The organism is Capnocytophaga sputigena (assembly GCF_900446695.1).
In the GTDB taxonomy this organism is placed as follows: domain Bacteria; phylum Bacteroidota; class Bacteroidia; order Flavobacteriales; family Flavobacteriaceae; genus Capnocytophaga; species Capnocytophaga sputigena.
The window spans coordinates 519,044-634,386 of record NZ_UAVP01000003.1 but is presented as its reverse complement, the minus strand read 5'-3'; the positions used below and the strand labels follow the sequence as shown (position 1 = coordinate 634,386).

The 115,343-nt window shown below is 39.8% G+C and carries 75 protein-coding genes, 2 tRNA genes and 1 pseudogene (1 of these 78 cut by a window edge); 33 read left to right on the top strand and 45 right to left on the bottom strand.

The window, feature by feature from the left end:
• The first annotated feature begins 13 nt into the window (after nucleotides 1-13).
• The 4 genes from DR017_RS02990 (at nucleotide 14) to DR017_RS02975 (ending at nucleotide 6,221) form a co-directional block, all read left to right on the top strand.
• Entirely contained in the window at nucleotides 14-1,504 is a 1,491-nt protein-coding gene (locus tag DR017_RS02990; protein ID WP_002680589.1) for a RagB/SusD family nutrient uptake outer membrane protein, read from the top strand.
• Nucleotides 1,505-1,529: 25 nt separating this feature from the next.
• Nucleotides 1,530-2,999: an endo-1,6-beta-glucanase gene (locus DR017_RS02985; RefSeq protein ID WP_040361536.1), complete on the top strand. Its 1,470-nt coding sequence runs from the start codon at nucleotides 1,530-1,532 to the stop codon at nucleotides 2,997-2,999.
• A 111-nt stretch (nucleotides 3,000-3,110) separates the two neighbouring features.
• Nucleotides 3,111-3,839 carry a GDSL-type esterase/lipase family protein gene (locus tag DR017_RS02980; RefSeq protein ID WP_002680602.1) on the top strand — a complete coding sequence of 243 codons (729 nt, stop codon included), beginning with the start codon at nucleotides 3,111-3,113 and terminating at the stop codon, nucleotides 3,837-3,839.
• A gap of 186 nt (nucleotides 3,840-4,025) precedes the next feature.
• On the top strand, nucleotides 4,026-6,221 hold the full coding sequence (locus DR017_RS02975; RefSeq protein ID WP_095909129.1) for a glycoside hydrolase family 3 C-terminal domain-containing protein: 2,196 nt from the start codon (nucleotides 4,026-4,028) through the stop codon (nucleotides 6,219-6,221).
• A 113-nt stretch (nucleotides 6,222-6,334) separates the two neighbouring features.
• Here DR017_RS02975 and rpoN read toward each other — a convergent pair whose 3' ends face one another.
• The 6 genes from rpoN to DR017_RS02945 all read right to left on the bottom strand — a co-directional run bounded on the left by rpoN (nucleotide 6,335) and on the right by DR017_RS02945 (nucleotide 13,000).
• Complete coding sequence (gene rpoN / locus DR017_RS02970) at nucleotides 6,335-7,801, bottom strand: RNA polymerase factor sigma-54 (protein WP_040361462.1); 1,467 nt, start codon at nucleotides 7,799-7,801, stop codon at nucleotides 6,335-6,337.
• 35 nt (nucleotides 7,802-7,836) lie between these two features.
• The gene (locus DR017_RS02965) at nucleotides 7,837-8,976 is read right to left on the bottom strand and encodes a glycosyltransferase family 4 protein (RefSeq protein WP_002680437.1); all 1,140 of its coding nucleotides are present in this window, start codon (nucleotides 8,974-8,976) and stop codon (nucleotides 7,837-7,839) included.
• A 77-nt stretch (nucleotides 8,977-9,053) separates the two neighbouring features.
• On the bottom strand, nucleotides 9,054-10,031 hold the full coding sequence (locus DR017_RS02960; protein ID WP_002680445.1) for a cation diffusion facilitator family transporter: 978 nt from the start codon (nucleotides 10,029-10,031) through the stop codon (nucleotides 9,054-9,056).
• 23 nt (nucleotides 10,032-10,054) lie between these two features.
• Entirely contained in the window at nucleotides 10,055-11,464 is a 1,410-nt protein-coding gene (locus tag DR017_RS02955) for an alkaline phosphatase (RefSeq protein ID WP_002680440.1), read from the bottom strand.
• Nucleotides 11,465-11,489: 25 nt separating this feature from the next.
• Nucleotides 11,490-12,539, bottom strand: coding sequence for a thiamine-phosphate kinase (gene thiL, locus DR017_RS02950; RefSeq protein ID WP_002680533.1), 1,050 nt, complete (start codon nucleotides 12,537-12,539; stop codon nucleotides 11,490-11,492).
• Complete coding sequence (locus DR017_RS02945; RefSeq protein ID WP_040361466.1) at nucleotides 12,536-13,000, bottom strand: DinB family protein; 465 nt, start codon at nucleotides 12,998-13,000, stop codon at nucleotides 12,536-12,538. Before DR017_RS02945 ends, thiL begins: the two co-directional genes overlap by 4 nt.
• A gap of 140 nt (nucleotides 13,001-13,140) precedes the next feature.
• Here DR017_RS02945 and DR017_RS02940 point away from each other — a divergent pair, with 140 nt between their 5' ends.
• From DR017_RS02940 to DR017_RS02925, 4 genes are all read left to right on the top strand, one after another.
• Complete coding sequence (locus DR017_RS02940) at nucleotides 13,141-13,587, top strand: hypothetical protein (protein WP_040361469.1); 447 nt, start codon at nucleotides 13,141-13,143, stop codon at nucleotides 13,585-13,587.
• A gap of 451 nt (nucleotides 13,588-14,038) precedes the next feature.
• A complete protein-coding gene (locus tag DR017_RS02935; RefSeq protein WP_002680519.1) occupies nucleotides 14,039-17,068 on the top strand; it encodes a SusC/RagA family TonB-linked outer membrane protein in 3,030 nt (1,009 codons plus the stop codon).
• 12 nt (nucleotides 17,069-17,080) lie between these two features.
• On the top strand, nucleotides 17,081-18,538 hold the full coding sequence (locus DR017_RS02930) for a RagB/SusD family nutrient uptake outer membrane protein (protein ID WP_002680421.1): 1,458 nt from the start codon (nucleotides 17,081-17,083) through the stop codon (nucleotides 18,536-18,538).
• Between the two features lie 112 nt (nucleotides 18,539-18,650).
• Nucleotides 18,651-19,391, top strand: a complete 741-nt coding sequence (locus tag DR017_RS02925; RefSeq protein ID WP_002680417.1) for a lysophospholipid acyltransferase family protein — start codon at nucleotides 18,651-18,653, stop codon at nucleotides 19,389-19,391.
• A gap of 4 nt (nucleotides 19,392-19,395) precedes the next feature.
• Here the strand turns inward: DR017_RS02925 and DR017_RS02920 are convergent, their stop codons facing one another.
• The 23 genes from DR017_RS02920 to DR017_RS02810 form a co-directional block, all read right to left on the bottom strand.
• Nucleotides 19,396-21,336 (bottom strand): TonB-dependent receptor plug domain-containing protein, encoded by a 1,941-nt coding sequence (locus tag DR017_RS02920; RefSeq protein WP_002680547.1) that lies wholly within the window; start codon nucleotides 21,334-21,336, stop codon nucleotides 19,396-19,398.
• 19 nt (nucleotides 21,337-21,355) lie between these two features.
• The gene (locus DR017_RS02915) at nucleotides 21,356-22,075 is read right to left on the bottom strand and encodes a hypothetical protein (RefSeq protein WP_002680433.1); all 720 of its coding nucleotides are present in this window, start codon (nucleotides 22,073-22,075) and stop codon (nucleotides 21,356-21,358) included.
• Nucleotides 22,076-22,087: 12 nt separating this feature from the next.
• Nucleotides 22,088-22,372 (bottom strand): winged helix-turn-helix domain-containing protein, encoded by a 285-nt coding sequence (locus DR017_RS02910; RefSeq protein WP_002680549.1) that lies wholly within the window; start codon nucleotides 22,370-22,372, stop codon nucleotides 22,088-22,090.
• On the bottom strand, nucleotides 22,365-22,958 hold the full coding sequence (locus DR017_RS02905) for a hypothetical protein (RefSeq protein WP_002680520.1): 594 nt from the start codon (nucleotides 22,956-22,958) through the stop codon (nucleotides 22,365-22,367). The genes DR017_RS02910 and DR017_RS02905 overlap by 8 nt, the downstream gene beginning before the upstream one ends.
• Before the next feature lie 120 nt (nucleotides 22,959-23,078).
• On the bottom strand, nucleotides 23,079-23,663 hold the full coding sequence (locus tag DR017_RS02900) for a riboflavin synthase (RefSeq protein WP_002680462.1): 585 nt from the start codon (nucleotides 23,661-23,663) through the stop codon (nucleotides 23,079-23,081).
• A gap of 133 nt (nucleotides 23,664-23,796) precedes the next feature.
• The gene (locus DR017_RS02895; RefSeq protein WP_002680531.1) at nucleotides 23,797-24,792 is read right to left on the bottom strand and encodes an NAD(P)H-dependent glycerol-3-phosphate dehydrogenase; all 996 of its coding nucleotides are present in this window, start codon (nucleotides 24,790-24,792) and stop codon (nucleotides 23,797-23,799) included.
• Between the two features lie 4 nt (nucleotides 24,793-24,796).
• Nucleotides 24,797-25,336, bottom strand: a complete 540-nt coding sequence (locus DR017_RS02890; RefSeq protein WP_002680534.1) for a DUF1599 domain-containing protein — start codon at nucleotides 25,334-25,336, stop codon at nucleotides 24,797-24,799.
• Between the two features lie 24 nt (nucleotides 25,337-25,360).
• Nucleotides 25,361-25,840, bottom strand: coding sequence for a hypothetical protein (locus DR017_RS02885; protein ID WP_002680522.1), 480 nt, complete (start codon nucleotides 25,838-25,840; stop codon nucleotides 25,361-25,363).
• A gap of 4 nt (nucleotides 25,841-25,844) precedes the next feature.
• Nucleotides 25,845-26,150, bottom strand: coding sequence for a type II toxin-antitoxin system RelE/ParE family toxin (locus tag DR017_RS02880; RefSeq protein ID WP_002680503.1), 306 nt, complete (start codon nucleotides 26,148-26,150; stop codon nucleotides 25,845-25,847).
• Nucleotides 26,135-26,359 (bottom strand): hypothetical protein, encoded by a 225-nt coding sequence (locus tag DR017_RS02875; protein ID WP_002680550.1) that lies wholly within the window; start codon nucleotides 26,357-26,359, stop codon nucleotides 26,135-26,137. Before DR017_RS02875 ends, DR017_RS02880 begins: the two co-directional genes overlap by 16 nt.
• A gap of 133 nt (nucleotides 26,360-26,492) precedes the next feature.
• Nucleotides 26,493-27,962, bottom strand: a complete 1,470-nt coding sequence (locus tag DR017_RS02870; protein WP_002680427.1) for a DUF4832 domain-containing protein — start codon at nucleotides 27,960-27,962, stop codon at nucleotides 26,493-26,495.
• Nucleotides 27,963-28,047: 85 nt separating this feature from the next.
• Nucleotides 28,048-29,631, bottom strand: a complete 1,584-nt coding sequence (locus DR017_RS02865) for a glycoside hydrolase family 31 protein (RefSeq protein WP_002680458.1) — start codon at nucleotides 29,629-29,631, stop codon at nucleotides 28,048-28,050.
• A gap of 40 nt (nucleotides 29,632-29,671) precedes the next feature.
• On the bottom strand, nucleotides 29,672-33,802 hold the full coding sequence (locus DR017_RS02860; protein ID WP_040361474.1) for a hybrid sensor histidine kinase/response regulator transcription factor: 4,131 nt from the start codon (nucleotides 33,800-33,802) through the stop codon (nucleotides 29,672-29,674).
• 104 nt (nucleotides 33,803-33,906) lie between these two features.
• Nucleotides 33,907-35,007 (bottom strand): DUF5017 domain-containing protein, encoded by a 1,101-nt coding sequence (locus DR017_RS02855; protein ID WP_002680456.1) that lies wholly within the window; start codon nucleotides 35,005-35,007, stop codon nucleotides 33,907-33,909.
• Nucleotide 35,008: 1 nt separating this feature from the next.
• The gene (locus DR017_RS02850; protein WP_002680492.1) at nucleotides 35,009-36,814 is read right to left on the bottom strand and encodes a RagB/SusD family nutrient uptake outer membrane protein; all 1,806 of its coding nucleotides are present in this window, start codon (nucleotides 36,812-36,814) and stop codon (nucleotides 35,009-35,011) included.
• Nucleotides 36,815-36,827: 13 nt separating this feature from the next.
• Nucleotides 36,828-39,893 (bottom strand): SusC/RagA family TonB-linked outer membrane protein, encoded by a 3,066-nt coding sequence (locus tag DR017_RS02845; RefSeq protein WP_002680426.1) that lies wholly within the window; start codon nucleotides 39,891-39,893, stop codon nucleotides 36,828-36,830.
• A 222-nt stretch (nucleotides 39,894-40,115) separates the two neighbouring features.
• The gene (trpA, locus tag DR017_RS02840; RefSeq protein WP_002680542.1) at nucleotides 40,116-40,880 is read right to left on the bottom strand and encodes a tryptophan synthase subunit alpha; all 765 of its coding nucleotides are present in this window, start codon (nucleotides 40,878-40,880) and stop codon (nucleotides 40,116-40,118) included.
• The gene (gene trpB / locus DR017_RS02835) at nucleotides 40,870-42,054 is read right to left on the bottom strand and encodes a tryptophan synthase subunit beta (RefSeq protein WP_002680432.1); all 1,185 of its coding nucleotides are present in this window, start codon (nucleotides 42,052-42,054) and stop codon (nucleotides 40,870-40,872) included. The genes trpA and trpB overlap by 11 nt, the downstream gene beginning before the upstream one ends.
• 12 nt (nucleotides 42,055-42,066) lie before the next feature.
• Nucleotides 42,067-42,678 carry a phosphoribosylanthranilate isomerase gene (locus tag DR017_RS02830; RefSeq protein WP_002680527.1) on the bottom strand — a complete coding sequence of 204 codons (612 nt, stop codon included), beginning with the start codon at nucleotides 42,676-42,678 and terminating at the stop codon, nucleotides 42,067-42,069.
• Nucleotides 42,675-43,076: a DUF4279 domain-containing protein gene (locus tag DR017_RS02825; protein WP_002680461.1), complete on the bottom strand. Its 402-nt coding sequence runs from the start codon at nucleotides 43,074-43,076 to the stop codon at nucleotides 42,675-42,677. Before DR017_RS02825 ends, DR017_RS02830 begins: the two co-directional genes overlap by 4 nt.
• A gap of 84 nt (nucleotides 43,077-43,160) precedes the next feature.
• Nucleotides 43,161-43,889, bottom strand: a complete 729-nt coding sequence (locus DR017_RS02820; RefSeq protein ID WP_002680431.1) for an indole-3-glycerol phosphate synthase TrpC — start codon at nucleotides 43,887-43,889, stop codon at nucleotides 43,161-43,163.
• A gap of 20 nt (nucleotides 43,890-43,909) precedes the next feature.
• Entirely contained in the window at nucleotides 43,910-45,538 is a 1,629-nt protein-coding gene (gene trpD, locus DR017_RS02815) for an anthranilate phosphoribosyltransferase (RefSeq protein WP_002680539.1), read from the bottom strand.
• 23 nt (nucleotides 45,539-45,561) lie between these two features.
• Entirely contained in the window at nucleotides 45,562-46,890 is a 1,329-nt protein-coding gene (locus tag DR017_RS02810) for an anthranilate synthase component I family protein (protein WP_002680444.1), read from the bottom strand.
• Nucleotides 46,891-47,114: 224 nt separating this feature from the next.
• Between DR017_RS02810 and DR017_RS02805 the strand changes: the two are divergent.
• The 12 genes and pseudogenes from DR017_RS02805 (at nucleotide 47,115) to DR017_RS02750 (ending at nucleotide 58,368) form a co-directional block, all read left to right on the top strand.
• Nucleotides 47,115-47,902, top strand: a pseudogene (locus tag DR017_RS02805) (tetratricopeptide repeat protein).
• Nucleotides 47,903-47,978: 76 nt separating this feature from the next.
• Nucleotides 47,979-48,464 (top strand): 6,7-dimethyl-8-ribityllumazine synthase, encoded by a 486-nt coding sequence (gene ribH, locus DR017_RS02800; RefSeq protein ID WP_002680495.1) that lies wholly within the window; start codon nucleotides 47,979-47,981, stop codon nucleotides 48,462-48,464.
• Between the two features lie 91 nt (nucleotides 48,465-48,555).
• Entirely contained in the window at nucleotides 48,556-49,215 is a 660-nt protein-coding gene (locus tag DR017_RS02795) for a DUF4294 domain-containing protein (protein WP_040361484.1), read from the top strand.
• Between the two features lie 31 nt (nucleotides 49,216-49,246).
• On the top strand, nucleotides 49,247-49,789 hold the full coding sequence (locus DR017_RS02790) for a hypothetical protein (RefSeq protein WP_002680424.1): 543 nt from the start codon (nucleotides 49,247-49,249) through the stop codon (nucleotides 49,787-49,789).
• 219 nt (nucleotides 49,790-50,008) lie between these two features.
• A complete protein-coding gene (locus tag DR017_RS02785; RefSeq protein ID WP_002680430.1) occupies nucleotides 50,009-51,313 on the top strand; it encodes a cation:proton antiporter in 1,305 nt (434 codons plus the stop codon).
• Between the two features lie 14 nt (nucleotides 51,314-51,327).
• Nucleotides 51,328-53,160 (top strand): GNAT family N-acyltransferase, encoded by a 1,833-nt coding sequence (locus DR017_RS02780; protein ID WP_002680438.1) that lies wholly within the window; start codon nucleotides 51,328-51,330, stop codon nucleotides 53,158-53,160.
• A gap of 318 nt (nucleotides 53,161-53,478) precedes the next feature.
• A complete protein-coding gene (locus DR017_RS02775) occupies nucleotides 53,479-54,216 on the top strand; it encodes a hypothetical protein (protein ID WP_002680460.1) in 738 nt (245 codons plus the stop codon).
• A 52-nt stretch (nucleotides 54,217-54,268) separates the two neighbouring features.
• Nucleotides 54,269-54,703, top strand: a complete 435-nt coding sequence (locus tag DR017_RS02770) for a DUF4268 domain-containing protein (RefSeq protein ID WP_002680525.1) — start codon at nucleotides 54,269-54,271, stop codon at nucleotides 54,701-54,703.
• A 10-nt stretch (nucleotides 54,704-54,713) separates the two neighbouring features.
• Nucleotides 54,714-55,265 (top strand): TlpA family protein disulfide reductase, encoded by a 552-nt coding sequence (locus DR017_RS02765; RefSeq protein ID WP_002680538.1) that lies wholly within the window; start codon nucleotides 54,714-54,716, stop codon nucleotides 55,263-55,265.
• Between the two features lie 131 nt (nucleotides 55,266-55,396).
• Nucleotides 55,397-56,866 carry a Fe-S cluster assembly protein SufB gene (gene sufB, locus DR017_RS02760; protein ID WP_002680546.1) on the top strand — a complete coding sequence of 490 codons (1,470 nt, stop codon included), beginning with the start codon at nucleotides 55,397-55,399 and terminating at the stop codon, nucleotides 56,864-56,866.
• Between the two features lie 50 nt (nucleotides 56,867-56,916).
• Nucleotides 56,917-57,561 (top strand): ribulose-phosphate 3-epimerase, encoded by a 645-nt coding sequence (gene rpe / locus DR017_RS02755; protein WP_002680515.1) that lies wholly within the window; start codon nucleotides 56,917-56,919, stop codon nucleotides 57,559-57,561.
• A 12-nt stretch (nucleotides 57,562-57,573) separates the two neighbouring features.
• A complete protein-coding gene (locus tag DR017_RS02750; protein ID WP_002680423.1) occupies nucleotides 57,574-58,368 on the top strand; it encodes a DUF2797 domain-containing protein in 795 nt (264 codons plus the stop codon).
• 30 nt (nucleotides 58,369-58,398) lie between these two features.
• Here DR017_RS02750 and yaaA read toward each other — a convergent pair whose 3' ends face one another.
• Nucleotides 58,399-59,157 (bottom strand): peroxide stress protein YaaA, encoded by a 759-nt coding sequence (gene yaaA / locus DR017_RS02745; RefSeq protein ID WP_002680548.1) that lies wholly within the window; start codon nucleotides 59,155-59,157, stop codon nucleotides 58,399-58,401.
• 457 nt (nucleotides 59,158-59,614) lie between these two features.
• On the opposite strand from yaaA, the gene DR017_RS02740 reads away from it, so the two are divergent.
• The 7 genes from DR017_RS02740 to DR017_RS02710 all read left to right on the top strand — a co-directional run bounded on the left by DR017_RS02740 (nucleotide 59,615) and on the right by DR017_RS02710 (nucleotide 77,520).
• A complete protein-coding gene (locus tag DR017_RS02740) occupies nucleotides 59,615-61,444 on the top strand; it encodes a glycoside hydrolase family 13 protein (RefSeq protein ID WP_002680459.1) in 1,830 nt (609 codons plus the stop codon).
• Nucleotides 61,445-61,531: 87 nt separating this feature from the next.
• Nucleotides 61,532-64,552 carry a T9SS type B sorting domain-containing protein gene (locus DR017_RS02735; RefSeq protein ID WP_002680457.1) on the top strand — a complete coding sequence of 1,007 codons (3,021 nt, stop codon included), beginning with the start codon at nucleotides 61,532-61,534 and terminating at the stop codon, nucleotides 64,550-64,552.
• Nucleotides 64,553-64,705: 153 nt separating this feature from the next.
• Complete coding sequence (locus DR017_RS02730) at nucleotides 64,706-67,219, top strand: M12 family metallo-peptidase (protein WP_002680491.1); 2,514 nt, start codon at nucleotides 64,706-64,708, stop codon at nucleotides 67,217-67,219.
• A gap of 133 nt (nucleotides 67,220-67,352) precedes the next feature.
• Complete coding sequence (locus DR017_RS02725; protein ID WP_002680528.1) at nucleotides 67,353-70,508, top strand: M12 family metallo-peptidase; 3,156 nt, start codon at nucleotides 67,353-67,355, stop codon at nucleotides 70,506-70,508.
• Between the two features lie 150 nt (nucleotides 70,509-70,658).
• Nucleotides 70,659-75,590 carry a T9SS type B sorting domain-containing protein gene (locus DR017_RS02720; RefSeq protein ID WP_002680536.1) on the top strand — a complete coding sequence of 1,644 codons (4,932 nt, stop codon included), beginning with the start codon at nucleotides 70,659-70,661 and terminating at the stop codon, nucleotides 75,588-75,590.
• A 129-nt stretch (nucleotides 75,591-75,719) separates the two neighbouring features.
• The gene (locus tag DR017_RS02715; protein WP_002680435.1) at nucleotides 75,720-76,637 is read left to right on the top strand and encodes a hypothetical protein; all 918 of its coding nucleotides are present in this window, start codon (nucleotides 75,720-75,722) and stop codon (nucleotides 76,635-76,637) included.
• Nucleotides 76,638-76,653: 16 nt separating this feature from the next.
• The gene (locus tag DR017_RS02710) at nucleotides 76,654-77,520 is read left to right on the top strand and encodes a bile acid:sodium symporter family protein (protein ID WP_002680419.1); all 867 of its coding nucleotides are present in this window, start codon (nucleotides 76,654-76,656) and stop codon (nucleotides 77,518-77,520) included.
• Nucleotides 77,521-77,592: 72 nt separating this feature from the next.
• On the opposite strand, the gene DR017_RS02705 is transcribed toward DR017_RS02710, so the two are convergent.
• The 3 genes from DR017_RS02705 to DR017_RS02695 all read right to left on the bottom strand — a co-directional run bounded on the left by DR017_RS02705 (nucleotide 77,593) and on the right by DR017_RS02695 (nucleotide 79,286).
• Nucleotides 77,593-78,513 (bottom strand): aspartate carbamoyltransferase catalytic subunit, encoded by a 921-nt coding sequence (locus DR017_RS02705; RefSeq protein ID WP_002680523.1) that lies wholly within the window; start codon nucleotides 78,511-78,513, stop codon nucleotides 77,593-77,595.
• A 49-nt stretch (nucleotides 78,514-78,562) separates the two neighbouring features.
• On the bottom strand, nucleotides 78,563-78,703 hold the full coding sequence (locus tag DR017_RS14080) for a hypothetical protein (RefSeq protein ID WP_157753330.1): 141 nt from the start codon (nucleotides 78,701-78,703) through the stop codon (nucleotides 78,563-78,565).
• A 103-nt stretch (nucleotides 78,704-78,806) separates the two neighbouring features.
• Nucleotides 78,807-79,286 (bottom strand): Dps family protein, encoded by a 480-nt coding sequence (locus DR017_RS02695; protein WP_002680493.1) that lies wholly within the window; start codon nucleotides 79,284-79,286, stop codon nucleotides 78,807-78,809.
• A gap of 319 nt (nucleotides 79,287-79,605) precedes the next feature.
• Here DR017_RS02695 and DR017_RS02690 point away from each other — a divergent pair, with 319 nt between their 5' ends.
• The 5 genes from DR017_RS02690 (at nucleotide 79,606) to DR017_RS02670 (ending at nucleotide 101,849) form a co-directional block, all read left to right on the top strand.
• Nucleotides 79,606-82,380, top strand: a complete 2,775-nt coding sequence (locus tag DR017_RS02690; protein WP_002680464.1) for a 2-oxoglutarate dehydrogenase E1 component — start codon at nucleotides 79,606-79,608, stop codon at nucleotides 82,378-82,380.
• 223 nt (nucleotides 82,381-82,603) lie between these two features.
• Nucleotides 82,604-83,119, top strand: coding sequence for a hypothetical protein (locus DR017_RS02685; protein ID WP_002680512.1), 516 nt, complete (start codon nucleotides 82,604-82,606; stop codon nucleotides 83,117-83,119).
• A gap of 65 nt (nucleotides 83,120-83,184) precedes the next feature.
• Complete coding sequence (locus tag DR017_RS02680; RefSeq protein ID WP_002680517.1) at nucleotides 83,185-84,141, top strand: DUF4299 family protein; 957 nt, start codon at nucleotides 83,185-83,187, stop codon at nucleotides 84,139-84,141.
• A 24-nt stretch (nucleotides 84,142-84,165) separates the two neighbouring features.
• Nucleotides 84,166-85,404 (top strand): 2-oxoglutarate dehydrogenase complex dihydrolipoyllysine-residue succinyltransferase, encoded by a 1,239-nt coding sequence (odhB, locus tag DR017_RS02675; protein ID WP_002680494.1) that lies wholly within the window; start codon nucleotides 84,166-84,168, stop codon nucleotides 85,402-85,404.
• Nucleotides 85,405-85,664: 260 nt separating this feature from the next.
• Nucleotides 85,665-101,849, top strand: coding sequence for a T9SS type B sorting domain-containing protein (locus DR017_RS02670; protein WP_111944738.1), 16,185 nt, complete (start codon nucleotides 85,665-85,667; stop codon nucleotides 101,847-101,849).
• A gap of 97 nt (nucleotides 101,850-101,946) precedes the next feature.
• Here the strand turns inward: DR017_RS02670 and DR017_RS02665 are convergent, their stop codons facing one another.
• The 12 genes from DR017_RS02665 to DR017_RS02610 all read right to left on the bottom strand — a co-directional run bounded on the left by DR017_RS02665 (nucleotide 101,947) and on the right by DR017_RS02610 (nucleotide 114,246).
• Complete coding sequence (locus DR017_RS02665; RefSeq protein ID WP_002682003.1) at nucleotides 101,947-103,068, bottom strand: hypothetical protein; 1,122 nt, start codon at nucleotides 103,066-103,068, stop codon at nucleotides 101,947-101,949.
• A gap of 86 nt (nucleotides 103,069-103,154) precedes the next feature.
• The gene (rpsT, locus tag DR017_RS02660) at nucleotides 103,155-103,412 is read right to left on the bottom strand and encodes a 30S ribosomal protein S20 (RefSeq protein ID WP_002682001.1); all 258 of its coding nucleotides are present in this window, start codon (nucleotides 103,410-103,412) and stop codon (nucleotides 103,155-103,157) included.
• Between the two features lie 62 nt (nucleotides 103,413-103,474).
• Nucleotides 103,475-103,546 (bottom strand) — tRNA-Glu (locus DR017_RS02655).
• Between the two features lie 44 nt (nucleotides 103,547-103,590).
• Nucleotides 103,591-103,662, bottom strand: a tRNA-Glu gene (locus DR017_RS02650).
• Between the two features lie 184 nt (nucleotides 103,663-103,846).
• On the bottom strand, nucleotides 103,847-104,857 hold the full coding sequence (locus DR017_RS02645; RefSeq protein ID WP_002681993.1) for an acyl-CoA reductase: 1,011 nt from the start codon (nucleotides 104,855-104,857) through the stop codon (nucleotides 103,847-103,849).
• A gap of 13 nt (nucleotides 104,858-104,870) precedes the next feature.
• The gene (locus tag DR017_RS02640; RefSeq protein ID WP_002682006.1) at nucleotides 104,871-107,387 is read right to left on the bottom strand and encodes a DUF5686 and carboxypeptidase-like regulatory domain-containing protein; all 2,517 of its coding nucleotides are present in this window, start codon (nucleotides 107,385-107,387) and stop codon (nucleotides 104,871-104,873) included.
• A gap of 47 nt (nucleotides 107,388-107,434) precedes the next feature.
• Nucleotides 107,435-108,994 (bottom strand): UDP-glucose--hexose-1-phosphate uridylyltransferase, encoded by a 1,560-nt coding sequence (locus DR017_RS02635; protein ID WP_002681999.1) that lies wholly within the window; start codon nucleotides 108,992-108,994, stop codon nucleotides 107,435-107,437.
• A 14-nt stretch (nucleotides 108,995-109,008) separates the two neighbouring features.
• Nucleotides 109,009-110,073: an aldose epimerase family protein gene (locus DR017_RS02630; protein ID WP_002682007.1), complete on the bottom strand. Its 1,065-nt coding sequence runs from the start codon at nucleotides 110,071-110,073 to the stop codon at nucleotides 109,009-109,011.
• Between the two features lie 12 nt (nucleotides 110,074-110,085).
• Nucleotides 110,086-111,243, bottom strand: coding sequence for a galactokinase (locus DR017_RS02625; protein WP_002681995.1), 1,158 nt, complete (start codon nucleotides 111,241-111,243; stop codon nucleotides 110,086-110,088).
• 119 nt (nucleotides 111,244-111,362) lie between these two features.
• Nucleotides 111,363-112,190, bottom strand: coding sequence for an alpha/beta fold hydrolase (locus tag DR017_RS02620; protein WP_002681997.1), 828 nt, complete (start codon nucleotides 112,188-112,190; stop codon nucleotides 111,363-111,365).
• Nucleotides 112,191-112,268: 78 nt separating this feature from the next.
• On the bottom strand, nucleotides 112,269-113,312 hold the full coding sequence (locus tag DR017_RS02615; RefSeq protein ID WP_002682005.1) for a phosphotransferase enzyme family protein: 1,044 nt from the start codon (nucleotides 113,310-113,312) through the stop codon (nucleotides 112,269-112,271).
• 70 nt (nucleotides 113,313-113,382) lie between these two features.
• A complete protein-coding gene (locus DR017_RS02610) occupies nucleotides 113,383-114,246 on the bottom strand; it encodes a nucleotidyltransferase family protein (RefSeq protein WP_002681994.1) in 864 nt (287 codons plus the stop codon).
• Between the two features lie 337 nt (nucleotides 114,247-114,583).
• Between DR017_RS02610 and DR017_RS02605 the strand changes: the two genes are divergently transcribed.
• Nucleotides 114,584-115,343, top strand: partial view of a T9SS type B sorting domain-containing protein gene (locus DR017_RS02605; RefSeq protein WP_095909133.1) — the 5' portion only. Its footprint extends 11,108 nt past the window's final position; only the first 760 of its 11,868 coding nucleotides appear in the window; the start codon lies at nucleotides 114,584-114,586; the stop codon falls past the right edge of the window.

Sequence of the window (115,343 nt, the reverse complement as noted above, 5' to 3'; positions counted from 1 at the left end):
AACCTATACAAAAATGAAAAAATATATATACCTTGCACTTTCGTTGGTAGCTCTAACGGCGTGCAGTTTAGATAAAGACCCTATCTCCGATTTCAACGAGAAGAATATGAACGGTAAAGGAGGGACTACCATTGAAACCAAAGCTCAGATGAAAGCTCGTTATGAGGCTATCTACACCTTTATACAAGGAAGTGCGCAAGAGTTTTGGACGCTCGACTTACTGATGAATACTGAAGTACGTGCCGATAATGCTTACGCAGGTGGAACCGATGCTCCTATTACTTCTATCGAACAAAATAGCCAAGACCCTTCTAACAAGAATATCACTCGCGACTGGCAAAAATACTTAGAAGGTATCAACTTAGCGAACGTAGTGATTGCCAATGTAGATAAAGTGCCCGATGCTTCTCTTAGTGATAGCGAACGCAAACAGTGGAAAGCTGAAGCTCGTATTTTCAAAGCGTGGTTGCTTTTTGATATGACGCGTCTTTGGGGAGAAGTGCCTATCCCTTCTGAGGATATCCCTACCATTACTTCCGATAATATCGGAGAGACTTATGCTAAACTTTTCCCTCCTCGTAGTTCAGTAGCCGAAGTATACAGCACTATCAAAGAAAACTTAGAAGCGGCTGTAAACGATGCACCTGCTGTAAATACTGCCAATAAGTTTATCTTTAGCAAGGCAGTAGCTAATGCTCTTTTAGCGCACGTATATGCCGAAAAACCTATACGCGACTACAACAAAACCATTCAGTATTGCGATGCGGTGATAGGAGCAGGCTTTTCATTAGTACCTAATTATGCCGACTTGTTTCAACTAAACGCAGCAGGCACTGATGTAAAATTGCGTAACTCTTCTGAGTCTATCTTCGAGATTACCTATTCTACTGGTGGACAAACTTGGTTGTCTATAATGTTTGGAAAAAACCACATCAACCCCAATAGTAAATACGATTGGCGCAAATGGTGTACTCCTGCACGCGACCTCACCGCTGCCTTTGATGCCGAAGGCGATACCGTGCGCCGTGACCAAGCTATTGTGTGGGGACAACCTTCTTGGAGCAATTACTATCCTTCAAATCATTACGCCTTTATGTACAAAATACGTTCAGGCGCCAATAGCATCATTAAATTGCGTTTAGCCGATATTCTCTTGCTCAAAGCCGAAGCCTATGCTGCTTTAGGTCAAACTGCTGAGGCAGCTGCCTTAGTAAACCAAGTGCGTGCAAGGGTAGGACTTGCAGCTATTTCCACTTCTCTTTCACAAGAACAAATGAAAGAAGCAGTACTTAAAGAACGCCGTTTAGAGTTGGCTTTCGAAGGTTTCCGTTGGTTCGACTTGGTGCGCAACGACAAAGCTGTCGAAACGATGAATACCCTCAATAGCAGAGATTCTGGTAGACTCAGACAAACCTACCCGCTCAATGACAATACAGTGTTATATCCTGTACCTCAAACCGAGATAGAAAAGAACTCTAAACTCACTCAAAACGCAGGATATTAAACCTATAACGAATGATAAATTTATAATGATACACAAATCATATTCATCTTTATTAATCCTTAGTTTGCTTTGGGCAGTAGTAGCTTGTACTGCCCACAAGCAAGCTCATAGTCCCACGGTAAAGGTGATTACCACTACGGGCGACCGCAGTAAAGAGTTTAAAACAGATACATTAGCACTGTTTTCAGCTGATAAAACAACGAATGCTAATATCACCCTAAAACCTACTGAAAAATTCCAAACGGTCTATGGATTTGGCTCTGCCATTACAGGATCTACCTGCTATAACTTAATGCAGATGTCCCCTGCCGATAGAAAAAACTTCCTTACCCAAACTTTCTCTGAAACTGAAGGCTTTGGGCAAAATTATGTGAGAGTCTCTATTGGCTGTTCCGACTTTTCCCTAAGTGAATACACGCTTTGCGATACCAAAGGAATTGATAACTTTGCCCTCACCCAAGAGGAAACAAAATACGTAATTCCTATACTTAAAGAGATTCTCGCTATTAACCCCAAAGTGCAGATTATTGGCTCTCCTTGGACACCTCCTCGCTGGATGAAGGTCAATAACCTCACCGATTTGCAACCTTACAACCATTGGACAAGCGGTCAGCTAAACCCTGCACTCTATCAAGATTATGCGTTGTACTTCGCCAAATGGTTGCAAGCGATGAAAGACAATGGATTGAACGTCAATGCTATCACTATACAGAACGAACCTCTCAATAGAGGAAACTCGGCTTCTATGTATATGGGATGGGACGAGCAACTTGCCTTTATCAAAAATGCCTTAGGAAAAACCCTGCGCGATAAAGGCTTTGCTGAGGTTAAAATCTACCTTTTCGACCATAACTACAACTATGATAATATGCCTTCGCAACAGCAGTACCCTCTGCATATCTATAAAGATACTGAAGCTTCTCAATACATTACAGGGGCTGCCTACCATAACTATGGTGGAAATCCCGATGAATTGAACAATATTCATAATCAATACCCTAATAAAGAACTCATCTTTACAGAAAGCTCCATAGGTACTTGGAACGATGGTCGCAACCTTCAACGCCGTCTAACTGAAGATATGCAAGAGCTCGGTATCAAAACCCTAAATAATCATTGCAAGGCGGTAATGGTCTGGAATTTAATGCTCGACGAGCACGGAGCGCCCAATCGTGAAGGCGGTTGCAAGACTTGTTTTGGTGCAGTTGATATCCAAACATCCGATTATAAGACGATGCAACGCAATTCACACTACTACGTCATAAGTCATCTTTCAGCAGTTATCAAGCAAGGCGCAACCCGCATAGGTGTTGAGAAAACCACTGATGACAATGTGCAATGTACCGCTTTCCAGAACCCCGACGGCTCTTTGGCTTGTGTACTACTGAATAAAAAGAAAGAAGCCACACACCTAACCCTAAGTACCGGCAAACAGTATTTCTCTTATGAAGTACCTGCCAATAGCGTGGTATCCTTTTTGATACCCAAAATATAAGTAGAAATTACAAACTTTCTCAAAGTCAAATCAAATAGAGTAGAATAGCTCCTCTTCTACGGATTGTCCCCCTTCGGGGGGACGGGGGCTTAAAAATAATAAATTACACAAATGAAAAGAATATTATTGTCACTATTGGCAATGGCTTCTATAGCATTCGCCAAAGCGCAAACCGCAACCCCTACTACCGTAATCAAAACGGTAATCCCCTTTGAACAAACCGATGAAACTCCTTGGATTACTCGCTATCAAGGCGATATCAACTACTACCAAAAGGAAAACAAACGCCTCAAAGACCTCTCCTGTGATGCGTTATTCCTCGGTAGTTCGTCTATCAACCTATGGGATACTATCTATGAAGATTTTGCACCGCTAAAACTCATCCGTCGTTCTTATGGAGGGGCAACCTTGCGCGATATGATTTATAACTATAACACCATCGCACAAGGATACAAACCTAAAAGCATCGTTCTTTATGTAGAAAACGACCTCGGAAGCCACAAAGAAGGCGTGAATGCCGTAAAGTGCTTCGACCTTTTCCGTATATTCATCGCTAAACTCAAAAAAGATTACCCAACAACTCCCTTGTTTGTAGTGTCGCTAAAACCCTCACAGCACAAAGCCGACCAGCTGAAAGACCAGCTATTGGTAAACGCTCTTTTAGAGGAAAATGCCACCGCACAAGGTTATACTTACATTGATATCACCAAAGTAATGTACGATGAAGCGGGCAACCTCCGCACCGATATCTTTAAAGAAGACAACCTCCATATGAATGCCGAAGGCTACAAACTATGGACAGCCATTATCAAACCCTATCTTACAGCAGTTAAGAAATAACAATTAACAATTGATAATTAATAATTAACAAGCGTCGCTACACTTTGCCAAAGCTCTGCCTGTGCGGCTCGCACCTTTGCCAAAGTCAAATTAACAAATCGACAAATCAATAAGTACCCTCGTCGCTTTTGCAGCTTGTCCCCTCCTTTCGGGAGGAGAACGGGGAGAGGATTAAACGAATACAATATGAAAAATATAAAAACTTTACTGCTTTGCTGTGCCGTAGGTACGCTTTCAGCCCAGCAAACGCCTGTTTATTTAGACGCTTCGCAACCCATTGAGAAGCGTATCGACGATGCCCTCTCGCGAATGACTTTAGAGGAAAAAGTAGCTATGTGCCACGCGCAGTCTAAGTTTAGTTCACCTGGTGTGCCCCGCTTGGGTATCCCCGAAAACTGGATGACCGATGGTCCTCACGGCATACGCCCCGAAGTACTTTGGGACGAATGGAATCAAGCGGGATGGACAAACGATAAATGTACCGCTTTTCCTGCCCTCACTTGCCTTGCTGCTACGTGGAATCCCGCTCTCAGCAAAGCCTACGGAAAGGCTATAGGCGAAGAAGCCCGCTATCGTAATAAAAACGTACTCTTAGGTCCTGGGGTGAACATCTATCGTACTCCTCTCAACGGTCGCAATTTCGAGTATATGGGCGAAGACCCTTATTTGGCATCCAAAATGGTCGTGCCTTATGTGCAAGGCGTGCAAGCCAATGGTGTGGCTGCTTGTGTGAAGCATTATGCGCTTAACAATCAAGAAATCAACCGCCATACCGTGAATGTAAAGGTAGACGACCGCGCTTTGTATGAGATTTACCTCCCTGCCTTCAAAGCTGCTGTGCAAGAGGGAAAAGCGTGGAGCATAATGGGGGCTTATAACAAATACAAAGACCAATGGGCTTGCCAAAACCAATACCTATTGCAAGACATCTTGCGCAAAGAATGGGGCTTTGACGGTGCCGTAGTATCCGATTGGGGTGGTGTGAACAACACCGATGGCGCTGCCCTCCACGGATTGGATATGGAATTTGGTACTTGGACTGACGGAATGACCGAAAACCGCTCAAATGCTTACGACCATTATTTCCTTGCCCAACCTTTTCTCGAAAAACTGAAATCAGGAGAAATAAAAGAAGAAGTTGTAAATGAAAAGGTACGCAATATCCTCCGACTTGTATTCCGCACCAATATGGCAGCCAATCGCCCCTTTGGGTCATTCGCCTCACCAGAACACTTTGCTGTAGCTCGCAAGATAGGACAAGAAGGTATCGTACTGCTCAAAAACGATAAAAATGTACTCCCTATTGATGTTAAAAAAGCGAAAACCATAGCCGTAATAGGCGAGAATGCTATCAAAATGATGACCGTAGGTGGAGGAAGTTCCTCACTCAAAGCCGTTCACGAGATACTCCCCTTAGACGGAATTAAAAACCGTGTGGGCAATACTGCCAAAGTGCTCTATGCTCGTGGCTATGCCAGCGACGATTACAAAGACCAAGACGGGCTTGCTGCCAACGACATCACTGATAAGCGTCCAGCTCAAGAACTCCTCGCCGAAGCTGTTAAAACTGCTAAACAAGCCGATGTAGTTATCTTTATAGGCGGACTCAACAAACACGACGGTCAGGATTGTGAGGGCAACGACCGCAAACAATACGGATTGCCTTACGGACAAGATGCTGTGATTGAAGCTTTGGCAAAAGCTAATAAAAACTTGGCTGTAGTACTCATTTCGGGGAATGCAATGGCAATGCCTTGGGTGAAGAGTGTGCCTGCCATTGTACAAGATTGGTATTTAGGCTCCGAAGCAGGTAACTCCCTCGCCGATGTACTCTTCGGTGATGTAAACCCCTCAGGGAAATTGCCTTTCACTTTCCCAGTGCGTTTGGAAGACAATGGGGCTGTAGCCTTAGGTGAATACCCAGGGGACAAAGACGTTACTTACAATGAAGGCATTTTAGTAGGCTACCGCTACGCCGATACAAAAGGCGTAAAACCACTATTCCCTTTCGGTCACGGACTTTCTTACACTACTTTCAAATATGGCAAACTCACTGCTGACAAGAAAACCACCAACGGCGATATCAGCTTCTCGGTAACAGTACAGAACACCGGCAAGCGCGATGGTGCTGAAGTAGTACAACTCTATTTGCACGACGAAGAAGCCTCAGTATTACGCCCGTACAAAGAGCTCAAAGGATTTGAGAAAGTATTCTTAAAGGCAGGAGAAACCAAAACTGTAACTTTCCACATCACCAAGCAAGACCTATCCTTCTTCAACCCTGAGCAACACGCTTGGGTAGCCGAAAAAGGTACCTTCAAAGCCTTAGTAGGCACCTCTTCAGGCGACATTAAAGGCACAGTAGATTTCACCTTAGAGTAGATTTTTTACTTTTCATATACCTAAAAAGCTCGAAGCCGTGAGGCTTCGAGCTTTTTTATATTTTTTTCTATACGAGTCGCACTGTCATTCGTCATTTGTCACTCGTCATTAGACTATAGTTCTTTTCTGAGGCGTGCTACAGGTATATCCATTTGTTCACGGTATTTGGCGATAGTGCGGCGTGCAATGGGGTAACCTTTCTCTTTGAGGAGCTGTGCCAATTCATCATCGGGGAGGGGTTTACTCTTGTCTTCCTTAGCGATGATATGTTGTAATATCTGCTTGATTTCACGAGTAGAAACATCTTCTCCTTGGTCGTTCTTCATAGATTCCGAAAAGAAATCTTTAATGAGCTTGGTACCGTAAGGGGTAGTTACGTATTTACTGCTTGCTACTCGCGATACAGTAGAAATATCCATACCTACCTTATCGGCGATATCTTTGAGAATAAGCGGTTTAATTTTCAGTTCATCACCTGTAAGGAAGTATTCGCGTTGGTGTTCCATAATAGCATCCATAGTGATGAGGAGCGTTTGTTGTCGCTGACGAATAGCGTCTATAAACCACTTAGCCGAATCCAACTTCTGTTTGATAAAGAATACTGCTTCTTTTTGTGAATTGCTCTTTTCCTTACTCTTCTTATAAGTATCAAGCATAGTGCTGTATTCCTTAGAAACGTGTAGTTCAGGAGCATTGCGTCCGTTGAGGGAGAGTTCCAACTCGTTATCTACCACTTTTACGGTAAAATCGGGGATGATTTGCTCTATATGTACATTATTGCCTACATAGGAACTTCCAGGTTTAGGATTCAGGCGTTCCACCTCTTGTACCGCTTCTTTTAGCTGTTCTTCAGTTACCAAAAAGCGCTGTTGCAGTTTGGTATAATGCTTTTTAGTGAATGCCTCAAAGGCTTCGGTAAGCATTTTAATTGCCAATTCTATAGCAGGAGTTTGTTTTTTGCGGCGCAGTTGTATGAGCAAGCACTCTTGCAGGTCGGCAGCGCCTACTCCTGCAGGGTCTAATTGAAAGATAATCTGTTGGCGTATTTGCTCTACGTGTTCCTCTTCAGTATAGATATTTTGGGTAAAAGCCAAGTCATCGGTAAGGTCTTGAATAGAGCGGCGTATATAGCCAGTATCGTCTATGCTACCCACGAGGAACTCAGCAATGAGGTAATCTTCATCCGAGAGGGTAAAGGTGTTTAATTGGTTGATAAGGGACTGGTGGAACGATACCTCCGCACTGAAAGGAATATCGCGATCCTCATCGTCGTCGCTGTAGTTATTAGCGTGCAAACGATAGTCGGGTATTTCGTCATCACTGAGGTATTCATCGATGTTGATATCGTCCATATCAATTACATCGTTGTCGTTATATTCATCGGAAGAGTTGTCGAACTCATCGTGAAACTCATCAAGGGCATCTTCTTCGCGCCCCGATTCTAAGGCGGGGTTTTCTTCCAACTCTTGTTTTACGCGCTGTTCAAAGGCAAGAGTGGGGAGTTGCACGAGTTTCATCAGCTGTATTTGCTGAGGTGAAAGTTTCTGTGAGAGTTTAAGTTGTAAATTCTGTTTGAGCATTTCTTATGAGATAGGGCGCAAAGGTACGAAAAAAATTATTTCTTTTTTATAATTTCATTCACAATATGTCTTATTTTTTGTTTCTTCTTACGGATGTGATAGCTTCTGTTTACATAAAAGAGAAGTCCTGCCAATCCTATAAAAATAACTCCTAAAACAATTCCTAAATAGATAGGAGAAAGAGAGGTGTTTAGTGATAAAATAGTAATAAATACACTTAGGTTGATAGCCGCTAATAGCAAACTCGCTTGTGAGTGCGACAATTTCATATAGTCTATCATCACGTGGTGGATATGGCTGCGGTCGGCTTTAAAAGGTTGTCCGTGGCGCAACAAGCGGGTAGTGAACACACGGGTAGTATCAAAAAATGGAATAAAGATGATAGAAAGCAATACCCATACCTTGTTAGAAGGGGTGATAACAGCGCTTTCTAACAGTTCTGTATTAAGTGAAAAGAATTTGATAGCCAATACAGCAATGAGGAAACCTACAATCATAGAGCCTGTATCGCCCATAAACACCCGCTTTTTAGCCGATAGATTATAGCGCAAAAAAGCCAATAGAAAACTGATACTCAACAGCGATAACAAGAAGTAGAAATACATTTCGGCATCGTAGAACACATAAGCGAAAGCCCCAAAAATTACAATGCCTACCATTGCTGCCGATCCGTTGATACCATCAATAAGGTTGTAAGAATTGACAATAGCCATTACTATGGCACAGCTGATAAGTATAGAAAACCAATAAGGAATATCGGTAATGCCTAAAAAATTATTAAAAGTGGTGATTTTAAGTCCTGAACCGAAGAAAAGAATAAGGGTAGCAATAATTTGACCAATGATTTTTGTACTGGGGTTTACACCCGTTAGGTCATCTTTTAAACCTACAAAAAACAATACCCCAACCCCTGATAGAATATTAATTCCCACATTATCATTATCAAACGGACGAAGTAAAAATAAGGTGAAAATCAAACTTACAAAAAAGGAAAGTCCTCCTAAAGTTGGAGTTTTTTCTTTGTGAGAACTGCGTTCATTAGGCTTGTCCATCAAGTTTTTTTGCTTCACGACATAAATGACACTTGGCAAAGAAAAATAAGCCACTCCTAATGAAAGGAAGCACACACAAAAAGCCGTAAACCATAGGTTTTCTGAAAAGAAAGTAACTATCATATCGTTTATTGTAAGCAGTATTTCACGGCAAAAGTATTAAATATATCACAAATAGCCAAAAATACTATGGTTATTTCTTATTTTTCATTAATTTTATGTTTCGCTATACCCGCTATGTTTTTCACATCCCATTGTATAGTTTGTACAAAAGGTTTTTCTCTAAAGGGACAGTCGATAGCGCATATTTCGCAAGAAAAAGGCTTGCAATAGTCTAAGTGAAAGTTGAATTCTATAGTTCTATTTACTTTTTTTACTAACAGATGAATCACATTTTCCATCTCTTGGTGGGCTTCTTTTAGCGAATAGTAGTAAGGCAGGGTGATATGGGCATCGATGTGTAAGTGTGCTCCAAACTGCTGAATGCGCATATTGTGAATATCTATCCACTCGGTTTTGCGGTTAGCTTGTAGTATATTTACAAGTTCCGTAAAGAGAGCTTCATCTTTCTCATCCATAATGCCACTTAGGGCTTTGCGTACAATCTGATACCCCGCAATGATGATGTATCCCCCAAATAATAAAGCTATCAAAGGATCAAGCCATAACCATCCTGTCAAATGTACCAACACCAAACTCACCACTACTCCAATTGTTGATATAGTATCCGATTGCAAGTGCTTCCCTGAACTTATCAATACCAATGAGTGTTCTCGTTTTCCTTTTCTATACGAAATATATCCCATTGTATAGTTCAAAATAGCTGTAGAGGTTACTATTGCAATACCCCAATCTAATTTGTTGAGTATAATCCCTGTAATTAGAGAGTGAACAGCTTCTACGATGATAAGTATCCCTGCCAAACCAATAAGTGCTCCCTCTATCCCTGAGGTAACAAACTCTACCTTTCCGTGTCCATAGGGGTGATCGGTATCCCGAGGTTTGTTGCAAAGATATAACGAATAAAGCCCCATAAAAGCAGCTATGATATTCACTATACTTTCCATCGCATCCGATAATACTGCATCCGAATGCGTCATCTGCCACGCTATTAGCTTTACTATAAAGAGTAATACCCCTACAAAAGCTATGATTTGCTGAAAACGAAAACTTTTCATGTTCTAATTCCTCTTACTAATTCCTAAACTCTAACTTCCGCTACATCTAACAAGAAATTGTGTATATCGGTATTGCGCATAAAAGGTTTTAGACGCTCGCTACCAGGTCCATACATTCCCAACTCAGTGTAATCGGATGAGTGATCCATACTTATCCAGCCTACTGAGGTATGCGCTTTTTGTATTTCGGCAAACAATCGGTAAGGGAGATGTTTGTAGTTGTACAAGCCGTCTTCTTTTCTTTCTGTTTTAGCGTAATAGCCTAAGAGTTCTTTAGCTTGTTCCTCGTTGATGTTCATTCCACCGCAGTATTGAGCTACGTGTTCACGCACTTTAGCTATAGAGTCATTAGGGTTGATTTGTTGCAATATCCAATCGTTAGAATGGGTGAAGTTTTGCAATCTGTCAAAATTGTCATTACACTCTTTGCCATAGATGAGCCCAGGGTTAGCATTACCGTGGTCGGAAGTAATGACTACAAGGGTATTGCCATCGGCTTTTGCAAAATCAAGTGCTACCCCCACAGCCTCGTCAAAAGCTACTTGGTCATATAGCAAAGCTCCTATATCGTTAGCGTGTGCAGCCCAGTCTACTTTACCCCCTTCTACTTGCATTACAAAGCCGTTAGGGTGACTTTTAAGTTGGTCGATAGCCTTAGCGGTCATCTCGGCAAGAGTAGGCGTTTTAGCTTGTTCTTCACTACTTTGCGCACGATCGATAGAGTAGGGGAGAGCCTCCTCAGCAAAAAGTCCATAGAGAGGTTTATTAGTAGGGGCTTTTTGCATTTCACTACGAGTGCGAGCTACTGTATAACCTTTCTTTTTGAGAACAGCAAAGAGGTCTTTTTTGTCCTTGCGATGCGCAGGGTCAAAATATTTACTACCGCCACCTAACATCACATCAAAACCTAATTCGGTGTAGTTAAGGGCAATCTCGTCCATTGCATTACGGCTTTTACTCCAAGTACAGAATCCAGCAGGAGTAGCGTGGTTTACCATTACAGTAGTAACGCAACCTACTTTCTTACCTGCTTTTTTGAACTTTTGCAAGATAGGCATATTTTCTTTGCCATCCGGACTGATATTAAGGCTACCGTTCTTTACACGTACGCCACCGCCCCAAGATGAACTTGCTGCCGATGAATCAGTTACTACCGAACTCGCCGATGCCATATCCATTACGGCGCGTTGAGCGAGGTTCTGTTCGTATAGTCCCATCCAGTTAGAAGGGCGACCGAATTTGCGTTTGAGGTAGAGATCAGCCATTACCAAAGTGCCGAAACTCATACCATCACTCACCATAAAGATGATGTTTTTAGTGCGTTTGTTTTTATGGGCTTCCCCAAGGGTTTGCGCTTGTAAATCAAAGGAAGGTAATACCAATCCTCCTAAGGCTGCTAAAGCCCCATTTTTAAAAAATGATCTTCTTTTCATATATTGTTAAATTATTAATTGTCAATTATTCATTGCTCAAAGCATTCCACCCTCTCGCTATGATTGGGATGAACTGTCCCGCACGAGTGATGAGGTTTACCCCCTCCTCTTTATCGGTAATGTAGCCTATTACACTAAAATTAGGGTTGCCTTTAATTTTGTCGTAATCGGCTTGGGCAATAGTAAAGAGCAATTCGTAGTCTTCACCGCCACTTAGGGCTATGGTAGTGCTATCCAAATTGAACTCCTCACAAGTACTAATCACTTGTGGGTCAAGAGGTATTTTGTCTTCATATAACCTACAACCTACTCCAGATTGCTTGCAAATATGCAATATTTCTGACGATAAGCCATCACTCACATCCATCATAGCCGTAGGTTTTACACCTAATTGTTTGAGCAAAGGCGGAATATCCTTACGAGCTTCAGGTTTGAGTTGGCGTTCTAAAATATAGGAATACATCTCTATATCGGGTTGAGAATTGGGGTTTACCTGAAAGACCACCTTTTCGCGCTCCAATATCTGTAAGCCCATATAAGCACCTCCTATATCACCTGTGAGTACTACAAGATCATTAGGTTGCGCCCCGTTGCGGTATACCAAGTCCTCTTCATTAGCTTCACCTATCGCCGTTACCGAGATGATAAGTCCGCGTGTAGAGGAGGTTGTGTCGCCCCCTACCAAGTCCACTTTGTAACGATCACACGCTAAGCGGATGCCCGCATAGAGTTCTTCTAAGGCTTCTACAGGGAAGCGATTAGATACCGCTATTGATACCGTTATTTGGGTAGCGGTAGCATTCATTGCATAAATATCGGATACATTCACCGATACCGCTTTGTACCCCAAGTGTTTTAGTGGTACATAGCTAAGGTCAAAATGTACGCCTTCAATGAGTAGGTCGGTAGAGACAACCGTTTTTTTATCTTTAAAATCCATTACCGCTGCATCATCGCCTACGCCTTTGAGAGTAGACGGATTGTGATTTTCAAACCCTTCTGTTAGGCGGTCGATGAGTCCAAACTCACCCAAATCGGCTAATGAGGTGCGGTGAGGTGTTTTATCTTCTATCATTTAGCAAAGTAGTTTAAAGCAATTACCACCCCAAGGTGCATACCCTCGTGAGTGTTGTTGAAATGTATGGCATCTTCAATGCAGGTGAGTGCGTAGCCATAGCTAGTAGTATAAGGGGTAAAGTTAGAGAATACCCCGCGCTCATAGTCGGCTTGTAGTTGTTTTTGAGTACTGATGAGCAGGCTACGCAATTCTTGAATTTCGTCAGCAGTAGGGATATGTCCATCAGGGTAAGTACCTTTTTTATAAGTTTCTATAAAATCATCTGAAACTACAGGTTTAACCCCTGATAGTTTGTAACATAGAATCTGTTGTGTAGCCACACAATGGGCGATATTCCACCAGATACTATTGTGAAATCCTGTGGGGATTTGCGCTAATTGTTCAGGAGTTACATTCTCCAAATAAGTTAAAAGATTGTTACGAGTTGCCACGTGTAGGGCAAAAACTTGGTCTGTCATTATAAGTGAAAAGTTAAGAGTGAAAAGTGAAAGGTTGCTAATCACTGTATTTCAACGCAAAAGTACAAAAAATAGACCAATAAACTACTATGTTTGAAAAAGATTTGTATTTTTGCGCCCTAATTTTAAAAGAATTCTTTATGTATCAACTAATTAAACAATTACACTCATTCACTGCTTATATAGTATTAGCTGTGCTTATTGCAGCGGTGGTTAATGCACTTATCGGTTATTTTAAACATAAAAAATACTTTGAGGTAAAAGACCTCCGTTTAAGTTTGTTTGCCTTAGTATTTTCACATATACAAATGCTGTTAGGTTTGTTAGTATATGTTACAACGCCTCGTTTGCAGATGTGGGGTGAAGGGGCTAAGGTAGTAATGAAAGACTCCTTATTGCGCCTTCTGTTGTTAGAACACCCTTTGATGAATATCATTGCCATTGTGCTCATCACTGTTGGTTGGGTAAAACTCAAAAAACAGACCGAAGCGCGCCAGATGTTTGGCAAAATAGCCTTGTTCTATGGTATAGCTTTAGTGCTATTACTTTCCAGAATTCCTTGGGGATTGTGGTTAGGTTTTTCGTAATAGATTTCGTTTTCTAACGAATTATTTTCAATAAAATATAAGTCTCTCGTTGTAAAATATCACTTACAACGAGAGATTTTGCATTTTATATAAATGTTAAACAATGTTAAAGTTTTAGAGGACGGCAGCGATTTTAGCTTGTTATAAAAAACATTTATAACAGTATATATATTATTTATATTATTGAAAATGAATGATTTAGATTATCTTTGTATAAATATAATGATATGGCAAATAATTAGCTAAAAAAATGAGATATTTTCAATAAAAAATCTATTTTGATGAGAATATTTCAATATTTTAGGTGAAATATTAGTTTAAATTGAAAATAAGTCAAAAAGTATCTTTTTTCTAAGATATTTTTATGTATGCAAAAAAAAATCTGTAAAAACTTGTTTTCGTGTAAAATTATTCTATAACTTTGCGGCGTTAAACTATAAAATTAATAGCGATGAAGAAAAAACTATTTTACGTGTTTTTATTCGTTCTTTTCTTTTCCGCAGTCGCTACTGCACAAGAAAGGACGATTACAGGAACGGTGCGTGATGCCAACGGATTAGAAATGTTGGGTGTAGCCGTAGTAGTAAAAGGAGAAAACCACGGTACACAAACTGACATGGAAGGTCGTTACAGTATCAAGGCGGCGCCAGGTAAGACCTTAGAGTTCTCATTTTTAGGAATGAAGACCCAAAGTCACAAAGTTGGTACTTCAGCTCGTATTGATGTAGTACTACAAGAAGAAGCTGTAGTAATCGATGAAGTGGTACTAACAGGGTATATGCAAACTAAAAAGGATGCTGTATCGGCTGGTGTTACTACTATTGGTTCTGAAAATTTAAGTAAGTTAAACCCATCTACCTCTGTAGATAATATGCTACAAGGTAAGGCTGTGGGGGTAGACGTTACAGCTTTGAATGGTAAACCAGGACAAACGGCTTCTATTAAAGTGCGTGGTTCTGTTTCTTTGAATGTTAAAGGAGGAGATAAATCTCAACCCTTATATATTATTGATGGTGTTTTCGTAAGTGAAGATCATCTTAATACCTTAAATCCTAATGATGTTGAAACGATGACAGTATTAAAAGATGCTGCCTCTACAGCTATCTATGGTTCTCGCGGTGCTAATGGGGTGGTAGTCATCACTACTAAACAAGGTAAGAAAGGGAATGTGAAATTTTCATATTCTGCTCGAGCAGGATTTGGTAATAAAATAGAAGATCCTTTTGAAATGATGAATGCTGAGGAAAAAATGGACTTTGAACAAACTGTATCACCAAGAGCTTATACAAGAACACCTGAAACAAGAGCTTTATTGAAAAGTTATGAACATAATTGGAAAGATGATATCTTAAAAACATCTCAAATTATTTCACATGTATTTTCAGCTTCTGGAGCTAATGAAAATACCTCATATTTTGTTTCAGGAGGATGGGATAAAAATACAGGTATCATAAGAAAATTAGAAGGTTTTAACCGATATACAGGTAGATTCAATTTCACATCTAAGATGACTGATAAGTTCAAGTTTGGATTGAACTCAAGTTTTGCTCAAACTCGTTCTGATGAACCTCGTGATAGAAACAATATACAGAATCCTTTTAGGGCAATATATTTATATAATCCTTATGAACCTGTTTATAAGAGAGATAATAATGGTAATTTTATACGTGATGATAATAATGAATTAGTTTATAATACTGGATCTCAAGGTTTCTCTATTTTAGAAGCTCTTGAAAATCAGCCAAGAACTGATAAGACTATTCAATTGTTAGCAAGTGTTTATGGTACTTATAATATTACACCTGAGCTTAGTTTTACAAGCCGTTACTCAGCTAATTATCGTCGTTTTAAACGTGAAAGTCTAAATAAACCAGGATCTATTTTAGATAATATAGTGGGTGACCCTAACGCACCAGGTTCTAAAACAGATAATGGTAGAGACTCTTATTCTTATACTTGGTTCAATCAGCTTAGTTATTTGAAATCTTTTGGTTTACACAACCTAAATACCACTGTGTTTACTGAGTACACTGATAATTTCTATCATTCATACTATCTTACATCTAAAGGATATATGTCTAAACATTTAACAACTCAAGATAACGGTTCTTTTCCTACCGATGCTGAAACAAAAAAAAGTGAAAGTGCTTTACTATCATTTGCTGCTGCAGCCGAGTATGATTATGATAATAGATATTTCCTATCAGCTTCTGTACGTCGTGATGGAGCCTCTCGTTTTGGTAAAGACAATCGTTTTGGTACTTTTTGGAGTGCAAGTGTAGGTTGGGATATAGCTAAAGAGAATTTTGTGAAAGACCTTGAATGGTTAAGCCGTATGAAACTAACTGCTTCTTATGGTACAACAGGTAACTGGAATATTCCTGACTATGCTGCGAAAGGTTATTATATATCTTCTTCTTATGGAGGACTACCTGCAGCTGTAGTTAAATCAAATATAGCAAATCCTAAACTTACTTGGGAAACTCAAAAATCATTCAATGCTGGAGTTGATTTAGGATTCTTTAAAAATCGTTTGTCTGTTTTGGGAAGCTACTTCACAAATAATAGAAAGGACTTCTTGTTTGAAGTACCTCTTTCTTGGGAAGGTGGTTCATACACTCAGTATACTAATACTGGTGAAATGAAAACCTCAGGTTTTGAAGTTTCATTGAATGCTGATATAATTAAAACAGAGAACTTTAAATGGAGTTTAGGAGGAAATATTACCTTTATGAACTACAAGATTGAAAGTTTAAATGGTAGAGATAAAATTACAACGGGATATTATACTATCTTAAAAGAAGGTGAAACTCCTTTCACTTTTTATATGCCTCGTTATGCAGGTGTGAATCCAAGTACTGGTATTCCTGAGTATTACTATGATGAAAAAGATGCTAATGGTAATGTTACAGAAGTTAAAAGAACCTCTGACTATAACAAAGCTGATTATGCAATCTTATCAGGGAAATCTCCCCTACCTAAACAATATGGAGGTTTCAATACTTCTATTTCGTATAAAGGTATTGATTTAACCGCTGATTTCTCATTTAAATTAGGAAATTACACTTATAATCGTGTTGCTTATGATTTGTTAAGTGATGGGGCTCAATTTAGAAACAACCAGCGTAAAGATGCCTTTGATTATTGGAAACAAGTAGGTGATACAAAACTTCCTCGTTTGAATGCAGCTTTCAATAAACAAACTGATCGCTTTTTACAAGATGCTTCTTATGTGAGATTTAGAACACTTACCTTAGGGTACACCTTACCTAAGAGCTTTGTAAACAATTTAGATGTACGCATTTTTGTACAAGGACAAAATCTATACACTTGGACTAAATTTGAAGGTGATCCAGAAGTTTCTATAGGTTCAGGAGAAAGTCAGTTAGGTTCTAATCAAGAGTTTGTTTCTGGAGAAATTTCTTTGTATTCTTATCCTACTCTGCGTTCTTTCAGCATAGGAGTGGATGTAACATTTTAAAAACACTAAACAATGAAAAATATACTTAAAAAAATAGGATTTTTAGCCTTAACCATTGCTATCGTCTCTTGTGATTTAGATAGAGAACCATACGATGGAATAGAAGATGAAAAACTCCTCTCTACAGTAGAAGGCTTTAACACAGCACTTAAAGGAGCGTATGGAGGGATGAGAAGCTATGGCTACTATAGTAGCGATGGAGGAATTTTTATGTGTCCTGATATTTTATCTGACAACCTAACTTACAATTTTCAAGGTAGGGGCTCTTTTCGTACCCTATTTGAGTTGAGATATAAAGCTGATGAACCTGGCTACCAAATTTATCGTCAAGCTTATAAAGTTATTAGTCGTGCAAATAATATCTTGGATAATATTAATAATCTTGGACAAAGTAATACCACAGCTAAAAACCAAATAAAAGGAGAGGCTTTAGCATTAAGAGCGATTGCTCATTTTGATATTGCTCGTGTGAATTGCAAAATTCCAACACAATCATCTGATGCCAAACAAAGTATGGGTATCTATTACGCTAAATCATTTTCTGCTGAAGGAAATCCTCGTCGTTATGGTACTACAGTAGATGGTGTATACCTAAATATTATCAAAGATTTGCAAGATGCTTTAACTCTTGTTGGTAATACAAAAACTGATGGGCATCTCAATAAAACAGCTATAAATGCTATTTTATCAAGGGTTTATCTTTATTATGGTGATTACCAAAAAGCAGTAGACTATGCTAATAATGCTATTGCTGATGGCTCTGTTAGAATTGCTAAACGTAATGAATTTGCAAGTGTTTGGACTGATGAGTTTAAAAGCAATGTGCTATTCCGTATCGTTTTTATAGATAAAGACAATATCCAAATTGGGAATGCTTATGGGCAGATGACAAATGGAGAAAATAGAGCAGAGTATGTTTGTTCTTATAGTTTCTATCGACTATTTAAAGATACTGATATAAGAAAATCTACTAGTATTTATACAGGTAATTACGGCGGAAAAGAATATCATAGTGTTTCTAAATATATGGGAAGAGCTACAGGTAATAGGAATGTAGTTGATGGTAAATATATTCGCTTAGAAGAAGTTTATCTGACAAGAGCAGAAGCCTATTATAAACTTGGTAATCAAACGCAAGCTCTTGCTGATTTGAATGCTATTAGAACAGAACGCTATGAAAATTACACACCTGGTACTGAAACTGGTGATGATTTATTCAATGCTATCATTTTGGAAAGACGATTAGAGTTAGCTTTTGAAGGTGATCGTTTCTTCACCCTAAAGCGCTTAGGATTACCTATTCAGAGAGATGATAAAGGAGAATATACTGACGGAGGAGGGACTCCTATCTCTACTGACTTTAGAACACTTCCTGTAGGTGATTATCGTTGGCAATTGCCTATTCCAAAAGATGCTTTTAGTGCAAATCCAAGTCTTACATCTCAAGACCAAAATCCTGGTTATTATTAACAATCATTTGATAAAAACTAAAAAAGGCTATCCAGAAACAAACGGATAGCCTTTTTTATAAATTGTTGTTTATAAATATTTGCGTTATCTTTGCCCTCTCAAGATAAGAAAAATGAAATTTTTGAAATACACTTTTTGGCTACTTTGGAAGTCTTGGTTTTATGTGCTTGTAGCCTCTATTATACTAATTTTTTTGCCCCTATTGCTCATTCTTACAGCTCATAAAAAGTGGTATCGCGCCTTGTACTGGGTGATGCGACACCTCTGGGCAACACCTATCCTCTATGCAATGGGCTTTTTCCCTAAAGTGAAACGCGAATATACAATACCTAATGATCATCATAGTTATATGTTGGTTGCCAATCATTACAGTATGATGGATATAATGCTAATGTTGTATTGCAGTAAAAACCCCTTTGTGTTTGTAGGAAAGAAAGAACTCTCTAAACTGCCTTTGTTTGGTTATTTCTACAAGCGTGTGGCAATAATGGTAGATAGAAAGAGTCCGCAGAGTAGGAGGGAGGTCTATACTCAAGCGATGGAACGTATAAAGGCAGGTTTAAGCATTTGTATTTTCCCTGAAGGGGGCGTACCCGATGATGAGAGTATTGTACTCGATAGTTTTAAGGATGGGGCTTTTCGCATTGCTATACAGTGCCAAATCCCCATAGTGCCAATGGTGTTCTACGATACTAAAAAGCGCTTTCCTTTCCGCTTTTTTGCGGGCAGTATAGGCACAATGCGAGTGGATGTACTACCGCCTATTTCTACCCAAGGCAAAACCCTTGACGATAAAGACGCTTTACGAGAGGAAGTGCGTGCGTTGTTATGGGAGAGACTTATAAGAGCATAATGAATTAGAAAAAACTAAAAGTAGTTCCTAAATACAGCATTCTGCCATTGTAGTATCGATAGGAAGGAGTGTATCTTTCATCGTATATTTCTTTGCTGATGTTTTTAGTATTCAAAATATTAGCCAAAGTGGTATATACTATAAAGTTTCCTTTTTTCAATGGGAATATTCTGTATATGTTTAGGTCTATTTTGCTGTAATAAGGTAATTGCATACTATTTTTATCTCCAAAAATAGGAAAACGGGCTCCATTTTGAATGTATGAACTAACAATAGGACTATATCTCTTTCCTTTCCTATAAGTAAACGCTATGTTACAAACAGTTTTAAGAGCTTTAAAACTGTATTGCAAATCAGTTTTTATTATAGGACTTATATCTTTTGTAGAGTTGTATTCAATATCCTTCATTTTTTCTTTATTGCTAAAAACAGCAACTGCAATTTTCCATTTAAATTGCTTAGCAATCAATATATCTGCTAATAGTTCAGTTCCTAAAATGCACTGTTTTATAGGAAAGTTCATAGTAGTACCTTCCCATTGATAAGAAGTATTAACATCAGCAGTTAGTCTGTTGTAATATACTGAAATACCGAAATTACCGTTTTTGAATTGCTGTTGAAAATCAAAAGTAGCTTGTTGAGATTGGTATAGAGGAAAACTAAAATAGGGATAAGTAGCTATACCGTAATTGCTGTAATTCCCTACAGAAAAGACAATAGATTGTTGATTATTAGTAGTGTATCTTAAGGATAACTGTTGGTTGAAAAACAAATCACTGTGCTGCAAAAACGCTTTAGATACTCTTCCTGAATAAGAGGCTGTAAATTTGTAATGAGGGCGGTATTTCAATACAAAATACCCCTGCAAACTATTGAGCTTGTTATTGGTATCAAACACTTCTTTAGGGGCTCTAACACTATACTGAAAAGGAAGGGTGTTGTAAGTTCCTTCAAAACTATATACTCTATAATCACAATCGGCACCTATCTGTACCCCCATTTTTCTTTGGTTGTGTACCCAACTTACCGATGCAAAAAAATCTCTTTTAAATGTGTGGTTTTTGATATTTCCAAAGGTAAAAAGTTCTTTGTTTATATCAGCCATTAGGTTGTATTGCCAATAGGTTTTAGGTGTTATAATATGTGTAAAATTCAAAATATTTAGGTTTCGATGTTCTTTACTGAAAGCCTCTCCTTTATAGGTAAGTAGTTGTTCTTCAAATGAAGTCCTATCAAAGTTGTTAAAACTATAGAAATTCATATAGATCTTTTCGTTAAAGAAAATGCGGGTATTAAGTCCTACATCTTGAGTGAAAAACTTTTTGATATATGGGAAAGTCTCACCGTTGATAACTTTAAAAATATCAGAAAAGGAGTGATTGGTAAATACTTGGAAGAAAGACGTTTTATTAGGTGCATATTTATCAGCGTAATAGCCTCCAACAGTAGATATCCCTATAGAAAAAGTAGCATTTCTCCCCTCTAATGATTCAACGGTGTGCGCTTCAATAAGTCCGCCAGATGAATGTCCTAAATACAAAGGAGGATTTCCCGAAAAAACGTTTAGAGATTTGACCGTTTGGGTGTTCAGAAGACTAAAAGTACTCAATCCAGCTATCGTATTGGTGCCTCTAAACGATTTGTAGATGGGTACATTATTAAAAAACAATACAGATTGATTGCTACCCGTTCCACGAATACTTATTTCGGCACTTTCTTCAGTCTCAGTAGATGAGGGCAAATTTGCTGCTGCTCTAAGTATATCGCCAAAAGTATTAGGATTATTGTATACATCCAAACGTTTTATTTCTTTGATAGAAAAATCTTTTAGAATAGGAGTTTTGCGATGTGTAAGCACAACTTCTTGTAAGTGGACTGTATCAAGTGTTTGTGCTTTGGTGTATAAAGGACTAAAAACGATTGATAAAAGGAGGAAATTTTTCATATTTTTTTAGGGAATAGGACTAATGTTTATTTTTCTGGAAGAACTCATTCTGAGGAAAAAGAGTAGCCCCTTTGTTAGCAGTTTCTTTAGCTTTTTCCTTTTCTCCTTTCTTCAGATAGAAACTCACTAATAGTTGATAGGTGTCTTCATAACCCCAACTCACGGGACTATCTTTAGATGTTTTACTGAATAGAGCGATAGCTTGCTGAAAATAACTTTCGGTTTTGCGTTGCCCACCATACATTTCAGGGGTGTGCATATCTTGTATACCCTTCACTAAAAAATACCGCGGATTAGCTTTGTCTAGCGATAGCGCTTCGTCTAAATCATCGCTAATTTTCATTGCTTTTTGGTACATATTGGCATTAGGAGCTACAAAATTTAAAGCATAACTTTCACAGAGAGCTAAAAGCACCCAGTCCTCAGCATCTTTATCGGTTTTCTTTTCCAATAACTGAACAGCTTTCTCTATATCGGCTTTGCCAAGTAGGCGAAGTACCTCATTCTTAACACTTCCATAAGTACCTAATAGAGATGATTTTCTATACAAAAGATAGGCTTTCCAATAATCAGAAAGTTGTTTTTCGTTCTTTTCGTAAAAGTCACGCAAAGGCTGCTCGCTCTTTTGTTGGTGAGCAGTAGCCAAAACGGAGGCAATTTGCGCATCCGTACTTTGTGCAGTAGCTATTCCGCTGAACAATAGCCAACACATTAAATACAAATTAAAATACTTCATCATATTCGTTATTTTTTAGAGTTTGAGATAACTTTTTAAAGCTTCTACATAGTTTTCAAAGGCAAGCAACCCTTTATGCGTAAGCTGAAGTTCGGTATTTGGATAATTGTCCTTAATGGATTTAGTTACAGTAACATATCCTGCCGCTTCTAACTTCTGTATTTGCACCGATATATTCCCCGATGTAGCTTTGGTAACCTCCTTGATGCGCACAAAATCGGCTTTTTCTTCCGATATTAACAAAGAGACTATTGCCAAGCGGAGTTGTGAGTGCAAAATAGGATCGAGTTCGCTAAACATTTTGTTGCTTTTTATAGTGAATATAGAGTTGAACACCAGGAATTAAAAACAGTAAACACGCTAATATCGATGAGAGTAAAGGTAGATACACACCATATTGACAATACAAAACGCTATAGATAATTACGATGGCAATGAGTGAAGTAGCGACCCAAAGGCGCATTTTCAAATGTAAGGCAACTGCCAAAGCTACAAAAGCAAAAGGAAAATAGATCGTTAGCAGGGCAATTTCATAATGATTCCACAAGCTAAAAGACATACAAAAACTGAGCAATGCTACTACTCCTGCCACACACCACGCCCAGTCGAGCCAATCGGCAGAAAGAAAAGCTTTGCTGTGTTGTCCTCTATTTCTCAAGAGGATTCCAAAGTTAATAACAAAGCCTAAAGGCATCAATACTGCCCATACCATTCCCGATTGTTTAGGGTAAAAATTGCTGATGAGCATTGTAAACTGCACTATTCCTGACAGTGCGATGAGTGCGCCCCAAAAGAGCAAGAAAAAGCCATTGGCTTCATACTTTTGTTTGCGTTGCTGGATAATCTCTTGAATGATTTTCAAGCTATCGGAAGGCTGTAATTCCATAACATTAAAAGGTTTTTACGTTTAAATATGCGGCAAAGGTAATTAAGTTTATTTTATAAACCAAATTTTTTACCTAAAAAAAAATTGCCAAAGTCTTTGAACTCTGGCAAAATCTATATTTCATCGTTGCATAAGTCGGGCGACATATTTACCAATTACATCAAATTCTAAATTTACAATGCTACCTATTTGTAAATGTTGTAGATTGGTATGTGCTAAAGTATAGGGGATTACCGCTACACTAAAACTATCACGAGTGGCATCGACTACAGTGAGGCTTACGCCATTCACAGTGATAGAGCCTTTTTCTATTACTACATTACCCGTAGAAGGGTCGTACTCAAAAGTAAAGCGGGTGCTACCGGCTTCCTCTTGAATGGCACTACAAGTACCCGTTTGGTCGGTATGACCTTGCACGATATGTCCGTCTAAGCGGGTGTTGAGGAGCATACCGCGCTCTAAATTTACTGCATCGCCTACTTGCAAACTACCTAAGTGGGTTTTGGCAAGGGTTTCGGCAATAGCGGTAACTCGGTATACATCGCCGTCGATAGCTACTACGGTGAGGCACACCCCATTGTGGGCAACACTTTGGTCTATTTTTAGTTCATTAGTAAACGAACTTTTCACGTATAAATGCAGATTCGCTTGTTCGCGTTCTATTCGTACGATTTTACCTATTTCTTCTATAATTCCTGTGAACATAATAATCCTCACCCCGTTCCCCTCTCCAAAAGAGAGGGGACAAATCCATAAAAAGGATTTAAGGGCATAAATAAAAGTTTAACAATGATTTTCTCACGTGAACTCCCCTCCTTTGGTGGGGTAGGGGAGGAAACTAATCCAATTCTCCTGTGAGTTCTGAGAACACTATACTCGCTCTTTTGCCTTCGTAGAGTACTTTGTAGACGGCATTGAGTATAGGGGTACGGCTTGGTTTTTCTTGATTTTTGTTGATGAGATAGGCGCTTTTGGTGGCGTAATAACCTTCGGCTACCATATTCATTTCAGCCATTGTACTCTTTACGGTATAGCCTTTGCCTATCATCGTGCCAAACATACGATTGCGACTGAAAAGCGAGTAGGCAGTTACGAGTAAATCACCGAGATAAGCGGAGTTGTTGATATTGCGTTTGATTTTGTAAATATGCTTGATATAGCGTCGCATCTCGCGAATGGCATTGCTCATCAGTACGCTTTGGAAGTTATCGCCATAGCCCAATCCGTGTGCGATACCGGCAGCAAGGGCATAGATATTTTTGAGCATAGCTGCGTATTCAATACCTACCACATCGTCGGATATTTTAGTCTTCACATAATGGCGTTTCATTGCTTCAGCCATAAAGCGTGCTTTTTCCTCGTCCAAACAAGCAATAGTGAGGTATGACAAACGTTCGAGGGCTACCTCTTCGGCGTGACAAGGACCTGCAATGATACCTATCTGAGCGTAAGGCACGTGATGTATTTTATTGAAATACTCACCTACGATGAGTCCGCTTTTAGGTTCGATACCTTTGATAGCAGAAAAAATATTTTTATTAGATAGTGGTTCGGAGAGTTTTTCTAATTCGTCACTTAAGAAAGCTGAAGGGATAGAGAAGACGATATAATCGCTAAAAGCTACCGCCTCGTTGATATCGTTAGTGAGGTGTAGCTTGTTGATGTTCAGGTGTACGTCGCTGAGGTAGTTAGGGTTGTGTTTGGTTGCTTTGATGTGCTCGATAGCTTGTTCATTGCGCATATACCAACATACTTGGTCGATATTGGCAGTAAGGATTTTGACGAGTGCTGTAGCCCAGCTTCCCCCGCCTATTACAGATATTTTGGTTTCCATTTGTTTAGGTGTTAGTTGTTAAATGGATGAGGGCGAATACAGCGTAATTTACTATATCTTGATAGTTAGCTGCAATACCTTCGCTTACGAGTGTTTTGCCTTGGTTATCTTCAATTTGTTTCACGCGTAAGAGTTTTTGGAGGATGATATCGGTGAGAGAACTCACGCGCATTTCACGCCATACTTCGCCATAATCGTGGTTTTTGGCTTCCATTAGGGTGCGAGCTTCTACTACTTTGGCATCGTAGAGGGCTGTAGCTTCCTCCAAACTGAGGTCGGGTTGAGAGGCGATGCCTTTATCTATTTGAATGAGCGCCATTAGAGCATAGTTGATAATGCCTATAAACTCGGTAGTTTCGTCTTCGTCTATTTTGTGTACAGCGTTTTCTTGTAGTCCGCGAATGCGTTGTGCTTTGATGAAAATCTGGTCGGTGAGAGAGGGGAGTCGCAATATACGCCACGCACTGCCATAGTCTTTCATTTTGTTAGTAAAGAGGCTACGGCATTGTTCAATTACTTTGTTATATTGTTCTATAGTATTCATTTTATTTAGGTAAGAGATAATGCTTTATTCTATAATTATATTGTATTTAGGGTCGATGTTAGTGCGAGAATCGAATACAAAGTCAAAATAAGCGGCATCGTCTTTTTTTCCTTTAATTTGTTGTTTTACACGTCCTACTTCAACACCTTGTTTGTTGAGGACTTTTACCATTACGCTTCCTTCAAAGTCTTTTTCGAAAATGAAGTAGAGAGAAAGTTTGTTGTCGTTGCCATTTTCATCACTAACGGTGTGATGACCTAATTTTAAACCGCGGTTGCTAAGAGATTCTGAAATTTTTAGCATAGAATTACCCGATTTATCAATACCTTCTCCTACGCCATCGCCGAAAGAACGCGCTGTACTTCCCATAATTTCACCTGCTTTAGTAGCAGTTGTATTAGCGATTTCTTCAGTAGTATTGGCAGCATCTTTAGCTGCATTAGAAAAGAAACTACAAGAACTAAAAGTTGTAGTTATAGCAAAAAGTGTGATTATTTTTTTCATTGATTTAGAATATTAGTTTTTCAGGATTATCTCTATTATCAAAAAAGAAAACAATTTCTATCCTATCAGGAAAAATTTCATAAAATAGAGAAAAGTTGTAGAGTATTATTACTCTTCTAATTTCTTTTTGAGATGTTTGATATACAACTGGGTTTGAGAAAGGGAATTGTATAATTCTCTTTTCAGCAGCTTCAACTTCTGTTATAATCTTTTGAGAGTAAGTAGAAGATTTATTGTGTTCAATCCAAAAATCTAATGTAGAAAGATACTCTAATTCTGCTTTAGGAGCCCATATTATTTGTTTGTGCATAACAATCTTGCTTTTTGATGAACTTCTGAGCTTGGGATTCCTTTTCCTTCACGCAATTCTTGCCAACCTTCCTCAATGCCTTGTATTACTTCTAAAGGTAAAGATTGTATTTCATTCTTCTGCACATCTAAACCTATGGCTTCTAACACACGTACTGCCATTTGGTATTGTTCAAATGTTATATCTTGATTGAATTGTATGTGCCTCATATTTCTTATTTTTGGGCAAAGGTATAAATAATTTGTCAATTAACCAATTTGGTGATTGGAAAATTAGTCGTCAAACAAACCGAACTAATCCGATTTGTTTGACGACTAATTATTAATTTCTAACTGCTAATTTCTAATTCCTAATCTTTATTGTGTGAATCTTGTTGTAGCCAGTTTGGGGTTCCCATACCTCTTTATTAGCTAAACGGATACTATACTCAGGGCGAGTGGATAGGCTCTTGTAGGGGTCGGGGAGGTTGAGATATACGTTGTATTCTCCTGCAGTAAGATTTTTAGGAAGGGTTATCTCTGCACCTACTTCGGTAGTGTTGCCTGCTGCCCAACGGCGAGGATCGGTATTTACTTTGAAAATATGTTTTTCGCCAGTTCCTTTTTTTGTGAGAATTATCTGTACATCACGCGGATTGAAAGGCGCTGCAAAACCTTCATTTTTAATCTTCAATTGCAGTTGTAATTTTCCTCCTACTTTGATATTATCATTGAATTTTCCCTCAGTAAGCACAAAGCGATAACCGAGACGTCTTTTGATATCGTCCATACATTTGTTTTTCCAAAGGTTTAGAATCCCTTCATAATAGTCTTGGTTGAGGTAGCTCCAGTGGTAGGTAGCCATATCTTTTAGGGCGTTACTACACTCGGCATAAGAAGAATAGCCTGATGCTGGACGGCAGGTTTCGCCCCCCATTACTACGTATTGAGTTTCATTGGCTACATAATTGCGATGCTCTTGTATGTGATGATAGGTGCCAGTATCGTCGTCATCGGCGAGGAAACAATCGTTGTGAAAACCTATGCGAGAAAGGTCACTACCAGTAAAAGCTGTTTGAGCCGTTAGAGCGTTGCCTACACCTATGTTTTGAGTGTAGAGTTTAGCTTTTGGGTAACGCACACTTACCATTCTATCCTTAGGCAAAATGCTCAGTTCTTTGGCTAATACCTTCTTGCGTGGTTCATACGCTTGGGTGTTATCGGCAGGTTTAAAGGTGTAGTGATTCGTGTAATACCATTCACCCCATACGCCTACAAATCCAGATTCCCACACAGCTATAATATCAGCATTTTCTTTAATGATAGGAGCTAATTGATTGAGATGCTTTTCTGTCCACCGCCAAGAAGCATCTCCTTTGCCTTTATTGTAGTCGTTCTCATCATACGAATAGGCAAAACGTAACACTACCTTACTACCTCCTTCACGAATGGCACGCATATTATTGCGGATGCGATTGAGATAACTTTCTGAAATAGGTTGCTCACGAAACTCATTCATATAATAGATGGTGAGTACAAGGCTAAGTCCCTCTTTTTCTCTTTTTTCTCTTACCCAATTGGCATTTAATTCCCAGCTATCACTTTTTTGATCTTGGTGTGTTAAAAAACCTCTTTCGGGGTTTAAGAATATTTCATTAGTAGGCTGGTAATTCACTATTTGAGTGAGTTGAGTATTAGGGGGTAAGGGTTGGGTAGTTTGCGATTGGGTGGTAGAAGTCTGTGTGCCTTCCCCACTGTTAGTGTTGTCTTCTTTGCTTTGGCAAGAGATAGACACTGCTAATAAAGCGCATAACGTTAAAAAACATTTTTTCATATTATTGAATTTTTAATAAGGTTTTCTTTTGTAAGGGCGTTTGCAAAACGCCCTTACATTGATTATCAGATTGCTATTATATTTATTACTTAATCTTTACAAAATAAGGCAATCGCTCTAAAGGTACTTTTAGGGTGTATTCTTTGTCTCCTTTGTATTTCTTGCCTTGTTCATCCTGCCAAGTGCCTTTGGGGAGTTTTACCGTGCGAACATCGCTTTCGGTCATTACGGGGGCTACTAAATACTTATCGCCCAGCATATATTGGTCTTTGCAATTAGCGAAACCCTGATGAGGAAAAGCGTACTCCATACTGCGCACAATAGGTTCTCCTGTTTGTGCCGATTTTTTAGCTTCGGCTATGATATAGTCGCCTAATTGTTCGTGCCATTTGGCATATTTGATACAGATAGCTAAATTTTCTTTCGAGAGAATGCGCCAAGGAGCTACTGAGAATTGCATCATAGGCATCATCGAATGTATTTGGCAAGAGCGCACGATGAGCTTCTGATTGAACTTAGTAGGGTCTACATTCAAGAAACTGCCGTATTCCCCTCCGCCTATCATATCGGGGCAGGCGAAAGCATAACCGTTGAGTCCTGCGGCTATCATATCGGGGACTAAACGGGCTACACCATCCCAAGAGTAACTCTTGTCACCCAAACGCTGTACCAAAGCCTGTCCGCCTAATTTCCAGCAAGCGCGGAACTCGTTGTAGGGGAATTCTAACCCTAATTTACCCCAGAGGTAAGACTGTTCAGTATCGTAAGATTTTTGGTCGAAAACCTCTACATTTTCTGCCAAATAACGCTCGGGGTCACCGGCATCAAACTTAAATCCATCGATGCCGTATTCTTTTTGTAGGTCTTTAAGCATATTCACAAAGTAGGCAAAGGCTTCGGGATTGCTAAGGTCGTAGCAAGCGCTGAGCCCATTCCACCAATCGAGGATAGCAGGGGTGTCAGCTCCTTTTTTCTTCACTAAATAGCCTTTGTCACGCAAAAAACGGTACTCTTGGCTATCGGGTGATACAAACGGACATACCCATACCATCACTTTGAAGCCCATTTGGTGGAGTTGGGTTATCATTTCTTTAGGTGTAGGAAACTTATCTGGACGAAATTGCCATACGCCATAGTCTTTTTGCCAGTTGTCATCAATCATTATTACTCCCGTTGGCATTCCGTTATCCAGAATAGCTTTGGCGTAGGCTAAAACGTCCTTTTCATTTTGATTGTAAATAAGTTCTATCCAAGTGTTGTATTGCGGTTTGGTAAAGAACACTTCGGGGGGGATTACCCCAGAAGGAGGAAAATATTGTTTACTCACTGCCTGATAGGCACTTTTGAGGGTAGTGCCAGCTGTGTGGCAACTCACTTCAGCTCGTGAAGGCGTGATGAGTATCTTTCCGTCTTTAAATTGGTAAGCAAAAGGAGCTTCCGAAGTGATGTAACGCCCTTGATTAGAGTACAGAAAGGGTACTGATTGGTTGTTAAAATTCTCGGTGCGCAAGTTGTAAATACGCTCTGATGGTTGGTAAGGCATTTCTTTGCCTACGCCCGTAAAGCCACCCCACCATTGTTCATTGGGTAGTAGGGTGATTTCAGTGGGCTGTTGTGCGCTCGCCCATAGCGAACTGCACAAAGTAATAAAAGCAAATATTCTTTTCATTAGTCGTTAGTTTTTAAGTGTTAGGTATCTATTTTACCTCTTATCTCTTACCTGAAATAAATTCTGAGGGTGATACCCCAAATTGTTCTTTAAAAGCTCTTGTGAAATACGACGGACTATCAATTCCTACTTCGTAACACACTTCACTGATGAGTTTATCGGTAGTTTTGAGCAGTTCGGCAGCTTTGTCTAAGCGTATTTTGCGAATGTAGTTTGCCAAGGTAAGCTCGGTGGCTTGTTTGGCAAAGCTGTACAACTTAGTGCGGTTCATACCGAGTTCCAAACAGAGGTTATCTACCGAGAAATGTGGGTTTTGCATATTGGTTACTACCAAGTGAGTGAGCTTGTCTAACTGTTCTTGTTGTTTTTTATCAATCACCTTCTGACGGATATTCTCAATAGGAGCGCGCTGTTTGCTCTTGTTGAGCAAGTTGCGCACATTGGTTTTGAGTAGTTTCACATCAAAAGGTTTCGTAAGGTAGGCATCAGCACCTAACTCAATTCCTTCTATTTGCGATTCTATTTGCGATTTTGCGGTGAGTAAAATCACAGGGATAAAACAAGTTTGTAGGTTCTTTTTCAGGATAGCACAAAGCTCAAATCCATCAATTTTAGGCATCATCACATCCGATATGACCAAATTAGGAAAATGCTGATTGCACTTTTCAATCGCTTGTTCGCCATCGGAGGCGAGAATGATGTTGTACTCTTTGATAAAGATGTTTTTGAGAATCATCAGTACCTCGTGATTGTCGTCTACTAAAAGCAAGGTAGGTTTATCTTCCTGAGGCAAATTTACAATTTCATCTTCTTCATCGTTTAGATGCTCATACTCAACGGCATAGTCCGATAAGTATTCTTTTAGCTGAAAAGCACTGTCCTGCAATTTCTGTTCGGGCAATAAGTAACTATCGTCCATAGGGAAAGTGATGATCACTTCGGTACCTACATTAAGCTTACTGCTAATGATAATCCCACCGCGATGCGCTTCAACTAATGATTTTACCAAAGAAAGTCCGATACCCGAACCTACTCTTTTTTGTCCCAACCCCTCTACACGGTGGAAGCGTTCAAAGATTTCGGGCAAAGCTTCTTTTTCAAGTCCTACCCCCTCGTCTTCTACTTTCACGATGAGTTGTTTGCCCGCTAAGGTGCGTGTAGTGTTCTCAAAAGTATTCTTGTAGAGCGGTGTAATTTCGTTTAAGTTCCCCACTGATACTGATAACCTTATAGTGCTTCCTGCATTGGAATACCTAATGGCATTGGAGAGAATATTAGAAAGTATCTTACTAAAATACTTCTCGTCTAACCACAACTTCACTTCTTGTTCAGGCAGTGTTAATTGCAGTGTTATCGCTACTTGGTTTGCCCACTCCTTAAACTCGTTGTAGATGGATTGTACATAGCTATTTACTGAAATGTAATTAGCCTTCAACTGAGGGGTGTATACATCCATACGGTGTATTTCAAGGAGTTCGTTCACCATATTGCTGAGTTTACCCGTATTGCGTTTAAGAGTATGTACATACTTATTGTTGGGCATTTCCTCTTCCATTTCGGTTACTGCGTGGCTCATAAGGGTAAGAGGAGTGCGGAACTCGTGAGATACATCCGTAAAGAACTGCATTTTCATTTGCATAAGTTCTTCTTTATGGCGTTCTTTTTCCTCTTGTACAGCTATGGTATGCTTCATTTGTGTCCATCGGATAAAGTAACGAAATCCTATAAATAACAAGGAAACTAAAATGATTGCATACAACAAATACGCCCACCACGTGAGCCAAAAAGGAGGTTTAGAAACTACAATAAGCTCGGTTTGCGCTCCGCTCCACTGTTGCCAATCGCCTACCTCCACTAATAGTTTATAGGTGCCATAAGGTAGTTTTTGATAGGTAGCGTGGGGTACTTCGGTATTCGCAGCGATATAGTGCCAATCGGTGTCGTAATCTTCGAGTTTATAACGATAGCGCAGGTGCTGAGGTGCTTTGTAGGAAAGGGTTGTGAAATAAACTGAAAAGTTGTTGTTAGGATAGCCTATAGTGAGAGTGTTAGTAAACTCTATAGCCGAATTAACAACCTTCCCATTATTCTCAAACCTACTAAAATGTGCTTTCAGTTTTGCCGATACAGGTATTTGCGCTTGTGGTTTGAAATAGTTAAAGCCGTGAGAGCCTCCAAAGTACAAATTCCCTTCAGCATCTTTGCAAGAGGAAGCTGTCCCGAAACTATGTCCTTGCAATCCATCACTATTGTTGAAAGCTGCAAAACGCTTTAGCTTTGTATCAAAGAAACTCAAATAGAAACCTCCACACCACACATTGCCAAAAGCATCTACCTCCACACTTTCGATATCATTAGAGGTAGCCCCTTCATCTATGCCGTAATGTTCGGCAGTATAGGAGGGAGTTCCGTTGGCGTTATCGGTGAAGATAACCTTGTTGAGCCCGCTGCCCATAGTGCCTATCCAATAAGTATCTTTGTCTTTATCAATTGCCCAAAGATAATTGCTACTGAGGCTTTGAGAGGTTTGAGTATCGGCAGCGTATTTGAGCACACGCACTACTTCACCTTTAGCATTAAGTTGCAATCGGTTTAAGCCCATTACCGAGGTTATCACCAATTCATTTTTGGCTTTATCCACATATATTTTGTGGAGCTTGTTAGTAGATAACCTACGAGGTTCGGGAGTTGCTTCGGTAAAGGCATAAATATTTTGCCATTGCCCATTTCGATCCTCAAAGCATTCTAAACCAGAATAGGTGGTAATCCACAAACGTTGAAAGGAATCGAGTTTGATATCAAAAATATAATCTTTACACTGCGGTTGAAAAGAACTGATGATGCGTCTACTCTGTTTATCAATTACAAATACACGTTCGCGAACCGATACGTACAAATGCGCTTTATCGCTCTGAATACTCGTGACGTTAGGTGAAAGTTCGGGAGCATTACAATAAGGTTCTTCTAATTGTTGTTTGCGGGTATCAAAACGAATAACCCCTCCAAACTTATTGCCTATATACACATAACCATCGGGGTCGTAGTGCATTGTACTCACAAATTCCGACCCAACTTTACTTTGGGGTTTTATCCATACTGTTTTGAAGAACGCATCGCGCGTGCTGCTGTAGGATACACCATTAGACCAAGCCGATACCCACAAATTACTGTCCTTGTCTAAGAACACACTATTGATATGATTGCTTGCTGAATACGGATTGGAAGGTGAATGGCTATGTGTTTTTAGCAGGTTGAGCGTGTTTTTATCTAACTGAAAGATACTCTCTTCATTCACTACCCACACGTATTGGCTACCCACATCCAGTGAAAGCAGATGCTCATTTAAAGTAAATTCTTTTTTAGCAACTATTGTATAAGTATTGTTAGGATTACAAGCGTATTTCACTAAACTATCACGGTAAATCACCCATAAATAACCATCGGTATAGAACATCTTTACGATACCCGAACCTATGTTGTTCACCTTTTCGGGTAGGGCTTTTAGTGTGCCTTTTTCAGGAACGTAAGCCGATAACCAAGGAAAACCCGAAAGCCACACTTCTCCTTTTTTACTCACCGCTATTTGCGGATTGAGTTGCGAAGTAGTGAGTTGTGAGACAGAGCCAATAGGCAATGTTTTTAGCGTAAGTGCCTTCTCGTGTTGATTCCACACTACCTTAGCACGCCTAATTTGGTTTTCACTCAAAAGCCAAAGTTCATTGTTTGTGCCTTTTTGTAAGAGTTTTACTTTGGTATAGAAAGCCAAATCAAGAGGGTCGTCTATTTTAAAATTGACAAACTGTTTGAGGTGTATATCAAAGCAAGCTACTCCTGCTTCGGTAGCTACCCAAAGATAACGCCCCATAGGTTGCAGGCTATACACACGATTGTAGTACACTGAGTTGATAGGGTCTTGCTCGTACTTATAGGCATCAAGGGTATAGCCATCAAAACGGTTGAGACCGCGATGCGTGCCTAACCAAATAAAGCCCAACGAATCCTGAGCAATGCAAGTAACGTTGTCGTGCAACAAGCCTTCATTGCGTGTGAGATGGTGGAAAAGGAAAGTTTCTTGCGCTTGTAGCTTTATCCACAATCCTTCTCCTAAGAAAATAGAGGAAAGAAAATACCACAACAACAGGATTCGCAAGAGCTTTATCAATCTATTCATTTGTCAGTTTCATTATTCATTTAGAGCGCAAAAATATTAAACAATTGACAATTAACAATTAATAATTAACACAATTGTCATTCGTAACTCGTCATTCGTAATTATTACGGTGTTACGGTGATTTTGATAGTGCGATATTCGTTGTTGTACTTGTATTCGTTAGCACTTACAGCACCTACATCAGTTTTGTAGCCATCTTTGGAATAGCTTTTAAAACCACTGCTACTGCCTACTACCACAACCTCATAAGTACCTGCTTTGTCATACTTGTGAGTGTATTTGGTTACCCCAGAATTATCGGTAATGGTAATACCTTTTCCTGTATCGAAAGCCTTATAATCAATAGAACCAAATTTTGCTGATTCAACAAAGTAATCGCCTATATAGCCGATATTAGCCCCTACAGTAGTAAACAAAATCTGAATATAAGAAAGCGTTGCCATTTTTTTGTTTACAGCACTTTCCCACGCTGCGATGGTACGACCGATATCAAAAGTGTAATCAGTATATTCTGTCTTAGGAGTTACAAACAAATCCCAAACAGTATCATCTTTGAAAGTTACAGCTGTTTCTCCTTCAGCGATACCTCCTAAACGTATCACGATAGGGAATTTAGTTTCTTCAGGGTGTTCACTTTCGTCGTTTGCACTTTTTAGAGTAGTTGTCGCAAACTTCATTCGCAGTGTCATTTTTTTATCACTTCCTACTTTGGTGTTTACGTTCAATCGCAAAGCCTCATACCACCAGTTAGGGTGTTTGGCATTCACTTTCACTACATTTTTACCTATGGTAGCATCGGTTACTACTTCGGCTTGACTGCCAACTAAGTTATTACCGCTATTGGCATTACGCACTTCAAAAGCGCCATCGGCTAAAGTAGTGCTCCCTACTTGTGTAGAAGTAAAATCTACTTTGTAAGGTTTCACATCAGGGTCGGTAGGGCGATAGTTTTTACCTTGCAATTCCTCAGAAGTCTTTCCTTTGAGTACATTGTCTATACTCTTTAGGTAATCGTGTCCTTCATCACCGGTGTAGATAGCCAAAGCATTTACATTGTGATGAATTGTAAAAGTTACGGGGTCGCCTACCCTTACTTGGGTTTTATCGGCTGTTACTGATAGGTCTACATCTTCGGGTTTATCCTTAGTGCAACCACCTAAAGCCGTGAGTAACAACCCGCTAATGAGTAATATATGTGTTTTCATTTTAGTATCCAGGGTTTTGAGTTAAATTCTTATTTGCGTCTAATTCGCTAAGCGGAATAGGTAACAATTGATGATAAGGGCGAACATTTTCAGGCGCAGCAGGTGCAGGAATACGGCGTTCTTCTCCACTGATAAACGGATTGTTGATACGCCAATTTTGCAAGGCTTGTACCAAGATACCACGGCGTACGAGGTCACACCAGCGGTCGGTAGTTTCTCCTACAAGCTCGCGAGCACGTTCGTTCAATATTTCGGTGCGGAAAGCGGTATAGTCATCGCTGTAATGTTTGGCTGTCCACATAGCAGTACCTGCGTAGTCATAGCCATAAGAGGAGGTTTTCCAATCGGGGACTGTTGTATTTACATCGTTGATATGAGTTTTATCCAAATCACGAGGTAAGGCATCGCGGTGTACGATGCGTCCGCCTGCTTTGTTAGAGATACGAGCACGTTTGCGCACTAAATTCACTGCATCGTAAGCACTTTGCACGTTGGTGCCGTTCATCGCTAAAGAAGATGAGGGGGTATAAGCCCCAGGTGAATGATTAACTTCGTTATAAGCCTCTGCATAAATGAGGAGAACATCGGCAAAACGGAGGAGAGGTTCATCCATACCAAAGTTTTTGTAGTTATAGGAAGAGGCATCGGCTAATGGAAAACGGCGGAATTTACCGATACTCCACATCACCCAGTTGTTGTTTTCGGTAGCGCTACTGAGGGGTTGATCTACACGAGTATCCCAATAGATTTTATAATCCCATCCCCATATTTTACCATTGTCGAGCACTTGCACACGAGGGCAGTTCCACAATCGGCGAATAGAGTCGGAAGGTTCATAAATCATACGATGGTAATCGGAACTGGAAATGTTATCCCAAGAGCCACCTAAGTTTTCATTACCTCTCATCCCGTAAAGCATTCCTGTGAGGGTACCAGTATCGTCGCCTGTAAGACCTTGTACGCACCATATCACTTCTTTAGGGGCTTCACTTACTTTGGTTTTAGCGTTGAATACATCGGGATAGTATTCTACTAATTGATAGCGACCGCCTTGTATGACCTCTTTGGCGTAATTCATTGCTTTGGTGTAGTTTTCAGTAGCTGAACCGAGTATTTCACGTCCGTCGCGTTGTGCTACTGAGGCGAGCCACAAGTGTACTTTAGCTAAGAAACCGCGGCAAGCATCTTTGGTAATACGTCCGTATTGATAACCATTGCCCGTATCACCTTTTTCGGCTACGTGATCCATTGCATAGGTAAAATCGGCAATAATTTGCTCAAACACTTGCTTTTGTGGGGTACGAGGCACTTTGAGGTCGTTGAGTGATTTGGTTTCTTTCACAACCAAAGGCACATCACCAAACCAGCGCACCAAATCAAAATACAAGTAAGCACGCACACCACGAGCTTCGCCTACATAACGTTCCCAATTGTTGATGCGACCTTGGTGTTCGGTTACATTATCGATTACTGAGTTACAGTTTTTAATAGCGGCATAATGCTGTTGCCACATTTGGGTAATATAATCGTTGTCTGACCCGAATTTGTAGTTACGCAAGCCTCCTCCTTCATCCCAATCGGCGCGTTTGGCAAGGTCGGTACTGATTTGTTTGGTACCGTGTCCTGTAACATATACATCGGTGAGGTAACGGTAAGTACCGTTCATTGCTTGGCGAGCATCCAATTCATTTTCATAGAAAAATTGTGAAGTGGGAGTACTCTTGGGGTCTTCTTCCAAGAACTTAGTGCAACTGCTCAATCCAAGGCTTGCCCCTATTGCTATAATGGTGGTAATATGTAATTTCATAATCTATATCTTTTTAAAAACCAACTTCTACTGAGAATAAAACCGAGGTAGGTCGTGGGTATGGACTCATATCAAGCCCTGGTGCCAAACGAGCTATGGTGCCATAACCTGTATTAGCTTCTGGGTCAAACCCTGAATAACGTGTCCAAAGAGCGAGGTTAGTACCTGTTACCCCTATGCGCAATTTGTTGAGTTTATAAGGCTCTAATACCTCCTTAGGCAAATTGTAGCTGAGACTCACGGTTTGCAAACGCAAGAATGAACCATCTTCTACCAAGTCGCTGCGGAAAGCGTTTTCAGCCCAGAAACCACCTCCAAAGAGTGGGAAGTTGCGGTCGGGGTGAGCTTCCGACCACACGTTGTTATAAACACTTTGTGTGATATTGTCGATATTCTTAGTGCCAGTGAGGTAGTAAGCGTTACCATTTACTACATCGTTGCCATACGACCAGCGCAAGAAAGCGTATAATTCCCAGCCTTTATAGGAGAAAGTGTTGCCTATACCCCCTGTATGTAATGGGTTTACATCGGCTACTGGCACACGGTCGTTAGTATCGATTACACCATCGTGGTTGATGTCTTTCACTCGCAAACCTCCTAAAGCTACGTTAGGACCTGGTTGTGCATTGTCCACTTCGTTTTGGTTGTGGAATACACCATCGGCTACATAACCATAGTAAATACCCACTGGCATACCTACGCGCAAAAGCACATCACTTTTGATTTTGGAGTTGATGCCACGGTCGTAAAACTGTTGATACTGACCTTCGTCTAATGAAAGGATTTTGTTTCGGTAGAAAGAAATATTGAAATCAGTTGTCCATTTGAAATCGCCATCACGCAACCATTGTGCATTGAAACTTACTTCGAGACCTTTGTTTTCCATTGAACCTGCATTCTTCCACGCTTTTTGGAATCCTGAAGTAGAAGGGATATTCACTTCTAAAAGCATATCGTCTATGCGTTTGTAGTACAATTCGGTAGAAAAGGTGTAGCGGTTTTTGAGGAAGGACAAATCTAAACCGATATTATATTGCTTTTGGCTTTCCCATTTGAGGTTATCGTTAGCAATATTGCTGGTATAACGACCGATTTCCACTTTGTTACCGTCTAAAACTACTTTATTTTTAGCGAGTTGCGCTAAAGATTGGTAAGATGGGATTTGGTTGTTACCTGTCATACCAAAACTACCGCGCAAACGCAAATTGGAAATAGCTTCTATTTTTTTGATAAAGTCTTCTTCGTGAGCATTCCAAGCTAAAGAAATAGCAGGGAAATAACCGTATTTGTTATTCTTACCAAATTTAGAAGAACCATCAGCACGCAAAGAAGCATTGAGCACATACTTGTTGTTATAACTATAAGTTGCTCTACTGATGTAGGATACTAATTGGTTGCCATCATAAGTGTACAAAGGCGCATAGGTTACTAACCCTTGGTTGATACCCCAAATACCTTGTTTGGTATCCTCGAAGTTGGTAGATTTGTTATAAGTATAATCTGTCCAATACTTATTGGCTTCAAAAGCGCCCATTATAGAAAAATAGTGCTTATTGATGCTTTTAGAGTACTGCAAGCGAGCTTCGTATACCCAGCTGTTCTCATTGCGATTAGAGAGTTCCATACGTCCGCGTTCTGATTGTCCAAACCAAGTATCAGGACCCCAAAAACGGTCTTGACCAATAGTGTGCAAGCGGTAAGAAGCGCTGGTGTTAAAACTCAAATCTTTGAGCAGTTGATAACTGAGGTATACATTGGCGTTGAGCTCGTTGTATTTGGTATTGATATCCACTTGGTCTACTGCTACCTTAGGGCTCATTGTGCGAATGTTAGGATAGCTCATCAGGGTGCCAAAACCAGGGTAGTCTAAGAAAGGAGAAGTTTGCAAAGCCCTGAGTACCACTCCATTTTGAGACCAATCACTCACAGGATTTTTATCTTTAGAAACGGCATACGAAAGGTTGATACCTGCATTCATCTTGTCGTTAATCTTTTGTGAGAGGTTGAGGCGTGAAGTAAAGCGGTTGAAAGCAGAACGCTTGATAAGTCCTTTTTGGCTGAGATAGCCCACAGAAAGCATATAACGGGTTTGGTCGGTACCCCCCATAATGCTACCGTTAGCTTCATTTTTAGTACCTGTTTGGGTAACTTCTTTCAACCAATTTTTCACAGCAGGGTGATTCCAGCCTTTTTCAGCAATCATTCGTTGCCAAAAGTCTATTTGAGGTTGGTTGCCCCAAGTGCCATAGTCGAGCATTTTGTGAGCGTAATCTTCAGCGCTGAGCACCTTCAAAGGGATATTAGGCATCATTTCAATAGAACTTGCATAACTGAAGTTAAATTTAGGTTTAGCGAGTTCTTTGCCTTTTTTGGTGGTGATAAGTACTACCCCATTAGAACCATTAGACCCGTAGATAGCTGCTGCGGCGGCATCTTTGAGGATTTCCATCGACTCAATGTCATTAGGGTTCAAACCGAGCAATGGGTTGGTAGCCACATCATCATTGGTATTGGTTACCCTTTGAGTAGGCATTGGCACCCCATCGATAACAAATAGCGGTTGTGTACCTCCTGTGATGGAGTTCACCCCGCGAATTCTAAAGGTGAGTCCGCTGGAAGCAGAACCATCGGAAGAGATGATTTGCACCCCACTCACTTTGCCTTGCAACGCTTGCAATACCTGAGACGGACTGCTTTGGGCGATATCTGCCATTTTCACCGAAGCTACTGCCGTAGAAATATCGCTTTTGCGTTGAGTACCGTACCCTACGATTACCACCTCATCCATTTGAGTTACTTCAGGAGAGAGAGTTACTTTGAAGGTACGCGTTTTGCCTACGGCTATGGTTTTTGGCTGATACCCTATATAGCTCACTACAATTTTATCAGTAGAGAGTACATTCAAGGAAAAACGCCCATCCAAATCAGTAGCCGTACCTGTGTGCGCTGGCTCTACTACTACCGTCGCACCAGGAAGGGGTTGTTGGTTTTCATCAGTAACGACCCCCGTAATGGTTACTTTTTGTGCCAACATCGGGATGCTGAACAACAAAATACAAATGCTAATGATGTTTTTCATTATACAAAAATTTAAAGTTTTTTCTTTGCGACAAAATTAAGAATTGATTAACAAAGTACTCTTTACCTATTGTACGTTTTTCTTTACTAAAGTTTGTTTTTCTTACGAAAACGTAAGTAATCAGTAAGTTAGGAAAGCAGTCGTTAATGATTAATCGTTAAAAAAAACTTTGTTAAAGTCGTTAGACTCTAACAAAGTTACTCGTTATTTGTTACCCAAATGTTACCTAAATAGTTCTTCAATTTCTTTCATAGTTTTTGCTACATCATTGTTTTGAGTGAGAATGACGATGCTCGTACCTACAATCACTCCATCGGCGTAATGGCGCATCGTTTGTACATCACTATTCGTTTTGATGCCAAATCCTAACGCTACAGGTAGGGTGGTATGTTGCTTGATGTTGGTAATGAACTGTTCCAATCTACCTAAATCAACCTGTTTGCTACCCGTTACCCCCAAAGACCCCACAGCATATACAAAGCCACCTTTAGCCAAAGAAGCGATTTTAGCAATGCGGTCGCCAGAAGTTACACTCACCAAAGGAATAAAAGCAATGTTATGAGCGTTTAGCAGTTGTGCTACTTCGGTGGCTTCTTCATAAGGCAAATCGGGGATAATCATACCTTTGATACCTATTTCAGCACTTCGCTTTACAAAGGCTTCTACTCCATAAGCAAAAACGAGATTGTAATACACTAAAAACACTAAGGGCTTATGTACTTTTTCTTTTACTGAATTGAGAAGGTCAAACACTACATCGGTAGTAACCCCTGCTTGTGAGGCAGCAAATGAGGCTTCAGCAATGTGTTTACCATCGGCTAAGGGGTCGGAATAGGGAATGCCTATTTCCAAAATATCAATAGCCGAGTCGTCTAACTTCGTGAGAAATTCTTTTGTAAATTGAGTAGAGGGGTAGCCTGCTACTATATAGCCGATATTAACGTTTTTCTTTTCGGCAAAAATATCTGTTATAGTTTTATATTTCATCTTTTTCTCCTTTTAATACTGAAAAAACAGTGTGCATATCTTTATCACCTCTACCCGATACATTTACTACTATAGTTTGATTAGCAGGCAAGGTGGGGCATAATTTTTCTAAATACGCCAAAGCGTGAGCACTTTCAATGGCAGGGATAATTCCTTCAGAACGAGTGGTGAGCACAAGAGCATCCATAGCCTCCGCATCGGTGATAGGTATATATGTAGCTTTGCCACTTTCAAAGAGATAGGCGTGCTGAGGTCCTACCCCAGGGTAGTCAAGTCCAGCCGAAATAGAATGTACCGGACTTATTTGTCCGTACTTATCTTGTAAAACATAAGTTTTCATTCCGTGAATAATACCTTCTTTGCCTAAAGTGAGGGTAGCAGCGTGCATATCGGTATCAATACCGTAACCACCTGCTTCCACTCCGTAGAGGTGTGTAGTATCATCATCTAAAAATCCTGAAAAGATGCCAATGGCATTACTACCACCACCTACACAAGCAATTACGTGATCGGCGTGTAAGCCTAAAACACCAAGTTGCTCACGACATTCTGTACCTATAATCGATTGAAAATCTTTTACCATTGAAGGGTAGGGGTGAGGACCTACTGCCGAGCCTATCACGTAGAACACCGTTTCAATCTCAGCTACCCACGATTGGATAGCAGCGGTAGTCGCTTCTTTAAGCGTTTTAAGTCCGTCGTGAATGGCTACTACGTGTGCGCCCAAGAGTTCCATACGGAAAACATTTAGCTTTTGGCGCTCCATATCTACTGCACCCATATACACATCGCATTCCAATCCTAAGAGAGCCGCCGCAGTAGCGGTTGCCACCCCGTGTTGTCCTGCACCAGTTTCGGCAATCACTTTTTTCTTGCCCATACGTTTGGCAAGCAATACTTGCCCCAGAGCATTATTAATCTTATGAGCTCCAGTATGGTTGAGGTCTTCGCGTTTCAGGTAAATCTGCTGACCGTAGTGCGCACTTAAGTTTTTGGCGTGATAAAGGGGGGTAGGACGACCTACATAGTTTTTGAGTAGGTCGTTTAGTTCTTCTTGAAAGGTAGGGTCGGCTTTGGCTTTAAGGTATTCGGATTCTAATTCGTTTAAAGCGAACATAGCGGTTTCAGGCACGTATTGCCCTCCAAATTTACCAAAATAAGATTTTGTATTCATTATGTTAATTTTCTAATCTGCTAATTTTCTAATTATTTTTTCCACAAGTGAGCGATTTTTGCGGTGGTTGCATTCTACTTTGCTGTTCACATCTAATATTGCAGGATGATAACACAGGGCTTCTTGTACATTATTTACCTCAAGACCTCCTGCTAAAATATAAGAATAAGGCGATAGGTTTTTAAGTATTTCCCAGTTAAAACGAGTGCCGTTACCACCTTCGACAATGCCTTTGGTATCGAATAAAGGATATTGAATATAAGGCTGATAGAGGGTAATATCAGGTAAAGCATCGTACACTGAAAAGGCTTTCCAAAGAGTATAGCCTGCGTTGTGTAAGGAGCTGCAATCTTCAACGCTTTCATTGCCGTGTAGTTGCAGTATATCAATGTTTGTTTGTTGCTGAATTTGTTGCAGTTCGTGTATAGGGGTATTCACAAACACCCCTACTGCCAGTTTGCCAACTGAGTGTATTTCAGTAACTATATCTTTTGCTAAATCCACGCTCACATAACGCGGACTTTTAGGCGCAAAGATACAGCCGAAGTAATCAATAGGCAAATCCTTCAGTTCTTGGATTTCACTAAGAGAGTGAATTCCACATATTTTTAGTTGAGTGGTCATTTGTAAAAATACTGGTCTATATCAATCTCACCATTGAGTTGATGAAGTATATCAAGAATAGTAGTTTCAAAAGTCAAAGCTGCATTTATTTCATAGTGATTTACACAAAACCGTAATTGAGTGGTAAGTTGATGAGCTTTGATAAAAGCTGAAAGTTCTTTTAAAACAGGTTTTACCATTTGCTCAAATTCAGCTAAACAATCTTCAACAAGCAATGTTTCTATAGGAGCAAATTTGTATTCCCAAAAAGTTTCTTCACTAATGCGATACTTCAGCTGGTCTCCTTTATAGGCTTGTTCTGTAGGAGTTATTCCTATAATGTGAGTGAGTTGCTCAATATCAAACATTTCACCATACACAATAAAAGTAAGTTTTATATTAGTTTTTTCTTTTGTCATCTTATCTCTCGTAATTTGCAACTCGTTCCTCGTCATTCGTCCCTCGTCATTCGTCTCTCGTCATTCGTCTCTCGTCATTCGTCATTAAAAAATCTCTCCTTTCATTAGGGCTTCTCCTATTAAAAGGGCATCAACGCCTAAACTTTCGGCATATACAATATCTTCTTTATTGTGATAGCCACTTTCGCTTACTATCAATAGTTCTTCTCGTTGGCTTTTGGGAATCGCTTTCAGTAGTTGCTCTGTTGTTTTGAGAGATACCTCAAAAGTATTGAGATTGCGATTATTGATACCTAAGAGTTCTAAATCAGGCACTTGTAAAGCGCGTTGCAGTTCTTCTTTATTGTGAACTTCTACTAATACTTCTAAATCCAAAGAATGTGCTAACAGATGCAAGAACATCAGCTCATCATCAGTAAGCATACGTACAATCAGCAAAATTGCCGAAGCTCCTAAACTCTTGGCGTGGAATACCTGAAAAGGGGTATAGATAAAATCCTTGCGGAGGATAGGCATTGTAGGAAAAGTTTTGGCTACAATGGGAATAAAAGCGTTATCTCCCTTAAAGTAAGCTTCTTCGGTGAGGATAGAAAAGGCAGCTACGCGGTTATTTGCGTAGTGTTGGGCTTGCTTTAGAAGGTCGAAATCTTCTGTTGCTATTTGTCCTTTAGAGGGAGAAGCACGTTTGATTTCACCAATAATGTTAATGCCAGGTTGTTGTATAGCCTGCGTTAAATAAGGGCGCGCCCATTCTTCTATTTCACGATGTAATTGTATTTCGCGTTGTTCTTTGATTTTAGAAAGAATATCCATAAATAAAACTTGTTAATTTGCTAATTAACTAATTTGCTAACTAATTGCCACACTTTTCCACTCCTTAAAGCTTCTTCAATAAGAGGTTTAGCTTCAGCGGGCTGTTTTACTACATTGGCGGTATAGAGAGCAAACATTGCGTTGAGTATCACGATATCAGCTTTAGCACCGCGCTCTTCACCTTTGAGAGTGCGACGTAGTATCTCAGCGTTTTCAGTAGGTGTGCCACCTTGTATATCAGTGTGAAAAGCACGCTTAAAGCCAAACATTTCAGGCGCTATGGTATACTCTAATATTTGCTTACCCTTTACCTCTACAATTTTTGTCTCATCACAAATACTTATTTCATCTAAACCATCATTGCCACGCACTACTAAAGCGTGTTCGCGTCCTAAAAGCTGTAGTGTTTCGGCATATAGGCGCATCACGGGCTCGTGATATAAACCTACTAATTGGTATTTCAGTTTTGTATTGGGGTGTAACAGAGGTCCTAATACATTGAACACCGTGCGGATGCCCAAACGTTGTCGCACTTCACGTACTTCGCCTACTAAGTTATGGAAGAAAGGCGCGTGGAAGAATGCTAATCCGTTTTTCTCCAAGCTATCTAATTGCTTCATCAAGTTGCTTTCCATCGCAATACCAAGCTCTCCTAACACATCGGTACTGCCACTCTGGCTTGTAACCGACCTGTTGCCGTGTTTGGCTACTTTCACCCCTAAGGCAGCTACTATAAAGGCTACCGTGGTAGAAATGTTAATAGTTTTGAGTCCGTCGCCTCCTGTACCACAGAGGTCTATCATAGGTCTTGGGTCGGCAAAGGTGGTGCTATATGCCAAGATGTTGCGCACGAAGGCAGTAAGTGATTCTGGATATAAACTTTTTTCACTGATAAGCACGAAGAGCGCGCCTAATTGTACGATGTCGTACTGCTTGCTGTGCAATACCCCACATATCTGTTTGAAATCGCTATCGCCTAACGGCTGATTTTCTTGCAGTTTCTTCAAAGCTGTTTTGAACACTTCATTGGCGTAGGCTTTGGCTTTTTCCTGAGTATTTTGAACGCTTTGAACAGCTTGTGTTCCTATCAAAAAGTTCTTAAGGATATTTTTGCCATATTCAGTAAAAAATGATTCAGGGTGAAATTGAATACTGTGAATAGGTTTTGTTTTGTGTTGTAATGCCATAATCACCTCATCGTCCGAGAGGGCAGTAATGATAAGTTCCTGTGGCAAGGTGTCCTTATCTACATATAGCGAGTGGTAACGCATCACGCTAAACTGCTGTGGCAAACCTTTAAACAATATCGATTGTGGTTTGGTAACGGTAAGTACAGAAGTCTTGCCGTGCAAAGGTACTTCTAATCGTTTTACAGTGCCGCCGTGCACCAGTCCAAACGCCTGATGCCCTAAACAGATACCTAAAATAGGAATATCGGTAATTTCTTTTAGTATTTCCAAACAAATCCCACTGTCCTTAGGGTGTTTAGGTCCTGGTGAAAGCACTATACGTGAGGGTTTTAGACTGCGTATCTCGGCAAGAGTGAGCTGGTCATTGCGCACAGTACGCACTTCTTCATCAGTGAGTTCACCGAGGTATTGTGCTACATTAAAAACAAATGAATCGTAATTATCTATTAGTAAAATCATTTTTAGTTGTTAGGTTTTAGTCATTAGTTATAGTCCTTTTTACGGATTGCCCTCCTCTCCTTGGGAGAGGGGTTGGGGTGTAGATTGCAATTCTTCTCAAACACTTTCACTACCGAAGCTCTTTTGTGTTGTATTTCAGCATATTCTTTTTCAGGGATAGAATCGTAAACAACTCCTGCTCCAGCTTGTATAAATACACGGGTGCGCTCAGAATCCTGAAAAGCAGGTTTTTCAAAAAAAGCACTGCGTATCACAATAGCGAGCTGTACGTTGCCGTTGAAGTGTAAAAAACCAATACCTCCTCCATACACATTGCGGCGGTATTTTTCCAGTTCAGCAATGATTTCCATAGCGCGTATTTTAGGCGCTCCACTCAGCGTGCCTGCAGGGAATACGGCTCCAATCACCTCAAAAAGCGATACCTCTTTGCGCTTGCGACCGTACACATCGGTTACTATGTGCATCACGTGTTCTAACTGCTTGATGTGCATCATATTCTTCACCTGCACGGTACCTTTCTCAGCAAAGCGCCCTATATCGTTGCGTGCCAAATCAACCAGCATTCGGTGCTCAGAACACTCTTTAGGGTCGGCGAGAAGTTCTTGTGCCAAACGGGCGTCATCGTTGGCATCTTTACCACGTGGACGTGTACCAGCGATAGGTGCTATATACATAGTTTCCGAGTTCATTTCTACTAATATTTCAGGACTTGACCCCACCACCTCTCCATAAGGAGTAGGGAAGAAAAACATATAAGGAGAGGGATTGGCTTTGCTGAGTAGTTTATAAAATTCTAAAGAGTTGAGGTTGCTTTCCAAACAGAGTTGTTCGCTTAATACCACTTGAAAAATATCGCCAGCACGTAGGTATTCCTTAGCTTTTTCAACAATCTTGTAGAAGTGTATTTGCTCTTCATTCAGGTCGGTATTGATGTGATAAAAAGGTTTTTCAACAGTATCCTGAGGCTCTGCGTTCATTTCTTCCAAAAAGTTGAAATATAATACTTCATCGCCGTAAAAAGAGTACACTTTATTCACTTTGGAATAATGCAAATAGGCTTTTGCATTCGCAAATACAAAAGCGGGAAACTCGTATTGTGCTTGCTCTTGTGTGGGAATATTTTCAAAAAAATGAATTGATTCATAGCCTAATACCCCAAAAAGTCCCGCAAAGGGCGCGATGGGTGTTTGTTGCTGGTAATTGGCTTGCAAAGAGGTGTAATTATGACTGTAAGCATCGAAGTAATCGCAATCTATCCCAATGATAATCTGATGAATATCTTCTGCTAAGTAAGAATTTCTAAAGCGTTTTCGTATAGCAGAAAAATAATATAATGGTTCTTTTATCAGCATAAAAAAATTTTCTTTGAAACGACAAAAGTAAAAAATAATCAGCAATTTTGCAAATTTTAGTAATGAGTTGTTGGTAATTAGAAGCATCTCATTCACCTTGTCCTAAATTCTTCAACATTATCCAAAAAACTCAACTTCTCCCCAAACCCTCTAAAAAACTAAAACTTTTTTTGTCAATTCAAATAATTGTCGTACTTTTGCCGAACTTTAATTGAAAATTATATATGGCAACTTACAAAAAGAACAACAACCGACCTAATAGAAACAGAAATACCGAGCAACTCGACGAAGCTCAAGAAGCTCAATTACACCAAGAAAGTACTACTGCCGAGGTATTCGATGCCCTTGATGCAGGCGCTAATCGTACTGAGGATTGGGTGAAACGCAATCAGAAAATTATTATCGGAGCCCTCATAGCTATAGCCGTAGTGGGCTTAGGTTATTTGTTATACCAACAATTTGTGAAAGCTCCTAACGAAAAGAAAGCTGCTAACGAATTTTTCTTCGCTCAACAATTTTTTGATGAAGCTATGCAAGCTACCGATGCAAGAGCCAAAGATTCTCTCTTCAAAGTTTCTATCGAAGGTGGTAAAGGTAAATATGGCTTCCAGCAAATCGCTCAAAACTATAGCGGTACCAAAGCTGCCAACTTAGCTGAGTACGGTATGGGTATGGCTTATATGCGTTTGCGTGACTACAACAACGCTATCAACCACCTCAAAAAATTCAATTCTGATGATGATATTTTCGGCGCTTTGGCTTATGGAAACATAGGTGATGCTTACCTCCAACAAAAAATAATGCCGAGGCTCTCAAGTACTACATCAAAGCTTTTGAACATAGCAACAACGATTTTGTAACTCCTATATACCTCAAAAAAGCAGGTATCGTAGCTTCTCTACAAGGTAAAAAAGACGATGCTCTCAAATACTACGAGCGCATCAAAGATGAGTTCCCTACTTCAGAAGAAGCTCGCACTATCGATATCCTTATCGGAAAAATCAGTCAATAAAACAAGATAAGAATAAAAGGTAGAAGATGAACATTCTTACCTCTTACCTCTTATCTCTTATCTCTTATCTGAAAAAATGGCAACAGAAAACAAGAATTTATCTCAATATGATAAAAGTACAATCCCAAATGCGAAAGCTCTTCGCTTTGGGATTATTACTTCTCAGTGGAATGAGCAAGTAACTTACGGAATGCGCAATGGGGCTATCGCTACCCTTAAAGATTGTGGTGCTGTAGATAGCAATATCCTCCTTTGGGAAGTCCCTGGTAGTTTTGAATTGGTGCACGCTGCCAAGCGAATGCTCAATACTCAGCACTTAGATGCTATCATCGTAATAGGCTGTGTAATACAAGGCGAAACCAAGCACTTTGATTTTGTGTGTCAAGGAGTTACTCAAGGTATTGCTCAACTCAATGCAATGCAAAGTGAGGTGCCCGTAATCTTCTGTGTCCTCACCGATAACAATCTTCAGCAATCACTCGACCGAAGTGGAGGAAAACTCGGTAACAAAGGTGTAGAAGCCGCTATCACTGCTATCAAAATGGCTGTTTTAGGGAAGTAGTGAAGCTAATAGGGAAATAGGTAACTTGGAATAATTTTTGCAGTATGTTATGCAGGGGCGTATGGCATACGCCCTTAATAAAAAAATCACTATGAAAAACATCATCACATATATAAAATATTATCTCCTGCCATTTATAGCTTACCTCTTACCTCTTACCTCTTACCTCTTGTTCGCTCAAGATTTTCACGAAGGTGATACCATCTACCTTCCTGAGGTAAACCTCTTTGGCAAAGAACGTTCCTTTGGTGATGCCGATGCTCAAAAACGATATCTACTGCTCAAAAGTCGTGTAAAACGCGTGTATCCTTATGCCAAAATAGCTGCTGATCGCCTTTATACTATGGAGCGCACTATGGATACTATGCAAAACAAACAACAGCGAAAAGTCTATGTAAAGCGCACCCAACGTTATATAGAAGACCACTTCACCGACGAACTCAAAAAACTCTCCCGCTCTCAAGGGCGCATCCTCATCAAGCTCATCCACCGCCAAACAGGGCGTACTGCCTATGATCTGGTAAAAGAACTCCGCAACGGGTGGAACGCCTATTGGTATAATAAAACCGCTTGGCTCTACGATCTCTCCCTAAAAAAAGGCTATGATCCTATGAATATCGAAGAAGATTATTGGATAGAAGAAATTATCCTCCGCGCCATTAGCAATGGTGAATTGGAAGATCAAACTCCTGCTCTCCAATACAATTTCTCTGAACTTACTGAACACCGACGAAAGCGATTAGCTAATTAATTCAGCTAACAAGTTAAATAAAATAATTACTATGAAGAGATTTTTTACTTTATTATGCTTATTCTTTATACCATTATGCTATAGTCAGAAAAAAGTTGTAGCAACAGATCGTGATGTTTTTTGCTTTCAGTTTTTAGACGAAGGGGTAGCTCTCAAAAATGAAATATACAACAACAATAAGGCGATTATAGCATTGTACAAATGGGCTTTCGAAGATATGGGAGTAGGTTATTTTCAAAAACGATATGAATTTAAATATCATAATAAAATAATGTATTTGAAAACTAAAAGAAAATTACAACACTATAATTTTTATTTTAAAAATATACCTTTTAAAGAAGGATACTATTTAGTTAAAATTTCTGAACTTAAATGGAAAGAGACGATAAAAGGAAGTGAAATCAGTGTACCAGAGGAGCTTCAAAATATACTTTTCTTAGATGCTGATGCTGCTAGAACAAATACTGCTCAAAATATCTACTTCAAGGATTTAGAGTTTATAGTAATAGATTTAAAAGATACAGAAAATGTTAAGATTGAACCTTTATCCAAAGAGAAATACTTAGAGTATTAATGTAGAAACTGGTTTAAAAAAAGATTTTTAATAATACTCAATTGAAGTTGGTGGTAGTTAATTAGCAGATTTATATATTGAAGTTGATTAAATACATTTATCGCTAAAGGTTATAGAATTAAACAATTGCCTTTGGCAAAGTTTTTTCTTACAAAAGACTATATAGCATTTGTCATTTATTATTATTTTTGTACCTTTGCCCACAAATAAAATAGTAATATGGAGTTATACTACGCTTTTTCAGTGATTATCGTCTTAGCTGCCTTGTTTTCGTACGTGAACGTGCGCTACGTAAAGCTACCTATGACTATAGGTATTATGGTGATTGCTATGATGGTATCAGTAGGCGTACGTCTTTTTGGTGGTGAAATATTCTCAGGTTTAGCACACCGCTTGGAATCTCTATTACAAGGATTCGATTTTACCGAAATCTTAATGGGGGCAATGCTTAACTTCCTCCTCTTTGCAGGAGCTCTCCACATCAATATCAACGACCTTAAAAGCCACCGTCTCCCTATTTTCACTTATGCAACAGTAAGTGTAGTGCTCTCAGCTTTCTTCATATCAGCACTGCTGTACTATATCGCACCTTTTATAGGTATTAAAATTCCTTATGTGTATTGCTTGCTCTTTGGTACGCTCATTTCCCCTACCGACCCTATTGTAGTGTTGGGGGTGCTCAAGCAAGCTAATGTACCTAAACGTATCGAAAATAAAATTACTGGTGAATCTCTTTTCAACGATGGGGTAGCTGTCGTAATGTTCGCTGTAGTACTCAAATTAGCTACCGATCATACTTTTGAACCTTCTTTCAATGCCATTACAAAACTTTTCCTTTTAGAAGCTGGAGGAGGAATTTTCTTAGGAGTGCTCTTAGGCTGGATAGCTTCCGAAATGATGAAAAAAGCCGACGACTATCACGTGAGTGTCTTGCTCACTTTAGCCGTAGTAATGGGAGGCTTCCTTATTGCCAAAACCTCTCACGTATCCTCGCCTTTGGCAATGGTAATCGCAGGACTTTTTGTGGGTAACGTAGGTAAAAAAGCAAATAGTGCCGAAAATAAGGACTATTTAGAGAAGTTTTGGGCAATTGTCGATGAGATAATGAATGCCATCTTGTTCCTATTCATAGGCTTTGAGATGTTGTTGATCAATAATCTAAATGAACAGTTCCTCTTAGGAGGAGTCGCTATCCTTGTCTGCCTTTTAGGGCGTGCTTTAGCTATCTATATCCCTGCCAAAACCATATTGCGCAAAGCGACTACCTATTCCCGTGGATCACTCATCACTATGGTGTGGGGGGGTGTGCGAGGAGGAGTTTCCATCGCTTTAGTGCTCTCTATCCCAGCCGATAAGGGCGGACTTAAGGAAACATTGTTGCAGATTACTTACATAGTGGTATTGTTTTCTATCTTGGTACAAGGGCTCACTGTAGGCAAAGTAGCCTCTAAAGCCTTACATCGCGATGTGGTGATGTTACGACTCAAAAGAATAAAGCAACTGCAAAAAGGAAAACAATCATAAAACTTTAATAACGAATGAGAATGCAAAAAGATAAAGGATTGGTGAGTGCCAAAGAAGTAGCCAAAGCAATTAATATTGATAAACTTGGCTTCTTGGGTACTTTTGGAGGATGGACACTGATGAAGCTGCTCCGTCTCTCCAAACTCAATGCTATTTACAACCGAACCAAAAAATACGAGGGCTTAGACTTCCTTAACAAACTGTTAGATGAGTTTGAAATAAAATTTGAAATACCTGAAGAAGATTTTAAAAATATCCCCAAAGAAGGAGCTTTTATCACGATTTCTAACCACCCACTGGGCGGGATTGATGGTATTTTGCTCCTCAAATTGCTCTTAGAAAAACGCCCTGATTTCAAAATTATGGCGAACTTTCTCTTGCAACGCATTGAGCCTTTGGCTCCTTATGTGTTACCAGTCAATCCGTTTGAAGACCGCAAGGATGTAAAATCTAGTATAGTTGGCTTCAAGCACACCATAGCACATCTCAAAGAAGGAAAACCTTTGGGGCTTTTTCCTGCTGGTGAAGTGTCTGTAACCAAAGAAGGACAACTAATGGTCGATAAACCTTGGGAAGAAGCTGCAATGAAGCTCGCTAAAAAAGCCAAAGTGCCTATCGTGCCTATTTATTTCCACGCTAAAAATAGTAAATTATTCTACTTTTTAGCGAGCCTAAGTGATACTTTGCGCACTGCTAAATTACCTTCAGAACTCCTTACTCAAAAACAGCGTACTATCTACATACGCATTGGTAAACCTATTTCGGTAGCTATGCAAGAAGAACATACTGATTTAGCCGATTTTACCGAATTCCTCCGCAAGAAAACCTACATCTTAGCCAACGCTTTTGAACAAGATAAAAAATTCTTGCCTTTGCCTAATGTATTGAAATCAAACAAAGGTGCTCCTAATCCACAACAAATTGAAGCTCCTATACGGCAAGACCTTATAGAAAAAGAAGTAGAAAATGTAACTAAAAAGGATTACCGACTGCTGAAAAACAATAACTACGAGGTTTTCTTAGCGCCTTATCAGGAAATCCCTAATATAATGAAGGAAATAGGTCGCTTGCGTGAAATTACCTTCCGTGAAGTAGGGGAGGGGACTAACGCTTCTTCCGATGTCGATAAATTCGACCTCTATTATCACCATCTTTTCCTTTGGGATAATGAAGCTAAGAAAATTGCAGGAGCTTATCGTATGGGATTAGGCGCCGAAATTTTCCCTAAATATGGTATTGAAGGCTTCTATACACACGATTTGTTCCGCTTTGAGCCCGAACTCTATGATATGATGAGTAAAACTATCGAAATGGGGCGTGCTTTTATCATTTCAGAATACCAACAGAAACCAATGCCGCTGTTTTTGCTTTGGAAAGGGATTGCTCACACTACTTTGCGCTATCCTGAACACTCTTTCTTGCTGGGCAGTGTGAGCATCAGCAACCAGTTCTCTAACTTTTCTAAATCACTGATGATAGAGTTTATGAAGTCTAACTTCTACGACCCTTATATCGCTCAATATGTACGCCCGAAAAAAGAGTTTAAAGTTAAACTAAAAGATGAAGATAAAGACTTTATTTTCGACGAAACTAAAGCTGACCTTAATAAGTTTGATAAACTAATTGATGAACTCGAACCTGGGAATTTGCGTTTGCCAGTGCTTATTAAAAAGTATATCAAGCAAAACGCCAAAGTTATCGCTTTCAATGTCGACCCGCTGTTCAACAATTCTGTTGATGGACTAATGTACATTCGTATCTCCGACCTCCCCGAAAGCACTATGAAACCCGTTATCGAGGAATTCCAAGCCGAACTAGAAGCGCGTATGAAAAATAACGAAGAATAACATCTTTTTATTATATTTGCGTTAAACTCAGCGAAATCGTAAGTCTAGTGCTAAAATTCAAAAAAAACATTGTAATAAACGTGAGTTCTATATAACAGAACATTGATTTACAGATTTGTAACATAATATATTCACAAAATAATTCACCGTCAGGTGAAAATTCGTGAGATAATAAAAAATAAAAATTTTTATGCACTCCAAATTTCGTGAAAATTCGTGTTTCACATACCCAGCTGCGCCAACTCGCTGGCTTTGTGGGAGATTAAAAATATTTTAATTACTTATACCGAACTCGCGTTAAATAAATAAATAAACCCAATGAAAAAAATATTATTTTTAGTAGTATTACTACCACTAACTCTTGTAGCACAAACCGTGATTGTCCCTAATCGCTATGCTTTCCAAAAAGAAGACAATCAGTACCAACTCAATATGCTCACGAAATTCTTGCTTGAAAAACAAGGTTTCAAAGCCTATATGGAGAGTGAAGCTCCTGCCGATCTACTCCAAAACCCTTGTGATGCCCTAAAAGCCGATGTGAAGAATGAATCAAATATGATGACCTCTAAAGTACAATTCCTCCTCACCGATTGTACTAATAAAGCGGTCTTCACTTCTCAGATAGGCAAAAGCCGTGAAAAAGAGTTTAAGAAATCCTACCAAGAAGCCTTGCGCAATGCCCTTTCAGGTGCAGAATTAGCAACTTTCAAGGAAGCTTATCAAGCTCCTTCAGTAGTCTCAAAACCTTCTATTCCCTCAGCAACAACCGCAGTACCCGAACTCACATCTACTGCTGCGCCTATAAGCGAACCTCTTATTCTATTTCTGTATGCTAAACCAACTAATACGGGATATGAGTTGTTTGATAAAAAAACAAATCAATTGCAATTCAAACTTAGAAAAATCAATACTCCTGATGTATTTCTAGCTTTTGATGTAGAAGAACAAAAATATGGTGTTTTAGAAAAAGACGGTTCCACTTTTTATAAGTTTACTTTTTACAAGCAAATAGATGGAGCGCCTATCACTTTCTCCGCCCAAATAAATTTCAATTAATCTATTATCATCTGTCACCACCTATCGTCTATCACCTGTTACCTAATTAAAAGTGTATAGTAAAGCCGAAGCAAAAAAACTACGCGAAGACTTCTGGATATCCTTTGGTAAATCGTTTCCTCGCAAATGGACGCTCTATGATACCAAAATCAAGGATTTTAGCTTTAAGTTTTCATTCGACACTCGTAAAGCACGGGTGCTACTTGCTGTTGAAGACTCTGATGAGGCAACACGTAGCTTGTACTACAATAAATTGCTGTCACTCAAAACTATACTCCAAGAAGAATATCTTCCTAACGCTGTTTTTGAAGAGAGTTTTCTCTTAAATAATGGTAAAGAAATCAGTTGTGTATATGTAGAATTGCAAGACGTAACCATTCACAACAAAGCCACTTGGCAACAAACAATGGAGTTCCTATACCAATCAATGTCGCAGTTCGAAGCTTTTTGGGCTGAATATAAAGATATCATTCAAGAAGAAAAATAATTTAGTTTATATGAAAAAACGTACCATACTCAATCTACTCCTTATCCTTTTTGTACTTTCTTTCTTCGTAACCCCCTTAGGTTATGAAAGTAAGATTTTGCTACAACGAATTTTCGCTAGTTCGGTAGACATCATTCCCGCTGATAAAGCTCAAAAAATCGACTTCAGTTGGCAACTCAAAGATCGCAATGATGTGCAGTTCAACTACTCACAAACTGAAGGAAAGAAACCTTCATTCGTGTATTTCTTCTCCTCTTGGCGCGGTATTAGTATTGCCGACCTCTATGCAGTAGAAAAACTCTACGATGCTTATAAGGATAAAGTAGATTTCTATATCATTACTAACGAGCGTCACGAACCAGTGGAAGAGATGATGCAAAAACGCAATTTCCATTTCAAAGTAACCTACCTTATCATCGGTGAGAAAATGCCTTTCGACCCCGAAAAAATCCCCTCAGGTTATATCGTAGATAAAAACGGACTTGTGCGTGCTCAAAAAGAAGGAATTGCTCGTTGGAATAGCGATGCTGTCCACGAACTCTTAGATACTCTAATTAAGTGATAATTTCTCACCTTTTTATCTTTTTCTTTTATATGAGATAGAAAATAATTATAAAGATAGTATTTTAGATTCAATTTAAAGTACTATCTTTGCCCACTTAATTATTAATTGTAAATCGTTAATTGCTAAAAATGGCTAAATATACAGAAGAAGAACTTAAAGAAGAATTAGAAAACAGTGAATACAAATACGGATTTTATACTGATATAGAATCCGAAACTTTCCCTAAAGGACTTAACGAGGAAGTGGTAATTGCCCTCTCTAAAAAGAAAAACGAACCTCAATGGATGACCGATTGGCGTTTAGATGCCTTCCGCGCGTGGCAAGCGATGGAAGTCCCTCCTCATTGGGCAAACCTTAAGTTTGAAACTCCCGATTTTCAAGATATTGCTTACTATTCTGCTCCTAAACAAAAACCTAAACTCAATAGTTTAGACGAGGTAGACCCACAACTTTTGGAAACTTTCCAAAAACTCGGCATCTCTCTTGAAGAACAAAAACGCCTTACAGGGGTGGAAGATAAACCTGCTGTAGCTGTGGATGTGGTAATGGACTCGGTGTCGGTAGCAACTACTTTCCAAAAAACTTTAGCAGAACGTGGTATTATTTTCTGCTCTATTTCTGAAGCTATCCAAAAACACCCTGAGCTTGTCCGCAAGTACCTTGGTACGGTAGTGCCTAAAACCGATAATTTCTATGCTGCTCTCAACTCTGCTGTCTTCTCCGATGGCTCTTTCTGCTATGTGCCTAAGGGAGTGCGTTGCCCAATGGAGCTTTCTACTTATTTCCGTATCAATCAGGCAGGTACAGGTCAGTTTGAACGTACCCTCCTCATTGTTGATGAAGGCGCTTATGTGTCTTATCTCGAAGGTTGTACAGCTCCTCAACGCGATGAAAACCAACTCCACGCAGCAGTGGTAGAACTCATCGCAATGGATAATGGCGAAATTAAATATTCTACAGTACAAAACTGGTTCCCTGGTGATAAAGACGGTAAAGGTGGAGTTTACAATTTTGTAACCAAACGCGCTTTAGCTGAGAAAAATGCTAAAATATCGTGGACACAAGTAGAAACAGGTTCTGCAATCACTTGGAAATATCCCTCTGTAGTGCTCAAAGGCGATAATTCTATAGGTGAATTCTATTCTATTGCTGTTACCAATCACTTTCAACAAGCCGATACAGGTACTAAGATGATACATTTGGGTAATAATACCAAATCTACAATTATTTCTAAAGGTATTTCGGCAGGCAAATCACAAAATAGCTACCGCGGATTGGTAAAAGTAGTGCCTAATGCCAAAAATGCGCGTAATTTCTCTCAGTGTGATTCCCTTTTGATGGGCAACCTCTGTGGAGCGCATACTTTTCCTTATATAGAAGCTAAAAACCCTACAGCCCAAATAGAACACGAGGCTACTACTTCTAAAATTGGTGAAGACCAAATTTTCTATTGTAACCAGCGTGGTATTGATACCGAAAAAGCTATTTCGCTCATCGTAAATGGTTTTGGTAAAGAAGTACTCAACAAACTACCTATGGAGTTCGCCGTAGAAGCTCAAAAACTCTTAGAAATCTCCTTAGAAGGCAGTGTAGGATAATTGTTAATTGAAATTTGTTAATTATTAATTGTTAATTATTAATTGAAAATATGATTCTTGCGCCTTCTCTCCTTGCTGCCGATTTCGGCAACCTACAACAAGCCATTGAAATGGTAAATGCCAGTGAAGCCGATTGGTTTCATATTGATATTATGGATGGTGTGTTCGTGCCTAACATCTCTTATGGTATGCCCGTACTATCGGTGATCCAAAAACACGCTACCAAGCCTCTTGATGTTCACTTGATGATTGTCGACCCTAGTCGTTACATCAGTACTTTTGCAAAACTTGGCAGCGATATCCTCACTGTGCATTACGAGGCGTGTACACACCTGCACCGCACTTTGCAAGCCATTAAAGCTGAAAATATGAAAGCTGGAGTAGCTCTAAATCCACATACTCCTGTGAGTGTACTCGAAGATATTATTCAAGACGTAGATGTGCTCTTACTGATGAGTGTAAACCCTGGTTTTGGTGGTCAGTCGTTTATAGAAAATACTTATAAAAAGGTGCGCCAAGCCAAAACGCTGATTGAACAATCAGGAGCCTCAACCCTTATTGAAATAGATGGAGGGGTGAGTCTAAAGAATGCCAAAGCATTAGTAGAAGCAGGTGCCGATGCTTTAGTAGCGGGTAGTTTTGTGTTCAATGCTGCCAATCCTACTCAAACCATTGCTGATTTAAAACACATATAGTCAATAAAAACAATGTTTCAAGGAGTACTTCAAAAAATGCTTACCGAATGGGCTGACCCTATACGGTATTATTTGCCAATGGAAGGTGATTTTGTGCTGATGAACCAACTTATCGGCAAGGATATAACACTCCAATTTGTGCGTTTTCAGTGTATGAATTGTGGTGAAAACAAACCAATCTTTCGTCAGGGCTATTGCAAAGAGTGTTTTTTTGAAGTCCCTCAAACTGCTGATTGGGTGATGCACCCTGAACTCAGCAAAGCACACCTCAATATCGAAGAACGCGATTTAGGCTATGAACAGCAAGTGCAGTTGCAACCACATTATGTATATCTTGCCAATTCTAGCGATGTAAAAGTAGGAGTAACCCGTAAATCACAAGCCCCAACCCGCTGGATCGACCAAGGGGCGCACGAAGCCCTCATCCTTGCCGAAGTGCCCAATCGCTATTTAGCAGGCATTGCCGAGGTTGCTCTCAAAGAACATTTAGCCGATAAAACCAATTGGCGCAAAATGCTCACCAACCAAATCACCCCCGTAGATTTATTGCGAGTAAAATTAGAAATGCGTGATTTTGTACCCAATGAAGTACAGCCCTACATCACCGAAGATATCACTCCCCTACGCATTCATTTCCCTGTAGAAAAATACCCTACCCAAGTGCGCTCTCTCCAATTGTCGCAAACCCCCACTTATAATGGTAAACTAATGGGCATCAAAGGGCAATACCTTATTTTCAACGACAATACCGTTTTCAACGTACGAGGCAACGAAGGATTGGTAATTCAATTGATAATTGACAATTGATAATTAAAAAAACTCAGAGGGCTTGTTTTTTTATCTAATAAAAACAAGTGTATTTCCTTCTGAAAACTTTTCTGCAAAGGCATAACCATCAGCGTTAAACCCTTTCAAATCTTCTACTGATTGAATTTCATTTTCTGCTAAAAATCGTACCATACGACCGCGTGCTTTCTTCGCATAAAAACTGATAATTTTCAGTGTATCTCCTTTATAATCTTTGAAGATAGGTGTAATAACAGGCACTTTTAGCTTTGTAGTATCAATTGCCTTAAAATATTCTTCGCTGGCGAGATTGATAAACAACTCTCCTTCTTGTAATTCATCGTTCAATGCCTGAGTGATTTTTTCTTTCCAAAAAGCATAAAGGTTTGCCGCCTTTCCTACGGGTAGTTTGATGCCCATCTCCAATCGATAAGGAGCGATAAGATCTAAAGGTTTGAGTACTCCATAAAGTCCAGAGAGAATACGCAAACTGCCTTGTAGTTTGTCAATTTGCATTTCAGAAAGTGAGTAGGCATCAAGCCCCTCATATACATCACCATCGTAAGCAAAGAGTGCTGGACGTGCATTTTCGGGAGTAAAAGGCATTGCAAAAGTTTGGTTGTGCTGCCAGTTAAGTTCAGCAAGTTTAGATGAAATCCCCATCAATTCCGATAGTTTTTGGGGAGATAGCGGCTTAAGAGCAGTGTGTACTTCAGCGATTTCTTTTGCAAAAATAGCCGTTGAGTAACGTTCAGTAGGTAAAGCCGAGGTTTCGTTAATAGTTTTGGCAGGTGAGATAACGATTTTCATAGTGATAAATAATTAACGGGGCAAAGTTACAAAACTATTGTCAATTCACAATTAGCAGATTAGAAAACTATTAGTAAGAGTTTGTAGTTTGTGCTTACGATCAATAATTAACGTCAGTTTGATCTAGCAAAACATTGATTTACAACTTTTTTTATAATAATATATTTACAAAACAATTCACCGCCAGGTGAAAATTTGTGAGATAATGTAAAGTAAAGAGTTTTATAGAGTCCTAAATTCATGAAAATTCGTGAAATTCGTGGGGGATTTAAAATATTTTGCTGATTGTTAAACAATTACTTACGTCGGATTCACGTTAATTAAAACTTAGATTTGTATATTACTAAATAAACCTTTAATTTTGCCGAAAATGATGAGCTTAACCCCCAATGAATATACATCAAAATTAAAATCAATAACTGATTCATTGCTAAATCGCCAAATAGGCAAATCTAATATGAAACACATTATCATCCTTATGGGACTATTTACTTTTTTTAATGCTCACGCTCAAATCAAGCGTATAGAACCACCTTTTTGGTGGGAAGGAATGCATTATGCCGAAATACAAATATTATTGTACGGCAAAAATATAGCACAATACCGCGTGGAAAGCGACCTACCTATCAGTAATGTGCTAAAAACAGAGAATCCTAATTATCTATTTGTAACTGTAGACACTAAGGATAAAAAAGCGGGCAACTATAGCATTTCGCTATGGCAAAAGAAGAAACAAGTGGGGAGCGTGAGTTATGAACTAAAAGCGCGCAGAGAGGGGTCGGCTTATCGCAAGAGCTTTGATAGCAGTGATATGATTTATCTCATTATGCCCGATCGCTTTGCCAATGGTAATCCTAACAACGATTCACACCCTGCACTTACTGATAAACTCAACCGCTCGGCTTCCGATGGTCGTCACGGGGGAGATATTCAGGGGATTATCGACCATTTAGATTATATACAATCCTTAGGGGCTACGGCTATATGGAGTACGCCCTTATGTGAGGATAACGAACCACAACATTCCTATCACACTTATGCCCAAACCGATGTCTACAAAATAGACCCTCGCTATGGCACTAATGAGGAATATCAACAGTTGTCTTCCGCCCTCCATAAGCGCGGTATGAAGCTCATCAAAGACTATGTAACCAACCACTGGGGCAGTCAGCATTGGATGGTGAAAGACCTACCTTGCTACGATTGGTTGCATCAATTCCCAGGGTATGGACAGAGCACTTTTAGGATGAGCACTCAGATGGATAGCAATGCTTCAGAATGGGATAAAAAGTACTGCGAAAAAGGTTGGTTTGCGCGCTCTATGCCCGACCTCAACCAAGCGAACCCATTGGTGCTTAACTACCTCACCCAAAACGCAATTTGGTGGATAGAATATGCCGACCTCGACGGTTTGCGCGTAGATACCTATTCGTATAACGACAAAGAAGGCATTGCTAAATGGACAAAAGCCATCACCGATGAGTATCCTCATTTCAACATTATGGGGGAGGTGTGGCTCAACCAAAGTGCCCAAGTGTCCTATTGGCAAAAGGATAGCCCTATCAGTGCGATACAAAGCTATAATACTTACCTGCCTACCGTGATGGATTTTCCACTTTTTAATGCGATAGGTGAGGCTTTCCGCGCAGCACCTTCGTGGGACAAAGGTATGATACAACTCTACGACAATTTCACTAATGATTTTCTGTATAAAGACATCAACAACCTGCTTATTTTTGCCGAAAATCACGATACAGCACGTATCAATCACGTATATCCTAAGATAGAGGACTATAAGATGATTATCACATTGCTGGCAACGGCGCGTGGTATTCCGCAATTGTATTATGGTAGTGAGATAGCAATGGCAGGCGACAAGAGCAAAGGCGATGGCGATATACGACAAGATTTCCCTGGTGGCTGGGCAGGCGATACGCAGAATGCTTTCACAGCCTCTGGGCGTACAGCTACCCAGAAAGAATATTACGATTTTACAGCCAAGCTCTTCAACTGGCGTAAGGATAAAGCCGTAATTCACTACGGAAAGACTAAACAATACTTACCTGAAAATGAAGTGTATATCTATTTCCGCTACAATGATACTGAGAGTTTAATGGTTATCCTCAACAACAGTGATAAGCCCCAAACGCTGCACCTCAACCGCTTTGCCGAGAGTTTGGCGGGATTTTTGAGGGGAAAAGATGTTATATCGGGGAAAGAGGTCTCTCTGAGCGCAAGCACCTTAGAAATACCCGCTAAAACCCCTATGCTCATTGAGTTGAAATAAGATGTAAGAGTTTTCTCTCATTCAAGATTTTCTGAGTCTCACTGAGATTTTCTGATTCTCACCTCCCTCTCAAAAAGTTTACTTTTTATGAAACACTTTTTTTCTCTGTGGTTATTTATCCTCTTTTTTGTAGGAGCACAAGCTCAAACCGCAGAAACTTATCTCAAAGAAATTGCTAAAAAACAACAACTTGATATCCAATGGCAGGAGCGCAAAACCTCTCTTGCTTCTGAGGGTATTCGCTCTTTTGTAGGTTACTGCGAAGGCAATTTTGTAGCGACCCTTTCAGTAGGTTCAAAAGCGCTATCAGGGAGTTTTCATTACCGAGATAAATCGTATGAAATCAGTTTGCAAAAAGGAAAATTAGTCTTTTTACCTAATGAAAAATTTGAGTGTGGCACTACTGATACACCTCATTCGCACCCGAGCCCTTCAACAGCACGCCCTGCGATATTAGCCGAAGAAACCGCTCCTACCATTGCCAACACACAAACATTAAGGGTATACCGTTTGGCGATGCATATCCCTTATAGCACATTCAGTACAGGACACTTAGAGAAAAACGTACAAAAAGTAAAAACTTTTTGGGCAGATACCGAGGCTTTTCTCAACGAAATGTACTTGCGCGATTTAGGAGTGCGTTTTGAGGTAGTAAAGGATGAGCGTCTCATTATCAAAGACGAAAAAGATGAGACTTTCAACACAAAACACCGAGCTGATTATGTGATTAATCATTCTACTAATGTTATCAATAGGCTTATAGGAGAAAACAGTTACGATGCGGGTATTACCCTTGCTTATACCATTTCTTTATATAAAGGCATTCGTGGCTTGGCTGATAATATTAATGGTGTTTATAAAGCTAATACCAAAGCTGCTGCTGTAGCAGTACTTACCAAAGAAGTCATAGCGCACGAAATCGGACACTTATTTGGAGGTAGACACACTTTTGGCAACTATAATGGCTCAGAAGCCTACGATAGTGAAAAGACAGAATATAGCAGAGGTACTTCGGTGATGAGTTATGGCAGTCCGCGTGACTTTTTCTCGCTGTCGAGCATTCAGCGCATACGTGAACGATTGACAAAAGTACCCGTGAAAGCTCACGACAAGACTTTCACTACTCAAGCCCCTCGCATAAACCATAGCGAGATTAAAAACCATTATACTATTCCCAAGGGGACTTTTTTCCAATTCTATATCCCCGCTACCGACCCCGATAGCGAGCAGCTACTGTACAACGTAAACCAACACGATGTGAGAAATGGCGATGAAACTCCTATAACACAATACATTATCTATAAATCTACCCCTGCCAACCCTGTAACTATCAAAACCGAGTACCACGAAAACTTGGGAGATGTAGTAGCCAATAGTGGCTTAGCACAACAAACTACGGGTACTTTTACCTTTTGGTTGGGAGTGAGCGATGCCCCACTCCAATCGTCAGCCAACTATATAGTACAATATGATTTGGCTGAAACCAAAGTAACCGTAAAAGACGCTACCCCCTTCAAAATTACATCCACACCTAAAAATAAATACAAAGGTGGCGATAAATTCATCCTCACTTGGAGTGTAGATAATACCATTTTCAAAGATACCAAAGTGCGTATCCTGCTTTCTGATGATTTAGGTAAGACCTTTAAATATATAGTAGTAGCAGAAACTGATAATAGTGGCAGTAAGGAAATCACTTTGCCTAATATCAATACCGATAAGGCGGTACTAAAAGTAGAAGTAATCGATGGTTTAGCTTTTGATCTTACCAATTACAATCCTAAAAATGGAGGTTTTACTATTGAAAAGAACCCCGCCCTTCCTGAACCTCTTCTTTGGGCATCACTCCCTAATCATCTTATGCTTTCGTGTGAGCAATCTATTCCAGCGGTAACATTGCCTACAGTTACAGGAGGGTGTACTCCTGCGGTTACCCTTCAAAAAGAAGAACGCATCAAAGGCAATTGCGACTATACTTATACTATCAAACGCATTTTTATAGCTACCGACTCTTGCAACCAAACGCTTACTTATACTCAAACTATTAGCGTAACAGATAAAACTCGCCCTACTTTTGTAGGTACTTTGCCTCAAGATATAAGTATCAAAGAAGGTAAAACAATACCCGCTCAAGTAACGCTCACTGCTACCGATAATTGTGGAACTGCTGCGGTTACGACCTCTCATAAAGAAGAAAAAGATGCCAAAGGCAAACTTACTAAACTTATCTATACGTGGATAGCCAAAGATGCTTGTGGCAATGTTAGCACTCACCAGCAAATCATTACCATTGAGCCTAAAAAAATCCCTACGCTCACTTGGGTAAGTGTTCCTAAAAATGTAACTGTGAATTGCGCTAAAGCTATTCCTGCTGTACAAACTCCCACTACACAAGGAGGTTGTGCTAAAGTAGTGATTACTCGCACCGATAAGGAACTGAACAAACGATGCTTTAATAACTTCACCTTAGAGCGTACTTTTACCGCTTCCGATGGTTGTCATACTATTACCTATACCCAACGTATCACCATAGCCGATAAAACCCCTCCTACTTTCGTAGGCGACTTACCTCAAGATCTTACCATCGAAGAAGGAACAACTATCCCTCAACAACAGAGCATTTCAGCTGAAGATACTTGTGCAGGACAGCCTACTGTTACGATGTCTCCAAAAGAAGAAACTATCACTAATGGGAAACTCTCTAAAGTTGTCTATACGTGGATAGCGCGCGATGTTTGTGGCAACCAAAGGGTACATAAGCAAACCATTACTATAAAACCTAAATCTCAAGAACCTCCTCACATAGATTCCCACCCTGATGAAGTGGTGATTTACAATGCCGTTTCTACTGAAAAAGGCTCTGATAACTATTTTAGAATAGAGAATACAGATGAAAACCGACCTATTACTTTATTTATTTTTGATGAAATGGGGTTGAAAGTATATGAAAGTAATTATTACCAGCAAAACGGTGAATATTTTAGAGGCTACCCTAATATAAAAGGAGTAGTAGGTAGCAAACGATTAGCAGGAACTTATTTCTATGTATTGACGTATTATTTCAACGGACAACAACAAACAAAAAAAGGATTTTTATATGTGAGATAATTACACTCCTGTATAGGTTGTCCTAATATATTACCAATGAGCAACCCCTCCGGGATACTCCAAATCTCTTTAGTGTTTTATAAAAAATGTTAATTTTTCCTTGCTAATTGTTAATTGTTTCGTACCTTTGCATCGTTTTTTAAAACCAAACTAATGAAACATCTACTACGCTACTTACTTTGGCTATGCCTAAGCATAGAAGTAGCCAATGCACAAACTAACATCCAAAGTATTATAACTCTTTTTGCTACAAGTTCTTCCGTAGAATGGGCACCCCCTATCCCTAACACACCTTCTATGCTTGTACAATGGCAAGCGCGAACTACTTCTAATGGATTTCGCACGTTTGTAGGTTACTACCAAGACCATTTTGTAGGCGTTATCAGCTTTGACAAACAGCAGTTGAGCGGTGAAATTTTTCGCAGAGGAAAGTCCTATGTATTGGGAACTTCTCCCCAAGGAATGCTCACTGTTGAGGCAGTAACCGATGAACACGATTGTGGTGCGATTTCTTTGGGAAAACAAGCCCTCACTGCCCGCAATTTCTTTCCCGAAGGCGATGAAGATAAGAACGACCCACCTATCGAGCAACCCGAGATTTACAATTCACTTTATCCTAAAGCGCTCATTCACACCGATGGTGTGTTCAGGCACTACCGCTTGGCAATACCGGTGGATTACAGCATTTACAATTCGACATATTTCAATAGAGATATACATAAAATCAAAGCGTTTTGGTATGCTACCGTTGCCTTTATGAATGAGTTATATCGCAATGATGTGGGGGTGGATTTTACTTTGGTAGATGATGAAGCACTTATTTTTACTACTGAAGAAAATCACTTATTCCGCAGAAGGGAAGCTGCTAATGAAGTGGTAAACAACGGTACTATCACACTCAACAAACGTTACGATAAAAACAAATACGATATAGCAATTATCCTCACCGATTATCGCGAAAGGTACAATGGCTTGGCGATGGTCTATGCCGCTTATGAACAACACAACAAAGCCAATGCGGCAGCACGCCCTGTAAAACCTTCTACCATTGCCCACGAAATAGGACACATGTTCGGCTCAGACCATACATTCTCTAACGGAGGTCAGTATTCTAGTAAAACCGAAACTGGATCGGGTCAATCAATTATGAGTTATGGACACGAGCACCCCCGCGATTTCTTTTCGCTTGTAAGTCTGCAAGAAATACGCAAGTTCTTGGGGAACTCTATGACTTATTACGCCGATGAAAGGCGCACCCAAGAAGCAGGGAAACGTGTAGAGGGTACAGGCTCTAACCTTGTTTATGGGGTAAAGAACAACAACCGTCCTCCTGAGCTCAATAGAACGCACCTTAAGAAAACCTACACTATTCCAGAAGAAACATATTTTCAATTCTATCTGAACGCTACCGACCCCGAGGGCGATGCGCTTACTTATATAGCACACCCCGCTGATAGGCGCTTTCACTCTACCAAATCTAACGCGCGTTTTATGACCTACAAAGGAAAATCTGATGGTAATATACGCTTTGAAACTACTTGGTTCGAAAGTGAACGCAATACCTTTGTACCTATAGGGGCTGCTGATTCTTACAAAGAAGGTACTTTCACTTTTTGGTTAGCAGCCGCCGATCATAACAAAAGCGATAACAACCACGTAGTGAAATACGATGTAGAAGAGGTGCAAGTGAAAATAGCCAAAGGTAAAGTTTTTCAAATACAAAACTTCGACAATGGCAGTTGGGAACAAAACAAAACCTACAAAGGAGGACAACTACTTTCGCTTCATTGGCAGGTAGATGAGGCTATTTTTGGCAAGGATAGCAAGGTGCGTATTCTTCTTTCGACCGACTCTGGTAAAACTTATAAATACGTATTGAAAAAAGAAGCACCTAACAATGGTACTTGTCAAGTAGTGCTTCCTAATATTTCTGTAGGCACAACGCACGGACATTTCGGCAAACAAAGAGGACAAGGCATCATCAAAATAGAAGTGATTGATGGCTTGGCTTATGCATTGTCTTGTACAAAACCTTATCACGTAGGGGGCTTTATGATACAAAAAGACCCTACAAAACCTGAAACTACCCCTGATCCTAAGCCACAACCAGCCCCTCAACCACAACCAACCCCTCAACCACAACCAACCCCTCAGCCACAGCCCCAACCTAACCCTCAACCCCAACCCAACCCTCAACCACAACCCCAACCACAGCCTCAACCCCAACCACAGCCTCAACCTCAACCACAACCACAGCCCCAACCTCAACCTCAACCACAACCACAACCACAGCCTCAACCTAACCCACAACCAACCCCACAACCCCAACCCCCAATCAACCCTACCCCCGACCCGTCAGCCCCGTCCGACTCGTCCACCCCATCACCTATTATATATAATGGTGTCTCAATCTCTAACCCCGAGAACTATTTCAAGATAGAAAATGCAGATGATAACCATCCTATCTCAGTGTTCATCTTTGATGAAATGGGACTCAAAGTATACGAGAATAGTAATTACGGCAAAAACGGAAAAGTCTTTAGAGGCTATCCTAATGTACAGAATATGAATAGGAGTAAAGCTCTTGCGGGTACTTATTTTTATATTGTTATCTATTATAAAGATGGACAACAACAAACCCAAAAAGGTTTCTTATATGTAAGATAATTAGCTAAGTCCCTCCGAGATTTTCCAAGCCCCTCCGAGATACTCCAAGCCTCTTAAAACAATCACTTTTGCGGCTTGTCCCCTTTCGGGGGAACGGGGGCTATAACCCCTAAACACTAAACACTAACAACAAATGAAAATATCAAAACTCTTACTACTCTGCTTCTTACTAACAACAGTAACCAACGCACAACAAAAAGCTACTGAGATCATACGCCTTTTCGGTACAAATGCCTCAGTACAATGGAATGTTCCTATCAAAGGAAAATCTATATCGCTCAACTGGCAAGCACGTCCCAATAGCCTTGCCCAAGAAGGATTCCGCACTTTCGTTGCCTATCACAATGGCAATTTTGCAGGAACGCTCTCAATGAATAAAACTACCCTATCAGGTGAAGTATGGCACGATGGTCATTCTTATTTCATCAACACTGAAAATGGAATGATCAAAGTTACTACCGATAAAGAACACTTCACTTGTGGCACTTGCGCCGATGGACAATGCTCTCAAGCTACAACGCCCACTTCCCAAAGACTACCTATGCAACTCGCGCCTGCTAATGCGATGACTGCACGTGGCGCCATACTGCACGAAGAGGCACTTCCGTCTGACGATAAAAAAGTGCTTTACAATACCAATGTACTCAGAACCTATCGTTTGGCTATGCTCATCGATTATAGTTTCTACAAAAAATATTGTTATAGTGATATAAATAAGGTAAAAGAATTTATGACAAAAGTAGAGGCAGGGCTCAACGAAGTATGCGGTAGAGAGATTGGCTGTCAATTTACTTTGGTGAACGACCCTCGCCTTATCATCACTACTAAAGACAAAGAAATATACGATAACCCTGTGGTGAGAGAGGCATTGAATAGAGCGACTTCAGATTTTAATAACCTTATAGGCGAAGAGAATTACGATGCAGGTATTGTCTTTTCTATATACCGTGATAATCGTGGTTTGGCGCATTTGGGTGAAATTACAGGAAAACTAAAAGGAGGCTGTATTGCCAATCACGAGTTTTATATCATCCTTCACGAATTAGGACACTTATTAGGCTCCGCACACACCTTTACCATAGGAGGAGCAACCGCTTCTTCTCATACCGAACCCGATAGAGGGAACTCTATTATGAGTTATATCAACGACCCTTATGGCACATATTTCTCACTTCCTTCTATATACACCATCCGCAACCGTACCAATTTGCACGATGCTTATTATAGCGATAAAGCCCGTACACAGTTGGTAGGCTTGCCTCAGGACAATATTCCTTATGGTGAAGTTTCTACTAACCGTGCCCCTGTAATCCAACGTTCTACATTAAAAAAGGAATACAAACTACCCCCTAACACTTACTTTCAATTCAATATAGAAGCAACCGACCCCGATGGCGACGCCCTTCTCTATATGGCACACCAAGCCGATTTTAATCAGTTTGGCAAAGCGCGTTTCCCTTCTAATCGCCCTACCGAGAGCAATCATATAGAGTTTTATCAACCCTATAGAAAAAATAATAACACTAATGAATGGGAAAAAGTACCTTATAAGTTCACAGGAGAAAACGAAACAGGCGTTTTTACTTTTTGGTTAGGTGTATGCGATGGTAAAATAGGAGCTTACAAAGACGGAAAACCGCACGTAGCACTCTATGATGTCTATGAAACCAAAGTAAATATAGTAGGGGGAACGCCTTTCAAGATTACTTCTGTAAGCAAAAGTAGTGCAGGAAAATACAAACGCGGTAAAGAAGTTACCATTAACTGGACTGTCGATAAAAATGTTTTTGGCAACGATAGCAAAGTACGTATCCTCTTTTCAGACGATTATGGAAAAACCTACAAATATGTATTAGCCGATGGATTACCCAATAACGGAAAAGCTACTGTCATTTTCCCTACACAAGCTAAAGGGTTGAATGGTGGCAATCTCTATGTAGAAGGTATTTTCAAAATAGAAGTACTCAATCATATCGCTTATGCTGTAAGTAATGAAAAACCTTATTTATTAGATATGCACAGCCCTGATATTACCTTTAAAAATCTACCAGAGCCTGTGATAACTGTTAAAAAGAATGCTATTCCCGAAAAACCTAACGTTACCGCCGAATCTCATCATTGTCCTGCTAATAAAAAAGCTGAGGTAACTTTTTCAGAAGAAGACCATACTACCTATTTATTGCGTAAATGGGTAGCAAAAGATAAATGCGACTATTCTGCTACAGCACAACAATTTATCTATTACGAAAAAGAAGCGCCTACTAAAACCTTACGATTTGTAGCCCCTCTTCCTGAGGATAAACACGTACAATGCCGAGGCGATATCCCAGCCAAAGCTGAAGTAAAAGCAGAGGGAGCCGATAACATTCACATAGACTATGAAGAAGAGTTTAGAGAAGGCGACCGTAAGTCTTACAAACTCACACGTTCTTGGATAGCCTATGCTGATAATGCATTGCCTATTCGGCATACCCAACAAATTTTCCTTAAAGACACTCAAAAACCAGTGCTCTCGTCTTACCCTCCAAGTATGACCGTAAAGAGCGAAGCCGATGTACCTGTAAGACAAAACCTCACTGCAACCGATAATTGTGATGGAGCTTTGCAAGTAGTGTCTAGCCAAAGCAGTGAAGAAAAAGGTGGTAAAAAAATAATACGCTACGTGTGGTTCGTAGAAGATAGCGCTCATAACGAAAACCGTTATGAACAAGTAATCACTGTGGATCCTAATGCTCAAAATCCGCAACCACAACCACAACCACAGCCACAACCACAACCTCAACCTAACCCTCAACCACAGCCACAACCTCAACCACAGCCACAACCTCAACCTAACCCTCAACCACAGCCACAACCTCAACCACAGCCACAACCCCAACCCCAACCACAACCACAGCCACAACCTAACCCTCAACCACAGCCCAACCCTCAACCACAGCCCAACCCTCAACCCCAACCCAACCCTAACCCCGACCCGTCAGCCCCGTCCGACTCGTCCACGCCATCGCCTATTATATATAACGGTGTCTCAATCTCTAACCCCGAAAACTATTTCAAAATAGAAAATGCTGATGAAGATCGCCCTATCTCGGTGCTCATCTTCGATGAAATGGGACTCAAAGTATACGAGAATAGTAATTATGGCAAAAATGGCGAAGTGTTTAGAGGTTATCCCAATGTGCAGAATGTAAACAAGAGTAAAATTCTTGCAGGAACTTATTTTTATATAGTTACCTATTATAAAAATGGAGAGCAAAAAACCCAGAAAGGTTTCTTGTATGTCAGATAGATAAAATTAACATACCCTCTTTTTGTCTTTTACTTATAATCTAATAAAAAATGTTAAACTCTTGTTAAATAGGCTTTTTTGTGTGTAAGTATGGAAATAGTTGAGTAATTTTGCGCCCTAGTACAATAATTCTCAATATTTTCGCATAAAATGAATAATTTAGTAGCAAAGATAGCTTATAAAATTATTTTTGTAGCAACTTTTCTGTTGGCTATGAGCCATCTCAATGCCCAAAGTACACCCAAAGTGGGAATTACCCAATTAATTGGTTGTGGTACAGGGACTAATGCTAATAAGGCAGAGGTAGTCGTAAGTATAGACGAAAGTCTATCTGGTTACCAATATAATTTTGGAACAGGCTGGGTAAGTACCAATAAAACTTGGCTTTCTCAGGGGAATCATACTATTCAAGTAAAGAGAGGAACTGAGAATTATACTTTACCTATCACAGTACCTGCAAAAGCTACTGCGCCTACTTTTACGCCTTCTGTAGTTTATAACGGTGATAATACTACGGCAAATGTTACTTTAGGTAACAATCAGCCTACCTATCAGTATAGTTACACTTATGGAGGAAGCACGAAGTCTAATCCATATTTTGCGAATCTCACCTCAGGAACTCATAATGTTTCAGTAACTTATATTGCTCCTCCTACTACTAAATCGGTTGTTTTCTATGATGATTTTGGAAAGAAAACAGGAAACGTTAAATCCGTAAAAAGCCCCTATGTAAACCAAAATATTTATTTTGATCCAATGGATGGATCAAATCAAGTACGTCCAGCAGATGGAGCTACACGCCCTCAAACAGTATCAGATTCTTATTATGCAATAGGAAATAGAGCAGATATGATGGATGGCACGACTCCTTATAGTAATTTTTGGGTACTACCTAATGATAAGGATGGAGATGCTAATGGTAGATTTTTGTGGTATAATGTAGACCTTACCCAAACATCCCCCGGTGAAACAAAAACGGTTTATAAGCGCAAAGCAAAAGTAACTCCAGGTATGCCAGTAGAGTTTTCTACGTATGTATATAATCCTATCAATAATGCTGTACTTCCTAGTGGATATAAACCTGATGTATCTTTAAAGATTTTCCGATCAGAAGCTGATTTCAATTTAAATACTCCTATGTATTCTTCTGATAATACAGAATCTATAGAAAAAGAAAAGGGAGGAAATCTTAATAATTGGACACGTATGAGTGTAACTGTTAATGCAGGAGCTTCTGATACTGAACTTATTTTTGTTATATACATTAGCGGTGGAGGTAACGATTTATGTGTAGATAATATCTTGGTAACACAACCTTCAAAAACTTGCCCTATTACTCAAGTAGTTCCTATTACAGTAGGAGCAAATACAACCCCTATTACATTTACCTCTACTACAACTTATAATTGTACAGCTAAAAAAGCTGAAATTACAGTAAATCCTTCAGTTACTACAGGACATACTTATACCTACACTTTAGATGGGGGAACTCCTCAAAGTTCAAATGTATTCAACAATATAGCGTTGGGTACACAGCATACTATTACAATAACTTCTAAAAGAAACGATAACAAAATTCTATTCAAAGAAGATTTTGGATCAGGAGGAACTTACTTAATGCCAACTTCTGTAATTCCTACTCCTTTTGTAGGACGTTTGGGCGGAGAAGGCTACCCTTCAGATATTCCAGCAGAAGGAAATTACCAAATAGCTAATAAAAATAACTTAGTAAAGAGAAGCTCTTGGAATTGGGAAAATCCTTTAGATCATACTTCTAATGGTTCAGATTCTAATGGACGTTATCTTGCGTTTAATTATGGGAAAAACGCTAATAAAAACTTCTATTTACAAGATATACAAGTAACTGCTAACAAAAAAGTAACTATAGAATATTATGTCTATAATCTTAATAAACATAATTCGGGAGATAATTCTATATACTACCCCAATATACAAGTCTCTTTTGTCGATAAAACTTCAGGAAATGTTATAAATGGGGCTACTAAAGCTTCAGGAGGAGTTAGAGGGCACGATAACACTAAAGATTGGAAGCATTTTACTCATACTTTTACACCTGGAAATGCAACAAGCCTCCAAGTGCGTTTTACGAATCTTACAGATCAAACAAGTGGTAACGACTTTGCTATTGACGATATCTTAATTACCCAAGAACAAGATATCTATAACCATACACAAACCGTTACTATAAATCCTGTAGCTGAGGTTACCTCAGTTACAGCTACACCTCTTGTATTTAGACAAGGTACAAGTACTACTGTAACCTTTACAATTACAGGTACGCCTAATGCCGAAATTACCTATTCAATCACAGGAGGTGCTACACGAACAGCTACTCTTGATAGTACAGGAAAACATATTGTAACAACAATCACTACTCAAACTATCGAAATCAATGTAAGCAAAGTGAAATTAGGGGCTTGTGAGTATTCTTATACTGATAAAAAAGCTAAAGTAGTAACTTCTTTAACTGATTGTATCTCTAAACCTTTGTCGCAGTTTCCTAAAACACCAGTAAATGGTCAAACTGCTAAGAACTTGATGAATGGTGTTACAGTAACTCGTAGTTATTCAGGAACTCCTAAAGTTTATTCAGGAGATACAGATACCTATTGTAGTGGCTCTACCTATGATGATTATACTATTATTCTTCCTACTACAGGTTATAGTCGTGATGTGATTTATACCTTTAGCCAACCTGTTACTAGTGCAGAGGTATGGCTAATGGTAATGGGTAGTCCTAAAACAGTAAATGATAAAGTAAGACTTACTACAAATAATCCAGCTTCTACTTTCTCTATAGTGTATGACTGTGCAAAAGGGAAAGGAAAAGCAGCAGCTACCTTAAATAATGGAGTAGTTACCTCACAACCTAATATCGTAACAGATGTGGCAGTGCGTGTAACCTCCAATAGTCCTTTTACTCAATTAATAGTAGAAGATATCAATGGTACTAACTCTTCAGGAGTATTAGTAGAACTCTGCCCTACCTCTATCACTCCTGCTGAGACTATTAGTATCACTACACAACCACAAAGCCAAACTATTTGTGCTGATAAGATGGCTACTTTCACTTCTAAAGCTCAATTGAAAGATGCTACAGGTAATATTCAGTACAAATGGCAACAAAGTAGTAATGGAGCAATTTGGACAGATATTCCTGCTTCTACGGGGGCTATCACAAGTGGAGGAACTGCCTCTTTAACAATAGCTGGAACTACTAACTATAAATATAGAGTAGTGTATAGTTATCAGTTTGCACCAGGCATCGTGGTTACAGCTACTTCTCAAGAAGCAACGCTTACCAAATTGCCTTCTGTAGCCTTACCTACACTTATTACCGGTAGCAAAACTCTTTGTCCAACAACAACTAACAATAAAGTATCGTTTGCAAACTATGTAACTGCCCCTACAGGTACTACTTTGCTTTGGTACACTGCCCCTACAGCTACTGTTTCAAGCACTACAGCCCCTTTTATCAATACTCACGTAACCACTCGCACTACTCAAACGGCTTATGTGCGTGCTCTTAGCACTACTGGTTGTACTAGCGGTATTGTAACTGTTACCTTAACTGTGGATGATACTACCGCTCCTACTTTCAATGCTCCTGCAGCACTGAATATAGTGTGCAACTCAACTACGGCTACTACAGCTATCAACAATTGGCTCGGTACGGCTACCGCTACTGATGCTTGCGGTTCTATAGCGACTATTACAAATAACTATACAGCTCCCGCCAACTTGTGTAATGTAGCTGGCGGACTCATTACAGTTACTTTCGTAGCCAAAGACACTTTTGGCAATACACAAACTCGTACTTCAACTATTCACTTAGGAGTAACTCCTTTAGTAGTAAAAGACGATAGCTTTACAGTACCAGATGGTTTAAGAACTCAAACTACAATCAGTATACTTGATAACGACCGACTCAATGGTGCTAAACCAACAGCAGGAGTAGGAGGTACGGTAACGATTACCAATGTAACGGGAGCAACTCCAGTCAGATCAGGAACTAATGTACCGACTTTGAATCCTAACGATGGTAAAGTAACTATCCCAGCTAATACCCCAGCAGGTATTTATACGATTACTTATAAAGAGTGTGAAACACTTAATCCAAGCAGTAACTGTAGAACAGCAACAGCAGAGATTAAGGTAGGCACACCGACTATTACGGTAACCCCAGAAACCTTAACAGTAACGCCAAGTACAGCAACTCAAACAATACCAAATATCTTAAACAATGATAAGATAGGCGGAATTGTAACGCCAACAGTAGGCGTGGGAGGAAATGTAACATTAACGGTTACCAATCCAAACACACCAGGTAACAAGCCAACGCTTGATCCAAATACCGGCGAGGTAACCATCCCAGGTAATACCCCAGCAGGTACTTATACGATTACTTACAGCTATTGTGAGGTGTTGAACCCAACCAACTGTACAGGTACACAAACCTTGGTAGTAACAGTAGTAGGAACAGTTACTCCTACCGCATTGCCAATAGCAGTAGACGATAGAGCTTCTACAGCTATGAATACGCCTATAAATATTGCCGTGTTAGCGAACGATACCCTCAACGGAGCAACTACTCCTAATGTAGTAACTTCTCCAGCGAATGGTACAGTAGTTGTAAATGCTGATAATACGGTAGAATACAGACCTCACACAGGCTTTGCAGGAACTGATACCTTTGTATACGAAATCTGTAACTCCGCAGGATGTAGCTCTGCTACTGTAACGGTAGATATAGTCAATAAAATCGTACCTTACAACGGTATGTCTGTAGATGGTGATGGTAAAAACGACTACTTCCATATTGGTGGTATAGAAAACTATCCAAACAATGTGGTACGTATCTACAACCGTTGGGGTGTAAAAGTATTTGAAGTGAGTGGTTATGACAACGTAACCCGTGTGTTTAAAGGAATTTCCGACGGTCGTGTAACAGTGGAAGCTCCTAATAAACTTCCTCAAGGTACTTATTATTACGTAATCGAATACTACGATCAGAATAATAATAAACAATCTGAAGTAGGCTGGTTATATCTCAAAAAATAATTAAATGAGTTCATAGATAAAAAGGACTGTCCAGAGTATTTCTGGCAGTCCTTTTGTTATTTTGCTAATTGACAAATTGGCTAATTGAAAAATTATTGCTACCTTTGTCGCCATTAAAAATATTTAAAAATGAAAAAAACAGTATTATTAGCAGTAATGACCCTTAGTTTGTTCTCTTGTAAAAAAGATGACAACAATGAAACTACTTATGGCGGTGCTTTCCCTAAAACAATTGTAAAAGAAGAAGTAAGCAATATAGGTATGGTTAAAACCACTGAGAGCTATACTCTTGATAGTGGTAATAAAATCACCTCTTTTACCAAAAAAATAGTTGATAACGGCACTCCTACTACCGATGAAGCTTACACTATCAACTACAATGGTAATCTAATTACCTCTATAGCTGTTAATAGTAACTCTCAAAGCAATAAAAATCATACTTATACCTTCGATTATAACGGAGGTGTGTTGCAATCAATCACTCGTAATGATAATGTTCTAAAAATAAACTATCAGTATGTAGAAGGGAAAGTGAGCACCAAAACGATAACATATAATTCTAAGAAAACGAATTATGCTTATACTTATAGTGCCAACACAATAAAAATGATTTCACAAGAAATAGGAAAAGCTGAAAATGACCGCTTTACCTATACACTTAATGCTGATGGTACTATTGCCTCTTTCAAAAAAATAACTTATATTGGTAATGTTCCCGATGCCACAACTGAAGGTACTTGTTCTTATCAATACGACAACAAACCTAATATCTTTCAGCGTGATGTATTTAAGTATTTAGCTGAAATAGAAATAGCAACAAACAACAACTACTATGGCGATTATTACAGAGACCCTCTTTTGAGAACAGTCGCTCACAATGTTGTTGCTTATACAAATAATTTGTACAACAACACTCACGCAGATTATCAAGATTTAGAAAACGCCACTCGCTCTTTCCATTATCAATGGAATAGTGACAACACCCCTAAGTCAATGGAGTATAAGAAAAACAATAACCATAAAGCCAAATATACTTACACTTATTAGAAAAATTTAATTACCGATGTTTATAGATTATCTTCTTTCGGCAGTATTGATGCTTATCACTTTTGCGATAGGCAGTTCCCTCCGCTTTGCCGATTTCGAGAATATATTCAAAAAATCAAAGCCCCTATACTTGGGGCTTTTCTTGCAGATGGTCTTCCTGCCTATCTGCGCTTTTATTATTGCTGAATTAGCTAATCTTACTCCAGCCGAAAAAGTAGGACTTATCATTGTCTCAATATGTCCTGGCGGAACTACTTCTAATTTCATTAGTTATCTCATCAAAGCAGATACCGCTTTGGCAGTAGCCCTCACCGCTATCAATAGTCTGCTCATTCTACTCACCATTCCGTTGCTTTCTAATTGGGCAGTAGCAGCCTTTATGGGCAGTCATACTGAGGTTTCCTTGCCTATCCTTAATATGGTATGGGAAGTAGCTAAAATCATTATCATTCCAGCATTGTTGGGTTTATTCTTCAACCGATTTTTCCCTAATATATCTCTTAAAATTCGTTTTCCTTTAAAGGTTATCAATACGATATTATTAGGAATTGTGTTTTTTATTAAATTCTTTGGAGATAAACAATCAGGAGGTAGTGGTATCTTGGTAGACGAAATAATTCGTCTTTTGCCTGCTACACTACTAATGCATCTCAGCGCAATGATACTCAGTTATTTTATTGCTTTAAAAAACTTTAAACTTTCAGGCGTACAAGCAACAACTATCAGTATAGAAGTAGGTTTGCAAAATACCGCTTTAGCCATATTGGTAGCAGGTACTCTCATCGGCAATACCGATATGACCAAACCTGCCCTTGTCTATGCAATTTTTTCTTTCTTTACAACTTTTGCTTTTGCCCTTATCACCATCAGACTAAAAAGATAACAACAACTGATAAATAAAAAAGTGCGATGTTTATCATTCAAAAACATCGCGCTTTCTCTTATCTGTTACCTGTTACTTGTTAGCTAATAAATAAATTACCGCCATTCGTATAGCAACCCCATTTTCTACTTGTTGTAAGATAATCGATTGCTCACTATCAGCTACTTCGCTAGTGATTTCTACCCCTCGATTGATAGGACCTGGGTGCATAATCACAATTTCTTTGTCTAAACTATCTAATATTTCTTTAGTAAGTCCATATTGTTGTACATATTCACGTGTAGAAGGGAAATAACTAATGTCTAAACGCTCGTTTTGGATGCGTAACATATTAGCTACATCACACCAATTTAGTGCTTTGCGCAAGTTAGTTTCTACTTTCACATCTAACTCGTGTATATATTTAGGAATAAGTGTTTGAGGACCGCATACCATCACTTCAGCACCTTGTTTATGGAGCGCAAAAATATTGGAGAGTGCCACGCGTGAGTGCAATATATCGCCTACAATCACTACTTTCTTACCAGCAACCTCGCCCAAACGTTCTCGTATAGAGTATGAATCTAAAAGTGCCTGAGTAGGGTGTTCGTGAGCTCCATCACCAGCATTTACAATCGATGCTTTTACGTGTTGTGATAGAAATACTCCCGCACCAGGGTTAGGGTGGCGCATTACTATCATATCCACTTTCATTGATAAGATATTGTTTACAGTATCTACTAAGGTTTCTCCTTTGGTTACTGAAGATTGTGAAGCCGAAAAATTAATCACATCAGCAGAGAGGCGTTTTTCTGCCAATTCAAATGATAGGCGGGTGCGTGTACTATTCTCGAAGAAAAGATTAGCAATAGTAATGTCGCGCAGTGAAGGCACTTTTTTAATAGGACGGTTGATGACCTCCTTAAAGTGGTCAGCAGTCTCAAAAATTAACTGTATATCCTTTTCAGTGATATACTTGATACCCAATAGGTGATTCACACTCAATGCACTCATTTTATATTCTTTTTTAAGTGGTTGTGCAAAAGTAATAATAATTTCTCAATTAACAACAATTTTTTACTCCCATCATTCCCACCGCTCCCATCATTCCCACCGCTCCCATCATTCCCACCGCTCCCATCATTCCCACCGCTCCCATCATTCTCACCACTCCCACCGCTCCCACCATTCCCACCGTTCCCACCACCTCCTATCATTGCCCGTGCGGCTCGCACCTCCCTCCAAAACAAAAAGTGCGATGTTCAATATGAAACACCGCACTTTGTCAATTGTCAATAATCAATTGATTATACCACTTCATTAAGGTAAGCTTTGAGCATCCAAATTGTTTTTTCTTGTCCAGAGATAAAGTCGCTCATTAGTGAGTTGGTACCTTCATCGCCTATTTCGTCAGAAAAGTTCAACAATTCTCTTTCCAAAGGCAATAGCGCACTAAGAGTATCGATTACCAAACGCACAGTTTTATCATCGTCAAAAATATTTTCACCTACAGGTACAGAAGTGTGTTTCACATAGCTTTCGAGAGTGTGGAAAGGTACGCCACCGAGGGTGAGAATACGTTCAGCAATTTCGTCTACTTGTTCTTGAGCGGTAGTGTAAAGCTCTTCAAATTTCACGTGAAGTTCAAAGAAACGTTTCCCTTTGATGTTCCAGTGTACACCGCGCAAGTTTTGGTAATACGTTTGATAGTTGGCAAGCAATACATTTAGCAAGCCGATTTCTTTTTCTACTTTGGCTTTATCAAGCCCTAAGGTATTTAATTTCATAATGTTGTTATTTTTTTAATTCTACGCTGCAAAATTACAATAGTTTTATCAAATAACATAATTAAATTCAATAGATTTTTCTAATAACAGTATTACCTCCTTTGAGACACTCCAAGATTATCTGAGTTTTTCTCGCTGATGCAAACTCCCCGCTGGCGCGAGCTTATAACTCGTGTTTTTATTTCGTTTCTCAATATGATTGAAAATCAGCCATTTATAAAAATATTGTTTTTTTTAATATAAATCCCCTTGTTAATTCAAAACAAAATACTACCTTTGCCTATTATTAACGAAAGACAAACGAAACAATTGCTATTTTATGGATAAGTATTCTTTCTTGAATGCCGCAAGTACGGCTTTTTTCGGCGATTTATACGATAAGTATTTAGAAAACCCCGATGCGGTAGAACCCAGTTGGCGCGCTTTCTTCCAAGGTTTTGATTTTGCCCAAGAGCAATATGGCACTTCCGTTGAAGAAGCCGTACCAGTAATGGCACAACAAGTAGCGAGCGGCGAGAACCCTGCCCTTCTCGATAAGGTCAAAAAAGAGTTTGCTGTGCTCAACCTCATCAATGGTTATCGCACTAACGGACACTTATTCGCACAAATCAACCCTCTACGCCCTCGCGAGCCTTATACCCCTACTTTGGCTATCGAAAACTACGGACTAACAGCAGCCGATTTGAATACTACTTTCGATGCTGCTCGCGAAATAGGCTTAGCCCCTTCAACTCTTAATACTATTGTAGAAAAACTCCAAGCTACCTATTGTAAATCTATAGGGGTAGAGTTTCAACACATTCGCAATACCGAAGAGCGTGAGTGGTTCATTAAACGACTACAACAAAACCATAATACTACTCAGTTTTCCAAAGAAGAAAAACTTCAAATTCTTCAAAAACTCAACGAAGCTGCTTCTTTTGAGAACTTCCTTCATACTAAATATGTAGGTCAAAAACGATTTTCATTAGAAGGTAATGATAGCCTTGTAGCGGGTCTCGATTTTATGGTCGAAGCAGCTGCCGAACAAGGTGTAAAACACGTGGTGCTCGGTATGGCTCACCGCGGTCGACTAAATGTATTAGCTAATATATTCCACAAAAATCCACAAGATATATTCTCTGAGTTCGACGGTAAAGATTACGAAATGGACGATTGGTTCGATGGTGATGTGAAATACCACTTGGGTATTACTATCAATCGCACTACTCGCACTGGAAAAACAGTAGATATGAACTTAGTGCCTAACCCCTCACACCTCGAAGCTGTTAATGCTCTCGTAGGAGGAATTACACGCGCTAAACAAGATCGTTACTGTCAAGGAAATATACGTCAAGCCTTGCCAATACTCATTCACGGTGATGCTGCTGTTGCAGGGCAAGGTATAGTATACGAAACGGTACAGATGTGCGGCTTGCGTGGCTTTACCAATGGAGGTACTGTTCATATCGTAGTGAACAACCAAGTTGGATTTACTGCTAATTTTTCCGACTCGCGTTCTTCTCTCTACTGCACCGATATTGCAAAAATGAACGAATCTCCTGTACTTCACATCAATGCCGATGATGCCGAAGCTGTTGTACACGCTTTCATTTTAGCTACCGATTACCGTCAAACCTTTGGCAAAGATGTGTATATCAATCTTTTTGGCTATCGTAAATACGGTCATAACGAGGGTGACGAACCGCGTTTCTCTCAGCCAATAATGTATAAAACCATCAGTAAACACGACAATCCTTTCCATATCTATGCACAAAAACTAATAGGGGAGGGGATTACCCAACAAACGTATGTTACCGAAATAGAAAATGCTTACAAAGCATATCTCGATACTTGTCTTGAAGCTTCACGGAAAGAACCACTTACGATATTAAAACCTTTTATGCAAACCGAATGGCAGGGCTTTGAAATTGCCTCACCTCAGGAAATGCTACAAAAGGTAGATACTTCTATCCCTAAAGAAAAACTTGACGAAATAGCTGCCGTACTTACCGAATTGCCTGCCGATAAACCTTTTATTAATAAAGTGAAAAAGATTATCGCCGATCGTAAAGAGGCGTATGCTAATAACCATATCGATTGGGGAATGGCTGAACTATTAGCTTATGGTTCGCTCCTCACCGAAGGTTTTGATGTGCGCATCACTGGGGAAGACGTACAACGCGGTACTTTCTCACATCGCCACGCTGTGATTAAAACTGAAGATACTGAAGAAGAAGTATGTTTCTTGCAAGACCTTAAAGCTAAACAGCTGGCAACTGGTACTTTCCATATCTATAATTCATTGTTGTCTGAATATGGAGTCTTGGGGTATGAGTATGGCTATGCAATGGCAAGCCCACGAACACTCACAATTTGGGAAGCACAGTTTGGCGACTTCTCCAATGGCGCTCAAATAATGCTTGATCAGTATGTTTGTTGTGGCGAAGGCAAATGGAAAACTCAGGACGGTATAGTGATATTACTCCCTCACGGTTATGAAGGACAAGGAGCTGAACACTCCTCAGCACGTATAGAACGCTATTTGCAACTCTGTGCTGAAAACAATATGTATGTAACCAATTGTACTACCCCGGCTAACTTCTTCCACCTCTTGCGCCGCCAAATGAAAACAAATTTCCGCAAGCCATTAGTAGTATTCACTCCTAAGAGTTTGTTGCGTCACCCACAAGTAATTTCAACGGTAGACGATTTAGCAGCAGGTCATTTCCAAGAAGTGCTCGACGACCCTATCGCTAATGCTGAAAAGGTAAAACGAGTAGTATTCTGTTCAGGTCGTTATTACTACGACCTCTATGCCGAGCATGAAAAGTTAGGTAGAGACGATATAGCCTTGGTACGTATTGAGCAGTTGTTCCCATTGCCTGTAGAGCAACTCAAAGCAGTAATTGCCAAATATGCTCACGCCACCGATTTTGTTTGGGCGCAGGAAGAACCAAAAAATATGGGCGCTTATGGCTATATGCTAATGAATTTTGATTTGGTAAAATGGCGTTATGTAGGTACCCCTGCTTATGCAGCCCCTGCCTCTGGTAGCCATACTCGTGACCGCAAACGTCACAGCCAAGCCATAGCTGAAGTATTTATCCCGTAGGGGTGAATGGCAATTCGCCTGTCCCATCGCTACAACTTTTGTCAAAGTTTTCAATTGCTCGTCGTCCTACGACCTTTGCCAAAGTTTTTAATTGCTCGTCGTCCTACGACCTTTGCTAAAGTTGATTACTTTGATAATCAATCATTTTTAGAGTATGTTGTGTAAGGGCGTTTTGTAAACGCCCTCACAAATAGATTTTTTTGAACACCTCAAAATTGTTAATATGAAAACAATTATTACATTCTTGTGTTTATTTATCATCGGAACTGTATCAGCACAGCGAAAGCCTATTGCTGCTTTGGTTGTATTAGATAGCATTCCTCTTGTAGAGCCCCAACTAAGAGAGCTTGCCTTAAATGTTTTAGACCCTGAAAAAATTAAAAGTATAAAGGTATTTACAGGTGCAGAAGCTACTGATAAATATGGTGATTTAGCCAAAGAAGGAGTGATTGTAATTACTCTTAAGCCTTCAAAGAAGAAGGCTTTTGATAAGAAATCTGAAAAAATCTATCATCCACTCTATATATTAGATAGTGTCCCCCTTTTTGATGCTAAATTAAAAAAGGTGATTTTGGAAAATATAGATAGACATAGAGTTAAAAAGATAGAAAAACTTGAAACAAAAGCCGCAGCTAAATATGGTGACGCAGCTAAGAATGGAGTAATCAATATTGAACTCAAGCCGCAAAAAGCTAAAAAACAAAACCTTAAAGACAAAGAAACTATTTTTCTTAGATGATATATCTCTTAAATTAGCACCTAACCCCTAACACCTGACACCTGATACCTAACACCTAGCAAAAGATGAGTCGAACTTTTTACATTAAAAACACCCAAGCACCTGAGGAAATGTCCCCTCAGCAATTGCTTAACCTCCAACGTGAGGGATTTATGCAGTACAATATTGATGAAGATGACGAACATTACGCTCAGGTGATGCATAGCCCTATCAGTGAATGGGGGTGTATGATAATGGGACAAAAAGGTATTAGCGGTCGCGGTTTTGAAGTCTCTTACGACCCCGAAACCCAAGACTATGGTGTGCGTGTGTTCACCCCTAGCACCGAAAATGATTGGTTAGGAGCTATAGAATTCATTGGCAAAGTAGCTACAGCTTTGGCTACTAATGTAGTTGATGAAGAGGGTGAGACCTATGAACCCAATGCTATTACGTACGATTATAGGCACGATATTAGCTTTGGTGTCAGATGCTATGACGATAAAGAAGAAGGTGCTTATATTTTCAGTGTTTATCGCCCTATATGTTTATCTAAGCAAATGATCAACGAACTATTAGAAGCCGAAGATAAAGTAAAAGCATTTAGTCAGCTCGTAGAAAAACAACTATATGAACACCCCGATGTATATATTGCACGCCAACAGTTTTTTAGTAACGACAAAGAGGAAGTGATGGGAGTTTATGCCCTTACACAAGGAGTACCTACTGTCTTGCCTTATAAATATCCACCTTTTGTAGATTTTACGCAAGTAAACCTCGGTCAAGACGACGTAAAGCTATGGCGTATCAGTTTAGTTGTCATTAATGGTGATGAAAACGACCCTAATGCTTATGAAGTACTTGATGGCCTTGATTACAAAACCTTTTTGGAGCGTTTGCCTCAAAACAAAATCAAAAAACTCGATGGTCACTATATGCTTATAACACTCAACCGACAAGAACTCGAAGCCCTCTTGCAAAATGATAAACAAGAACGAAAGGGCTTATTAGCAAAATTGAAAAAATTTTTAACGACGAAATAACTAACACCTAACACCTAAAAAACTATGCTAGAAATGAAAGTCCCCTCACCTGGGGAATCTATCACCGAAGTAGAAATAGCCCGTTGGCTTGTGAAAACGGGGGATTACGTAACTAAAGACCAAGCGGTTGCCGAAGTAGATTCCGATAAGGCAACCCTCGAACTTCCTGCTGAAGCTAGCGGAATTATTACATTGCAAGCTGAAGAAGGTGAAGCTGTAAAAGTAGGACAAGTGGTATGCTTGATCGATACCGAAGCAAAAGCACCAACAGCTGCTTCATCAGCAGCCCCTTCAACATCACAACCTGTGAAACAAGAGGTTCCTGCAGCTCCAGCAGCTTCCGCCCCTTCTCCCGTGCAAGTCACTTCCCCAGCGCAACCTACTCCCCCCGTGCGGGTCGCACCTGCAGCTCGTAAAATATTAGCCGAACGCGAAATCCCTGCATCAACAGTAGTAGGTACAGGTAAAGACGGTCGTATAACTAAAAATGATGCGCTCAAAGCATCTAAACCATCAATGGGTACACCTACTGGTGGCGTGCGCAGTGAAACCCGCGCTAAGATGAGTATGTTGCGCCGAAAAGTAGCCGAACGTTTGGTGAGTGCTAAAAACGAAACCGCTATGCTCACTACTTTCAACGAGGTTGATATGACAGCTATCTACCAGTTGCGCAATGAATATAAGGATGCTTTCAAAGAACGTCATAATGTCGGGCTCGGCTTTATGTCATTCTTCACTTTGGCAGTAGTACGCGCCCTTAAACTCTTCCCCGATGTCAATTCTATGATTGATGGTCAAGACAAAGTTACTTACGACTTCTGCGATATTTCTGTAGCAGTATCAGGACCTAAAGGTTTGATGGTACCCGTAATTCGCAATGCCGAAAACCTCTCTTTCAGAGGTGTAGAAGCAGAAGTAAAACGTTTGGCAACCCGTGCTCGTGACGGACAAATTACGGTAGACGAAATGACCGGAGGTACCTTTACCATTACCAATGGTGGTGTATTTGGTTCTATGCTTTCTACTCCTATTATCAATCCTCCACAATCGGGTATCTTGGGTATGCACAACATCGTCGATCGCCCTATCGTGCGCAATGGTCAAATAGTAATCGCCCCTGTGATGTACGTCGCCCTTTCTTACGACCACCGCATCATCGACGGACGTGAATCAGTAGGATTTTTAGTAGCAGTAAAAGAAGCTCTCGAAAATCCTGTAGAAATTCTAATGAACGGCAATCCTAAACAAGCCCTTGAGCTCTAATCTAAAGAATTAATAACTAAAGCTCTAATAGGTAAATTAATAGCCAAGAGGTAAGAGATAAAAAGTTTTTTGTCTCTTACCTCTTTTACTTTCTATCCCATATCTCCTATTCATTTTCTTTCAATCGTTAATTTTCTGTTAAAATTTCTTTTACTTTTTTTCTGTGTAAAAATAATATTGTACATTTGCGCCTTAAAGTGTAAGTGTGTCAAAATACTACACAATTTCAGTAATTAAAAAAGAAATTCACTCATATATCTATGAAAAAACTAACAGTTTTCTTAGCAATTTTCTTTATTACAGTCACTGCTTTTGCACAGAAAAATTTCAGCTTGCGCCAAAATTTTTCTGGTCAAAGTATCAATGGTGATTTTACGATGATTGGTAACCAAAACATCAATCTTCGTAATAATGATGTGGGTAAATTTTGGTATCATCCAGATCCTAATAAGCCATTGGATCGCAAAGATAGAGATGATACAGATCCCCTATATCGTTATACTCCTTACCCTCCAGGAGATTATAGACATAATCCTAATGCTTGGAATAACCGTACACTTGATTATATCCATATTGATAAGAATTCTACAGCAGCCAATGCTCCTAGATTCCAATCAAGTGCGGCTACTCTCAATTTGCCTACTTTGCAAAACGGTTGTCCATTACGCATCCGTTATGCTGCATTGTACTGGTCTGGTTACACTTCTAATAGTAATTACAGAAAAGTAAAACTCAAGCTACCTGGTAAAAATGAGTATCACGATCTTACTGCTGATGAAAGTGGTACTATAGGCAATAAATTTCCAACACAGTACTATTGTTTTAAAGATATTACAAATCTACTCCAAAACCAAGGGGTAACTACTGGTGAATATATAGTAGGTGATATTTATGGAGAAATTGCTAATCCTGGAGGAATGAGCCGTAATATGCATGGTCTATCGGGAGGTTGGTCTATCTTGGTAGTATATGAATATCCTGGTAGTAGTGTTACTTCTAAAAAAATAAATATTTACGATGGTTTCCAGTATGTAACACGTTCTGGAATAAATATGAACCTTACTGGTTTCACTACCGTACCTTCAGGTCCCGTAAACGTCCGTATGGGCGTAATGTCTGTTGAAGGACAGCTTGAGTGGGATGGCGATTATATGGAAGTAAATGGTCACAAAATGGGGCAAGCCAATAGTGCTCTCCCTAATTGGACAGATAACTTCTTTGATTCATCAGTAACCCTCGACGGTAGCAATGTATCTACCCGTCGTCCTGCTTCTATCAATAATTTAGGTTTTGACTTAGATGTCTTCGAACTGCCTAACCCTGGTAACTCTATTATAGGTAACAATACCAATGCTTTAAACGTAAAATTAAGAGCTACAGGCGATGTATATCTTCCTATTGTAACGGCTATTTCTGTAGAAAACTACGAGCCTAAACTCGAGGTAGAAACCCGTGTCTATAACGCCGCTGGAACCGACATTACCGACATCAACAATCCTAAAAGTGTTAATAAAGGCGATGTTCTCACCTATCAAGTAAAAGTAAAAAACGTTGGTAAAGCCGATGCTAACTTTGGTCCTTCTCAAGGAGGAGCCCTCCCTGGTATTGGTGTTGTGCTCTACTATCCTAACAAACTTTTGGAGCCTCTCAAAACAGGTGTAAAACCTAATGTAGACCTTATCAAAAATGAATTAGTCTTCTCAAATGGAGCAAATGCGAGTCCTTTCGATTCAGCTTATTATATAACAGGACATACTCCTGCTGTATTTGGTTCCATACAGTCTACTATGGGAACAGGGCAGCGAACTTTGGCTCCTGGTAAAGAGTTTATCGTAAAATTCCATCTCAAAGTAACTACAAACGATTGTGACTTCACTACTTTTGCTTGTAGTGAATATATCCGTACCTATGCGCGCTTCTTCGCCGATAACCTTTCCTACTACCCTGATTTCAACGTGAGTAGCCCTCTCAAATTAGACGAATGTGGCGACCGCGAACCTAAACCTACTGAAGTACGAGTGAGTGACATCAGTACAGCGTCTTGTAACTCAGAAGCCGTACTTTGTGGTAATGATATAAAAATCAAAGCTCAAGGCATCGACTACAACCACCCTATTGCTAAAATAGCAGGTAAGGACTATGGTATTTTCTACGGTAATTACGATACTTTCAAATGGAAATTCCAAGCACTTGGTCAAACAGGGTGGACTAATATTTCTGGTAACAACCAAGAAATTACAGTCAATGCACCTGGAGTATACCGTGTCGAAAAATCCCGTACTGGTGCTAACAATTGCCAAACACGTGTTGAGGAAATCACCGTAAAAACTCACGCCCAGTCACTCAGTCAGCACCCGCTTATTCCTTTTGCGCAAGAGGTCTATACTTGTCCAGATAATGGGGTGGTGTATCCACAACTCTATCTTTGTGGGGCAAATGCCAAAGCGGTAATCAACCTCGGATTGACTAATGCCAAAAACTATACTTGGCAAAAACGTGACAATTGTAATATTCCATCTACTCACGATAAAGAATGCCCTGTTTTAGAAAATACGTATGGTTGTAATTGGGTAACCAAAGCTACAACCACCACTAACGACTATGTAATTACTGAGGCTGGCGATTATCGCCTAACAGTAACTTTCCAAAATAACTGTGTCTCTACCTATTATTTTAAGGTAACCAAAAACAACCTTACCTATAAAGTAGATGTCAAGGATATCATCTGTAATAGCAAAGGTAAAATCACCATAACAGGGGTGAACAACACTCAATATAAATTTGCCCTTAAAAAAGGAACTACTACAGTAACTAATTATCAAACCAACCCAGAGTTTGAAATTGCTACCCCTGGGGGTTACACTGTACTCATCAAACAAAACACAGTGAGCAATACAATGTTGCCTTGTGTTTTCAGCGAAGAGGTAGTGATCAAACAACGCACCCCTGCACTTTCAGTATCTCATAGCGAGATTCTTTGTAAAGGTGAGACCTCTACTATTCAGGCTATAATTTCCGATGCTTACCCTCCATTCACCTTTACCCTCCGTAAAGGAAGTGCCACTGGCTTAGTGCTTGATACCAAAACAGTCAGCAGCACTACCTACACTTTCCCTGCACAACCCGCAGGCAATTACTTCGTGCAGGTAACTTCTGAAGATATCGATGCCACTTGTTTGCCAGCCAAATCAGTGATAGTGAGTGATAACAACCAACTTAAAATGACGGCTACTGCGGCACAACCTTTAATGTGTGGTGTTGCAAAAGTAGTCCTCACAGCTACAGGTGGTAAAAAAGCATCTTATGGTTATAACTTCCAGATTACAGGCAATGGTATAAACTTGAGTGGTACACATCAATCAACTTATACATTCACCTTGTCAGCAGCAGGTACATTTACCGCCAAAGTGGTAGATGCGAACAACTGTACCGTGCAGGAAACTGTTACCGTTACAGCCCTCCCTACTGCTACAAGCAATGTAACTGGTAAACTCATCAACTGTGGTGCTAATGGAGTTATCACCTTCAGCGAACCTCAAAGTACAGTAAGTTATACTTACGACTACAGTGTCGATGGTGGTACTACCTTCCAATCAGGTCGCGAATTTACCGTAACACCAGGTAGAACCTATAACACCGTCTTCCGTTATAAGTATGGTAGCATTGCTGCTTGTACCGTAACCAGCTCTGTAACCATTGGTACAGGAGGCAACAACAACCTCATCGCTTCAGCGGGAGTAGAAAAATTAGTAGGTTGTGGTTCGGGTGCTGATGAAGATAAAGCCTTAGTACGTTTCTCTAACGTACAAGGAGGGCAACTTCCTTACGAGTATAACTTCGGTGATGGTCGTGGTTGGACAGCTACCGAAACAGCTCGTTGGTTAGCCCCAGGTTCTTATAACCTATCAGTACGCGATGCCGCAGGTTGTGCTCGTACAAACCTCAAAGTAATTGTACCTAATAAAATCACAGAACCTATTTTTACACCTTCTATAATTACTTATGATTGTCAAGGACGTGGTACAGTTACTATTGATAGCAACAAAAGTACTTACACCTATACTTATATAGTTGATGGGGTAGCTACTTCTTCCAAAACTCTCCGAAACCTTACACCAGGTACTCATACTATTACAATCAAATATGCTGATGCTAATCCTCCAAGCAAAAATGTACTCTTCCTAGAAGACTTCGGTGCTGGCGCTCACGCTAAAACTCCTTATATCGCACCTGTATATTTCTTCCAACCTCAAGATTACTCTAATCCTTTGTACAATGCTTTAGGAGGTACCCAAAATCAATATCAAATAGCCTACTTACACGATGCGCAATATGCTGTGGCAGCACGCTTAAACCCTAACCACTTCCCTCGCCGCCCTAACGACCATACCCGTGTCAATGGTGCACGTATAACTAACGGTAGAATGTTGTTTATCAATGTCGGAAGTGCTGTAGGTATAGGTGGAGTAATGTATAGTCGTAAAATGACCGATATATTGCCTAACAAACCTATACGTTTCTCTATTGCTGCTTTCAACTTAAACGTTGGTAATGGTCAATGGGGACCTTCTACCGACCCTAATCTTACCTTAGAACTCTACAAAAACGAAGCTGATATAACAACAGGATCTTCTGCCGCATTAGTCTCTAAACCTATAGGCTATATACGTGGTAGAGGTGTCAATGATAATGATATCTGGGAAGAATTTAATGTAGATTTAAATCCAGGTAATAATACAGTCTTATATGCCGTTGTTAGATCTAATAACATTGTATTAGGAGGTAACGACTTGGTGTTAGATGATATCTACCTCTATCAAGAACCTGAGGCTTGTGGCTTCACTTATACTCTTACAGTAAATGTAGCCAATGACAAGGCTTTTGGGGTGGATTCAACTACCGAGAAAATAGAAAACCCTAAATGCTATCCAGGAAACGCAAGTTATCAAATTAATTTGAAAAATGCTCCATCTACTTATTATGTAAGTAAAGATGGTGGAGCTTTCGTTGCTACAACGGGCAATCCTTTCAGATGGACAAATATAACTTTTAATGGAGTCTATACTAGAACTCACACAGTAAAAATCCGTGCTGAACAAAATAACCCTAATTGTGAGGTTACTCGTACCTTTACAGTTATACAGCCTCGAAGTATATCAACAGAAAACCTAAATGCTATTTTGGGTTGTGGTGCTACTAAAGCAGAAATAAAGGTAAGAGGTTATGGAGGAACTCCTCCTTATACGTACGCTTTGTATAGAGGTACAGTTACAGTTACTACTAAACAAGTAGCTACAGCTACTTGGACATCAATGTACGTTTCCCAAATAGGAAATTATACCTTTGGGGTAATAGATGCTAATGGTTGCTCGAGAAAGAGCGTTATTGAAAGTATAGTATATGCCCCTAAACAGCTTACCGTTACAGGTACAACAAACCCTACTACTAATAATTTCTGTAATATAACAGGAGCTAATGGTAAAGTAGAAATTCTATTAGATGTTGTTACTACACCTAATAGTGCTCCTTTCCAGAGTCTTACAGAGCCTCTTACATTCCAAGTGAATGGTTCCACAGTGGTTGCCACAAGACAAGGTTATAGTAATAATTACGTGATTGATAATCTCGGTATAGGTACGCACACTATCACCGTAACAGATGGCTATGGTTGCCGTGCTTCTTACACCGTAAAAATCAATCGTCCTATTGCAATAGATGGTACGGGTGCAGTTATTTCAAAAGACATCTCTTGTAACGCAGCCCCAGCCAACCAAGGAGAGATTACTCTTAAGGTAAAAGACGGTTATGCACCTTATAAATTTGTTGTGAAAAATGCAGGCGGAACGGTAATACAAACCGCTCAGAATGTCCCTGCCAACAATACAGCTACTTATAAAACAGCAACTCCAGGAGCTTATACTATCGAAATAACCGATAGCAAAGGTTGTATAGTTACAGGCAGTGCTACATTAACATCTGCAGTAGCGCCAACAGTAACAGTAAGTACAACCACAGTAGGTTGTTATGGAGCTAATAATGGAACTATATCCTTAACAATATCAGGAGGCAAAGCGCCTTATAAAGTATTTTTAGACGGAGTAGCTAAAGGCAGCCAATTAGTTTTCAACAACTTGTCAGCAAAAACATACGCTATAAAAGTAGTAGATGCGAACAATTGCGAAACCACTAAAAATGCTACTATAGCACAGCCATCAAATCCATTGCAAGCTTTTGCAGGAGTATCACAACTTATAGGATGTGGAGGAACAGGAGCCAATAAAGATAAGGCAGAGGTACGCATTACCAATCCAAGTGGAGGTACTCCACCATATCAATACAAGTTTGATGGAAATTATGGCAGCAGCAAAGTAGCTTGGTTGCCAGCAGGTACCCATAGGGTATATATAAAAGATGCCAATGGATGTGAGTTAGGAATGACAGTAACGGTAACAGCGAGAATATCAGAGCCTACAGGAACCACTTACACAATAACAAGTTATGATTGTGATGGTAAGGCAACAGTACGCTTTACGGGTACTCCTACCACTTACGATTATACGTATGAGATAGGTGGCAAAACCGCTACGGGTACAACCGCTACCATTACAGGCTTAACCCCAGGTAGTTATACAGTAACAATCAAATATAAAGATACCAATCTTCCAGCTTCAAGTATATTGATAGAAGAAAGTTTTGGTTCAGGTCCTACAACTTGTTTAGCGTCAATAGTACCATCAAATTGGACTTGTAAACTTACAGGCTGTTTAGAGGAAGGAACTTATGCAATTGCCAATCAAGCAGGCGCATATCCTTGTCCAGGTTGGTGTTGGAGAATGCCAAAAGACCATACAAGCAATGGAACAGATGCACAAGGAAGATTCTTTGTAATGAATAATGGAGTAGTAGCACCAGGCGGTACACGTTTCTATTACAAAGAGGTACAAGATGTAGTGCCTAATCAGCCAGTTAAATTTAAAGTATATTTGTATAGTTTAGAGAAAGCAGAATGCCATAGTCCTATCATACGACCTAATATACAAGTAAGTTTAGTAGATGCTAGCAATAATATATTAGCAAGAACAACATCAGGAATTCTTCGCGATAACCAACACGATTTAGATTGGCAAGAATTCTCAGGAGAGTTAAATCCAGGCGCTGCAACCTCTTTCCGAATAGAATTTAGAAATTTAACAGTAGGAGCAGGAGGTAACGATTTTGCTATAGATGATATAATTGTTTACCAAGAAGCAAAATCTTGCGAGCAAGAGATCACCAAACAAGTAGTAGTTCCATCAGGCAAAGAATTCAAAGCCAGTGTAGTGAGCATCACACACGCTACTTGTAAGGGAGCACAAACCGGTAAGGTAACCTTCAAGATGGAGAACTTAGGAGGTGCGGGTTATCGCATTACCGAGGTAAATGGAGCGCTACGTTCAGGAGCAGGTTATACCACCGAGATTACCGCGCCAACCTTCGAGGTAGATGGTCTTAGACCAGGAGTTAATACCATCAAGTTTTCGAACCGTACTTGTGGAATAGTTCGTACGGTAACCATCACCGAGCCTGATCAGCTTACCCTCACAGCAACTATTAGCGAGCCAGCGATGTGTTCAAACAACACCAAAGCACGAGTAACGCTTACAGCGGGCGGAGGTACGCCACCATATACCTATATCTATCAAGTAGGCAGCAATGTAACTACCCAAACAAGCAATGTCTTTACGGGAGTAGCACCAGGTACGCCTACCTTTAGAGTGGTAGATAAGAATGGTTGTAACGTACAGCTCACAGGAATCTTTACGGTAACAACCCCTACCACTGTAGCCTTTACCACTTCGGCAACCACTTGTTATTCAAACAACAACAATGGAGAGATAGCCGTAAAAATCACTCAAGGTAACGGAGGTTATAAAGTAAAATTAAATAACAATGCTGCTATAAGTTTAGCAGCAGGCGCCACTACGCACACCTTTACGGGTCTTACCCAAGGCAGCTATAGTGTTACAGTTACGGATAGTTATGGTTGTAGTACTGCCACTCAGGTGCGTATTTACCCATCACTTAACAGCACAGTGAAAGTAACAGACCAAAGTTGTAAGAAAGGTAAGATAGAAGTAACAGCATCAGGCGGTAATGGCACGATAGAATACGCTTATAAGAAACAAGGCGATCCAGCCCCTACTGATAGTGAATACAGCAGTACAGCAAGAAGCTTTGATGTACCTAATTTTACGGCAGCATCAGAGACTTGGATAGTATATGTACGTTCAGCAGCTTGTGTGAAAACCCACCAAGTAGTGGTGAAGAAAGCGGACAATGTAGCCTTTACAGCGGCGACAGTAACGCCTACTTGTCAAGGTTCAGCAACTGGTAAGATCGTATTGGGTAATATCAAAGGCGATGGCAACTTCAAGGTAAGTTATGGTAAAGCAGGCACACCAGTGATAGCCAACTACACAGGTATTGCAGGTAGTAGCTATACGATTACCAATGTAGCGGCAGGCGTTTACTCAGTAACATTAACTGATAAATACGGCTGTAGCACAACCCAAAGCATCACCTTAGCCGATATGCCAGCACTTACAGCGAGCATCAGTGTATCAACTAATGGCGGTGGATGTTTAACAGCAGGAAGCGCAGCAACACTCACTTTGAGTATGACCACTGAGACTTGGAATGCTTATCGAGCAAGCGGTAACAATGTATACTATAGCTTTGATAATGGAGCTAGCTGGCATCCAATGCCATCGAACCCTTACGATGCGCCAGCTGTCTCAGCAGGTGTGTACAACACCAAACCAGGTACTACATTACAAGTTCGTTTCGCCACACGTCAAACCCTTGCAGGTGCTGATGTATGTATTACAGCCGCGAGTGCTTATATAGTACCTAAACCATTAGCGACATTAAGTGTAACTACGAATATAGATAAATTTACTTATAACTGTACAGTGGCAGGTACACAATACTTCACAGCAACGGTAACAGTACCTACGGGAGTAGGAGCAGCTCCATTCCTATTCAATGTAAATGGCGGAGCTTATCTAACACCTACACCAGCAAATTCACGTACGTATGTGTTTACGGGCTTGGTAGTAGGACGTACTTACACCTTTGGAGTAAAAGATAATATTGGTTGTGAAACCGAGTACACGCAAGATATCTATGCTAATGTAGCCACACCAGCGATGACGGCAACATTGATAGCCAATCCAGCTTGTAACGGAGCAAGTAGCAGTCAGGCAACCATTAAGATCCACCGTAGCGCTTCTTATACAAGTGCTAGCACGGGAGCAACTCTTAATTGGACGATATATGAAAGACAACCAGGTTTAACAGCAGGTACTGTAGTACATACAGGTACAGCAGTAATGCCAGGAGTAGGACAAGATGCTACAACTATCACCCCTGCAGGACCTTATGCTTTAGCACCTAATAAAACTTACTATGTGATAGTAAAAGAAGGTACTAATTGCGAGTGGGGTAGTAGAGACCTTTACATCAGAGAGTTAGCAACACTTTCAGCTACTGTATCACAAACAGCAACGATTACTTGTAGCAGTGATGGAGTATTAGAGATCTTGCGACCTACAGGTGGTGGAGGTACTTATCGCTATACTGTAACCCCAATAACAGCGGGTGTAACATTTAGAGCACCAATAGTTACAGGTAGTTCAAGAGTACAGATAGTAAAAGAAAATATCGCAACTCCAGCGATGCCAAAATATCCAAATCCAGCAACTACTTTTGGAGTAAAATTAGAGATGGAAGACCAATATGGTTGTAAGGCTCCGTTAGGTACTTATACCTTTACGGTAACCCCAGCTCCAGATATTGCAGCCACTCCAATAGTAGGTTGTGCTGATGGTCAATATACACTCACCATCCAGCCACAAGCTAAAACAGGACCTTTAGGAGTAGTAACGCCAGCACCAGCGACAGAGATTGCAGGCTATGAGTACTCTATCGATAGTGGTATCAGTTATCAAAGCAGCAATGTATTTGGTAACTTGGTAGCAGGAGCATACGATGTACAAATCCGTGATAAAGCTACAGGTTGTATAGCTACTAAAACGGTGAGCATCACCAATGCTTTAGAGGCAAGTGTAGCTTTAACCACTCCATTAGGATGTACAGGAGGAGCTGCTGGAATCACTGTAAAAGTAGACAATGGTTCAGGCAACTACGAATATACCTATACCAGTCCAGGAGGTACGACAACAACCCCAGCTGCAATCCCACAAGTAGCAGGAGAGTACAAAGTTACCTTCAATGTAACGAATGTAGGTGTATATACAGTAACAGTAAAAGATAAGAACGCACCGAGCGCTTGTAACACCTTCACAAGGTCAATTACAGTCAATGCAGCCGAGAGACCAGAGATTACCACTTCGGTAAAATCAGTAACTTGTGCAGGCGGTAGCGATGGGGTGATCTATATCACCGAACGCAATACAGCAGCCTTAGGAGTAGCCTTTACTTATGCAGTACAAGGACCTGGAGGTGTAACCCCAGCAGTGGGTACTAACCGAGAGATAACAAATGTCAAAGCCGGTTTATACACCATTACTGTAACGGCTAATGGCTGTCAAAACACTTATACAGCTACGGTGAAAGAGCCAACTGCTCTTACCCTTAGCAAAACGCTTATAGAGAACAACAAACGCGAGTTTAGTTGTGGTAGTTCAGGAAGCGTACAACAAGCAGAAATCACAGTGCCAAGTGGTGCAGTACAAGGAGGAACATCACCTTATAGAATAGAGTACTTGTACGGTACTGTATCAGGAACCGGCAATAGCTTTAGCATAGGTAATACCGCAGGAGGTATTGTAACCATCACGGCTATTGATGCCAATGGATGTAGCACCCAAACCTCAGTGGTGATCAAACCGTTCGAAGCCTTCGATGTTGATAAGATCGACTTTGCGGTAACTGCTACAGGAACTTGTAACGCGAGTGAAACTATTACTATCAATGCTAAACAAAGTTCAGGAGCGCCATTTACAGGTCAGTTGTTGTACTATCAAGGAGCAACCGCCCCAGCGGGAACCCTTACCCCAACAGCAGGTGGCTGGCAAACAAGCAATAGCTTTACCATAGCACCTAACAGAACTTATACGTTCTGGGTAGCCAATAGAGCGACAGGCTGTATAGCGAGCAAGTTGTACATCTCGCCTAATCCAAACAACTTTAGCATAGTAAACCCACAAGTGAAGAATGTAGGTTGTAAAGGTGCAAACAATGGAACAGCTACCTTTACCCTTAGCAATACAGTAAATGGTCACGCTTATAATGTAACAGTGAGCCCATCAGCAGGAACCATAACCCCTGCGGCACCATTTACAGCAACGGGAACAACAGCTACCTTCAACATAGCAGGTTTAGCACCAAATACCTATACAGTAACAGTAAAAGACAATAATACAGCTTGTGAGCAAACCTATAGCTTCAAGATAGAAGAGCCAACATCGGCTATCACAGCAAGTGTTACAGTACATCAAGCCACTTGTGCGAGTGCACCTACTTACAACAGTGGAGAGATAGCTATAGAGAATGTAACAGGAGGTTGGGGTACTTATCAGTACTATATAGGTCAAGCAGCCGCAGGTTTAGAAGTGTGGACAAATACAAGTGTACGCACAGGCTTAACCCCAGGAACTTATAGAGTATTGGTAAAAGACAACAATGGTTGTGCTACAACACTTAGCAATACGGTAACGATAGCTACGCCAACCACTATCAGTGGTACACTTACGGTAACCCATGCGAACTGTACTAATGGTACGGGCGCTATAGGTGTGAGAAGTGTAACGGGAGGAGAAGGAGCGAACTACTTGTATCAACTCATCAAAGATGGAGTGGCACAAGGCGGAGCTCAAACCAGCACCGAGTTCCAAAACTTAAGTGCAGGTAATTACCAAGTAGCCATCTCCGATTCTTGGGGTTGTACCACCACACTCACCCAATCGGTAACCTTGTACGAACCGGTAGAAGGAGTAGGCGTACGCTTTATCAAGCAAGTAACTTGTACCCCAGCAACGGGCGCAACGATTAGTGTAACCTATGCAGGAGGCGATTCACCAAGTTTGCGTTATACCCTTAAGAACGTAACTACAGGAGTGAGCACAACATCCACTACCAACGGATTTACCAATGTACCGGCAGGTAATTATGAAGTATCGGTATACGATGTAGCAACGGGTTGTCCTACCCAAACCCACACCTTTGCAGTAACCGATGCAGCGACAGTGAGCTTCACTTACACCACTACAGCAGTAAGCTGTAATGGCAGCAGTGATGGTAAGCTAAAAATTACCATACCAGGTACACAAACCCAAACCGATTATCAAATCAATATAGTAGGTAGCGGCGGCTTTACCCGCAGTGAAACGGTGAACACCACACCTAAGGACATAGAGTTTATAGCTATGCCAGCAGGTACTTACACGGTAACACTCACCTCTGCACGCAACTGTACAGCTACTCAAACGATAATTATAGGTGCACCAGCAGCCTTGATAGTGAGCAATACCACCACGGTAACCACCCACTACAAGTGCGATACCGATAACAACGCTCAACAAGCGATTATCTCGGCAGTAGCCCAAGGCGGTACACAACCTTACAAATACAACTATCAAGTATTTGATGGAACAAGCACAAGCACTTCAGGCTGGATAAACAGCAGTGTATACAGTCTTACCAGTGCAGGTAGTGCTACCCAAACAGTGATAGTGAATGTAGAGGATGCTAATGGTTGTAGAGCAGTCTATACTCCAATGGTAGTACCACCACTACAACGCATCAGCGCGGTGAATGCTACCCGTATATCAACCTTGAGTTGTAACCAATCCGAAACAGTGAACTTCACTATAGTAGGAGGTAAGAACCTCGGTTATATAGTAGAGGTAACAGCCAATGGTAGTGTGGCAACGCCAACGCCATCAACACAAACCCTTACAGCAGGAACCAATGTAGCAACGGTACACTTCAATGCAGCAGGTTACTACACTATTAAAGTAACCGATAGAGATACAGGCTGCTATGCAACAGTATCTCACACTGTAAACGAATACAGAACGATGGAAGTAAGTGCTGCACAAAGCAAGCCAGTGAGCTGTGTGGGCGATAGCAATGGAGAAATCACAGTAACTTTCAGTGGTTACCAAGGCGCGATTACTTACCAAGTGTTCAATGCTACAACTTTAGCTCCAGCACCAGGAACTGCAGGAACAGTACAAACACAGATAGGTAGCGGAGCAGCAACAAGAACAATAGTTATAGGCGGTCTTGCCAAAGGTAGCTATGTGGTGAGAATGGTTCAAACAACTGCACCGAACTGTACAGTAACCAGTTCAGTGGTAATGGTATCCGAACCAGCAACCACTATTACCGCTACCCCAACAGTTACTGACCGCATCAAGTGTGGTATAGGTCAAACCGGAGCCTTTAGTGTAGAGACAACAGGTGGATGGGGTAACTATCAGTACCGATTACTTGTAGGAGGAGCACCTCATAGCAAGTATGGAACTTATACCATCACAAGCCTCTTCGAAGGATTGGTATCTAATACCTATACAGTAGAAGTAAAAGATGAGAATGGCTGTGTGGCTACCCTCACCCAAGTAATGGCAGCACCAGCGCCAATAAGTGCCAATGTAACCCATACCGATGTGACTTGTTTTGGAGCCCGCGAAGGCAGCATTACAGTACAAAGCATCAGTGGAGGCAGCGGTAACTATACTTATGAGCTTAAAGAGTTAGGAGGCGCGATAGTACGTGGAGCACAAACCAGTACCACCTTCACCGGCTTAGATGCCCGTACGTATGTACTGAACATCATCGATGGTTGGGGTTGTGATGCCCAAGTAGAAATAACCATTGATGAGCCATCAGAACTTGGAGTAGTAGCAAGTATCGCTAGTCCGCTTACTTGTAACAACCCAGCCACTGTATCGATTACTGTTACAGGAGGAACACCACCTTATACTTACTACCAAGTAGGTAATGCTACCCCATTGGCAGGCAATAGCATCCAGGTAGGTAACGGAGGTCAGCCATTAGGTGACTACGAGTTCTATGTAACCGATAGTAAAGGATGTAGATCTAAAGTATCTAACAAAGTAAGTATTACAGCCTTAGAACCACTACAGTTACACGTAAATACAGAGGATGCCTTTGTAAAATGTAATGGAGAAAGTTCAGCGCGTATTACCTTCTCGGCAACGGGCGCATTGGGTAACTATCAGTACAAATTGTACAAATCAGGCGTACACTCAACTACGGCTAGTGCTACCCAAGTAAACGCGACCGACTGGGCATTTACAGGCTTGAATAAAGGTAGTTACCAAGTAGAGGTCATCAGCGTAGACTGTACTGTATCTAGAACAGTAGATGTAGATGAATCACCAGCCTTTACAGTAGCAACAGCTACAACCGATATCACTTGTAACGCAATGCGTGATGGTACCATCTCAATGACGGTAACTGGAGGTGCAGGCGATGTACAATATGCTATCAGTCCTCGATTAGATCGATTTGTATCCGAAGGTTACTTCACGAATTTAGGTAGAGGACAGTATGTAGTAAGAGCACAAGATAAGAATGGCTGTTTTGTAGATGAAGTATTTACCATCCACGAACCCGATGTATTGAATGCAGTAATCCACAAACAAACCGATGAGGTATGTTATGGAGCAGGAGATGGTACAGTATCGATTACCATTACAGGAGGAACACAGTCTTATAGCACTTCAATTGATGGAGGCGCTTGGACAGTAGATAAGACCTTGTATACAGGTTTATCGGTAGGAGTTCACACCATTACGGTAAAAGATGCACGTTCTTGTACAACAGAAGTGCCAGTAACTATCAAAGAAGGAGTAGACTTGCAAGCTACAGCAACGGTAAGCTACGGTTGTGGTAACAATACAGTAGTGAACACCATTAATGCAACGGTGAATGCTAGCTACACAGGAGCGGTAAGCTTCAGTTTAGATGGTGGAGCGCCACAAAACTCAGGTAAATTTACAGGAGTAACAGCAGGGGTTCACAGCATCACCTTTACCCACCTCAATGGATGTACCACTACCCTTACAGTCAATGTAACGGCTTACAATAGTCTTACAGCCACCACAGCAACGAAAACCGATATGAGTTGTTATGGAATAAATGATGGTACGATAACCTTTGCGGTAAGTGGAGCAACTAATAGTTACACTTATACCATTACCCCAGAGGCAGGTACGTTCGATGGAGTAAGCAAGTATACCGGTTTATCGGCAGGTATCTATACGGTGAAAGTGAGATCTAATGGCGAGATAAACTGTGAATTAGAACAAAGCTTCACAATAGAGGAACCAGAGTTGTTGAAAGCAACAGCCTCAACAGTATCCGAAACTTGTTACCAAGCCAATGATGGTAGCTTGAGCTTTAGTATCCGAGGCGGTAGAGCACCGTATAACTTTACGATTAAAACAGCCTCAGGCACCACAGTAACCAATGGTACTTTAGCTACAGCAGGAGCGGTATATACACAAACCAATGTAGCAGGAGTTTATCTCTTAGAGTACAACGATGGTAACTGTTCACAAACCTTAGAGATAACAGTGCCAAAAGCACCAAATCTCGAGATGAATGTCAAGACGATGTTCAACTGTTCAACAGTATCGACTACTTATACTACAAGTTACTTGCGCATAGAGTTCCCATACGCTGATGAAAATCAGATAAGGAATATGCAGTACTCATTAGGTGGATCACCAATGATAGCCTTTGATAGATATGAAGGTAAGTATGCTTATACGAGAACTATTCCAACGGGACAATACACCCTTACGGTACAATATCAATCTTATCCAGGAGCGCCATATTGTACAAAAGTATATGGAGAAACAGTAAGCTTGACCCGTTATCCAGGATTAGAATTAGAAGATAAGAGTGATCCACGATCTATCAATACGATAAAGGTACAAGCTAAGGGCGGAAACTCAACGCAGTACATTTATTACTTCAATGGCTTTACCAATGGTACTAACGAGTATATGTTGCGTTCAACCGATCCAACCACACGAGTGGTAGGTAATAGAGTGTACAAAACAGTAGTAGTAGAGGTAACCGATGCTAATGGCTGTAGTTCAACGCTCACTATAGAGAAAGAGTATATGAAGTCAGTACCACCAGACTTCTTCACGCCAAACGGCGACGGACAGAACGATGGTTGGGATCCAGATAGATACCGCAGTTATCCAAATCTAACGGTAGACATCTACGATCGTTACGGACGTTATATCACCACTTTGCGTTCAGGACAAACTTGGGACGGTCGTTATAACGGCAAGGAATTACCAACAGGCGACTATTGGTATATCCTCAAAACCCACGAAGAAGGCGAAGACGACCACGAATATATGGGTCACTTCAACCTCTATAGAGCCGCTGATTAAAGTTGAATAAACTAGCAATAGCTAGATAAATACAAACAAAAAACTTCCCGTTAGGTCGCAACCTAACGGGAAGTTTTTTAATTAATAAAAGATTAATTTAATTCTTAGTTGAAGAAATAGAATCTGGTTGAGTATCGATATATTTCATACGTTCATCTAAGTCGTTGCCATATATATTATTAATACGAGCGATGATACTATTGAAAGTTTCTCTTAATAGAAAGATATTGTTTTTAAGCTCATTTTCGTTGAAATCAGGGTTGTTCTTGACATTATCAGCTAATGATTTAATTTGTGTTTGAAAGAGCCTAAAACGAGCTTTTACTGTAGGGACATTAATACGTTCTGGAAAGGTGTCACTATTGAGTAGTTCCTTGAGAGCATCTTCTATTTGTACTAACCAAAAAAATACAGAATAATAAGAACTTTCTACATCAGAGTGTTCTCCTACAATTTTATCAGAAAATTTGCCTACTTGGTGAAAATGCTTTGCAGGAAGCTCTAAAATAGAGCGGTATAGTATCACATTGTCATTTTCTTTGGCATTTTCGTCTAAGGAAAGTCTTATAGAGTAAGACGCTGATTTTTTAGGTGAGAAATCAATTTGGTAGCTGTACCAATCATCGGATAGGGTTGTTCTCTTTACATTATTAGTGGAAGAGCTAAGGGTATCAAGAGCTAAAGTTGCTGATAATTCATCATTTTCACCTTCTAAAAAATTTAGTTTTACATTGGGATAATTCACTTTTTTCAATACTATGGAAAAAGTGTAAGGAATATTGGCTACCAAAAAGCGATTCCATTGCAAAAAGCCTACGGCATTATTTTTCTTTTTTTCAAACCTAAAAACAGTATCTTTAGCGGCATCGGCTGGAGTTCTCCAATCGTGTTCTACAATACTATTGATGACTTCTGTTTTAGAATTGATAGGATACAAGCGACTGTATACTAACAAACTATCAGGATTAGAGAGCATCAAATCATCGGTGTTTTTTATCTTGGCAGGAGCCATTGATACGATAACCTGCATCAGTGATTGGAAATTCTTCCAGTGCTTCATATCTTCCTGAGCTTTAGGAGTTAGGTCTATGAGTTTAAATTCTTCAAACTCTATAGACTTTGTTTTATGAGTTTGTTTTTCTTTATCTGATTGATTTGTGTCGTTACAAGAAATAACTCCTGAAAGTAAGAAGAGTAGGGCATAAGATGTATATTTCATAATTTCATATATTTAACTTTAAAACACCAAAGCCAGATTTACTTGCATAAATCTGGCTATCAGTGATAAATCTAAAACCTAAATGACTATTTAGCTAATTTATTGATATGTTTAGCTAAACTGCTTTTTAAATTCGCTGCTTTGTTAGCATGAATGATATTTTTCTTAGCGAGCTTGTCGATCATTGAAACTACTTTAGGGAAAAGAGTTTTTGCTTCTTCTACATTTTCTAAAGCACGTAGTTTTCTTACGGCATTACGAGCCGTTTTGTGTTGATAACGATTGCGCAAGCGAGCTGCTTCGTTTCTTCTAATTCTTTTTAATGCTGATTTATGGTTTGCCATTTTCCTTTACTAATTTAATTTTAAGTTGTATCTTTTAGATACTAATAGTGCATTTAGTGTAGTAGTCCGTAGGGGAATCGAACCCCTGTTACAAGGATGAAAACCTTGCGTCCTAACCCCTAGACGAACGGACCTTAAAATATTTGTTTAACCGTTTAAAAAATTTAATTATGGCTTGTAGTCCGTAGGGGAATCGAACCCCTGTTACAAGGATGAAAACCTTGCGTCCTAACCCCTAGACGAACGGACCAATTTGGTTTATTTAGGCATTGTTTCTCTGTCAATGCGGTGGCAAAAGTACTACTTTTTTTTATATCTGCAATTTTTTTTAGTACTTTTTTTAAAAAAAACTTCAAAATATTTTATAAGTATCTTATAATTAATATTTTATAATTTTAATATTTTGTTTTGTTAGTTATTGTTTTTGAGTTGTTTCACGATAATTTGAGTAAGAAATTTAGGGTATCTACCCCATCAGCGTAGTTCCATAGGTGGGGACTTTGGGTCTTTCCAAAGGCTACTTCTTCAGTTATAAAATTGTGTGCGACTACACATTGTATCTTTTCAGCATCGGTAGTGAGTTTCTTTTTTAAGCTATCTACATCAGTGTAGTATTCGTAAAAAAGGGTAGCAATAGGTGAACCGTAATGCTCGTCTTCTTTTAGCAATAGAAATCCGTTTTCGAGGAGCTGGTATAAGCTCATTAGGTAGACGGCTTTGTTGTAATCGTAGTTATTGGCGTACTTTTGTTCTTGGATGATATCTTTGTAAGGATAAATTGCTTGAAATAGCAAGTTAAAATCATATCCCTTAGGAACAAAAAGTTTAGAGACGCTGCGGCAACCTAAACCATAGTACTGAAAGATGTCTTTACCTAAAGCAAAAAGCTGCTCAGGAGTTTCTCCTCCAGTGAGTACAGCTACTGAATGTCGGTTTTTTCTAATGATGTGTGGTTTCTTACCAAAATAATATTCAAAATAGCGGGCAGTATTGTCGCTACCTGTTGCAATTACAGCATCGTAATCGGTTACTTTTTCGTTAGTAAATTGTACAGAAGCAGTCCATTGGGGAGCGAAATCTTTTATTTTTTCAAGTAAATAGGGGAGCAGTACGCGATCATCACTTGATAGTTTTACGATAGCTTGATGTCCTGCTACTAACACACATAATAAATCGTGAAAACCTACTAATGGCAGGTTGCCAGCCATTACTATCAATATTTTTTTAGCTGAAGTAGCTTGTGGTAATTGATACTGCGATAGCCACTGTTCTACATTACTTTCGCTGAGGGCTTCACTCCACGATGTAAAGGCAAATTCTAAATTAGCACGAGTAAACCAGCTGTTTTGCTGTTCGGCTTTTTCAAAAATGTCCTTAAATAATTCTGTATTAGAAAATAAGTCTCCTAATTGTATGAGATTCTTTTTAACTTTTTCTTTTATCATCTCTTATTTCTTACTAGAATGATGGTACTATCCCGATACGCACTCCAAATTTAGGATTACGTACGCCATTTACATCGTTGAAATCGTTGCGCCATACAAAATCTACCCGTATAAAACGGAAGTTACCTAACCCGATGTTTTCAATACCAAATCCGTATTCCCAATAGAGTTTTTCGGGCGAATTGAATATAATATTAGTAATATTCGCTTGTTTATTTTTTTCTGAAAGTGTTCCGTAAGCAAATCTACCAAAAAGTACACTTTTAAAGCGCAATTTTTGCAAGAAAGGAATTCGGTTTAACAAGAAACCATCAAAATGGTGCTCAAAGTAACCATTAATATAGGTATCAGTGATGAAATCGTAGTAGTCTAAAAGTGCAAAAGTGTTAGGTGCTGATGAGTATGATTGGTTTGCAGGTGTAGGTGCTAAAGCAATAAGTGGTGCTGTACCAAACACTTTTCCAGCTTCTATATTGGCGTGAAAAATACCATAACCAAAGAGTGGAATGGGTTTATAAAGCATCATTTGGACTTTGTCGTAATCAAACTTGCTGTTTATTACCCCATCTACCCCTTTAGAATATTTAAGGGTATATATAGGGAAGAGTTTTTTGCCATAGCGTTGTTCTACACCATAACCAAATACTTTTCGGTGAGGAGTGAACGAAAGCTGAGCTCCTGTATAGAAGTTGTCGTACTCGTGAATTACATCTCCTGTTTTAGGATTTTGGTAGGCAATCAAGAAGTTTTCTTCACTTGCAGAAGAGAGTTTTTGGTAAGTACCAAAAATTGAAAACTGCAAATTAGGAATAATGTTGTAATTGATTACCCCTTGTATCTTTTTGTTACGGGTGAGATAGTAATTTTCACCACGTGCAATGATAAAGTTGGTAGTCTTTTCAAAATTCAATTCGGTATCATCGTGCATTACGAAAGTGCCTAATTGCAGATTATCATTCTGATAACCAGCCCCGAGGGTGATACGCGGACTGTGAGAGAGGAGGTATTTACCGCTGAATCCGTATTTAAACTGTTTGTCTCTCAATCCATAAGCACCATAAATATAGGCACGAAAACGGTCATCGGTAGAGATAAATGAACGGAAACCAGCACGCAATCGCAATCCTTCTACATTGTTACTTGAGAAAGTTTGCCAAAACCTACCAAATTGTATATAATTACCAATAGGAATATAACCAGAAGTTACCACATCGGTTACATCGCCTATCATTTTAATACGTTTATTACTTCCTACCTCACGAATGAGGAGTTTGGTTTTGGTGAGGTCGGCTCCTCCTAAGGTATTGTTATCCCAATAAGCATCGTCTTTATGAAACTGATCTTTAGCAGTTTTTACTACTTGCTGGTCATAAAATTCAGCAGTTTTAGCTTTGTTTAACAATATATCGGAATAATTGATGTAGTTTTTTACATAGAGACCTTTTTCTTCCTCTTTTTTAGTGATTAGCGTAAAATCGCCTACCTGAATTTCGCGTTCGGGTAGATAAATACTATCGTTTGCAATGGTGAAGTATTTTTCAAATGAAAGTCCGCGTACTAAGTTGATATTAGTTTTAGGAGTGGTGTGCATTTGTATAGCACTCACAATGAAGGTTTTGGTGTCTACATCAAACTGCCCTTGTAAAGCCAAATCTTGATCGTCACGAGGGAAGAAATTGATACGATAGAATTGGCGATCATCTTTTTGAATAGTATCACTTAATACATAGAGATACACACCATAACCAAATTCGGATAGAGGGCTCACAAACGGCTTGTTGAGTATCATATAAGTATTGTCATAAATCTCGAACTCGTCAAACGATTGGCTCACGCGTTCCAAACCAAAACCTTGTTGTACAATACCTTGAGCACGTTCGGCTTCTATATCTACACGTTTTTTTCCTAACTGATTGTTACCATAAACAGTTTCTATTTTTTCGGTGAGATACATTGGGAGAGAAAAAGTTTCCTTGTATTTTTTCTCGGAGAGGATTTTTCTAATTGTATCGTATTCTTTGTTTAAGGCTTTTTTGAGGAAGACCGTATCGAGGTTGTTCACCCCTAACTCGGTAGTAGTGTGTTTTTTATACTGATAAGCTGTTGCATTTTGCAATCCGCGTTTCTTTTTATTTTTCCAAATGCCTTGCAAAACAGTATAGGCAGGGTTTTCTTTTTTAGAAAGCGCCTTTTTAGGTTTTGCTACAATCGTTACTGCGTCTAACTGTTCACCTTCTACGAGTACTACGACCAATCCTTTAGTGTTATCTTTTTCTAAATGGATTTTTTTTGTGGTATACCCTATGAAAGACACCTCTAATTCTTTTTGTTTTTTTTCGGAGTATAGAGAAAAACGTCCTTCATCATCGGTGTAAGCACCAATAGTAGTTTTAGGGAATAACACATTAGCAAAAGCTATAGGTTGACCATTTTCATCGATTACTTTACCCGATACGTGTGTTTGTGACCATAGGTAAGAACCTAAGGGAAAAAAAGCACATAACAAGAGTAGTAAGAAGTGTTTTTTCATCGTATAAAAGTTAATATTAAAACGCAAAAATACAAATAATTAGCAAATTAGCAAATTTGGCTCACGAATTTCCTAAATCCTTCCTCACCTTCAGGGGTATGTTTGAACACACCGCAGTTTTCTAATACCTCACAGAAAGTATCGCCTATACTCTTGTTGATAAACTCGTCTAAATTATCAATTGAGAGTGGAGTAGGGGAGGTATTCACGTAACGTTCTAACCACTGAGTGTGTTTTTGCAAAGCAGAGTCAGCGTTCATTTTGGTATATACAGTGCTGAAAGCGTTACCAACTGTAATGGCTTCACTAAGCAAGGTTTTAATGTTCGCCATTTCAGTCTTTAACCTACCAGGTAAAATCGCTAAGCCCATCACCTCAATAATCCCGATGTTCTCTTTTTTGATGTTGTGCAGATGTTCGTAAGGGTGGAAAATTCCCATAGGGTGTTGGGCATCAGTGCGGTTGTTGCGCAAAGCCAAATCGAGTTCGTATTTACCATTTTTGAAGCGTGCTACAGGGTTTACTGTATTATGGCGCACCCCCTCAGTATGCGAGTAGATGCCTAATGATGCATCGCTGTAGTTTATCCACAATTGCAAGATTACATCGGCTAAAGCAATGAGGCGCTCTTTATCTCCACGCAATCGCAATACGCTCATAGGCCAATTTACGATGCCTGCTTCCACATCTTCAAAACCTTTGAAGTTCACACGTTCTTTTATGGTCGCTTTTTCCATAGGAAACACGTGTCGCCCACCCTGAAAATGGTCGTGTGAGAGGATAGAACCTCCTACAATAGGTAAATCGGCATTAGAACTGAGGAAGTAATGAGGGAATTGCTCTACAAAACCTAATACGTGCTCAAAACAAGCCTTGTCAATCTTCATAGGGCGATGTTCACTCGAAAAGACGATACAGTGCTCGTTGTAATAGATATAGGGTGAGTATTGGAAAAACCATTCCTCATTGGCTAAATCCAATTTAATAGTACGCAAATTTTGGCGTCCAGCGTGATTTACACGCCCCATATAGCCTTCGTTCTCTTTACAGAGCAGACATTTAGGGTAGTTAGTGGCTACCACATCTTTTTGGGCAGCAATATCACGAGGGTCTTTTTCAGGTTTAGAAAGGTTGATAGTAATCTCTAAATTGCCATAAGGGCTCTCGTGTTCCCACAAGATGTTTTTGGCAATTCTATCGGTGCGTATATAGTTGCTTTGCTTGTTGAGCTCGTAGAAAAACTGGGTAGCTTGCTCTTTGTTACTTTGGTATTTGTGCCAAAAATCGTTGCGAATTACCGATGTACGAGGTAATACCTGTCCCATAATCTTAGAGTTCAGCAGGTCGCGGAAAGTAAGCGTATCGGTAGAGAGGGCGCCGTTCTCAGCAGCCCATTCAACTAAGCTATCAAGCAGCTCAGTGGGGTAGACTATCTCAGCAGCTCGTTTAGCGATTTGAGCTTGTTCTTCTTTTGTAAACTCGGTATAACTATCACAACCAATGCTTTCTAAAACAGCATTAGTCACCAATATACGATCTTCTTCCTTCACCAATCCGTGCAAAATAGCATAACTGATGAGGGTTTCTATTTCAATGTAAATATCCATTTTCAAACTAATTTCTAACTCCTAAATTTATAAATGGTTTCGTGTTTGTACACTTCTCCTTTTTCTAAAGGTTTTACTGCAAATTTAGGCTGATTGATACCATCGGGGAAGTCTTGCATCTCAATAGCTACTCCTACAAATCGCGGGTTTTTTGATGGTTTTTCCTTGCGAGTACATACCTTATCAAATACAGGTACATCGTCCAAAAAGTTACCGGTGTAAATCACAGCCACGCGTTGGGTAGTATAGGCTTCCATAGTAATACCACTTTCAGAAGAGTGCAATACCAACTGAGGAACACCTTTAAGTCCGCTGTGGTTGAGTACAAAAGGGTGGTCGTAAGCGCGAGTGATTTCGAATTGAGGGTGTCCTTCAGCAATACCTTCGGCGATGACTTTTCCTTTGCGAAGATCGAAAGTAGTACCTTCTACAGCTATGTAATTACCCGTAGGTATCAATCCTTCTGCCAATTCACAGATATTATCAGCATCGATTTGTAATACTTGGGTATCGCCATTCATTTCCATATCACCAGAGAGGTTGAAATAACTGTGGTTGGTGATATTGAGGTAGGTTTTGGCATCGGCAACGGCTTCGTAAGCAATGTGCAGACTGTTGTCATCAGTGATGGTGTAAATCACTTTGAAATCTACTTTTGCAGGGTAGCCTTCTTCTCCATCAGGACTTATGTAGTGCATTTCCAAGCCATTAGAAAGTTCTTTTACTTCAAAGAGTTTACTGCTAAAACCTTCTTTACCACCGTGCAATGAATTTTCACCATTGTTTTTAAATAGATGATAGGTTTTCCCGTCGATAGTGAAGGCAGCGTTGTGAATGCGCCCTGAAGTGCGCCCTATGGTAGCTCCATTATAGGCGCCATTACCTATGTAATCTTCTAAATGCGCATAACCTAATACTACGTTTTTCAGTACATTGTGCTTATCTTTTACAGCTATTTCAGTAATAGTACCGCCTAAGTTCAAAACAGACACGCGAAAGCTGTTCGCATTCTGTAAGGTATATTGATAGACAGCCTGTCCGTTGTGAGTACCGAACAGGCTTTTGTTGATGGTTATCATACTTTGTCTTGTTTATAGTTTTTTAGCGCCGTCGCTTACAGAAGCGATATAGAAATCGGCAGCATAACCTATTTTGTTTTTGTAAGCCTCTCCTACGTTTTTAATGAAATCGTCCACTTTGTCTTTTTTTACGATGCTTACAGTGCAACCGCCAAAGCCAGCTCCCGTCATACGTGAACCTACTACCCCAGGTTGTTCCCAAGCAAGGGCAGCTAAAGTATCGAGTTCTACACCAGTTACTTCATAATCATCACGTAAAGAAATATGTGATTGATTCATTAGTTTGCCAAATTCAGCTAAATTACCTGCAGAAAGTTCTTTTTGCGCTTTAAGAGTGCGTTGATTTTCATATACTGCGTGTTTTGCTCTTTTTTGGCGAATAGGACTCTTGATGAGGTCTTTGTTGGCTTCAAATTGTTCAATAGAGAGTTCTCCTAAGGCTTTGATAGGCAATTTGGTTTGCAATTCGGCTAAGGCTTCATCACATTCTGCACGACGTTCGTTGTATTTAGAATCAGCGAGACCACGACGTTTGTTAGTATTGGCAATTACGATTACCTCATCTTTCAGTACTACAGGCACATAGTCGTATTTAAGGGTATTGCAATCAAGGAGAATAGCGTGGTCTTTTTTACCCATAGCTACTGCAAACTGATCCATAATACCAGAATTTACTCCAATAAATAGGTTTTCAGTTTTCTTGCCTAATTGCGCCATTTCCACAGGGTCAATAGAAAGATGGAAAAGGTCTTTTAGCACGATAGCAGTAAGCATCTCAATAGAAGCAGATGAAGATAGCCCTGCACCATTAGGAATATTTCCTGAGAAGAGAATATCGAAACCAGAATCGATTTTTTGACCAGCTTCGAGGAACATTTTAATCACACCTTTTGGGTAGTTAGCCCAGTCGTGTTTTTTGTCGTTAGTAAGTTCATCAAGGGTGAACTCCATTACACCGAGGTCAGCAAAGTTTTCAGAATACATACGGAATCTACGGTCATTTCGTTTTTTTACGAGACCATAAGTACCTTTGTCGATAGCACAAGGGAATACATTACCACCATTATAGTCGGTATGTTCACCGATGAGATTCACACGTCCTGGTGCGAAGAAATGTTTTTCGGCAGGAGCACCGAAAACTTCTTGAAACTTTTGTTCTAAGTGTTTCATATCGTTTTTAGTTATTAGTTTTGTTTAGAAATTACTTAATTAAATAATATAATCGAAAAAGGGAGTGCTGTCAAAGACAATTCCTAATAGATATGATTCTTGTAGAGACAATATATTTCTTATCTTATAAAGGATTTTAGCTGAGTCAAATACCAATCAAAGTCATCATACATAATAAAGTGGAGGCCTTTATTGGCATATCTAAGGTCTCTCAAAGATAAATTTTGATATTGATCTCTTATGTTGTCTTTTGAAGAAGTAAATACGGACTCTAAGAGTACTAAGGCAGGCACTTTTATCTGTTTTATTTCCTCTCTGAGGTCTGTATTAGAGATTTCACACACAAGTTTGGCGAGGGTCTCCCTATCTGAGGCTACACTCCACTGAACGATGGTAGGCTTCTTGGCTTCCTTTGTTGTATAGTACATCATTGAAGCCATTTGCGAACGCTCAAAGTCTTCTTTGGGCATTGCTGTAAGTTCCTTGATCATAGGAGTACAATCCTTGTTAGGTGTTATCTTAAAATTAGGATCAGAAAGCAAAGGCAAGCAAGGCAAAGCATCTACAATCACTATTCTATCAAGTAGGTCAGAGGCTTTAGCAGCTATTTTCATAGCAAGGATGCCCCCTAAGCTATGCCCTACAATCGTAGGTTTTTGGATGTTCTCCTTTTTGATATAGGAGATAATGGCATCTGTCCAATAGTCCAAACTTGGATTCTTTACAGGGGTAATTCCTCCAAACCCCGCTAAGGTAAGCAGGTAGCAAGTGTGGTTAGTGATCAGAGCAGGGACAGTCTCTTGCCAGACATCGCTGGAGCAGCCAAGTCCTGGAATAAACAAAATAGGACTTCCTTTTTCTCCTACTTTTTTCACTGAGAATGGAGATTGTCCAAACGTAGATAGTGGCAAAATAAGTAAAAGGGAGGTTATAAAAACATTTCTCATAGTAAAAAAATAGATTTTAAATTAAAAATTAGCTTGGTTTCAACTTTGGCAAAGTTTCAAACTAAAAGTTTGTATTACCTATTTAAAGTACTTTTTGGCAATCGCTCTGAGTTCTTTTTCTTTGTCTTCCAAACGTTGGAAAAGGACAAATTGATTGCGGGCACGAATGTAATTCTCCTCAGGATATGAGGTTTTGAAGTACACATCGTTATTAAAATAATCGGCGAGGAAACGAATACCAATAATGAATATCATATATTTGGCTCCGTCGACGATGTGTTTTTTCTCTGAGGGAGTCATCACAGGGTTCATTACTGAAAAACCTTTACAAAGCGCTTCGAAAAACTCAGTGTTGAATACAATTTTAGTATCGTCAGCTTCATTTTCTTCGGTAGGGCTTACCGAAGTGCGTACCATATCACCAAAATCATACAACAAAATACCTTGCATCACTGTATCGAGGTCGATTACTCTAAAATCATCAGGGTTTTCTTTATTGATGAGTACATTATTGATTTTGGTGTCGTTGTGAGTTACACGAATGGGTATGCGTTTTTCGTCTACTTCTTTTTGGATAAGGTCGAAAATCACTTTGTGTTGTTGAGCAAACTCGTATAGTTTTTGAGCTTTTTTCTTGCGGTCTAGAGTAGCTTGAGCGTAGGCATCTTCTAATTGTTGGAAACGCAAATGCCCGTTATGGAAGTTAGGAATGGTAGCTTGCAAGCGAGAAGTATCAATGTTAGCAAAGGTTTTCATAAAAGTAGCAAAAGCAGTAGCTGCTTTTTCGGCTTGCCAAGGAGCTTCGATGAACTCATAGGAAGTATAACCTTCAGCAAAAGGAAATACACGCCACACAATAGCTTCAGCATTTACAGAATAACCACCTTGTTTAGCAGGCATCATTGGGAGAATAACACGATTGTTAGGTTCAGTTTCCCAAAGTAGTTCAATATTTTTGATGATGCAGTCGGGGGTTTTAAACACATTGCTGTTAATTCCTTGAAGGATATAGTTAGTAACATTTGTTTTCACCAAATAGGTGCGGTTGATGTGCCCATTACCATAAGGTTCTACAGAAAGGATGTCCCCTTCTAAAATAAATTGATTGGCTATTTCTTTCATTGTACTTAAATAAGAGGTAAGAGATAAGAAGTGAAAAAAACTTATTATCTCTTACAGGTTAAACATTTTATTAGAATTTATCGGGATAGCTACCCTTATCTACGAGTTTTTGAATTTCGTTTTGTACCAGAGCAAGATCTTCGTGATAGGTCATTCCAAACCAGTTATCGTGGTTAGGCAATACTTCCAATTTATATCCATAGTCTTTGATTGCGTGTTGTACAACCATAGGAATATAAAATTCTGCCTTAGGGTCATCTTTATGTTCGGCTACAAATTCTTTGAAATAATGATCGGCTATATCCAATACTTCGTGAGTAAATCCCCAGAAATTCATAGAAACGTAGGTACTTAGAGGGTACTCAGTGCCAGTAGCCTCATCAATAGCAGTAGTCTCACTATTTTTGCGCAGTTTGGTAGCTTCGTTGATAGAGAGTAGGTGGTGATTTTTATCTACTTCACAAATACCACGAGAGACAGTACCATTTTCACTCAAAGTGTTTTTGAGCAGGTAACCACCTGAGAAGAAAGTTTTTTCTTTACCAGCATTAAGAGCTTCATACATCAGTTTAAAGCCTTCTTTGCCGTAGTAATCATCAGCATTGATAATGAGGAAAGGGTTTTTTACGAATTCTTTCACACAGAGCATTGCGTGCCCTGTTCCCCAAGGTTTTTTGCGTTCAATACCTTTAGGATTATAGTCGTCTTGGTATACGTAAGTGATAGGGACATTGTTGAAGCGGTTTTCAAGGTGTTGGCGGGTGAGGTTATCGATTTCGTGGCGGATGATGAGCACGATATTGTCAAAACCAGCTTGTAGAGCGTCGTAGATGCCATAATCAAATAAGGCGTTGCCGTTGTGTATATTTTCTAATTGTTTATCAGAGCCAAAACGACTTCCTAAGCCAGCGGCAAGAATCACTAATGTAGTCATTATAGTGTGTATTTTTTATGATTAATTAAATTATATCGGCAAAAATACAAAAAAAAAACAAAATAACAAGAAATCAATAAAGATTCGGTTTAAAGTATCTGTGTTTTTTCTTATCTTTTATCTCTTATCTTTTGCCTAAACGAAACTTTAACAATAATTTAACATCGGTGTATTCGCTTAATTTTCAGTAGTTTATGGAGTTTGTATTACTTTAGAGGTGTGAAAATAAGGTAACAATATTGTGTAAATAATAAAAAGATACTATTTTTGTGGCGTTTAATATATATATAAATTACACGCAAAATAATTATTACTTACAGCTTAAAAGTAAACAAAGATGAAAAAGTTTCTTACAGCAATTGTATTTTTAATCTTCACAGGGGCAGGATTTGCTCAATGTATCAATGTGCAAACTACGGCTATCAAAGGGAATTGTTACAGTGATAACCAGATAAAGGTAACAGCCCAAGATATGACCCCTTATCCCTCTATTTGTTTGCCTTCCAGTGGTAAATTTATAGTAGAGATACAAGGACCTGGAAAAGATGGCGAGATGTTTAGGATGAACCGCCCATCACCTTCGGCTCCTGCCGAGTATACTTTCTATAACTTAAAAGTAGGAAAGTATAAAATTATTGTGCGCGATGAAGACACAGGTGCTTTTGATGAGCGCGAGGTAGATGCCGACTCTAACTATAAGGTTATGAATATCCAAAATCTTGAGGCTTTAGCTCCTTCTTGTGGGCAAACCAATAGTGGAGGAGTAAGGTTTAAAATTCCTAATGGGGGGATAGGACCTTTTCAAGTAACTATCTTCGATATGAATAGAAATGTGATTGTACCTATGCAGGAGTTTTCGCGTCCTGCTAACAATGGCTATATAGAGGTGAGAGGAGATAATGCACACCCCCTACCTATTAATAAGCAGATAATTGTACAAATACACGATAAAACTAATATAGGTAACCAATGCGGTGAAACACGCCGTTTTCCCAGTATACAAATACCTTCACAACAAAAATATGTAGTGGAGTGTATCAATATCAAAACTTATCTAAGAAGATTAGAGAAGAACAACAAAGACTGTAAGTATAGGT

What these genes read in the sequence shown, in the direction of transcription:
- DR017_RS02990 (WP_002680589.1), top strand. Translation starts at nt 14, where the DNA reads ATGAAAAAATATATATACCTTGCACTTTCGTTGGTAGCTCTAACGGCG.
- DR017_RS02985 (WP_040361536.1), top strand. Translation starts at nt 1,530, where the DNA reads ATGATACACAAATCATATTCATCTTTATTAATCCTTAGTTTGCTTTGG.
- DR017_RS02980 (WP_002680602.1), top strand. Translation starts at nt 3,111, where the DNA reads ATGAAAAGAATATTATTGTCACTATTGGCAATGGCTTCTATAGCATTC.
- DR017_RS02975 (WP_095909129.1), top strand. Translation starts at nt 4,026, where the DNA reads ATGAAAAATATAAAAACTTTACTGCTTTGCTGTGCCGTAGGTACGCTT.
- rpoN (WP_040361462.1), bottom strand. Translation starts at nt 7,801, where the DNA reads ATGCTCAAACAGAATTTACAACTTAAACTCTCACAGAAACTTTCACCT.
- DR017_RS02965 (WP_002680437.1), bottom strand. Translation starts at nt 8,976, where the DNA reads ATGATAGTTACTTTCTTTTCAGAAAACCTATGGTTTACGGCTTTTTGT.
- DR017_RS02960 (WP_002680445.1), bottom strand. Translation starts at nt 10,031, where the DNA reads ATGAAAAGTTTTCGTTTTCAGCAAATCATAGCTTTTGTAGGGGTATTA.
- DR017_RS02955 (WP_002680440.1), bottom strand. Translation starts at nt 11,464, where the DNA reads ATGAAAAGAAGATCATTTTTTAAAAATGGGGCTTTAGCAGCCTTAGGA.
- thiL (WP_002680533.1), bottom strand. Translation starts at nt 12,539, where the DNA reads ATGATAGAAGATAAAACACCTCACCGCACCTCATTAGCCGATTTGGGT.
- DR017_RS02945 (WP_040361466.1), bottom strand. Translation starts at nt 13,000, where the DNA reads ATGACAGACCAAGTTTTTGCCCTACACGTGGCAACTCGTAACAATCTT.
- DR017_RS02940 (WP_040361469.1), top strand. Translation starts at nt 13,141, where the DNA reads ATGTATCAACTAATTAAACAATTACACTCATTCACTGCTTATATAGTA.
- DR017_RS02935 (WP_002680519.1), top strand. Translation starts at nt 14,039, where the DNA reads ATGAAGAAAAAACTATTTTACGTGTTTTTATTCGTTCTTTTCTTTTCC.
- DR017_RS02930 (WP_002680421.1), top strand. Translation starts at nt 17,081, where the DNA reads ATGAAAAATATACTTAAAAAAATAGGATTTTTAGCCTTAACCATTGCT.
- DR017_RS02925 (WP_002680417.1), top strand. Translation starts at nt 18,651, where the DNA reads ATGAAATTTTTGAAATACACTTTTTGGCTACTTTGGAAGTCTTGGTTT.
- DR017_RS02920 (WP_002680547.1), bottom strand. Translation starts at nt 21,336, where the DNA reads ATGAAAAATTTCCTCCTTTTATCAATCGTTTTTAGTCCTTTATACACC.
- DR017_RS02915 (WP_002680433.1), bottom strand. Translation starts at nt 22,075, where the DNA reads ATGATGAAGTATTTTAATTTGTATTTAATGTGTTGGCTATTGTTCAGC.
- DR017_RS02910 (WP_002680549.1), bottom strand. Translation starts at nt 22,372, where the DNA reads ATGTTTAGCGAACTCGATCCTATTTTGCACTCACAACTCCGCTTGGCA.
- DR017_RS02905 (WP_002680520.1), bottom strand. Translation starts at nt 22,958, where the DNA reads ATGGAATTACAGCCTTCCGATAGCTTGAAAATCATTCAAGAGATTATC.
- DR017_RS02900 (WP_002680462.1), bottom strand. Translation starts at nt 23,663, where the DNA reads ATGTTCACAGGAATTATAGAAGAAATAGGTAAAATCGTACGAATAGAA.
- DR017_RS02895 (WP_002680531.1), bottom strand. Translation starts at nt 24,792, where the DNA reads ATGGAAACCAAAATATCTGTAATAGGCGGGGGAAGCTGGGCTACAGCA.
- DR017_RS02890 (WP_002680534.1), bottom strand. Translation starts at nt 25,336, where the DNA reads ATGAATACTATAGAACAATATAACAAAGTAATTGAACAATGCCGTAGC.
- DR017_RS02885 (WP_002680522.1), bottom strand. Translation starts at nt 25,840, where the DNA reads ATGAAAAAAATAATCACACTTTTTGCTATAACTACAACTTTTAGTTCT.
- DR017_RS02880 (WP_002680503.1), bottom strand. Translation starts at nt 26,150, where the DNA reads ATGCACAAACAAATAATATGGGCTCCTAAAGCAGAATTAGAGTATCTT.
- DR017_RS02875 (WP_002680550.1), bottom strand. Translation starts at nt 26,359, where the DNA reads ATGAGGCACATACAATTCAATCAAGATATAACATTTGAACAATACCAA.
- DR017_RS02870 (WP_002680427.1), bottom strand. Translation starts at nt 27,962, where the DNA reads ATGAAAAAATGTTTTTTAACGTTATGCGCTTTATTAGCAGTGTCTATC.
- DR017_RS02865 (WP_002680458.1), bottom strand. Translation starts at nt 29,631, where the DNA reads ATGAAAAGAATATTTGCTTTTATTACTTTGTGCAGTTCGCTATGGGCG.
- DR017_RS02860 (WP_040361474.1), bottom strand. Translation starts at nt 33,802, where the DNA reads ATGAATAGATTGATAAAGCTCTTGCGAATCCTGTTGTTGTGGTATTTT.
- DR017_RS02855 (WP_002680456.1), bottom strand. Translation starts at nt 35,007, where the DNA reads ATGAAAACACATATATTACTCATTAGCGGGTTGTTACTCACGGCTTTA.
- DR017_RS02850 (WP_002680492.1), bottom strand. Translation starts at nt 36,814, where the DNA reads ATGAAATTACATATTACCACCATTATAGCAATAGGGGCAAGCCTTGGA.
- DR017_RS02845 (WP_002680426.1), bottom strand. Translation starts at nt 39,893, where the DNA reads ATGAAAAACATCATTAGCATTTGTATTTTGTTGTTCAGCATCCCGATG.
- trpA (WP_002680542.1), bottom strand. Translation starts at nt 40,880, where the DNA reads ATGAAATATAAAACTATAACAGATATTTTTGCCGAAAAGAAAAACGTT.
- trpB (WP_002680432.1), bottom strand. Translation starts at nt 42,054, where the DNA reads ATGAATACAAAATCTTATTTTGGTAAATTTGGAGGGCAATACGTGCCT.
- DR017_RS02830 (WP_002680527.1), bottom strand. Translation starts at nt 42,678, where the DNA reads ATGACCACTCAACTAAAAATATGTGGAATTCACTCTCTTAGTGAAATC.
- DR017_RS02825 (WP_002680461.1), bottom strand. Translation starts at nt 43,076, where the DNA reads ATGACAAAAGAAAAAACTAATATAAAACTTACTTTTATTGTGTATGGT.
- DR017_RS02820 (WP_002680431.1), bottom strand. Translation starts at nt 43,889, where the DNA reads ATGGATATTCTTTCTAAAATCAAAGAACAACGCGAAATACAATTACAT.
- trpD (WP_002680539.1), bottom strand. Translation starts at nt 45,538, where the DNA reads ATGATTTTACTAATAGATAATTACGATTCATTTGTTTTTAATGTAGCA.
- DR017_RS02810 (WP_002680444.1), bottom strand. Translation starts at nt 46,890, where the DNA reads ATGCTGATAAAAGAACCATTATATTATTTTTCTGCTATACGAAAACGC.
- ribH (WP_002680495.1), top strand. Translation starts at nt 47,979, where the DNA reads ATGGCAACAGAAAACAAGAATTTATCTCAATATGATAAAAGTACAATC.
- DR017_RS02795 (WP_040361484.1), top strand. Translation starts at nt 48,556, where the DNA reads ATGAAAAACATCATCACATATATAAAATATTATCTCCTGCCATTTATA.
- DR017_RS02790 (WP_002680424.1), top strand. Translation starts at nt 49,247, where the DNA reads ATGAAGAGATTTTTTACTTTATTATGCTTATTCTTTATACCATTATGC.
- DR017_RS02785 (WP_002680430.1), top strand. Translation starts at nt 50,009, where the DNA reads ATGGAGTTATACTACGCTTTTTCAGTGATTATCGTCTTAGCTGCCTTG.
- DR017_RS02780 (WP_002680438.1), top strand. Translation starts at nt 51,328, where the DNA reads ATGAGAATGCAAAAAGATAAAGGATTGGTGAGTGCCAAAGAAGTAGCC.
- DR017_RS02775 (WP_002680460.1), top strand. Translation starts at nt 53,479, where the DNA reads ATGAAAAAAATATTATTTTTAGTAGTATTACTACCACTAACTCTTGTA.
- DR017_RS02765 (WP_002680538.1), top strand. Translation starts at nt 54,714, where the DNA reads ATGAAAAAACGTACCATACTCAATCTACTCCTTATCCTTTTTGTACTT.
- sufB (WP_002680546.1), top strand. Translation starts at nt 55,397, where the DNA reads ATGGCTAAATATACAGAAGAAGAACTTAAAGAAGAATTAGAAAACAGT.
- rpe (WP_002680515.1), top strand. Translation starts at nt 56,917, where the DNA reads ATGATTCTTGCGCCTTCTCTCCTTGCTGCCGATTTCGGCAACCTACAA.
- DR017_RS02750 (WP_002680423.1), top strand. Translation starts at nt 57,574, where the DNA reads ATGTTTCAAGGAGTACTTCAAAAAATGCTTACCGAATGGGCTGACCCT.
- yaaA (WP_002680548.1), bottom strand. Translation starts at nt 59,157, where the DNA reads ATGAAAATCGTTATCTCACCTGCCAAAACTATTAACGAAACCTCGGCT.
- DR017_RS02740 (WP_002680459.1), top strand. Translation starts at nt 59,615, where the DNA reads ATGAAACACATTATCATCCTTATGGGACTATTTACTTTTTTTAATGCT.
- DR017_RS02735 (WP_002680457.1), top strand. Translation starts at nt 61,532, where the DNA reads ATGAAACACTTTTTTTCTCTGTGGTTATTTATCCTCTTTTTTGTAGGA.
- DR017_RS02730 (WP_002680491.1), top strand. Translation starts at nt 64,706, where the DNA reads ATGAAACATCTACTACGCTACTTACTTTGGCTATGCCTAAGCATAGAA.
- DR017_RS02725 (WP_002680528.1), top strand. Translation starts at nt 67,353, where the DNA reads ATGAAAATATCAAAACTCTTACTACTCTGCTTCTTACTAACAACAGTA.
- DR017_RS02720 (WP_002680536.1), top strand. Translation starts at nt 70,659, where the DNA reads ATGAATAATTTAGTAGCAAAGATAGCTTATAAAATTATTTTTGTAGCA.
- DR017_RS02715 (WP_002680435.1), top strand. Translation starts at nt 75,720, where the DNA reads ATGAAAAAAACAGTATTATTAGCAGTAATGACCCTTAGTTTGTTCTCT.
- DR017_RS02710 (WP_002680419.1), top strand. Translation starts at nt 76,654, where the DNA reads ATGTTTATAGATTATCTTCTTTCGGCAGTATTGATGCTTATCACTTTT.
- DR017_RS02705 (WP_002680523.1), bottom strand. Translation starts at nt 78,513, where the DNA reads ATGAGTGCATTGAGTGTGAATCACCTATTGGGTATCAAGTATATCACT.
- DR017_RS02695 (WP_002680493.1), bottom strand. Translation starts at nt 79,286, where the DNA reads ATGAAATTAAATACCTTAGGGCTTGATAAAGCCAAAGTAGAAAAAGAA.
- DR017_RS02690 (WP_002680464.1), top strand. Translation starts at nt 79,606, where the DNA reads ATGGATAAGTATTCTTTCTTGAATGCCGCAAGTACGGCTTTTTTCGGC.
- DR017_RS02685 (WP_002680512.1), top strand. Translation starts at nt 82,604, where the DNA reads ATGAAAACAATTATTACATTCTTGTGTTTATTTATCATCGGAACTGTA.
- DR017_RS02680 (WP_002680517.1), top strand. Translation starts at nt 83,185, where the DNA reads ATGAGTCGAACTTTTTACATTAAAAACACCCAAGCACCTGAGGAAATG.
- odhB (WP_002680494.1), top strand. Translation starts at nt 84,166, where the DNA reads ATGCTAGAAATGAAAGTCCCCTCACCTGGGGAATCTATCACCGAAGTA.
- DR017_RS02670 (WP_111944738.1), top strand. Translation starts at nt 85,665, where the DNA reads ATGAAAAAACTAACAGTTTTCTTAGCAATTTTCTTTATTACAGTCACT.
- DR017_RS02665 (WP_002682003.1), bottom strand. Translation starts at nt 103,068, where the DNA reads ATGAAATATACATCTTATGCCCTACTCTTCTTACTTTCAGGAGTTATT.
- rpsT (WP_002682001.1), bottom strand. Translation starts at nt 103,412, where the DNA reads ATGGCAAACCATAAATCAGCATTAAAAAGAATTAGAAGAAACGAAGCA.
- DR017_RS02645 (WP_002681993.1), bottom strand. Translation starts at nt 104,857, where the DNA reads ATGATAAAAGAAAAAGTTAAAAAGAATCTCATACAATTAGGAGACTTA.
- DR017_RS02640 (WP_002682006.1), bottom strand. Translation starts at nt 107,387, where the DNA reads ATGAAAAAACACTTCTTACTACTCTTGTTATGTGCTTTTTTTCCCTTA.
- DR017_RS02635 (WP_002681999.1), bottom strand. Translation starts at nt 108,994, where the DNA reads ATGGATATTTACATTGAAATAGAAACCCTCATCAGTTATGCTATTTTG.
- DR017_RS02630 (WP_002682007.1), bottom strand. Translation starts at nt 110,073, where the DNA reads ATGATAACCATCAACAAAAGCCTGTTCGGTACTCACAACGGACAGGCT.
- DR017_RS02625 (WP_002681995.1), bottom strand. Translation starts at nt 111,243, where the DNA reads ATGAAACACTTAGAACAAAAGTTTCAAGAAGTTTTCGGTGCTCCTGCC.
- DR017_RS02620 (WP_002681997.1), bottom strand. Translation starts at nt 112,190, where the DNA reads ATGAGAAATGTTTTTATAACCTCCCTTTTACTTATTTTGCCACTATCT.
- DR017_RS02615 (WP_002682005.1), bottom strand. Translation starts at nt 113,312, where the DNA reads ATGAAAGAAATAGCCAATCAATTTATTTTAGAAGGGGACATCCTTTCT.
- DR017_RS02610 (WP_002681994.1), bottom strand. Translation starts at nt 114,246, where the DNA reads ATGACTACATTAGTGATTCTTGCCGCTGGCTTAGGAAGTCGTTTTGGC.